The 115,343-nt window shown below is 42.3% G+C and carries 104 protein-coding genes, 3 pseudogenes and 1 riboswitch (2 of these 108 running past the window's edge); of the genes and pseudogenes, 45 read left to right on the forward strand and 62 right to left on the reverse strand.

Annotation, left to right across the window (positions count from 1 at the left end; translation table 11 throughout):
• Both uraA and upp read right to left on the reverse strand, forming a co-directional pair.
• Nucleotides 1–1,190: the 5' portion of a uracil permease gene (gene uraA / locus AAC855_RS05680; RefSeq protein WP_340608659.1), read on the reverse strand. It extends 124 nt beyond the left edge of the window; the window shows 1,190 of its 1,314 coding nt (coding positions 1–1,190); the start codon lies at nt 1,188–1,190; the stop codon falls past the left edge of the window.
• 66 nt (nt 1,191–1,256) lie between these two features.
• Nucleotides 1,257–1,883, reverse strand: a complete 627-nt coding sequence (gene upp / locus AAC855_RS05685; RefSeq protein WP_340608660.1) for a uracil phosphoribosyltransferase — start codon at nt 1,881–1,883, stop codon at nt 1,257–1,259.
• Nucleotides 1,884–2,112: 229 nt separating this feature from the next.
• Between upp and purM the strand changes: the two genes are divergently transcribed.
• The 7 genes from purM (at nt 2,113) to mgtE (ending at nt 9,911) form a co-directional block, all read left to right on the forward strand.
• On the forward strand, nt 2,113–3,156 hold the full coding sequence (gene purM, locus AAC855_RS05690; protein WP_340608661.1) for a phosphoribosylformylglycinamidine cyclo-ligase: 1,044 nt from the start codon (nt 2,113–2,115) through the stop codon (nt 3,154–3,156).
• Nucleotides 3,157–3,190: 34 nt separating this feature from the next.
• Nucleotides 3,191–3,829, forward strand: a complete 639-nt coding sequence (gene purN, locus AAC855_RS05695; protein WP_340608748.1) for a phosphoribosylglycinamide formyltransferase — start codon at nt 3,191–3,193, stop codon at nt 3,827–3,829.
• Nucleotides 3,830–4,028: 199 nt separating this feature from the next.
• Nucleotides 4,029–4,592, forward strand: coding sequence for a spermidine N1-acetyltransferase (gene speG / locus AAC855_RS05700; RefSeq protein WP_099110879.1), 564 nt, complete (start codon nt 4,029–4,031; stop codon nt 4,590–4,592).
• Between the two features lie 23 nt (nt 4,593–4,615).
• The gene (gene ppk1 / locus AAC855_RS05705) at nt 4,616–6,688 is read left to right on the forward strand and encodes a polyphosphate kinase 1 (protein ID WP_340608662.1); all 2,073 of its coding nucleotides are present in this window, start codon (nt 4,616–4,618) and stop codon (nt 6,686–6,688) included.
• A 3-nt stretch (nt 6,689–6,691) separates the two neighbouring features.
• Nucleotides 6,692–8,224, forward strand: coding sequence for an exopolyphosphatase (ppx, locus tag AAC855_RS05710; protein ID WP_340608663.1), 1,533 nt, complete (start codon nt 6,692–6,694; stop codon nt 8,222–8,224).
• A gap of 12 nt (nt 8,225–8,236) precedes the next feature.
• Entirely contained in the window at nt 8,237–8,401 is a 165-nt protein-coding gene (locus tag AAC855_RS05715) for a YfgG family protein (RefSeq protein ID WP_340608664.1), read from the forward strand.
• A gap of 46 nt (nt 8,402–8,447) precedes the next feature.
• A complete protein-coding gene (gene mgtE / locus AAC855_RS05720) occupies nt 8,448–9,911 on the forward strand; it encodes a magnesium transporter (protein ID WP_340608665.1) in 1,464 nt (487 codons plus the stop codon).
• Nucleotides 9,912–10,563: 652 nt separating this feature from the next.
• On the opposite strand, the gene AAC855_RS05725 is transcribed toward mgtE, so the two are convergent.
• On the reverse strand, nt 10,564–11,043 hold the full coding sequence (locus AAC855_RS05725; RefSeq protein WP_099110873.1) for an Hcp family type VI secretion system effector: 480 nt from the start codon (nt 11,041–11,043) through the stop codon (nt 10,564–10,566).
• A gap of 301 nt (nt 11,044–11,344) precedes the next feature.
• The gene (locus AAC855_RS05730; RefSeq protein ID WP_340608666.1) at nt 11,345–11,650 is read right to left on the reverse strand and encodes a hypothetical protein; all 306 of its coding nucleotides are present in this window, start codon (nt 11,648–11,650) and stop codon (nt 11,345–11,347) included.
• Between the two features lie 296 nt (nt 11,651–11,946).
• Here AAC855_RS05730 and AAC855_RS05735 point away from each other — a divergent pair, with 296 nt between their 5' ends.
• From AAC855_RS05735 to fbaB, 8 genes are all read left to right on the forward strand, one after another.
• Nucleotides 11,947–13,155 carry an MdtA/MuxA family multidrug efflux RND transporter periplasmic adaptor subunit gene (locus AAC855_RS05735; protein WP_340608667.1) on the forward strand — a complete coding sequence of 403 codons (1,209 nt, stop codon included), beginning with the start codon at nt 11,947–11,949 and terminating at the stop codon, nt 13,153–13,155.
• Nucleotides 13,155–16,337, forward strand: a complete 3,183-nt coding sequence (locus AAC855_RS05740) for an MdtB/MuxB family multidrug efflux RND transporter permease subunit (RefSeq protein WP_340608668.1) — start codon at nt 13,155–13,157, stop codon at nt 16,335–16,337. The genes AAC855_RS05735 and AAC855_RS05740 overlap by 1 nt, the downstream gene beginning before the upstream one ends.
• Entirely contained in the window at nt 16,334–19,429 is a 3,096-nt protein-coding gene (gene mdtC / locus AAC855_RS05745) for a multidrug efflux RND transporter permease subunit MdtC (protein WP_340608669.1), read from the forward strand. Before AAC855_RS05740 ends, mdtC begins: the two co-directional genes overlap by 4 nt.
• 8 nt (nt 19,430–19,437) lie before the next feature.
• Entirely contained in the window at nt 19,438–20,841 is a 1,404-nt protein-coding gene (baeS, locus tag AAC855_RS05750; protein WP_340608749.1) for an envelope stress sensor histidine kinase BaeS, read from the forward strand.
• Nucleotides 20,841–21,539, forward strand: coding sequence for an envelope stress response regulator BaeR (gene baeR, locus AAC855_RS05755; protein ID WP_340608670.1), 699 nt, complete (start codon nt 20,841–20,843; stop codon nt 21,537–21,539). The genes baeS and baeR overlap by 1 nt, the downstream gene beginning before the upstream one ends.
• An 85-nt stretch (nt 21,540–21,624) precedes the next feature.
• On the forward strand, nt 21,625–21,969 hold the full coding sequence (locus tag AAC855_RS05760; protein ID WP_340608671.1) for a YegP family protein: 345 nt from the start codon (nt 21,625–21,627) through the stop codon (nt 21,967–21,969).
• 211 nt (nt 21,970–22,180) lie between these two features.
• Nucleotides 22,181–23,566: a prephenate-dependent tRNA uridine(34) hydroxylase TrhP gene (gene trhP, locus AAC855_RS05765; RefSeq protein WP_340608672.1), complete on the forward strand. Its 1,386-nt coding sequence runs from the start codon at nt 22,181–22,183 to the stop codon at nt 23,564–23,566.
• A gap of 578 nt (nt 23,567–24,144) precedes the next feature.
• Complete coding sequence (gene fbaB / locus AAC855_RS05770) at nt 24,145–25,194, forward strand: class I fructose-bisphosphate aldolase (RefSeq protein WP_340608673.1); 1,050 nt, start codon at nt 24,145–24,147, stop codon at nt 25,192–25,194.
• 72 nt (nt 25,195–25,266) lie between these two features.
• On the opposite strand, the gene thiD is transcribed toward fbaB, so the two are convergent.
• From thiD to AAC855_RS05785, 3 genes are all read right to left on the reverse strand, one after another.
• Nucleotides 25,267–26,064, reverse strand: coding sequence for a bifunctional hydroxymethylpyrimidine kinase/phosphomethylpyrimidine kinase (thiD, locus tag AAC855_RS05775; RefSeq protein ID WP_422824355.1), 798 nt, complete (start codon nt 26,062–26,064; stop codon nt 25,267–25,269).
• An 87-nt stretch (nt 26,065–26,151) separates the two neighbouring features.
• A riboswitch (TPP riboswitch) is annotated at nt 26,152–26,244 on the reverse strand.
• A 142-nt stretch (nt 26,245–26,386) separates the two neighbouring features.
• Nucleotides 26,387–26,596 (reverse strand): transcription antiterminator/RNA stability regulator CspE, encoded by a 210-nt coding sequence (gene cspE, locus AAC855_RS05780; protein WP_038269841.1) that lies wholly within the window; start codon nt 26,594–26,596, stop codon nt 26,387–26,389.
• Nucleotides 26,597–27,386: 790 nt separating this feature from the next.
• Nucleotides 27,387–28,748 carry an amino acid permease gene (locus AAC855_RS05785; RefSeq protein ID WP_340608674.1) on the reverse strand — a complete coding sequence of 454 codons (1,362 nt, stop codon included), beginning with the start codon at nt 28,746–28,748 and terminating at the stop codon, nt 27,387–27,389.
• A gap of 471 nt (nt 28,749–29,219) precedes the next feature.
• Between AAC855_RS05785 and AAC855_RS05790 the strand changes: the two genes are divergently transcribed.
• Nucleotides 29,220–29,600: a helix-turn-helix domain-containing protein gene (locus AAC855_RS05790; protein WP_340608675.1), complete on the forward strand. Its 381-nt coding sequence runs from the start codon at nt 29,220–29,222 to the stop codon at nt 29,598–29,600.
• A gap of 87 nt (nt 29,601–29,687) precedes the next feature.
• Here AAC855_RS05790 and AAC855_RS05795 read toward each other — a convergent pair whose 3' ends face one another.
• The gene (locus AAC855_RS05795) at nt 29,688–30,530 is read right to left on the reverse strand and encodes an N-acetylmuramoyl-L-alanine amidase (RefSeq protein WP_340608751.1); all 843 of its coding nucleotides are present in this window, start codon (nt 30,528–30,530) and stop codon (nt 29,688–29,690) included.
• A gap of 208 nt (nt 30,531–30,738) precedes the next feature.
• Nucleotides 30,739–32,193 (reverse strand): annotated as a pseudogene (locus tag AAC855_RS05800) (alanine/glycine:cation symporter family protein).
• Nucleotides 32,194–32,963: 770 nt separating this feature from the next.
• On the opposite strand from AAC855_RS05800, the gene AAC855_RS05805 reads away from it, so the two are divergent.
• The 3 genes from AAC855_RS05805 to AAC855_RS05815 all read left to right on the forward strand — a co-directional run bounded on the left by AAC855_RS05805 (nt 32,964) and on the right by AAC855_RS05815 (nt 34,652).
• Nucleotides 32,964–33,155, forward strand: a complete 192-nt coding sequence (locus AAC855_RS05805) for a hypothetical protein (protein ID WP_156115326.1) — start codon at nt 32,964–32,966, stop codon at nt 33,153–33,155.
• A 409-nt stretch (nt 33,156–33,564) separates the two neighbouring features.
• Nucleotides 33,565–34,044, forward strand: a complete 480-nt coding sequence (locus tag AAC855_RS05810; protein ID WP_340608676.1) for a PliI family lysozyme inhibitor of I-type lysozyme — start codon at nt 33,565–33,567, stop codon at nt 34,042–34,044.
• A 230-nt stretch (nt 34,045–34,274) separates the two neighbouring features.
• Nucleotides 34,275–34,652 (forward strand): hypothetical protein, encoded by a 378-nt coding sequence (locus tag AAC855_RS05815; protein ID WP_340608677.1) that lies wholly within the window; start codon nt 34,275–34,277, stop codon nt 34,650–34,652.
• Nucleotides 34,653–34,858: 206 nt separating this feature from the next.
• On the opposite strand, the gene AAC855_RS05820 is transcribed toward AAC855_RS05815, so the two are convergent.
• From AAC855_RS05820 to AAC855_RS05835, 4 genes are all read right to left on the reverse strand, one after another.
• Complete coding sequence (locus AAC855_RS05820; protein WP_340608678.1) at nt 34,859–35,986, reverse strand: RNA ligase RtcB family protein; 1,128 nt, start codon at nt 35,984–35,986, stop codon at nt 34,859–34,861.
• A gap of 336 nt (nt 35,987–36,322) precedes the next feature.
• Entirely contained in the window at nt 36,323–36,721 is a 399-nt protein-coding gene (locus AAC855_RS05825; RefSeq protein WP_340608679.1) for a VOC family protein, read from the reverse strand.
• A 147-nt stretch (nt 36,722–36,868) separates the two neighbouring features.
• The gene (locus AAC855_RS05830) at nt 36,869–37,327 is read right to left on the reverse strand and encodes a GNAT family N-acetyltransferase (protein ID WP_340608680.1); all 459 of its coding nucleotides are present in this window, start codon (nt 37,325–37,327) and stop codon (nt 36,869–36,871) included.
• A 50-nt stretch (nt 37,328–37,377) separates the two neighbouring features.
• Complete coding sequence (locus AAC855_RS05835) at nt 37,378–37,860, reverse strand: hypothetical protein (protein WP_340608681.1); 483 nt, start codon at nt 37,858–37,860, stop codon at nt 37,378–37,380.
• Nucleotides 37,861–37,983: 123 nt separating this feature from the next.
• Between AAC855_RS05835 and AAC855_RS05840 the strand changes: the two are divergent.
• Nucleotides 37,984–38,211 (forward strand): annotated as a pseudogene (locus AAC855_RS05840) (IS1 family transposase); the annotation flags it as partial.
• Between the two features lie 130 nt (nt 38,212–38,341).
• Here the strand turns inward: AAC855_RS05840 and AAC855_RS05845 are convergent.
• From AAC855_RS05845 to AAC855_RS05855, 3 genes are all read right to left on the reverse strand, one after another.
• On the reverse strand, nt 38,342–38,524 hold the full coding sequence (locus AAC855_RS05845) for a DUF4282 domain-containing protein (RefSeq protein ID WP_340608682.1): 183 nt from the start codon (nt 38,522–38,524) through the stop codon (nt 38,342–38,344).
• A 410-nt stretch (nt 38,525–38,934) separates the two neighbouring features.
• Nucleotides 38,935–39,525 carry a hypothetical protein gene (locus AAC855_RS05850; protein WP_340608683.1) on the reverse strand — a complete coding sequence of 197 codons (591 nt, stop codon included), beginning with the start codon at nt 39,523–39,525 and terminating at the stop codon, nt 38,935–38,937.
• A gap of 47 nt (nt 39,526–39,572) precedes the next feature.
• The gene (locus tag AAC855_RS05855) at nt 39,573–40,082 is read right to left on the reverse strand and encodes a hypothetical protein (protein ID WP_340608684.1); all 510 of its coding nucleotides are present in this window, start codon (nt 40,080–40,082) and stop codon (nt 39,573–39,575) included.
• Nucleotides 40,083–40,285: 203 nt separating this feature from the next.
• Here AAC855_RS05855 and AAC855_RS05860 point away from each other — a divergent pair, with 203 nt between their 5' ends.
• The gene (locus AAC855_RS05860; RefSeq protein WP_340608685.1) at nt 40,286–41,251 is read left to right on the forward strand and encodes a hypothetical protein; all 966 of its coding nucleotides are present in this window, start codon (nt 40,286–40,288) and stop codon (nt 41,249–41,251) included.
• Between the two features lie 11 nt (nt 41,252–41,262).
• On the opposite strand, the gene AAC855_RS05865 is transcribed toward AAC855_RS05860, so the two are convergent.
• The 5 genes from AAC855_RS05865 to icd all read right to left on the reverse strand — a co-directional run bounded on the left by AAC855_RS05865 (nt 41,263) and on the right by icd (nt 44,150).
• Nucleotides 41,263–41,613, reverse strand: a complete 351-nt coding sequence (locus AAC855_RS05865) for a lysis protein (protein ID WP_340608686.1) — start codon at nt 41,611–41,613, stop codon at nt 41,263–41,265.
• Nucleotides 41,610–42,044, reverse strand: a complete 435-nt coding sequence (locus tag AAC855_RS05870; RefSeq protein ID WP_340608687.1) for a lysozyme — start codon at nt 42,042–42,044, stop codon at nt 41,610–41,612. Before AAC855_RS05870 ends, AAC855_RS05865 begins: the two co-directional genes overlap by 4 nt.
• Nucleotides 42,044–42,271: a hypothetical protein gene (locus AAC855_RS05875; RefSeq protein ID WP_340608688.1), complete on the reverse strand. Its 228-nt coding sequence runs from the start codon at nt 42,269–42,271 to the stop codon at nt 42,044–42,046. The genes AAC855_RS05870 and AAC855_RS05875 overlap by 1 nt, the downstream gene beginning before the upstream one ends.
• Entirely contained in the window at nt 42,268–42,576 is a 309-nt protein-coding gene (locus tag AAC855_RS05880) for a phage holin family protein (protein WP_099111981.1), read from the reverse strand. Before AAC855_RS05880 ends, AAC855_RS05875 begins: the two co-directional genes overlap by 4 nt.
• Nucleotides 42,577–42,896: 320 nt before the next feature.
• Complete coding sequence (icd, locus tag AAC855_RS05885; RefSeq protein ID WP_340608689.1) at nt 42,897–44,150, reverse strand: NADP-dependent isocitrate dehydrogenase; 1,254 nt, start codon at nt 44,148–44,150, stop codon at nt 42,897–42,899.
• A 139-nt stretch (nt 44,151–44,289) separates the two neighbouring features.
• Between icd and rluE the strand changes: the two genes are divergently transcribed.
• From rluE to AAC855_RS05925, 8 genes are all read left to right on the forward strand, one after another.
• Entirely contained in the window at nt 44,290–44,919 is a 630-nt protein-coding gene (rluE, locus tag AAC855_RS05890; protein WP_340608690.1) for a 23S rRNA pseudouridine(2457) synthase RluE, read from the forward strand.
• Nucleotides 44,912–45,364: an NUDIX hydrolase gene (locus AAC855_RS05895; protein WP_340608691.1), complete on the forward strand. Its 453-nt coding sequence runs from the start codon at nt 44,912–44,914 to the stop codon at nt 45,362–45,364. The genes rluE and AAC855_RS05895 overlap by 8 nt, the downstream gene beginning before the upstream one ends.
• Nucleotides 45,365–45,474: 110 nt before the next feature.
• Nucleotides 45,475–46,578, forward strand: a complete 1,104-nt coding sequence (gene mnmA, locus AAC855_RS05900; RefSeq protein WP_340608692.1) for a tRNA 2-thiouridine(34) synthase MnmA — start codon at nt 45,475–45,477, stop codon at nt 46,576–46,578.
• A gap of 2 nt (nt 46,579–46,580) precedes the next feature.
• Nucleotides 46,581–47,207: a high frequency lysogenization protein HflD gene (gene hflD / locus AAC855_RS05905; protein ID WP_340608693.1), complete on the forward strand. Its 627-nt coding sequence runs from the start codon at nt 46,581–46,583 to the stop codon at nt 47,205–47,207.
• Between the two features lie 51 nt (nt 47,208–47,258).
• Nucleotides 47,259–48,629: an adenylosuccinate lyase gene (purB, locus tag AAC855_RS05910; RefSeq protein ID WP_340608694.1), complete on the forward strand. Its 1,371-nt coding sequence runs from the start codon at nt 47,259–47,261 to the stop codon at nt 48,627–48,629.
• 289 nt (nt 48,630–48,918) lie between these two features.
• Nucleotides 48,919–49,590: a two-component system response regulator PhoP gene (gene phoP, locus AAC855_RS05915; RefSeq protein ID WP_340608695.1), complete on the forward strand. Its 672-nt coding sequence runs from the start codon at nt 48,919–48,921 to the stop codon at nt 49,588–49,590.
• Nucleotides 49,591–49,594: 4 nt separating this feature from the next.
• Complete coding sequence (phoQ, locus tag AAC855_RS05920) at nt 49,595–51,055, forward strand: two-component system sensor histidine kinase PhoQ (RefSeq protein ID WP_340608696.1); 1,461 nt, start codon at nt 49,595–49,597, stop codon at nt 51,053–51,055.
• A gap of 310 nt (nt 51,056–51,365) precedes the next feature.
• Complete coding sequence (locus AAC855_RS05925; RefSeq protein WP_340608697.1) at nt 51,366–52,487, forward strand: ribosomal protein uL16 3-hydroxylase; 1,122 nt, start codon at nt 51,366–51,368, stop codon at nt 52,485–52,487.
• A 100-nt stretch (nt 52,488–52,587) separates the two neighbouring features.
• Here AAC855_RS05925 and cobB read toward each other — a convergent pair.
• The 4 genes and pseudogenes from cobB to lolC form a co-directional block, all read right to left on the reverse strand.
• Nucleotides 52,588–53,408, reverse strand: a pseudogene (cobB, locus tag AAC855_RS05930) (Sir2 family NAD+-dependent deacetylase).
• A gap of 279 nt (nt 53,409–53,687) precedes the next feature.
• Nucleotides 53,688–54,935: a lipoprotein-releasing ABC transporter permease subunit LolE gene (lolE, locus tag AAC855_RS05935; protein ID WP_340608698.1), complete on the reverse strand. Its 1,248-nt coding sequence runs from the start codon at nt 54,933–54,935 to the stop codon at nt 53,688–53,690.
• Entirely contained in the window at nt 54,935–55,651 is a 717-nt protein-coding gene (gene lolD, locus AAC855_RS05940) for a lipoprotein-releasing ABC transporter ATP-binding protein LolD (protein ID WP_340608699.1), read from the reverse strand. The genes lolE and lolD overlap by 1 nt, the downstream gene beginning before the upstream one ends.
• Nucleotides 55,644–56,846, reverse strand: a complete 1,203-nt coding sequence (lolC, locus tag AAC855_RS05945; RefSeq protein WP_340608700.1) for a lipoprotein-releasing ABC transporter permease subunit LolC — start codon at nt 56,844–56,846, stop codon at nt 55,644–55,646. The genes lolD and lolC overlap by 8 nt, the downstream gene beginning before the upstream one ends.
• A 417-nt stretch (nt 56,847–57,263) precedes the next feature.
• Between lolC and mfd the strand changes: the two genes are divergently transcribed.
• Complete coding sequence (gene mfd / locus AAC855_RS05950; RefSeq protein WP_340608701.1) at nt 57,264–60,704, forward strand: transcription-repair coupling factor; 3,441 nt, start codon at nt 57,264–57,266, stop codon at nt 60,702–60,704.
• 254 nt (nt 60,705–60,958) lie between these two features.
• Here mfd and umoD read toward each other — a convergent pair whose 3' ends face one another.
• From umoD to yceD, 19 genes are all read right to left on the reverse strand, one after another.
• Entirely contained in the window at nt 60,959–61,420 is a 462-nt protein-coding gene (gene umoD, locus AAC855_RS05955) for a UmoD family flagellar biogenesis regulator (RefSeq protein WP_340608702.1), read from the reverse strand.
• A gap of 572 nt (nt 61,421–61,992) precedes the next feature.
• Entirely contained in the window at nt 61,993–63,297 is a 1,305-nt protein-coding gene (locus AAC855_RS05960) for an NAD(P)/FAD-dependent oxidoreductase (RefSeq protein WP_340608703.1), read from the reverse strand.
• A 415-nt stretch (nt 63,298–63,712) separates the two neighbouring features.
• Nucleotides 63,713–64,732: a beta-N-acetylhexosaminidase gene (nagZ, locus tag AAC855_RS05965; RefSeq protein WP_340608704.1), complete on the reverse strand. Its 1,020-nt coding sequence runs from the start codon at nt 64,730–64,732 to the stop codon at nt 63,713–63,715.
• A 134-nt stretch (nt 64,733–64,866) separates the two neighbouring features.
• Nucleotides 64,867–65,697 carry a phosphotransferase gene (locus AAC855_RS05970; protein ID WP_340608705.1) on the reverse strand — a complete coding sequence of 277 codons (831 nt, stop codon included), beginning with the start codon at nt 65,695–65,697 and terminating at the stop codon, nt 64,867–64,869.
• Between the two features lie 32 nt (nt 65,698–65,729).
• Nucleotides 65,730–66,299 carry a penicillin-binding protein activator LpoB gene (lpoB, locus tag AAC855_RS05975; protein WP_340608706.1) on the reverse strand — a complete coding sequence of 190 codons (570 nt, stop codon included), beginning with the start codon at nt 66,297–66,299 and terminating at the stop codon, nt 65,730–65,732.
• Between the two features lie 78 nt (nt 66,300–66,377).
• A complete protein-coding gene (hinT, locus tag AAC855_RS05980; protein WP_099110949.1) occupies nt 66,378–66,728 on the reverse strand; it encodes a purine nucleoside phosphoramidase in 351 nt (116 codons plus the stop codon).
• 31 nt (nt 66,729–66,759) lie between these two features.
• A complete protein-coding gene (locus tag AAC855_RS05985) occupies nt 66,760–67,536 on the reverse strand; it encodes a metal-dependent hydrolase (protein WP_340608707.1) in 777 nt (258 codons plus the stop codon).
• A 22-nt stretch (nt 67,537–67,558) separates the two neighbouring features.
• On the reverse strand, nt 67,559–68,548 hold the full coding sequence (gene holB, locus AAC855_RS05990; protein ID WP_340608708.1) for a DNA polymerase III subunit delta': 990 nt from the start codon (nt 68,546–68,548) through the stop codon (nt 67,559–67,561).
• Entirely contained in the window at nt 68,545–69,186 is a 642-nt protein-coding gene (gene tmk, locus AAC855_RS05995) for a dTMP kinase (RefSeq protein ID WP_340608709.1), read from the reverse strand. The genes holB and tmk overlap by 4 nt, the downstream gene beginning before the upstream one ends.
• Nucleotides 69,183–70,208 (reverse strand): endolytic transglycosylase MltG, encoded by a 1,026-nt coding sequence (gene mltG / locus AAC855_RS06000; protein WP_340608710.1) that lies wholly within the window; start codon nt 70,206–70,208, stop codon nt 69,183–69,185. The genes tmk and mltG overlap by 4 nt, the downstream gene beginning before the upstream one ends.
• A 96-nt stretch (nt 70,209–70,304) precedes the next feature.
• On the reverse strand, nt 70,305–71,129 hold the full coding sequence (gene pabC, locus AAC855_RS06005; protein ID WP_340608752.1) for an aminodeoxychorismate lyase: 825 nt from the start codon (nt 71,127–71,129) through the stop codon (nt 70,305–70,307).
• A gap of 119 nt (nt 71,130–71,248) precedes the next feature.
• A complete protein-coding gene (gene fabF / locus AAC855_RS06010) occupies nt 71,249–72,490 on the reverse strand; it encodes a beta-ketoacyl-ACP synthase II (protein ID WP_340608711.1) in 1,242 nt (413 codons plus the stop codon).
• Between the two features lie 74 nt (nt 72,491–72,564).
• Nucleotides 72,565–72,801, reverse strand: coding sequence for an acyl carrier protein (gene acpP, locus AAC855_RS06015; RefSeq protein ID WP_012989255.1), 237 nt, complete (start codon nt 72,799–72,801; stop codon nt 72,565–72,567).
• Nucleotides 72,802–72,953: 152 nt separating this feature from the next.
• Nucleotides 72,954–73,688, reverse strand: coding sequence for a 3-oxoacyl-ACP reductase FabG (gene fabG / locus AAC855_RS06020; protein WP_340608712.1), 735 nt, complete (start codon nt 73,686–73,688; stop codon nt 72,954–72,956).
• 11 nt (nt 73,689–73,699) lie between these two features.
• A complete protein-coding gene (gene fabD / locus AAC855_RS06025; protein ID WP_340608713.1) occupies nt 73,700–74,629 on the reverse strand; it encodes an ACP S-malonyltransferase in 930 nt (309 codons plus the stop codon).
• Between the two features lie 18 nt (nt 74,630–74,647).
• Complete coding sequence (locus AAC855_RS06030; protein WP_340608714.1) at nt 74,648–75,601, reverse strand: beta-ketoacyl-ACP synthase III; 954 nt, start codon at nt 75,599–75,601, stop codon at nt 74,648–74,650.
• A 6-nt stretch (nt 75,602–75,607) separates the two neighbouring features.
• Nucleotides 75,608–76,645, reverse strand: coding sequence for a phosphate acyltransferase PlsX (gene plsX, locus AAC855_RS06035; RefSeq protein ID WP_340608715.1), 1,038 nt, complete (start codon nt 76,643–76,645; stop codon nt 75,608–75,610).
• Between the two features lie 28 nt (nt 76,646–76,673).
• Nucleotides 76,674–76,844, reverse strand: coding sequence for a 50S ribosomal protein L32 (rpmF, locus tag AAC855_RS06040; RefSeq protein ID WP_099110961.1), 171 nt, complete (start codon nt 76,842–76,844; stop codon nt 76,674–76,676).
• A 12-nt stretch (nt 76,845–76,856) separates the two neighbouring features.
• Nucleotides 76,857–77,381, reverse strand: a complete 525-nt coding sequence (gene yceD, locus AAC855_RS06045; RefSeq protein WP_340608716.1) for a 23S rRNA accumulation protein YceD — start codon at nt 77,379–77,381, stop codon at nt 76,857–76,859.
• A 144-nt stretch (nt 77,382–77,525) separates the two neighbouring features.
• On the opposite strand from yceD, the gene AAC855_RS06050 reads away from it, so the two are divergent.
• Nucleotides 77,526–78,116 (forward strand): Maf family protein, encoded by a 591-nt coding sequence (locus tag AAC855_RS06050; RefSeq protein ID WP_340608753.1) that lies wholly within the window; start codon nt 77,526–77,528, stop codon nt 78,114–78,116.
• 16 nt (nt 78,117–78,132) lie between these two features.
• On the opposite strand, the gene rluC is transcribed toward AAC855_RS06050, so the two are convergent.
• Nucleotides 78,133–79,083: a 23S rRNA pseudouridine(955/2504/2580) synthase RluC gene (gene rluC, locus AAC855_RS06055; protein ID WP_340608717.1), complete on the reverse strand. Its 951-nt coding sequence runs from the start codon at nt 79,081–79,083 to the stop codon at nt 78,133–78,135.
• Between the two features lie 570 nt (nt 79,084–79,653).
• Between rluC and rne the strand changes: the two genes are divergently transcribed.
• Together rne and AAC855_RS06065 are read left to right on the forward strand one after the other, a co-directional pair.
• A complete protein-coding gene (rne, locus tag AAC855_RS06060; RefSeq protein ID WP_340608718.1) occupies nt 79,654–82,893 on the forward strand; it encodes a ribonuclease E in 3,240 nt (1,079 codons plus the stop codon).
• A 178-nt stretch (nt 82,894–83,071) separates the two neighbouring features.
• Nucleotides 83,072–83,698 carry an SDR family oxidoreductase gene (locus tag AAC855_RS06065; protein WP_340608754.1) on the forward strand — a complete coding sequence of 209 codons (627 nt, stop codon included), beginning with the start codon at nt 83,072–83,074 and terminating at the stop codon, nt 83,696–83,698.
• Nucleotides 83,699–83,737: 39 nt separating this feature from the next.
• Here the strand turns inward: AAC855_RS06065 and tmaR are convergent, their stop codons facing one another.
• Complete coding sequence (gene tmaR, locus AAC855_RS06070; protein ID WP_340608719.1) at nt 83,738–84,058, reverse strand: PTS system regulator TmaR; 321 nt, start codon at nt 84,056–84,058, stop codon at nt 83,738–83,740.
• A gap of 112 nt (nt 84,059–84,170) precedes the next feature.
• The gene (locus tag AAC855_RS06075) at nt 84,171–84,578 is read right to left on the reverse strand and encodes a GNAT family N-acetyltransferase (protein WP_340608720.1); all 408 of its coding nucleotides are present in this window, start codon (nt 84,576–84,578) and stop codon (nt 84,171–84,173) included.
• 93 nt (nt 84,579–84,671) lie between these two features.
• Here AAC855_RS06075 and sbcB point away from each other — a divergent pair, with 93 nt between their 5' ends.
• On the forward strand, nt 84,672–86,099 hold the full coding sequence (gene sbcB / locus AAC855_RS06080; protein ID WP_340608721.1) for an exodeoxyribonuclease I: 1,428 nt from the start codon (nt 84,672–84,674) through the stop codon (nt 86,097–86,099).
• 56 nt (nt 86,100–86,155) lie between these two features.
• On the opposite strand, the gene dld is transcribed toward sbcB, so the two are convergent.
• From dld to yieE, 8 genes are all read right to left on the reverse strand, one after another.
• Nucleotides 86,156–87,925: a D-lactate dehydrogenase gene (gene dld / locus AAC855_RS06085; RefSeq protein ID WP_340608722.1), complete on the reverse strand. Its 1,770-nt coding sequence runs from the start codon at nt 87,923–87,925 to the stop codon at nt 86,156–86,158.
• Between the two features lie 156 nt (nt 87,926–88,081).
• Nucleotides 88,082–89,464, reverse strand: a complete 1,383-nt coding sequence (locus tag AAC855_RS06090) for an APC family permease (RefSeq protein WP_340608723.1) — start codon at nt 89,462–89,464, stop codon at nt 88,082–88,084.
• A 658-nt stretch (nt 89,465–90,122) separates the two neighbouring features.
• Nucleotides 90,123–92,096 carry a ligand-gated channel protein gene (locus AAC855_RS06100; protein WP_340608724.1) on the reverse strand — a complete coding sequence of 658 codons (1,974 nt, stop codon included), beginning with the start codon at nt 92,094–92,096 and terminating at the stop codon, nt 90,123–90,125.
• 151 nt (nt 92,097–92,247) lie between these two features.
• Entirely contained in the window at nt 92,248–93,036 is a 789-nt protein-coding gene (locus tag AAC855_RS06105; protein WP_340608725.1) for an ABC transporter ATP-binding protein, read from the reverse strand.
• Nucleotides 93,033–94,115, reverse strand: a complete 1,083-nt coding sequence (locus tag AAC855_RS06110; protein WP_340608726.1) for a FecCD family ABC transporter permease — start codon at nt 94,113–94,115, stop codon at nt 93,033–93,035. Before AAC855_RS06110 ends, AAC855_RS06105 begins: the two co-directional genes overlap by 4 nt.
• Nucleotides 94,116–94,134: 19 nt before the next feature.
• Nucleotides 94,135–95,265, reverse strand: coding sequence for an ABC transporter substrate-binding protein (locus AAC855_RS06115; RefSeq protein WP_340608727.1), 1,131 nt, complete (start codon nt 95,263–95,265; stop codon nt 94,135–94,137).
• Between the two features lie 229 nt (nt 95,266–95,494).
• A complete protein-coding gene (locus AAC855_RS06120; RefSeq protein ID WP_340608728.1) occupies nt 95,495–96,982 on the reverse strand; it encodes an amino acid permease in 1,488 nt (495 codons plus the stop codon).
• Nucleotides 96,983–97,151: 169 nt separating this feature from the next.
• Nucleotides 97,152–98,015: a DNA-binding transcriptional regulator YeiE gene (gene yieE, locus AAC855_RS06125; protein ID WP_340608729.1), complete on the reverse strand. Its 864-nt coding sequence runs from the start codon at nt 98,013–98,015 to the stop codon at nt 97,152–97,154.
• Nucleotides 98,016–98,212: 197 nt separating this feature from the next.
• On the opposite strand from yieE, the gene AAC855_RS06130 reads away from it, so the two are divergent.
• On the forward strand, nt 98,213–99,313 hold the full coding sequence (locus AAC855_RS06130) for a YeiH family protein (RefSeq protein WP_422824356.1): 1,101 nt from the start codon (nt 98,213–98,215) through the stop codon (nt 99,311–99,313).
• A 115-nt stretch (nt 99,314–99,428) separates the two neighbouring features.
• Complete coding sequence (nfo, locus tag AAC855_RS06135) at nt 99,429–100,271, forward strand: deoxyribonuclease IV (protein ID WP_340608730.1); 843 nt, start codon at nt 99,429–99,431, stop codon at nt 100,269–100,271.
• Here nfo and fruK read toward each other — a convergent pair whose 3' ends face one another.
• Entirely contained in the window at nt 100,272–101,210 is a 939-nt protein-coding gene (gene fruK / locus AAC855_RS06140) for a 1-phosphofructokinase (RefSeq protein WP_340608731.1), read from the reverse strand.
• A gap of 239 nt (nt 101,211–101,449) precedes the next feature.
• Between fruK and AAC855_RS06145 the strand changes: the two genes are divergently transcribed.
• The 3 genes from AAC855_RS06145 to yeiP all read left to right on the forward strand — a co-directional run bounded on the left by AAC855_RS06145 (nt 101,450) and on the right by yeiP (nt 103,964).
• Complete coding sequence (locus AAC855_RS06145) at nt 101,450–101,869, forward strand: nucleotide triphosphate diphosphatase NUDT15 (RefSeq protein ID WP_340608732.1); 420 nt, start codon at nt 101,450–101,452, stop codon at nt 101,867–101,869.
• Nucleotides 101,870–102,023: 154 nt separating this feature from the next.
• The gene (mtr, locus tag AAC855_RS06150) at nt 102,024–103,268 is read left to right on the forward strand and encodes a tryptophan permease (RefSeq protein ID WP_340608733.1); all 1,245 of its coding nucleotides are present in this window, start codon (nt 102,024–102,026) and stop codon (nt 103,266–103,268) included.
• Between the two features lie 123 nt (nt 103,269–103,391).
• On the forward strand, nt 103,392–103,964 hold the full coding sequence (gene yeiP, locus AAC855_RS06155; RefSeq protein WP_099122967.1) for an elongation factor P-like protein YeiP: 573 nt from the start codon (nt 103,392–103,394) through the stop codon (nt 103,962–103,964).
• Nucleotides 103,965–104,030: 66 nt separating this feature from the next.
• Here the strand turns inward: yeiP and AAC855_RS06160 are convergent, their stop codons facing one another.
• Both AAC855_RS06160 and AAC855_RS06165 read right to left on the reverse strand, forming a co-directional pair.
• On the reverse strand, nt 104,031–104,348 hold the full coding sequence (locus AAC855_RS06160; RefSeq protein WP_340608734.1) for a type 1 fimbrial protein: 318 nt from the start codon (nt 104,346–104,348) through the stop codon (nt 104,031–104,033).
• Nucleotides 104,349–104,682: 334 nt separating this feature from the next.
• The gene (locus tag AAC855_RS06165) at nt 104,683–104,964 is read right to left on the reverse strand and encodes a hypothetical protein (RefSeq protein WP_340608735.1); all 282 of its coding nucleotides are present in this window, start codon (nt 104,962–104,964) and stop codon (nt 104,683–104,685) included.
• Nucleotides 104,965–105,432: 468 nt separating this feature from the next.
• On the opposite strand from AAC855_RS06165, the gene AAC855_RS06170 reads away from it, so the two are divergent.
• Both AAC855_RS06170 and mepS read left to right on the forward strand, forming a co-directional pair.
• Nucleotides 105,433–106,137, forward strand: coding sequence for a phosphatase PAP2 family protein (locus tag AAC855_RS06170; RefSeq protein WP_340608736.1), 705 nt, complete (start codon nt 105,433–105,435; stop codon nt 106,135–106,137).
• A gap of 350 nt (nt 106,138–106,487) precedes the next feature.
• Nucleotides 106,488–107,084, forward strand: a complete 597-nt coding sequence (mepS, locus tag AAC855_RS06175; protein WP_340608737.1) for a bifunctional murein DD-endopeptidase/murein LD-carboxypeptidase — start codon at nt 106,488–106,490, stop codon at nt 107,082–107,084.
• A gap of 82 nt (nt 107,085–107,166) precedes the next feature.
• On the opposite strand, the gene AAC855_RS06180 is transcribed toward mepS, so the two are convergent.
• From AAC855_RS06180 to rsuA, 3 genes are all read right to left on the reverse strand, one after another.
• Nucleotides 107,167–107,511: a YejG family protein gene (locus AAC855_RS06180; protein WP_340608738.1), complete on the reverse strand. Its 345-nt coding sequence runs from the start codon at nt 107,509–107,511 to the stop codon at nt 107,167–107,169.
• Between the two features lie 699 nt (nt 107,512–108,210).
• Nucleotides 108,211–109,398: a Bcr/CflA family multidrug efflux MFS transporter gene (locus AAC855_RS06185; protein ID WP_340608739.1), complete on the reverse strand. Its 1,188-nt coding sequence runs from the start codon at nt 109,396–109,398 to the stop codon at nt 108,211–108,213.
• A 39-nt stretch (nt 109,399–109,437) separates the two neighbouring features.
• On the reverse strand, nt 109,438–110,145 hold the full coding sequence (rsuA, locus tag AAC855_RS06190; protein WP_340608740.1) for a 16S rRNA pseudouridine(516) synthase RsuA: 708 nt from the start codon (nt 110,143–110,145) through the stop codon (nt 109,438–109,440).
• A 183-nt stretch (nt 110,146–110,328) separates the two neighbouring features.
• On the opposite strand from rsuA, the gene radD reads away from it, so the two are divergent.
• Together radD and rplY are read left to right on the forward strand one after the other, a co-directional pair.
• A complete protein-coding gene (gene radD / locus AAC855_RS06195; protein WP_340608741.1) occupies nt 110,329–112,086 on the forward strand; it encodes a DNA repair helicase RadD in 1,758 nt (585 codons plus the stop codon).
• Between the two features lie 164 nt (nt 112,087–112,250).
• Nucleotides 112,251–112,532 (forward strand): 50S ribosomal protein L25, encoded by a 282-nt coding sequence (gene rplY / locus AAC855_RS06200; RefSeq protein ID WP_047679702.1) that lies wholly within the window; start codon nt 112,251–112,253, stop codon nt 112,530–112,532.
• 106 nt (nt 112,533–112,638) lie between these two features.
• Here the strand turns inward: rplY and yejK are convergent, their stop codons facing one another.
• Nucleotides 112,639–113,646 carry a nucleoid-associated protein YejK gene (yejK, locus tag AAC855_RS06205; protein ID WP_340608756.1) on the reverse strand — a complete coding sequence of 336 codons (1,008 nt, stop codon included), beginning with the start codon at nt 113,644–113,646 and terminating at the stop codon, nt 112,639–112,641.
• A gap of 277 nt (nt 113,647–113,923) precedes the next feature.
• On the opposite strand from yejK, the gene AAC855_RS06210 reads away from it, so the two are divergent.
• Both AAC855_RS06210 and yejM read left to right on the forward strand, forming a co-directional pair.
• The gene (locus AAC855_RS06210) at nt 113,924–114,151 is read left to right on the forward strand and encodes a YejL family protein (RefSeq protein ID WP_099110991.1); all 228 of its coding nucleotides are present in this window, start codon (nt 113,924–113,926) and stop codon (nt 114,149–114,151) included.
• A 31-nt stretch (nt 114,152–114,182) separates the two neighbouring features.
• Nucleotides 114,183–115,343: the 5' portion of an LPS biosynthesis-modulating metalloenzyme YejM gene (yejM, locus tag AAC855_RS06215; RefSeq protein WP_340608742.1), read on the forward strand. Its footprint extends 582 nt past the window's final position; 1,161 of the gene's 1,743 nt are visible here — the first part of the coding sequence; the start codon lies at nt 114,183–114,185; its stop codon lies off the right edge, out of view.

Genomic DNA, 115,343 nt, shown 5'->3' on the forward strand with positions numbered 1-115,343 from the left:
ACCGTTGCCAGCGCCATCCCTTTCAGCTCTGCTGCACCAATTTGGATCTTTGCACCACTCACGCCAATAATCAGAATAACAGAAGTCAGGATCAGGTTCTGAGCTTTACTGTAATCTACTTTAGAATCAATCAACACCCGTATACCAGATGCACCGATCACACCATACAACAGCAAGGATACGCCTCCCATTACCGGAACCGGAATGATCTGGATCGCAGCCGCCAGTTTACCGACACAAGAGAGTAAAATCGCCAGAATCGCGGCCCCACCAATCACCCATGTGCTGTATACGCGTGTCAGAGCCATTACACCAATATTTTCACCATAAGTGGTATTCGGTGTTGAACCAAAAAATCCTGAGATAATCGTTGAAAAACCATTAGCAAACATTGAACGATGCAATCCCGGATTTTTCAGCAAATCTTTTTGCACTATATTCGCTGTCACAACTAAATGACCAACATGCTCCGCAATGACAACCAGTGCCGCAGGCAAAATCGTCATAATTGCAAACCACTCAAAACGCGGAGTATAAAAAGTCGGCAATGCAAACCACGGCGCTTCACGCACTGGTGTAAAATCCACGACTCCCATAAAAAAGGATAACGTATAACCCACCAGCACCCCGATCAGGATTGGAATGATCGCCATAAAACCGCGGAACATGACTGAACCCAATATTGTCACAGCCAGTGTCACCATTGAGATGATCAGATTCGTCGTATTAACATCCGTTCCCGCAGCCGGACGTAGCCCGGCCATATCAGCGGCAACCCCTGCCAGCTCCAGACCAATCACGGCAACAATGGCTCCCATTGCCGCAGGAGGAAACATCACATTAAGCCAGCCTCTTCCCGCGATTTTAACAATCAGGGAAACCAGACAGAACAGCAATCCACAGACAATAAACCCGCCCAATGCCAGTTCATACCCTAAAGGCAACAGCAATAATACAGGAGATATAAAGGCAAAACTGGAGCCTAAATAAGCCGGGATCCTTCCTTTACAAATGAACAGATAAAACAGAGTTCCGATACCATTAAACAATAAAATTGTGGCGGGATTAATTTTAAACAGAATGGGAACCAGAACGGTTGCGCCAAACATAGCAAATAAATGTTGCAAACTTAATGGAATGGTCTGCCTTAACGGTGGCCTTTCATCTACCCCAATAGTCCGACGGGTCACTATTTATGTCCTCTTATGTTTTACTAGGAACCAAAAAAAAGCCGACTTTTCAGCCGGCTAAAAATATTATTTTGTACCAAATATCTTATCGCCTGCATCCCCCAGGCCAGGAACAATATACCCATGTTCATTAAGGCGCTCATCAATTGATGCAGTATATAATTCAACATCAGGATGTGCTTTTTCCAAAGCGGCAACCCCTTCTGGCGCTGCAACCAGAACCAAAACCTTAATAACAGGGCATCCTGCTTTTTTCAGCAAGTCAATGGTGGCAATCATAGAGCCACCTGTTGCCAGCATCGGATCAACAATCAACGCCATACGCTCATTGATATCAGAAACCAGTTTCTGAAAATAAGGTACAGGTTCAAAGGTTTTTTCATCACGATAAACACCAACAACACTGATGCGGGCACTCGGAATATTTTCCAGAACACCATCCATCATTCCCAGACCTGCACGCAGGATAGGCACTACAGTAATTTTCTTCCCTTTAATCTGGTCTATTTCTACCGGACCACACCATCCCTCGATGGTCACTTTCTCAGTTTCTAAATCAGCAGTTGCTTCATATGTCAGAAGACTTCCCACCTCTGAAGCCAGTTCACGAAAGCGCTTAGTGCTTATATCATGATCACGCATCAGGCCCAGTTTATGTTTAACGAGTGGGTGTTTAACCTCAACGATCTTCATGGGTTTCTCCTACTGTATATAGCCGGCAGATAAAAAAATCGCGGGATTATACCTCCTTTTTGCTATCAGACAACTATCAATATATTGATTTTTAGCAACTACAAGTCATTTTTTTCTCTTTTTTATCCACAATAAACCTGCATAAAGCTATCGCAAACGTTTGCCTTGGCTGTTAGAATTATTCCGTTCTGTTTTATTCATTCAAATGCAACCGCCTGGGAGCTACGCAGTGACCAACAAAACCTCTCTTAGCTATAAAGACGCTGGTGTCGATATTGATGCTGGTAATGCCTTAGTCAATCGTATCAAAAGTGTAGTGAAACAGACCCGACGCCCTGAAGTGATGGGGGGATTGGGTGGCTTCGGCGCATTATGTTCTCTGCCACAAAAATATCGTGAGCCTGTTTTAGTTTCCGGCACAGATGGTGTGGGGACTAAATTGCGTCTGGCCATGGATCTGAAACGCCACGATACAATCGGCATTGATTTGGTCGCCATGTGCGTCAACGATCTAGTGGTTCAGGGGGCTGAACCTCTGTTCTTCCTTGATTACTATGCAACGGGTAAATTAGATGTTGATACCGCATCGAGCGTTATAACTGGCATCGCGGAAGGCTGCAAACAAGCAGGCTGTGCGCTGGTCGGCGGAGAAACAGCTGAAATGCCGGGTATGTATCAAGGTGAAGATTACGATGTTGCTGGCTTCTGTGTCGGTGTGGTTGAAAAATCAGAAATCATTGACGGCAGTAAAGTTCAGGTTGGAGATTCACTCATAGCACTGGCATCCAGCGGGCCACACTCCAATGGTTATTCACTGATCCGTAAAATCCTTGAAGTGAGCCAGACTAATACCGAGACAACTGAGCTGGAAGGTAAAACATTGGCTGATCATCTTCTCGCTCCAACCCGTATTTACGTTAAACCACTGCTTGAACTGATTGAAAAATTTGAAATTCATGCAATTTCCCATCTTACAGGTGGTGGTTTCTGGGAGAATATTCCCCGCGTTCTGCCTGAAAATATGCAGGCAAAAATCGATGCCACCAGCTGGCAATGGCCTGCTATTTTTACATGGCTGCAACAAGCCGGCAATGTCAGCGACCATGAAATGTACCGTACATTTAACTGCGGCGTCGGCATGATAATTGCCCTGCCTCAGTCTCAGGCAGCACAGGCAATTGAATGGCTGAATCAAGCGGGCGAAAACGCGTGGCAAATCGGTAGCATCACTGAATCTGATCATAGCGGGCAACAAGTTACGATCAGTGAATAAAAGCCATTTAATAGAAAGTGATCCAATGAAGACGATGAAAAAAATTGCGGTCTTAATTTCTGGTAATGGCAGTAATCTGCAATCCATCATTGATGCCTGCCAGCAAAACCGGATTAATGGTCAGATCTGCGCTGTATTCAGCAATAAAGCTGACGCTTATGGTCTGCAACGCGCTGAAGAATCAGCTATTCCAGCCCATTTTCTTAATCCAAAAGAATATTCTGGTCGCACAGATTATGACTCAGCACTGCTTACGGCTATTGATCAATATCAGCCCGATTTAGTCGTTTTAGCGGGTTATATGAGGATTCTGTCATCCGGCTTTGTACAGCATTATCGAGGGCGACTGCTCAATATTCACCCTTCCCTGCTACCGAAATATCCCGGTTTGCATACTCATCGTAAGGCGATAGAAAACGGCGATCAGGAACACGGTACTTCTGTCCATTTTGTTACCGAGGAGCTTGATGGTGGCCCTGTTATCTTACAGGCCAAAGTACCCATTTTTGCAGAAGACCAAGAAGAGGAAGTTATTCGACGCGTACAAACTCAGGAGCATAATATTTACCCGCTGGTTATTGGCTGGTTTCTGGAAGGGCGTTTAAGCATGGGCAACAATACCGCCATTCTGGATGGAAAAGTACTTTCTCCACAAGGATACGCTTCAGACTAATCGATATAATTAATTCCACACTTTATTATTAGTTCCAAAACTACAGCATTGTGTTAAGGTTAGTTAATTAAGCTAAACTTAATCATATTAAGGTAAAAATAATTAGCCGGACACCTTGCTGTACTTTATTACTTCATAATATTCTCTTTTATAAAAATCAGAACTAAATCATCCTACATTAAAAACACTGAGGTATCTCATGTCCAGTGGTTCCGAAAACCCACCTGTAAACCTACGTCCACTTGAGCGGGAAGATCTCCCTTTCGTCCACCAGCTTGATAATAATGCCAGTGTCATGCGCTACTGGTTTGAAGAACCTTATGAGGCTTTCGTTGAATTATGCGATCTCTATGACAAACATATCCATGACCAAAGTGAACGCCGTTTTATTATTGAGAGTATGAATTCCAAAGTCGGTCTGGTGGAACTAGTGGAAATTGATTATGTCCACCGTCGGGCTGAGTTTCAGCTCATTATTGCGCCGGCTTATCAGGGGCAAGGCTATGCAACGGAAGCAGTTAAACTTGCGATGGAGTACGCATTTTCAGTACTAAACCTCTATAAACTCTATTTAATCGTTGATAAAGAAAACGAAAAAGCAATTCATATATACAATAAACTGGGGTTTTATACAGAAGGAGAACTTATTGATGAGTTCTTTGTAAATGGCTCTTATCATACGGCTATCCGAATGTGTACTTTCCAGCATCACTATTTTGCTAACAAAATTCGGCATTCCCAGAGTAAAAAGCAGCACTGTTAACCAATGGACCCAATGGAGTAGTAATGTCCCACGACCGCCTCTATACAGAAAAAGAACTCAGCTGGCTCTCTTTCAATGAACGTGTGCTTCAGGAAGCGGCTGACAAAAGTAATCCACTTATTGAAAGAATGAGGTTTTTAGGGATCTACTCCAATAATCTGGATGAGTTTTATAAAGTCCGTTTTGCTGATGTAAAACGTCGCATTCTGATCAGTGAAGAAGCCCGTGGCTCTGCAACGGGTGCCCGGCAATTATTAAAAAAAATTCAGGCGAAAGTTGCCAAAATCGATCAGGAGTTTGATGAACTCTATAACGATTTGCTGTTGGAAATGGCGCGCAATCAGATTTTCCTCATTAATGAACGGCAGATATCCCCTAATCAGCAAATCTGGCTACGGCAGTATTTCCGCCAGCATTTACGTCCACACATTACGCCTATCGTTATCAATCCGGAAACTAATCTGGTTGAATTTTTAAAAGATGATTACACCTATTTAGCGGTGGAAATTATCCGTGGGCAGGAAACCAAATACGCGTTGCTGGAAATTCCTTCCGATAAAGTTCCCCGTTTCGTTAATTTGCCGCCTGAAATGCCCAAAAGGCGCAAATCAATGATCCTGATTGATAACATTCTGCGCTACACACTGGATGAGATTTTTAAGGGCTTTTTTGATTACGACACGCTAAGTGTTTACTCCATGAAAATGACCCGTGATGCGGAATACGATTTAGCAACGGAAATGGAATCCAGCCTGCTGGAATTAATGTCTTCAACACTGAAACAAAGGCTGACAGCCGAGCCTGTCCGTTTTGTTTATCAACGCGATATGCCTGATGAAATGGTCGAATTATTGCGCAACAAGCTGGGGCTTTCCAACGATGACTCCGTCATTGCCGGCAGCCGTTATCACAATTTCAGAGATTTCATTAAATTCCCCAATGAAGGAAACCGAACCCTGCTGAATAAACCTATGCCCCGGTTACGCCATACCTGGTTTGATCATTTCCGCAATGGTTTTGATGCTATCCGTGAACAAGATGTATTACTTTATTATCCTTATCACACTTTCGAACATGTACTGGAATTACTGAGGCAGGCATCATTCGATCCAAGCGTATTATCGATAAAAATCAATATATACCGGGTTGCGAAAGACTCACGTATAGTTGAATCCATGATCCATGCAGCCCACAATGGCAAAAAAGTGACAGTGGTCGTGGAATTACAAGCCCGCTTTGATGAAGAAGCCAATATTCACTGGGCAAAACGCCTGACTGAAGCAGGTGTACATGTCATTTTCTCGGCTCCCGGCCTGAAAATTCATGCCAAGTTGTTCATCATTTCACGTCTTGAAGGGAGTGAAATTATCCGTTATGCCCATATCGGCACAGGGAATTTCAATGAAAAAACAGCCCGCTTATATACCGACTATTCCCTACTGACAGCCAAACCCGAAGTTACCAATGAAGTACGCCGGGTATTTAACTTTATTGAAAACCCTTATCGGCCGGTGACATTTGAGAATTTGATGGTTTCTCCCCAAAACTCACGGGCTATGCTCAATAAATTAATTGATCAGGAAATTGAAAATGCCAGAGCAGGAGAAATTGCGGGTATCACTCTGAAAATAAATAATCTGGTAGATAGAGAATTAGTAGATCGCCTATACGATGCCTCTGAAGCTGGCGTCAAAGTACGGCTTCTGATCCGGGGCATGTGTTCTCTGGTTCCCGGTCAGCCCGGTTTTAGTGAAAATATTCAGGTTACGAGTATTGTCGATCGTTTTCTTGAACATGATCGGGTTTATGTTTTCACTAATAAAGGGGATGAGAAAATCTTCCTTTCTTCCGCAGACTGGATGACACGGAACATTGATTATCGTATAGAAGTTGCCGTTTGCCTGCTTGACCCACTGTTAAAACAGCGTGTTCTCGATATTCTGGAATTACAGTTTAGTGATACGGTCAAGGCACGTTATATTGATAAAGAATTAAGCAATAGGTATGTCCCACGAGGGAATAAACGTAAAATTCGTGCACAAACCGCCATTTACGATTACCTGAAGAATCTGGAACAGCCTGAATCAAGAGTTTAATTTATGCCGTTGAAACACGATACACCAACGCCTAAACCGCTGGAAATTGCAACCATCGATTTGGGTTCCAATAGTTTTCATATGGTTATCGCCCGTATTGTAAATGGGGCACTACAAGTTATCGGTCGCCTGAAAAAACGAGTTTACCTTGCTGATGGATTCAACGATAAAAATGAACTGAGTGAAGAAGCTATCAAGCGTGGCCTTGAAAGCCTTTCGTTATTCGCTGAACGATTACAAGGTTTCTCCGCAGAAAATGTCTGCCTTGTAGGAACTCACAGTTTACGGGAAGCAAGTAATGCTGAAGAGTTTCTGCAACGAGCCAAAGAAGTCATCCCCTATCCCATTGAGATTATTTCCGGTCATGAAGAAGCCCGTTTAATTTTTATGGGCGTAGAACATACTCAGCCCGAAAAGGGTCGTAAGCTGGTGATTGATATTGGTGGCGGCTCCACCGAACTGGTTATTGGTGAAGGCTTCGAACCTCTTCTCATCGAAAGCCGCCGCATGGGGTGTGTAAGTTTTGCCCGGCAGTTTTTTCCTGATGGGGTAATAAATGAACACAACTTCCGTAAAGCACGGCTTCAAGCGGAACAAAAACTGGAAAATCTCATCTGGCAATTCCGTACAAAAGGCTGGGATTTTGCTCTGGGGGCGTCGGGCACGATTAAGGCCGTGCATGAATTATTGGTTGAATTGGGTGAAAAAGATGGCCTGATTACACCTGAACGGCTTCAGATGCTGGTCAAAAGAGTACTGAAATACAAAAATTTTAACTCGCTGGATCTGCCCGGCTTATCGGACGATCGCAAACAAACTCTGGTTCCCGGTCTGGCTATCCTGTGTGGTATATTCGACGCCCTGAATATTCAGGAATTATGCTTATCTGACGGAGCTCTACGTGAAGGCGTTCTTTACGAAATGGAAGACCGTTTCCGCCATCTGGATATCCGCCAGAGAACCGCCAAAAGTCTTGCTGATCATTATAATATCGATCGCGAACAGGCAAGTCGTGTCTGGGATACAGCTAAGTCACTGTATGATCAGTGGGCTACACAAAACCCGAAACGGGTGCATCCACAACTGGAGTCTATTCTGCTCTGGGCTGCCATGCTACATGAGGTTGGCTTAAGTATTAATCTGAGTGGCCTGCAACGGCACTCTGCCTATATTCTGCAACATACTGATTTGCCGGGTTTCAACCAAGAACAGCAGTCATTACTGGCAACACTGGTTCGTTATCACCGCAAAGCGGTTAAAGTTCATGAGCACCCTCGTTTCTATTTGTTTAAGAAAAAGCAATATCTTCCTATGCTCCAGATATTAAGATTAGCAACACTGCTGAATAATCAGCGTCAGTCCACCACAACACCTGAGTCACTGAGGCTGGAAACGGATCATGGGCACTGGATACTTTCTTTCCCGAGAAACTATTTAACTCAAAATACACTGATGCAACTGGATTTAGAAAAAGAGCAAGCTTACTGGGGTGATGTGGCAGGCTGGCATCTACATATCCAAGAGGAATCAACTTAACGATATCGTATTATGAAAAAGAAAAAGAAAACCGCTCAGATTACAAAATTAATTCTGCTTATCAGCTTTCTGATTTTATTCGGGCGTTTTATCTATTCATCAATTGCAGCGTTAGAACATCATCAGCAAAAAAAGCAAAATATGATGGAACAAAGCAGCGCTCTTAAGACAAAATAACATCATCCCTGATAGTGTAATTTTGGCAAAACCTAAAGGTCATATAATGTTACAGCCAGCCTTTAAACCCGATAATACGAACGTTGCCAACCAACATTCGCAAAAGCTGGCTCTTGCTCGCCAGCACCTTTTTTCTCTGTTAATTAACGATAAGCTATTCGTTGATACATTATTAGGTCAGGCTGATGCACATGCAAAGATTAGCAATGATCTGCTACTCGAAAAAATTGAAGAAGTCCGTTCTTTACTGACCAGCCTGCATGCAGCAGATATTGCAGACATTCTGGAGGCACTGCCTTATGATGAGCGCCTTGCTTTATGGCGGCTCATTGACAACAACCAACGTGGTGAAGTTTTAGTAGAAGCTTCAATCCCTGTCTGGGATAACTTAATTAAGGATATGTCCGATCTCGCGCTACTTAGAGCAATCGGTACACTGCACGTCGATGAACAGGCTTATATTGTCGAACACCTTCCCCGTGATACCACACACCGTTTGCTGACCTATCTGGAACCCAGCCAACGCAATCGAATCCGGGAAGTATTGCAATATCACAAAGACAGCATCGGCCAGATGATGGACTTTGAATTTGTAACTGTACGCGGCAATGTTACGCTCAGTACCGTTCAGCGTTTTCTGCGCTCCCGTGGTTCTATTCCTGCAACAACGGATAAAATCTTTGTTATTGACCGTAAAAACCGGCTTCAGGGAGAACTTGCGCTCACTACCCTGTTAACCAACGCCCCCGATAAATTAGTCGCTGAAGTGATGAACATAGATACCGTAACTTTTCTGCCGGAGCAAAAAGGTGAAGACGCAGCCAGTGCGTTCGAACGTTATGACCTGATTTCCGCGGCGGTTGTGGATAATAACGGCCGTCTGATGGGACGTCTGACTGTTGAGGATATCGTCGATACCTTAAGCGAAGAAACAGATACCAATATCCGGCGTATGGGTGGCCTGAGCCGTGAAGAAGATGTTTTCGCTCCGGTTGGACAGGCAGTAAAAACCCGCTGGGCATGGCTAGCTATTAATCTGTGCACTGCATTCGTTGCTTCACGGGTTATCGGTCTGTTTGAGCATACAATTTCTCAGCTTGTTGCGCTTGCCACACTGATGCCTATCGTGGCAGGTATCGGAGGGAATACCGGTAATCAGACCATCACTATGATCGTGCGGGCACTGGCACTCCATCAAATCCGGACAGGGAGTTTTCCTTATATTTTATTAAGGGAACTGGGTGTTGCCCTGATAAACGGTATTATTTGGGGAGGAATTATGGGGCTTGTCACTTATCTGCTCTACGGTGACCCAGCAATGGGCGGAGTGATGACCATGGCAATGATACTCAACCTGCTGATGGCTGCCCTGATGGGTGTGCTGATCCCTTTTATTATGATGAGACTAGGCAGAGATCCTGCTATTGGCTCCAGTGTGATGATAACTGCGATTACTGATACCGGTGGTTTTTTTATCTTTTTAGGACTGGCAACCCTATTTTTGGTTTAATGCGTAACAGGTTACTTTAAAAAAACACCGATTGGCTTAACCCGCATTTAACGCGGGTTAATATTTACCATTTAAAAATACTTTGATGGTTATGAAAAATCATTTGATTGGCTTCTCATAATTTTATAATTGATGAAAACCAATAAACTATTCAATAGGCTTTTCAGTATAGTATCTTATTAACTCACTGTGCTTATTAATTATTTCCATTTTTCTGGGATCATCTTTGTATTTCTCCTTCAATTCATAAAATAATTTATTGGCTTTTTTACAATATATATTAATCTCATCTTCTAGTAATCGCTTTCTTTCATCAGACAGATCGCTATCCCATTCACCTGCAATATATTCACAATATTCAGTTTTTTTATGTATTCATGCAAATCTTTTGGCATATTATTTTTTGATGCCCATGAGACCCTATGTAGGCAGAAAAAAATCACACACGATATTATTATCTTTTCCATTTTATTGTTAATTTTCCATGCCCAATGCATTAGGAAAGCTCTCTCTGGGTATCTCACAGTGAGGATATTATTATCTCTGGTACCTGATTTTTTTCATTGCCACGCTTAAATCTCCTATACAGGTGGGGCAATGAAACGCCGATTGAATTTATCGGCGTTTTGGCAGTTATTACATTAACTCAGTATCAATAGACTCTTTCGTCCCAGACACTATACCCCGATGTTCCTGCCATATGATGGCGGCTGATAATATCTTTATATTTAACAGAAACAATCTCTTCCGGTTGTGCTTCCGCATGGTTGATACTGTGCGGATAATTCGGTGATAACTCAATAATTGTCGCATCACGACACTCAATTGAGTAATAGAGTTCCTGAGAACCTAATTGTGAGGTGCGATAAAAATCAAATTTCAGATTCAAACTTTCATTATCCGAAATTGCCATCATTAATAACGGTGATGACTTATCCTGCGGCTTTACAAATACAATTGGACTATGGTTAACATTTTGTTCTCTGTGAATAGAATGATGAAGATTTAATACAAAAATTTCATCTTCATGACCTGCCTGATACTTATTGCCAATGGATTCAACTGAAGAGCAACCTTGTGAAATCAACCCTTGTTTGTTTCCTTGCAAGGTTAAATAGATCATATTCGCCATGATAACTTCCTGTTTTGTTAAGGTTTTAATAACTATCAATCGCTTCTGATATAGTCTGGAACACCACATTTTTCCAGGAAAAACGTGACTAAAATCACAATTCCTTAAACCAAACTATATTTTCATTGTTGCTAATTATAGCGACTCACTTTATCAGCGATCATGCAATATTATACCAACGAAAAACAAGATAGGATATGTGCATTATTTGATAATTTACTCAGTATGACTTCGGTTTTTATAAGTATCAACTGTACTATGAACACTAATAACAAAATAAAATCTAACAGATTGTTATTTTTTATAAGTCTATCTGAATAGACATATCGTACTCATCAAGTATTTTTATTTTATCAATATCATCTTTGTATTTATTTTTTAGTTTATTATGTAAAATTTTTGATTTTTTGCAATATTCTGCTGAACCTTCTTCTATTTCTTTTTTACGATCTTCAGGAAGAGAATTATCCCATTCATTAGAAAAATATTGACAAGTTTCTATACTATCTATGTATTCCTGAATATCTATCGGGATTTCGCTTTCTGATGTAAATGAATAACCAGAATAAAGTGAAATGATAATACCTAATATTATTGATTTTTTCATATTTTCCATCTCATTATGCTATATTTATTGTTGTTAAATTTAATAATCACCCCTGATGAAAGACACTTTATCATATATCACCTATGTTAATGGATGTTTTACATGCTCTCTCGCCCTCCATGGCTTCGAATTTCTCATAAAAAGTTCTACTTTATCTCATTGACACAATTTCCATATTTTCTCCATGATTGGCAATTTCTCTCCAAGTACACTAATTAAATATATATTTACACTAATTTAGCATAAGATGCTTGTGTGGCTGATTATCGGTGCAATATTAAGAGAATGTCGAATATATGAGCAATAAACGTCGTACCTACTTTTTTTGTTTTGCTGCGTTAGTCGTTGTCATCGCAGCAGTTTTTTTTACATGGAACCATTTCAAAACATCACAAAAGTCCGGCCCACAACAGAATTTAGCCGCAGTTCCCCCCCGCCCTGTTCAGGCGGCTACCGCTAAAATGGAATCCGTGCCCCACTATCTGGTCGGGTTAGGAACGGTTCAGGCGGCGGATACAGTCAATGTCACCAGTCTGGTGAGCGGGCAATTGATCGCCCTGCATTTTGTAGAAGGCCAACAGGTGAAAAAAGGGGATTTACTGGCAGAAATTGATCCCCGTCCTTATCAGGTCAGGCTGGCAAAAGCACAAGGCCAATATGTTAAAGATCAGGCGATGCTGGCCAATGCCGAGCAGGATTTAGCCCGCTATCAACAACTGGCAAAAAGTAAATTAATTTCTCAACAGGATCTGGATAAACAGCACGCTTTAGTTCGTCAATATAAGGCCGCCCTCAAAAGTGATCAGGCCGATATTGATGAACAAAAACTCCAATTAACCTACAGCCGTATCACAGCCCCCATTTCAGGTCGTATTGGTCTGAAACGGATAGATGTCGGTAACTACATCTCTTCGGGAGGAGAAAAACCGCTTGTCGTCATTACGCGCGTTAATCCAATCGACGTGCTGTTTTCTCTGCCTGAAAACGATATTAGTGCCATACTAAAGGCACAGAAAAATAATACGATACCCGCTGTCATTGCCCGGGATCGCAATAACAAGCTGCAATTAGCACAAGGCAAACTGCTCAGCATCGATAACCAAATTGACGTTGCAACCGGCACCATAAAAATGAAAGCCAGATTTGATAATCAGGATAACACGCTGTTTCCAAATCAATTTGTTAATATCCAAATCAAAGTCAATACGCTGGATAACGCCATAGTCATCCCTGATGCTGCATTACAGATGAGTGGCAGTGGTCACTTTGTCTGGCTGGTAGGTAAAGATAATAAGGTCACAAAGCATAAAATAACCACCGGACTACAAAATGATAATCTGGTTATTGTCAACAGCGGTCTGTCCGTTGGTGATCGGGTAATAACAGACGGCATTGATCAGTTGACAGAAGGAGCAACTGTTGAAATTGTTAAGCCTCTGCAACCAAAATCGGATAACAGCAACGATAAATCTGCTCAGTCAAACGGTAAGGTGGAGAATAGTTAATGCTTTCTGATTCTCCGGTGACAGGGGGCGGACCATCCCGCTTATTTATACTGCGTCCGGTAGCAACGACGCTGTTTATGATTGCAATTTTGCTTGCTGGTATTCTTGGCTACCGGATGCTGCCGGTTTCGGCCTTACCTCAGGTGGATTATCCGACTATTCAGGTTGTTACGCTCTATCCCGGCGCCAATCCTGATGTAATGACCTCCGCCATAACAGCCCCGCTGGAACGCAGATTCGGGCAAATATCCGGCCTGAAACAGATGTCATCACAAAGTTCTGGCGGAGCTTCTGTTATTACGCTGGTCTTCCAGCTTTCCCTGCCATTGGATGTTGCAGAGCAAGATGTACAGGCCGCAATTAATTCAAGTATCAATTTGTTACCTAATGACCTGCCCTACCCTCCTATTTACAGTAAGGTGAATCCGGCTGATCCACCGATTTTAACTCTGGCTGTCACTTCTGATGCCTTACCAATGACAGAAGTGCAGGATATGGTGGAAACCCGTGTTGCTCAGCGCATTTCTCAGGTCGGTGGTGTTGGCCTAGTGACACTGGCTGGCGGGCAACGTCCTGCTGTTCGTGTGAAGTTAAATGCGCAGGCTATAGCCGCACAAGGGCTGAACAGCCATGCTATCAGCAATGCGATTGTCAGTGCGAATGTGAATTCACCAAAAGGTAGTTTTGATGGGCCAACGCGGTCAATTACCTTATCTGCTAACGATCAAATGAAATCCATTGACGATTACCGCAACTTAATCGTGACCTATAAAAATGGTGCTCCGGTTCGTCTTCGTGACGTTGCGACAATTGAGCGCGAAGCAGAAAATACGAAACTCGGGGCATGGGCAAATGAAAAACCCGCCATTGTTATCAACGTTCAGCGCCAGCCGGGTGCTAATGTTATTGAAACCACGGATAACATTCGTAGTGTATTACCCGAACTGATAAGCAGCCTGCCTAAATCGGTTAAAGTTGACGTTCTGACAGATCGTACTGCCACGATCCGCGCTTCCGTTAAAGACGTTCAATTTGAATTATTGCTGGCAGTTGCTCTGGTTGTTATGGTGATTTACCTGTTTTTGCGTAATGCCGCCGCGACCTTAATCCCAAGTATCGCCGTTCCGCTTTCACTTATCGGCACATTCGCAGTAATGTATTTCTGTGGTTTCTCCATTAATAACCTGACATTGATGGCATTGACAATTGCTACTGGCTTTGTTGTCGATGATGCCATTGTTGTTATCGAAAATATTTCCCGCCATATCGAACGGGGAGAAAAGCCACTTGCCGCTGCACTGAAAGGGGCTGGTGAAATCGGCTTCACAATTATCTCACTGACTTTTTCTCTGATTGCCGTTTTGATCCCGCTGTTATTTATGGGGGATATTGTAGGCCGTTTATTCCGGGAATTTGCGATTACACTCGCAGTGGCAATTTTAATTTCAGCCGTTGTCTCACTCACCCTGACGCCAATGATGTGCGCACGAATGCTGAAAGCAGAATCAGACATTAAACATAATCGCTTTGAGCAAGCCTGTGAGCACTTTTTTGAGTGGATAATTGCGATATATAGCGTGTGGCTGAAACGCGTCCTGAACCATCCCTGGCTGACACTCGGTGTCACACTTGGCACTCTGGCTCTGACCGTTCTGCTCTATATTTTTATTCCTAAAGGGTTTTTTCCATCACAGGATAATGGATTAATTCAGGGTACACTGGAAGCACCACAATCCATTTCTTTCAGTGCCATGGCGGATAAACAACGTCAGGTAAGCGCATTACTGTTACAAGATCCGGCTGTGGAAAATGTGACTACCTTTATCGGCGTTGATGGCAGTAACCCTACGCTGAACAACGGGCGCCTGCAAATTACGTTAAAACCTTTCGACCAACGTCATGACAGAATTGAGGATATTATCCCACGCTTACAAGCCCGGATCGCCAAAGTCCCTGATATCACGTTATATATGCAACCGATTCAGGATCTGACTATCGATACCCAGCTTTCCCGTACACAATATCAATTTACGCTACAGGCGACTTCTCTTGATGAACTGAACATCTGGGTACCTAAGTTACAGGAAGCACTGAAAAAGCGTCCTGAACTGGTTGATATCAGCAGTGACTTGCAAAACAAGGGATTAGTCGCTTATATCAATATAAATCGTGATATGGCCAGTAGGTTAGGTATTACGATTGCTGCGATTGATAACACGCTATATAACGCCTTTGGTCAGAGGATGATCTCAACCATTTATACGCAATCAAATCAATATCGGGTTGTACTCGCGCAGGATACAACACACTCTCCCGGTATTGATGCGCTCAATGATGTCCGGCTTTTGAGTGCGGATGGTAATATCGTACCTCTGACGGCTATCGCCACGATTGAACAACGGCTGGGATATTTATCCATTAATCACCTGCAACAATTCCCTGCCACTACCTTTTCATTCAATGTGGCACAGGATGCCTCTCTCGAAGCCGCTGTCAATGCCGTGAAGGAAACAGAACATGCCATCAACATGCCTAAAGATATCAATACACAATTTCAGGGAGCAACTCTGGCATTCCAGCATGCACTGAGTAATACCCTATTGCTGATACTGGCCGCTGTTGTTGCCATGTACATTGTGCTCGGAATACTGTACGAAAGTTTTATTCATCCAGTCACCATCCTGTCAACACTGCCCACTGCGGGAGTCGGCGCATTACTGGCATTAATGCTGGGAGGCTATGAGCTGGATATCATCGCCATCATCGGGATTATTCTGCTGATAGGTATTGTGAAGAAGAACGCCATTATGATGATTGACTTTGCGCTGGCAGCAGAACGTGAAAAAGGTATGTCACCCTACGATGCTATTTTTCAGGCTTGTCTCCTGCGTTTCAGGCCGATTCTGATGACAACAATGGCGGCACTGTTAGGGGCATTACCATTGATGCTTAGTACCGGTATCGGTGCTGAACTGCGCCGCCCATTGGGTGTCAGCATGGTAGGCGGTTTGATTATGAGCCAAATCCTGACGCTGTTTACGACTCCGGTCATTTATCTGCTATTTGACAGGCTGGCGCACTATTACAGAAATAGGCAAGGTAGAAATAAACAAAACGGACATCAGGATGATAATCAAACAACATTAGCGCGTTCTTCTATTGATCATCAGGAGCCGTTGTGAAATTTTTCGCCTTATTTATCAAGCGGCCTGTTGCAACCACACTATTAAGTGTGGCTATCACACTGTGTGGGGCATTCAGTTTTATCCTGTTGCCAGTATCACCTCTGCCACAAGTCGATATTCCGGTGATCGGTGTTTCTGCCTATATGCCCGGCGCATCACCAGAGACAATGGCCTCCTCTGTCGCAACCCCACTAGAGCGATCACTTGGCAGAATTGCGGGTGTTAAAGAAATGGGCTCCTCCAGCTCATTAGGCTATACCTTCATTTATCTGCAATTTGAACTGAACCGGGATATCAACGGAGCGGCACGGGATGTACAGGCAGCGATTAATGCTGCGGAAAGTCTTTTGCCTTCAGGGATGCCAAGCCGCCCGACCTACCGCAAGGCAAACCCTTCCTCTGCTCCCATTATGATCCTGACACTCACATCAGACAGTTATAGTGGTGGGCAGTTATATGATATCGCCTCAACACGCCTTGCCCAGAAAATTTCACAAATAGAAGGTGTCGGTCAGGTCAGCGTTTCTGGCAGTTCATTGCCCGCAATAAGGGTTGAACTCAATCCCAACGCCCTGTTCAGTAAGAGGATCTCACTGGATGACGTCCGCACTGCGGTCAATAATGCTAATGTCAGAAATCCGACGGGACATGTTGAGACAAGTGAGTACAACTGGCAAATACAAACTAACGATGAAATTAAAAAAGCGGATGACTACGCTTCTATTATTGTCGATTATCGTGACGGCTCACCTGTTCGTTTAAAAGATCTCGCAACAGTCAAAGAGTCTGTAGAAGATATCCGCGCCTCAGGTATGTCCGGTAATAAACCGGCTATTGCCCTGATTATCCGGGGGGAACAAAATGCGAATATCATTGAAACCATCAATAAAATTCGTGCAGAACTCCCTACTTTACGAACCTCAATACCCGCTAATATTAAACTTACGGTTGTACAGGATCGCTCTCCCACTATCAGGGCTTCCCTGTATGAAGTGGAGCGGGCGCTTGCCCTTGCCGTTGCACTCGTTATTCTGGTTGTTTTTCTGTTCCTGCGCTCAGGGCGTGCCACTCTTATTCCGGCAATTGCCGTTCCGGTTTCACTGATTGGCACATTTACTGCGATGTATTTATGTGGTTTCAGCCTGAATAACCTCTCACTCATGGCTCTGACCATCGCAACGGGTTTTGTTGTGGATGATGCCATTGTTGTGCTGGAAAATATCTCCCGTCATCTGGAAGCCGGGATGAAACCTGCACAAGCCGCGCTTAAGGGTGTAAGAGAAGTGGGTTTTACCGTTCTTGCCATGAGCCTGTCTCTCGTGGCGGTTTTTATTCCCCTTCAGTTGATAGATGAAATGCTCGGCAGGCTGTTCCTTGATTTTTCGGTGACACTTGCAACGGCGATAGGCATTTCTTTACTGGTATCACTCACCTTAACCCCGATGATGTGTGCACATCTGCTAAAATCTTCGCCTGAAAAATCGCTGAAGAAAACCCGCGGTTTCGGTAAAATTTTTCTCAGGCTCCAGCAGAATTATGGCCGTTCATTAAAATGGGTTCTTAACCACACACGCTGGGTTTTATTAATGCTGATCGGCATTATCGTCCTGAATGGCTGGCTCTATATTAATATCCCGAAAACTTTTTTCCCCAGACAGGATACGGGTCAATTACTAGGTTTTGTCGTTGCTGATCAAAGTATTTCTTTTCAGGCCATGCAAAAGAAGATGGAGCATTTTATGCAAGTCATTAATGCTGACCCGACTGTTGAAAATGTGACCGGTTTTACCGGTGGCGATAGCATGAATGTCGGTTTTATGTTTATGTCATTAAAGCCTGTGAGTGAACGCACAGAAAGTATCGATAAAATCATACTTCGTTTACGGGAGAAATTATCCCACGAACCGGGTGCTGAGCTGTACCTTATCCCTGTACAGGATCTCAGATCCGGGGGGGGCGGAGGTAATGCCAAATCTATTTATCAATTTAATTTACTGTCTGACGATTCTGATGCGCTCCGCAAATGGGCACCTATTATCCGCAAGGCATTGAAAACGTTACCCCAGCTGACAGGCGTTAATGCTGATGACGACGATAAAGGTTCTGAACTGGCGATTACCTATGATCGTGATCTTATGGCCCGTCTCGGTATCAGCGTTGCTCAGGCGAATAGCCTGCTTGGAAACGCTTTCGGGCAACAACCGATTTCAACGATTTATCAGCCTCTGAATCAATATAAAGTGGTGATGGAAGTTGCTCCTGAATATAACCAGGATATCAGTGCACTGGAAAAAATCTTTGTCATTAATAAGGAAGGAAAACGTATTCCGCTCTCTTATTTTGCCAGCTGGCGACCAGCCAATGCGCCATTAGACATTTATCATCAGGGGCTTTCGGCAGCTTCTACGATCTCTTTCGATATTGCGGAAGGCTATACGATGTCTGATGCAGTGAGTGCGATAGAAAGAACGATGACTGAACTCAGCGTTCCGTCAGCTGTTCGCAGCTCTTTTGGCGGTACTGTGCAAGATTTTCAGGAAAGTCAGCGTTCACAGTTATTGGTGATCCTTGCGGCTATCATTACTGTTTATCTGGTTCTCGGGGTATTGTATGAAAGCTATATTCACCCACTGACCATCCTTTCTACCCTTCCCTCTGCCGGAATCGGCGCTTTACTGGCATTGGAGCTCTTCAATACGCCATTTAGCCTGATTGCTATGATTGGCATTATGCTGCTGATTGGTATCGTGAAGAAAAATGCGATTATTATGGTGGATTTTGCTCTTGAAGCTCAGCGTAGTGGGCAACTCAGTGCGCGGGAAGCTATATTTCAGGCGAGCTTATTAAGGTTCAGGCCTATCATGATGACGACTCTTTCTGCTTTATTCGGTGCCTTACCTTTGGTACTGAGCAACGGTGCTGGTGCTGAATTACGTCACCCTCTGGGTATCACCATTGTTGGTGGGCTGGTGATGAGCCAAATTCTTACGTTATATACCACCCCTGTCGTTTATCTGTCTTTTGACAGACTGCGTGAGAAGTGGCAACAACGCCGTTTAGCAAAATTTCAGAGAATAAAATCGTTGTGAAATTGCGGATAAAAGCCGGGATCAGCGGGAAACTGTTTCTGGCTATTTTTGCTACCTGTATGCTGGTATTAGTGACAATGCACTGGGGCATTCGCCTCAGTTTCCAGTATGGATTCATCGGTTATATTCAGCAAAACAGCCAACTACGCGCCAGAATGCTGGCAGAAGCATTGACAGAACAATATCAGCAATATGGTAACTGGGATTTCCTGACTGAAAATGATCGGGCCATCTTTAAAATTATCCGAAATATCGAACAGAACAGTGATAATCGGCAGGAGTTGTCTCCCCGCGCTTGGCGTTCTCAGTTCTGGGTGGTTGACAGCCATATGCACCTGTTAGTTGGGCATTCTGACAATATGTCGGAAGAAACTTACCGCGTTCCGGTAAATGACCAGAATAACGTGGTCGGTTGGGTGATTGTCAGTACTTCGGACAAAATTACCCGTCAGGCTGATATCCGCTTTGCCCAACAACAACAGCTGACCAGTTGGATTATCGCAGGTTTCTCTACCATGCTGGCGCTGATTGCCACTTTCTTTTTATCCCGCATTTTCTTGAAACCCGTTAAGCGGCTGGTAGAAGGCACTCATAAACTGGCTTCCGGTAATTTCAGTGTGCGTGTTACATCATCCGCTCGGGATGAAATCGGGCAATTAGCATCAGATTTTAATCACCTTGCCTGCACGCTGGAAAAAAATGAGCAAATGCGCCGGGATTATATGGCCGATATCTCCCACGAATTGCGCACCCCACTCTCTATTCTGCGTGGTGAGTTGGAAGCCTTACAGGATGGTGTCCGTCAGCCGACACCGGAAACCATCCAGTCGTTACTGACAGAAGTGACTATTCTGACAAAATTAGTGGATGATTTACATTTGCTATCTCTGACGGATCGTGGCTCCCTGACTTATCGAAAAGAACAGGTTAATGTCAATGAGCTTCTGCAAATCGCTGTCGCGGTTTATCGTGGACGTTTTGCCGATAAACAAATTTCACTGGAAATATATTTACCGCAAAACACAATAGTATTTGCTGACCCTAAGCGATTAACGCAGCTATTCCATAATTTGCTGGAAAATAGCCTGCGCTATACTGCTGATCACGGAGCAGTGCTTATCCACGGGTATGTGAACCAGCAAAAATGGTTATTAAACTGGCAGGATAGTGCTCCCGGTCTTACTGCTGAACAATGCCAGCGTATTTTTGAACGTTTCTATCGTTGCGAATCTTCCCGCAATCGAGCCAGTGGTGGCTCAGGCTTAGGTCTGGCAATCTGCTACAACATTATTGAAGCGCACAATGGTCTTATTTATGCTGAAATATCACCTTTAGGTGGTATTCAAATTCACGTAGAATTACCGTTGTTCAAATTTTCTGAACAGAAAACGCCAAATAAGATATTGAAATAATGAGTGCACAATATACCGTTCTGATCGTTGAAGACGAACCCAAACTGGGGCAGTTACTGATTGACTATCTACAAACTGCAAATTATCAAACACAATGGTTAGTGCGCGGTGATGAGGTGGTTGCTCATGTCCAGCAACACCAGCCTGATATTATTCTGCTCGATCTCATGTTACCCGGCCTTGATGGGTTATCTGTCTGTAAGGAAATCCGCAAATTTTCAGATATCCCCATTGTTATGATGACAGCCAAAACTGAAGAAATAGATCGCCTGCTGGGGCTGGAAATTGGGGCGGATGATTATGTCTGTAAACCTTATAGCCCACGCGAAATCGTCGCCAGAGTGAAAACGATTTTACGCCGCTGCTATCGTCCGCAGGATATCGTCAGCGAACAGGGAGCACTGACCATTGATGAAAACCATTTTCAGGCTCGCTACCTTGAACGGGTACTGGAACTGACTCCGGTTGAATTCCGGTTACTTAAAATTATCTCCAGCCAGCCCGGACGTGTTTTTTCCCGTGATCAATTGTTGAATAATCTCTATAACGATCATCGTATTGTGAATGATCGAACAATTGACAGCCATATAAAGAATCTACGCAGAAAGTTAGAACAGTTGGATGAAGAGAAATCTTTCATTCGCTCAATTTACGGGTTGGGATATCGCTGGGAAGCCGAAATTTGTCGTCTGATGTAACTTGCCTACTGTTATTAAAAAAATTCACCTGCATAAATTTCAGGCTAAACTTAATCTGATAATTACCCAATCAGGAGAATTTCTTATGGCTATTGGTCACTATGATCTTAAGAAAGCGAAGAACGGGCAATTTTACTTCAATCTGGTCGCAGCGAACGGTGACATTATTCTCAGCAGTGAGATGTACACCACTAAGGCTGCCGCCAATAAAGGTATTCACTCAGTGCAAGTCAACTCTCCCGACAAAGCTCGTCATGAAGTAAGGAAAAATAAATCTGGCAAAACATATTTTGTCCTGAAAGCCAGAAATCACCAGATTATTGGTATTAGTGAATCTTATGGTGATGAAACCGCAATGAAAAAAGGAATGCAGTCTGTGATGAAAACCGGGGTAACAGATAAAATACGGGACTTGACTAAAAGTATGTAATCGTAGTTCGTTAACAGCGCCGCATCCGCGGCGCGTTTTTACCCGCATACCCATTCCTCCGTATCTATATCCGCTATATCTACGGTTGTACCTTGCAAGACAATCTTGAAAGTCAAAAGGTATAAGCGCTAAAATCCCCTCTTTAACCTTACCCTTAGTAATGATAAAGGGGTGAGGTCTGATTTGAACTCAGACTGAGAACGCGAATAATATGTTTACTCCAGAATTACTTTCTCCCGCCGGCTCCCTGAAAAACATGCGCTATGCCTTTGCTTATGGCGCAGATGCTATCTATGCCGGGCAGCCCCGTTACAGCCTGCGTGTTCGTAACAACGAGTTTAACCATGAAACACTGGCTCAGGGGATTAAAGAAGCCCATGAATTAGGCAAACGTTTTTATGTCGTTGTCAATATCGCCCCACACAATGCAAAACTGAAAACCTTTATCCGCGATTTGAAGCCTGTGGTTGAAATGGGGCCTGATGCGCTAATTATGTCCGATCCCGGTTTAATCATGATGGTGAGAGAAGCCTTCCCTGAAATGGATATCCATCTTTCCGTGCAAGCAAATGCGGTTAACTGGGCCACAGTAAAATTCTGGAAACAAATGGGCTTAACTCGGGTCATTCTATCGCGCGAACTTTCACTGGAAGAAATTGCAGAAATCCGCCAGCAGGTGCCTGAAATGGAGCTGGAAGTTTTCGTACATGGCGCACTTTGTATGGCTTACTCAGGCCGCTGTTTACTATCAGGCTATATCAATAAACGCGATCCTAATCAGGGAACCTGCACAAATGCCTGCCGTTGGGAATACAACGTTCAGGAAGGAAAAGAAGACGACACCGGCAACATTGTTCATACCCATGACCCTATTCCGGTTAAAAATATTGAGCCAACACTGGGACAGGGCACTCCGACGGATAAGGTCTTCATGATAGAAGAAGCCAAACGTCCGGGTGAATATATGAGCGCATTTGAAGATGAACATGGCACTTATATCATGAACTCTAAAGATTTACGTGCAGTAGAGCATGTAGAGCGGCTGACTGGCATGGGCGTACATTCACTGAAAATAGAAGGCCGTACTAAATCTTTCTACTATTGTGCCCGTACAGCTCAGGTATACCGCCGTGCCATCAATGATGCCGTTGCAGGTAAACCATTTGATCCAACATTAATGAGCACGCTGGAAGGATTAGCACATCGTGGTTATACGGAAGGTTTTTTGCGCCGTCATACTCACGATGCCTATCAAACCTATGAATATGGTTATTCAGTATCAGAAACGCAACAATTTGTGGGAGAATTTACCGGCAATCGGGTCAATGGGCTGGCTGAAGTAGCAGTAAAAAATAAGTTCCTCGTTGGTGACAGCCTTGAGATTATGACGCCAGCAGGTAATATCAACTTTGTACTGGCATCAATGATAAACAAAAAGAATCAGGCTGTCGAAGTTGCTCCGGGTGATGGTCATATTGTTTACTTACCTGTTCCTGAAGAAATTGAACTGAATTACGCGCTGCTTATCCGTAATCTGAAAGCAGGTAATACCCGAGCCCCACATACAAATACAGTTCCTAAAAATAATTCAGTATGAAATTTACAGAAATAGTTCCATTTTTTTAGAAACAGATCACATCAATACTATTTTATTTCTCGTATTATCCATTCTGAAAAATGAAGAACTAAAAAAGTTTCACTGTAAGACTAGGAACCACCTCCTTGGCTAGCTCAATCTCCCTTGGGCTAGCCTTTTCTTTTCCTGTAATTTTAAAATTTGAAAAATCATCAGTAATATCAGCAAGAAAAAATCATTAACTGAATTGCTGGTTATTGAGTTTATTCAGTCAATAATAATTATCTCGCTACCCATCACAAAATTAATTGTAAATAAAAAAATCAGTTTGAATAAATATCACTCATATTTATTCAACATACTGAAGGAATTTTTAGAAAACACCTTGAGATAGTTATTCTCAACAGAGCAGATTGATATTATCTCACTATACACATGCATGACAGGAGTGAAATAATTAAATTTTAATAAACATAACATTAACTATGAAAAATAGTCTCAACTGAAGCGATCCACTACATCTTCCCTTCCTGCTCACCTTGTACTCTGTGCAAATATAAACAACAATCAGTAGCGCCTTTTGCAAACTGGAGTTAAATATGACTGATATCGTGAATTTGTTAGGAAAAGACGCAGAAAGTTTATTACAGCATCAATGTTCTACTATTCCACGTGAAAATCTCTACATTCCGGGTGCAGACTTTGTTGATCGTGTAATGATCGAAAATAATCGGCCAAACGCGGTATTGCGCTCAATGCAAACTTTATTTAATCATGGGCGTCTGGCGGGAACGGGTTATCTTTCGATTCTGCCAGTTGATCAGGGCGTTGAACATTCAGCCAGTGCCTCTTTTGCAGCAAACCCGCTCTATTTTGACCCCAAAAATATTGTTGAATTAGCGATTGAAGCCGGATGTAACTGCGTTGCTTCGACTTATGGTGTTCTGGCATCGGTTTCCCGCCGCTATGCCCATAAAATCCCGTTTCTGGTCAAACTGAATCACAATGAAACTCTGACTTATCCTGCCGAATATGATCAGACTTTGTACGCCAGTGTTGAGCAGGCATTTAACATGGGCGCAGTTGCAGTTGGTGCGACGATTTATTATGGCTCGCATGAGTCACGCCGCCAGATAGAAGAAATTTCTGCCGCTTTCGAACGTGCCCATGAATTAGGAATGGTCACTGTACTGTGGGCATATTTACGTAATTCCGCCTTCAAAAAAGATGGCGTTGATTACCATACAAGTGCCGATTTAACCGGTCAGGCCAACCATCTGGCCGCAACTATCGGTGCTGATATCGTTAAACAAAAAATGGCGGAAACTAATGGCGGTTACACAGCAATTGGTTTCGGGCACACAGATAAACGCGTCTATACTGAATTGACAACAGAACACCCTATCGATTTAGTTCGTTATCAGTTAGCTAACTGTTACATGGGGCGTGCCGGCTTAATCAATTCTGGCGGCGCTTCAGGTGCCAATGATTTGAGTGATTCAGTCCGTACAGCGGTCATCAATAAACGCGCCGGAGGCATGGGATTAATTCTTGGGCGCAAGGCATTTAAGAAGTCAATGAAAGAAGGCGTTGCTCTGATCCACTCAGTACAGGATGTCTATCTCGACAAGAGCGTCACTATAGCCTGATAAAATCAGGCTAATTAGTTGAATTATAATTAGATATGGGGATATAACTATCCCCATTTTCACAATCAGCCACTACCACCATTGATGGAAATGATGTACCGGCCCAATCCCTTTTCCCACCTCTAATTTATCTGCCTGCACTAAGGCATTTCGTAAATACGCTTTTGCGACGGGCACTGTGCTCTGCCAATCATCATAACGTGGCCGTAATGCAGCAAGAGCCGCTGATAAAGTACAACCCGTGCCATGAGTATTGTGGGTATTAACTCTGGAAGCAGTAAAACGCCATTCCCCTTCAGGTGTAAACAGCCAGTCAGGGCTTTCTCCGTCAGCCAGATGACCCCCTTTCAACAGAACTGCCTGACAACCCATTGATAATAATTTTCGCCCTTGTTGCAACATTTCATCTTCTGTTTCCGCGGAAGAACATTTCAATAGTGCTGCCGCTTCAGGTAAATTGGGGGTAATTAAGGAAACAACAGGGAGTAGTAACTCTGTCATGGCTGTGACCGCTTCTTCAGACAATAACGGATCTCCGCTCTTTGCCAGCATCACTGTATCCAACACAGTATAAGGAACTGGGTAACGATGCAGTATTTCCGTGACAATTTTCACATTAGCAACATTCGATAACATGCCAATTTTAATACTATCTATCCTGACATCTGAAAGCACAGACTCAAGTTGGGCAGAAAGGAAACTGGGTTCAATATCGTAAACTGCTTGCACTCCGGTGGTATTCTGCGCAACGAGAGCGGTAATCACCGTTGTGCCATAAACACCAAGTGCAGAAAAGGTTTTCAAATCGGCTTGAATGCCGGCACCACCGCTAGGATCAGTTCCTGCAATGGTCAATGAATGGATTGACATGATGATGATTCCTGCGACCAGCTCAGGAAAAGCGGTAATCAGAATACCCGTTATCTTTCAAGTTGCCTTTTCAAGATCTGCCGGATATGGGATATACCGAGACTTCCCTACGCTGGCATTATCCAGATCAGGTAATACGGGTACTTCTCAGTTCACTTAAGAACGCCCCGAGCCAAAATAAAAATCACTCTATTAGTATCCCAATAGAGTGATATTTGCAATATGTTATCGTTAAATAATGAAACAGACTAACGATATATATTCAGCTGGTAATGAAAACACCAGCAAAAATAAATTTATTACTTTTAATTACTTTTTATTACTATAAAGTTGTCACGTTTGCAGCAGCTGGACCTTTAGGACCATCCTGAATTTCAAACTCAACTTGTTGGCCTTCAGACAATGTTTTAAATCCATCTTTCATAATTGCAGAAAAATGTACAAATACATCTTTGCTGCCATCAGCTGGAGTAATAAAACCAAAACCTTTAGACTCATTGAACCACTTCACAGTACCAGTGATTTTTGCCATTTCAAAAATTTCCTTTGAATCACTTTATTAGCCGATTGGCATTAAAAAGAAACGAACCCGTATTCATTGTTGCTATTCATTAACAGAAACAGTACTTCGTTTACCCATGTGTTTTATCACATACTCTTTATATAATCGCAAGCCATTTTTTTCAGCGGCACGAGCTAAAGCACATATTTCAAATTATTAATATCTGCTTTTTATTTAACATCAGCCAGAAGTATTTATATTACATAACATCATGAATTAACAAAGAAATAGAATTTTAACTCTAGGAAAGTATTTTGACTTTTTTGATATATAATTCTGTTTATCACGCTTATTAAGCGATACAGCAGAGAGTTATAATTTTCAAACTTAATTGAGGAAGCAATAAAATAACGGAGTATATTTGTTAACATCTTAGAGTGTAATATGATTGCTCCAGATTCAGCTGGTTTATATTTTGTATATCCTTTATTAAATATTGTTCAGTTACATTCCACCTTATTCAATTTATAGGCGTCCTTTATTATCTAAATATGTCAGAAGCTGACATCATGTTTATAGCATTGGCAGAGCTAAGCTTTAAACAACCTATTACGCAGGTATCAGATCAGCGAAAACATCATTATGGAGAGAAATGGATAACATTCATTTTATATGCAATTTTTGTAGTTTACATTTTCACATAGTTTTCTCATGTAATAAAATTTTGTTATCAGGGATTAATAAAATTAGATTCATGATAAAAAAATCAGCCGGGCATAATGCCCGGCTGAAAAAGTATACTCGTTTTAAAACTATCAAATTATGTCTTTGCTTTATTCGATCTGGAAAATAAATAACCAACCCACAATGCGCCAATCCAGAATGGCATGAGGATCACAGATATACGTATATCAGGTATCGTCAGGATGATAACAAGAATACAAGCCAGAAATATCAGGCACAAGAAATTACCAAATGGATACCAGAATGCCCGGAAGCTTGTCTTAACACCTTCTGAATCCTTCGCAGCGCGAAACTTCAGATGTGACACACAGATCATAATCCAATTAATAACTAAGGTTGTCACTACCAACGCCATCAAAAGCTCAAATGCTTTACCCGGCATAGCATAGTTAATCAATACACCTATCGATGTTGCCAAAGCCGACAGTGCAATTGATAAAACCGGAACACCGCGCTTATTCACTTTAGTCAGAATACGTGGTGCATTACCCTGCTTAGCCAAGCCATACAGCATTCGGCTGTTACAATAAACGCCGCTGTTATAAACCGACAATGCTGCGGTCAGCACAACAATATTTAAGGCATTAGCAACCCAGAAGCTATCTAGGTTATGGAAAATCAGAACAAATGGACTTCCGCCCTCAACAACTTTTATCCACGGATAAAGAGACAACAGAATGAACAACGAACCGATATAAAACAACAAAATACGGTACACAACCTGATTAGTTGCCTTTGGGATATTTTTTTCTGGATTTTCAGCTTCTGCCGCCGTAATCCCAACGGTTTCCAATCCGCCGAATGAGAACATAATTACGGCCATTGCTGTGATCAGACCCGCAGCACCATTGGGCATGAAACCGCCATACTGCCATAAATTGCTTACGCTGGCTTGTGGCCCCCCTGTTCCGCTGATGAGCAAGTAAGAACCGAAGAGGATCATGCCGATAATGGCCCCGACTTTAATCATAGAGAACCAGAATTCCGCCTCCCCATAGAGCCGGACATTAATTAAATTGACAGAATTAATCACCACAAAGAATATTGCGGCTGAAACCCACGTTGGGATCTCTGGCCACCAGTATTGAATATACATACCGACAGCGGTGAGCTCCGCCATTCCAACCAGTATAAACATGACCCAGTAATTCCAACCGGATAGAAAACCAGCAAAATTACCCCAATATTTATAAGCGAAGTGGCTAAAAGAACCTGCTACCGGTTCTGCAACAACCATTTCCCCCAACTGGCGCATTATCAGGAATGCAATAAAACCACTGATCGCATACCCCAGAAGCACCGAAGGCCCGGCCATTTTTATCGTTTGGGCAATTCCCAAAAATAACCCTGTTCCTACTGAGCCACCGAGTGCAATAAGCTGAATATGCCTGTTCTTTAAACCACGCTTAAGCGTCGACTGTTGTATGTGCCCCGTCATCTAGTCCTCTTATTTCGATAATTATATCCGTTGTATTTCAAGCCACTTCTGTGCTGGTTTCATTCACTCACCGCAGTGATGCAGCCCGAAATCCATTGGGTATAGAACCTGTTTAAACTATTTTATTTGTCGTTTTGGACCTGAACTGGCCGAAGAAACCTGAGATTCCTTCAATTTTTGCGCGATCTATCATACCCAAACTACACTGACACTATTGCTATCGTGTCAAACTCTAATTTTGACTCAATATTTAGTTTACTCATTCAAATCAGATGAATATTAAAACATCATTCACAAAGAATAAATACCGGAAATGCATACTAATTCACTCTTCGTTCCCTTGTGATTGTAATGCATATTCAAGCCTGATAAGAGTAAAATTAGCTCTGGAATGTCGATTATGTATAAAACTAAAATCTTGAAAAGAAGTTGTGTATACTTCTCATCACCTTTAACCAATTTATAATTGTAATGCCACAGGATAATCACTTAGCACTTGTATGCGCACTGAGTAAATGGATAGAAAACCACCTTGGTCGTGTCATCCATCTTGAAGAACTTGCTGCTTACTCTGGCTATTCGCTTTGGCACATGCAGAAAATATTCAAGGAAGTCACCGGGATCTCACTGGGTAAATACATACGCCAACGTCGTCTGGCTGGTGCTGTACATCTTCTGAAGAACAGTTCCCAACCCATTTTTGATATTGCGCTGGATTTTGGCTTCGGCTCTCAATCCCATTTTACTTATATGTTCCGTAAAGAATATGGCATTACACCTTACGATTTTCGTCAAAGTACAGATATAGAACTTGAAGTTAAACTTCCCTTACACCTGTCTTACGATTGCTAATCATCAGATAGACTATGCGGCCGGGTTTCGATATCAGGCCGCTACCTTACCAACTTCTCCAACCCCTTCCCTAGTACCGCAACGAGATTAGTTTTCATTTAATTTATACTTTTCAACTAAGGCCAATGCTATCGCTTCCGTTTCTGCATCAGGATATCCCTGAATATCTGAAGGGCGAAAATGCATCTGAAATGCCCGGATCGTTTTATGCGTATGTACATCCAGATAACCTGTCTGAGGAATAGCATACCCGTAAACAGACAATGCTTTTTGTATTTTGATAACAGGAACGGGCATATCCGGGGCTCTGCCTGCCAGATATTTATTTACCGTGGCAGCATCAGGCCAAGCACCGATTCCTGCTTCATAAAGAGTATGCCACGGGAAAATAGGCCCAGGATCTTCTTTCCGAAGCGGGGCGATATCACTATGACCAACCACATTCACAACTTCAATTTTATGCCTACGGATAATGTCTTTTGCCAGTCGGATCACAGCATCTATTTGTGTTGGATAATATGCACACCACTCTTTTTTGAAAAAGTATTTTTTAAATCCACAATTAACTATTTCTATACCGATAGAATAGTTATTTAGATTTTTATATCCCCTCCACTCACTTCTGCCTGCATGCCAGGCTTTTTCCCCCTCAGAAGATAATTGAAAAATAATCGGTTCATTATTTTTATATTTGGGATGAGCAGGAATCAAATACTGAACGCTGACATTACCACCAGTCAGAGCCCGCAAAGAACGTTTCTCATTCAAGGCCGTGTAATGTATGACCAGAAACTTGACTGATTCAATATTCTGTTTTGTCGAATATGAATAAGAATGATCAATAAGATAATCGTTTCTTTCTTCCAATGGAGGCTGTCGGCTACAGCCAATCAGTAACGTAATAAACACGCCTACTAAGATTTTTCTCATCATATTTATACAGTAACAGAAGAAAAATTGAATAATATCACTATATAGTAGATGAAATTAGAGTGGATGCTGTCTTTTTATCGGCTGGAATGTTACACGTTATATCGTTTTTACAATAACATAAAAGCCGGACTTCCATTAAATCTGGAATATCCGGCTAATATGTCTATCCATTTTATTTTACTAATAATGGATATCGGTATTAATTTCAGCTATTACGTTTTTGATTCTTCTGTACCGGTTCATTATTCCAAATGCCTTCTTCAATCTGCTTTTGGAGCTCCGGATACATATTAATATCAAATGTTGGCAACTGCCCTGCTTTTCTCTGCTGGTTATAATCTTTAGCCAATTTCAACGCAATGCCTGATAACAAGAAAATAGCTATCAGGTTCACAATAGCCATACAGGCCATGGATACATTTGCCATATTCCAGACTAAAGGCACTTCCGCCATTGTACCGAACATCACCATGCCTAATGCTGCAATACGTAAAATGAATAAACCTGCAGTATGGTTACGCTCGAGGAATATCATATTACTTTCAGCATAAGCGTAGTTAGCAATAATTGATGTAAAGGCAAAGAAGAAAATTGCAATGGCAACAAAAGTTGTTCCCCAATGACCAACTGCGGAGGACAATGCACGTTGCGTCAATTCAATTCCGCTGATAGCAGTAACATTCTCATTAAGGATGCCCGAAGAAAGAATAATAACTGCTGTTGCACTACAGATAACGATCGTATCCATAAATACACCCAACATCTGCACATATCCCTGAGAGGCCGGATGTGGCGGATATGGAGAAGCAGAAGCCGCTGCGTTTGGCGCAGAACCCATTCCCGCTTCATTCGAGAATAAACCACGCTGAACGCCCTGAAGCATTGCCTGGGAAATACCATAACCCAATGCACCTGCCGCAGCTTCCTGAAGACCAAAGGCGCTCTTAAAGATTAATGCAAATACTTCTGGAATACGTTCAATATTGTGGCCTACAACCCAAAATGCCAGAATTAAATATGCACCCGCCATAAATGGCACAACTAATTCAGCAACCCGCGCAATTGAACGCAAACCGCCAAAGATAATCACACCACTAATAATGACTAATACAATACCGACATATAAAGGATTGATATCGAAGGCAAAAGAAGCTGCTTGTGCAATTCAGTTTGCCTGAACGGCATTAAATACAAGACCAAACGCGATAATAAGGAAGAATGAAAACAATACACCCATCCACCGCTTCTTCAACCCTTTCTCCATATAGTAGGCCGGGCCACCACGATAATTTCCCTGATCGTCTTTCGTCTTGTACAACTGAGCAAGCGTGCTTTCCACAAAGGAAGTTGCCATACCAATAAATGCAACAACCCACATCCAGAAAATAGCCCCAGGGCCACCAGCAGTCAGTGCAATCGCAACTCCGGCAAGATTCCCGGTCCCTACGCGCGCCGCAAGGCTGGTACATAAAGCCTGAAAAGATGAGATGCCGGATTTATCTGATTTCTTGCTGTGTTTCAGGACTGAAAACATGTGGCCAAAATGGCGAAGTTGTATAAAACCAAATCGTATAGTGAAGTAAAGGCCAACACCAAGAAGCAAGTATATTAATACGTAGTCCCAAAGAATGTTGTTAATGAAGTTAATCAGATCCGTCAAGATATTTTCCCCTTACTATTAGCAAACATTAGCTGACCATAATCAGTATCCGTATAAAATTTATTGTGCTTAATATCCTTTATTATTAACAAGTAACACAATTCTGTGATTGAGACACAGAGATACTAGTCAGTAAAACGAAAAGAATGTAACACAATATCTATTTCAATGGGTAACTTTTAATGAAATTTTTACATTTACTTTAGCGTTTATGAACATTTGCACTAAGTTACATTTATGCCAACGGCCCTATTCTAGCCCTGTGAATCATACTTAATGACGAATAAATGGTCTGTTTTATTTATATCAGCTGTATTTAAGATGTACATCTTACGAAACAATTCATACACAAAAAAGAAACAATAGACAAACAAAAGTCAACTTTATCAAAAGTAATTAAATATAAAATGCTTATAAACGCTTCTTTTAATCACTGCTCGCATGTCTATCTGATAGAAAATTAATTGTTTATTTTACAACCTACCTATGTAGTTAATCTCTCAACTCAACAATAATTGCATTCATTAAAAACACTAAAATAAAGACAAAATTTAATGTTGAAATTTCTTGAATTTAAGAAAACATATAGCAATATCTTTCTTCAAATGAGATTATTAAATTTTAATGCTGTGATAATTGGAAAAAGCCACCATTTCATATTAAGATTTTCACTTGTTATTTTTTACATAAGAAATAAAAACAATAAGTTAGCAAGATATTAATATTCCACTATCTGGCCATCAGATAATCTGCTAGTGAGGTTATGATTGATGTTAGAAAGAAAAAGAAAAAATCCAGCGGACAATATACTTCCAAAAAGGGTATATAGGGGAAAATCTAAATACGAGTATCATCCAGCAACAGGCGGTTCTATCTCAATTTGCTGTTTAAACTCGCCGCTGTCTGTTATCTGGAAAGAGTACAACAAGATTGTAGAAAAAATTGAAAAAAATAGTACTTAGCCCTCAGTTTATATCAAAATTAATAAAACGGGAGTCTTCACTCCCGTTATTTTCAAACCATAAATAATCAACATGTGATATAGATATATTCATTTATATAATCACAGACTATTTTTACCGGAAAAATTTTTATTCTCTCTAACAAAATCCCTCTTACATCATGAAAGGTTTTCGGTTAATTTATCCCTATAATCCTACTTTTCAAAACACCAATTAAACATAAAAAATAATAATGATTATAGTTAAGTCTGCATGCACTTGGTGCCTATTTATCCGACATAATCTGCTTGATTTTTACTTTTCTGCCCAACACTATCGTCTTTAAAAATCCATGCTACGATATAAATTCGCTTATCAGCTTCTGTTATTTTCTCTTTGAAGCAACACATTAACCAATGGAGTATTGTCGATGCTTATAGTTAAAAAAATAAAATTTCCCGTACTCGCAACACTGTTTACCTTATTATTATCGTCTCCATCCTTTGCCAAAGATGGTGTATTGATTAATTTACCTGATAAAAAATTTGCAGTTATTTCGGTCGGTGATCTGGAAAGTGCATCCATAGGTAGCTATTCCATTGCTGTTTTTCAGGATCAAGCGCTGACGGAATTCAACGCAGGTGCCGTTTTTTCCCGCGATGGCTCAATATTTGACGATAATGGAAAGCCAAGAACAACATTTGCTGATATTGATGGTGACGGGAACAAAGAACTGATTATCTCTAAACTCACGGCAGGCTCAGGGAATTACCTCGAAGTAGATGCACTCAAGATTACTGATAAAAATGTCAAATTACTGACTCGCATCAATGCTAATAGTACGAATAATATTATTAGGTTACTTCGTGAACATTGTAAGAAAGAGCAGTGCTTAAAGCAGAAACAGTGACAGTACCTGAATCAGTTATTATGCCCATAAAATGTAAGGCAAACGATAGATAATGTACTATTGTTAATGTTATCACCACCATACCCAATGGATTTCGAGTTGCATCGCGGCGGAAAGAGGGTTATTCCCCCGGGAGCATAGCTCACTATATAATCAGGGTGAGTCAGTCAATAAAAAGCAACCTGAAAGGCGATGGGTATACCACGGTATAGCTGATCAAAGGGGAACCTATGAAACGTCTTTTATTACCATTTTTTTTGCTATCACTCTCATTTTTCTCTTATGCCGCACATACAAGTCAGGACAAGATTGCTGAAACCTATTGTGATGTATTTGGTAAAGCTTCCGTAGAGGCATTTAAAACGCATGACTCACCAGATGTAATAGCGCAGAATGCGTTAAATGCTTTACATAAGAAAGGGTTAACCCTGAAAGAAATCCAGTCTAATAAAAACGAATTTATTGCAACAATTAAACAAACTGTTGCTGAAGTCAGAAAACATAAACCAACATTCCCGAGCAGCCGTCATTTCGATGAGTCGCTGGCTAAATCAGTTAAAGACTGTAAGGTTCAGATAAAGCATGTTTTATCCCAACATGCTCAGTGATTAAATGCGGAGCAACGAAAATTCGCCGCTCCGCATCTATTTGTACACTTACAAATTATCGCTTTACTCGCAACATTCATCCCGACCACATAGATAGTCAATTATGCTTCCGGGGGACACTTTTAGTGCGGCAACCTACTGTGAAGTTCATTAAGTTTATTGGGTTCAAAGCGCCAGAGTAAAAAGGTACAAAAAGCTTTATGGAATTACTCCTGATTTTTTCTGGTTTTGTAAGTCAATACAGGCTTAAGCCGCGCAACCAATCTTACCAATCCTGTTTGTACCATTGCATCCATTACACCACTAATCGGTTTATAGGCTTCTGGCGCTTCCTGAAAAATCAGCTGATTATCCAGACAAACCACACGGCTCCCCAATGCAGTACGCGAAAGCTGTTGTGCATTATAACGCCCGGCTAGACGTGATTTACACTCATTACGACCCCATTTACGACCTGCACCATGAGCAAGAGAAAACAGACTTTGTTCAGTTGCTACCGGCTTCACTAAATAGCTATAGTCTCCTCGAGAACCCGGAATAACGACCAATCCCTGATCAGAAGGTGTTGCACCTTTACGATGTAGCCAACCATCAATTCCATCAATAACACTAGAGGTGAGTAAATTGTGTGAGACATCCAGTAAACAGCTTCCTTCAGCTCGCCAGCGTCCCAGCATCCGTTCAGCAATTAACTGACGGTTAAGGTGAGCATAATTGAGAGCTTGTTGATGTTGCTGAAGATAATGCTGCGCTTGTACACTGGACGCTTCCAATCCCTTATGCCCATACTGGCGAACATGTTGTTCAAGGATCATTTGCCCCATTCCACGTGAACCGCTATGTACCAACAATAAAAGCTCTTGCTTGTTCAGTTGTAATGTTTCAAGAATTTCCGGCTGATAAATTTCATCTATTTGCTGCAATTCAGCAAAGTGATTGCCACCACCAATCGTCCCCGGTGAATAGCAAAAATATTCGGTCATATCCTCTGGTAGTTCATCTTCTTCCAAAGGACTATCGATAGAACCGAGTTTTTTCTCCAATTTATCTAATGACCATTTATTCAGCACTAAATCTGTTTTCCACAATGCCATACCACACCCAATATCATTACCGATGAGTGCGGGATAAAAACGTGACTGTGAGAAAAATGCGGCACCAACTGGATAACCTCTACCCGGATGCAGGTCAGGTAAACCGACCACACGTACCATATCGGGAAGTTGTGCTGTTATTTCGAGTTGCTGGATAGCTTTGCCTTCCAGCCAGGTATTTTCTGCTGCAATAACCTGAACATGTGGTTGTGATACAGCCGAATATAATGTATTGCCCATAGATCAATCCTATGATCGATAAAAATAATAAGAATTATGGTTCAGGCTGTCCTAGCCAAAGCAATACCAGATATAAAAATCTTAGTAATTAGCTACAGACTGGCCCGAAAAGAGTCATTGTTACTGTTGTCATTATATTTTCTCCTTTCAGTCGTTAATGTGGATTAGTTAATATGTGAAAATGAAGTGAGGCATCATACTCTAAATATGATTCATATTACCAGTATTTTATTTAATCCATACTGAATTATTTCAAATTAATACTAAGTAATAATGACAATATGTGGCAAAAAAATAACTTTCCCTTCTAACCACATATTGAGATTAATAAAATTATCAAATAGTCCATTCTTTATTTTGCAGAACCACTCTATAACCATCTATATCTTCAAAGGTTTTCCCCACTACGTCCCAATAATCATTATATGACTGAACTACCTTAAAACCCGCTTTTACCATACGCTCACAGCATAGTTCCCAAATACTACTTTCACTAAAATAAAAAACTAACAAATTATCTTTGGTTGGCGCTCTTCCAACAACCGTTCCCTGATGATGTGTAAATTCCAGATGATAGCTGTGTTTTTCATGCCCAATGATTGAACCATCAAAGTTATTATGCCCCTGAAATTCACCTAATAGCTTAAACCCTAATCCATTAATGTACATCTCTGTAATTTCTTTAAGGTTATCAGTTGGTCTGGCTATTCTTAATATTGATGAACGTGGGATCATTATATTCTCCAATTATTTATTTTACGTTTTTATCATTTCTCACTATTAAACATGGACACTCTAAAACCTTAACCTAACTTGAGGTCAAGCTACATTTATCAGAACATTTTTGGGAATATACAGAAAAAAAAGCGGGATGTTTATTATTTAATCATCAGTTAATTTTACAAAAAACACTAACTCGGGATCATCTTCATCAAGATTTTCTATATAACCAACTTGCCTGAAGCCCGCCTTATTTAATAATGATTGCATCGGTTTATTAGATTGATTCGTAGACGTAAATAATTTTGGACAAGAGCAAATTGATTTTAGATAGTTGATAAGTTGTAAACCAATACCCTTCCCTCGGCTTCTTTCTCCAACCATCAGCATCTCAATAAAGCCATGATCAAAAAAATTATAATGCAGTACACCATAAGCAATCACTTCACCATCTAACTCAATCAAATAGCAAAGTTGATTCCTGACCCAGTTTTTAATTTGATCTACTCGGCGAGTATCATACAAGACAACTGAATCGATTCTGGTAAGAATATCGATATCAGGGGTATCAGCAAGCCGGATGTAGAGTATTTTTCCTTTTCTGCCATCGTCTCGACTCATTACAATGCTCCAGCTTTAGAGTTTTCACCTTCCAAACAGCATAAAAGCAATTATTTAGAACTGACTCTTTTACATTTTCCTAATACAGCATTCACCGGGCTAAAAGGATCGTTACTGCTCAAAGTAGCTATCACCCCCGATTTTTTAGTACCAACCAAATAGGAAAAATTTATGTTGTCCTTGACGGAGTCATAAATAACCTCTTTATTGTCTCTTGAGCCAAGCCCCAGCTTAGCACCAAAATACCCCCACGAACCCTCAGGTTTTACTCTCGATGGCATATTAGGATAAAGACTCACACCTATGTATTTTCCGTTTCCTTCAGCCCTCACCTTCATCATGACTTTAGGAAAATACCCGAAAGGAAATTCTTTGTGGTTTTTGGGCTCCCTGAATATGTATGCAGGGTACAAGTAACAGGAATAATTGCCATCACGGATATCGAGCTTGCCATCAGCAATGGTATAAACTCCGGTATCTGCCAGCAAGTAACCCGGAAACAACAGTAATACAACAGCAACTTTCTTTAACATCTGTCACTACCTGTTATGGTTGGAGTGATTCAAGTATAGCTTTGATGTTCTAGTAACACATAATATGATACCGGTCTATCAATTTATAACTAATTTCCGGTATAAACTGACCCCACATAGTATTACATTGCCGGAAAGAGACTTACCCAACGTATCGAGAGAACTCATCTTACATCTCGTATCCGGATAAAGAGACTGAATCGAAAAACGCTAGACTATTCCAAATCAGAAGAGCTACATAACAAAGTGATAGGGAGGTTCATTGAGCATGAATATATATTTCATAAGAAATATAACTATTGGCTCATGACCATCATAGGGAGCATGACCAGCGAGAACATTTGTTGCTGACCAGCTCCGCAGGAGGTAGTATTTGGTTATCAATAAAATTAGTTATTTTTAGAGGTATTTTCAGCTATTTCTTTTAATTTCGCGTAGATATTAAAAGATAATATAATTAACTCACAACTAATACGGACACCTATGACACCAAAAAAATAGTAGCTAATCCACTTAGTAAGCCAGAAAAAAAACTACCGTAATAGCCAGTAGCAAAAATAACGCTAACCCCTGATATAACAACCGCAATTATTCCAAGCCAATAAATAATAATAATAATCTTTGGCGTTATCATTTCATCGAAATTCAATAGAGATTTAAACATGGTTACTTCTTTTTTCCTTTTGTAATTGTGATTCTTGTTTTGATTTCTTGTCTTCGCCTAATAAATGCAATTTCTAAGAAAGGCGATCAGTTACAGCTCATGCAGCAGAAAGCGGAGTGATTTATAAAGGGCTTTCAAATCCCATTTAATCACATTGATTAATCTCTCCATTTGAAACGGAAGGATTGAGGCATAGACGGGGTTGGGACAAAAGAAATAAATAAAATCAATGGGGTTACTCCATTTGTCCAGCAAGTAGGATTTACGTAATGGTTGGGCCAAAGTGACGGCCTCGGACAAATCAATAAGTTGCCGCAGGTGTCCGAAAATCTTCGTATACCCATCAACCAAAGTGAGGACTACCAAAGAATCAATGAGTTAAAAGGTGGGAATTGTCCTATTAAGATAACTTATTGACTTTGATTATCTCTATCACAGCGATAAAGACATTTAAAATCATTCCCATTTATGGTTTGCTTTACAAACTCACCATTTAAGAAAACCAAACAATGATAATGGTGGCTACTATCTTTAAATATTTTAAATTTCTCAATCAGAATATCTTTAACACGCTCCCCGCCTGCTAGATCATAAAGAGCAGAGATACTTTTGCTTCCGCATGTTGAAGTAATAATTCCGAAATAAGCTCTCACAAAAACACCGGGTAAGAGGATAGATAGTTTCGACGCAAAAGAAGTTGACCAAAGATGCTGGCGGGGGTCGTTTGTCTTTGTTCTTTCCCACTGCCTATATCCTTCAGGAGTAGGATTAGCTAACTTGCAAGAAATTAAACGAACATTGTACAAATCTGGAATACTCGTCCATTCATTAATCAGTGCGGCGAGCTGCTCCGGATTGCGGTATTGATTGTTTATACGGACAGTTCCGGGCATTTTCTTATGCCAACCATGACTAGCTATGGTTAGTCGGTTTTTCCCTTGCACTTTCCGGTGTGGCTCTTCGAATACATAAGAGTCTTGAAACACGGATATGAGTCTCATACTGCTTCCCCTACGTCCCGTAAATTATTTAAGCAACACCGAAAACCTTACTCCATCAGTCCAGCCTGATCAATATCAGTCTTAACCTCTGCCGCCTTCTGCTTCACATTCCACACTGTCGCCCCCCATGCCAATGAATCGGGTGGGGTTCCCGGAACACCCGAACCTCTAACAACACTGGTTTGTGTTATCCCGTTATAACCAGTATCTTGTGGAACAGATACCGCCTCGCCACCAAACCCAAAGCTTCCTTTTCTCAATGTATCACTCAAGCCAATATTTTTCACAAACTCAGTTTTACTGGGTATATCCGCCCCGTTCTGGGATTTATCCAACTTCCCGACAATCGCTTCATTCATCGCCTTTATCGATTGCAGTGATACCGTCTGTCCATTCGGCAGTGTCACCTCCACCGACCCGTTCTGCGTCATCCATTTATCCATATTCTGGAGAAACTGAACGATATAAGTATTGATAGCCACGATATGTCGGACACCATCAGACATGGAATCCGGTACGGTCACCTGAATCTGATAGGTGACGTTATTCAGCGTCACGTTGATGCTATGCGTAGGGTACGCGGTGAGAACGAAGTGGCAGCATGAGTTATCCGTATTCCTTTAACCACTCAGGGAATGGGTAAAGAAATATTGGGTTGAGCCTCAAGTGTTAATCAATTGTTAAGTATTATTCGCTTGTTTTTGGGCTAAGATAATTTTAAACACTGTTGTAAATATCTTGTTTTTTATTGGAGTTCGTTATGCCTAGGGCTATATCAGACTTTGAATTCTATGACAAATTAACCCAGCGTTTTAACATACTGAAGCCATACATGAGGGACATTACTTATACTCCGCCAAAGTCAGGGATACAAAAACCTATACCCGGACTGGTTATCAGATTACCTGTAGGTGACATAGAACAAATAAAAACTGAATTAGAAAAGACAGGACTAAATAAAAAAACAGGATTAATAGAGGCTATTAATTCCTTGGGTTTTAAGGCACTGCAAGGAAACCACTCCCAGCACGCCAAGGAACGAGAATACCTGCTAAATAGCAACGCAATCCCTGTATCAAAAGAGTCATATACTCTATACATACTTCCACATCTTGATAAGCTATATATAACTAGACGTAGCAAAAACCCTATCTTAGTGCTTCTAGAAAAGTCCCCTAAGATTTGTCAGGACTTGTGGGAATATCACAGAAATCATCCAACCCCACCAAATATTCCCTGCCTATCAACTAAATTCCCACTTCCTGACTCCTTTCAGGTTGCTCAATTTGCATCTGCAAGCTCTCAACCCGGCCCATCTAATTTGAGTTCACAACGCCATTCTCCTATCTTGAACACTCACTCACCAAGACAAAATCTTTACGATGAACTTAGTGAGTTTATACAATGGGGAGTCCCATATTCAGAACCATCATCACCACAAAGAAGTTTATCACCGCAGGCTGGTAACCCTATTCGTCACAACCCAGAGCAGCATCTTAGTAACCAGGCGGCTACCTCAAAATCCGGTTGGAATAATCCATTAATTGCTAGCCTTATTACCCATGCACCACCATCACAGCAATCTAATCAAACCTCATCACCTATACAGAGACGATTATCACCACAAGCAGGAGGCTCAACGAGGCACCAAAGCCAACCACAACATGATTCTGTCGCACAGTACCGTTCTTATAATTGGACTTTACCTGAAGACTGGGATCAATAATAAGAACCTGCTCAATCATCCAGTGTTTTGCGTCCACTTAGTAGGAATAAGTAACAAAATACAGACGACACAGGACAGGTGGCTTGGATACGCAGCTTGCGACGACCAGCGGCAACATCAGCCCGAAGAGTGTCAATTTCAGTCTTGGCATTGGCGAGTTCCTGAATGTGTTTGCTGTCTAGTTCATGCAGCATGTCAATGTGCGTGTTCTGATAGTTAATCCGGTCGGTCAGTTGCTGGATTTCAGTGAGCTGATCGTTATTGATACTGAGCTGTTTCTTATATCCAGAGCGATAGAGGTAAGCCGCACCGGAGGCAATAATCATCGCAATAACCACACCATAGGTAAAATTGAGCTTCATGATAAAAACATCTGGCGTTCAGATGCCCTACGCTTAGTCAGTCCGTTCATCACCTTACCCGCTGCCTTATTCCATCTCAGGAATTCATCGGCTGCACCTTGGTAATCACCCACATTGAGTTTCTTCAGTAAGGTAGAACGAGCGAAGTTACCTGCACCACAATTGAAGATGAACGAGCACAAGGCATCAAACTGACCCTGAGTCAGTGATACCTTTACGGCGGATTCAATCGTGATGTAAATAGGTTTAAGGTCATCATGCAGGAATGCTTCGGCCTGCTGTTCGGTGATAACTTGCCCCGGCTTGACGTCTTTTGTGTGACCGTAGCCAATCGTCCACGGGATACCACCTGTCGCCGGATCGGGATAGGCTTTCAGTTTCAATCCTTCATATTGTTTAATGAAGCTCAATCCGTTCTCACTGATTTTCATCAGATGTTCCCTCGCTGTTGTTCGTCTTCTGCCAGTAGCCTGATAAGCCGATAACGTTTGTAGAAATTAAGGTAATCACAAGTCAGTTTATGTTGACGCAGAACTTTCAGAAGACGCATATCAGCTCGCCACCCGTTCCGCAATTTACGCAGCGCGCACCAACGGCGAACCTGATAAAACATTACAACCAGCGGAAATATCTTCACACCGTATATTTCCTTAATCATCTGTGAGCACCTGTCAGTCGGTTCCAGAAATACGTGAGGGCGATACTGCCCATTGCCCCGCACATGCCTGCGCTGGCGAATGTCATGTATAAGCTCAGCCCTGCCTCCAAACTGATAAATCCGCCTATCAGTCCGGTAAATCCTGAAACAATGACCTGGGCAAATGCCCCAAGCCAACTCCAGCGGGCGTTGCTGGTTTTTATATCAATGATGTAGCGGACTATCCCGCCCCATGCAGAAAGCAGCAAAAGTATCAGCCACTGAGACAGCTCAAAGCTGCTTGGGTCTTTATTTGGCATACGCATATTTCCACCCCATCAGAACAATGGGCGTCCGTGGGGTGAGTCTGTAGGTCGCCCCTGTGAGTAGGTTAAAAGTAATAAGGGAATAGTTAAAGTATGTTGTTAGATCAGCCAAAGGTTAACCAATTAACAGAGGGATGGCTGATACTCAGTCATAAAAGCCAGTCAATGACTGATAAATACCATGATGATAGAGGTAAAGATTGGATTATTTTGGCTGTGAAATGGCGGTCAATTTATAACCAGTTTTGCAGAAGAATTTTCATACCGTTAAAAACAACGGGAACTATTAAGTCCCCGTTATCTATTTTAATCAGTGATTATTACATATGAGAAATAATAGCATCACCAAATTCGCTACATTTCAGCAGCTTAGCATCTTCCATCAGACGCTCAAAATCGTATGTGACAGTCTTAGCAGCAATCGAACCTTCCATACCTTTAACGATTAGATCAGCAGCTTCGAACCATCCCATGTGGCGTAACATCATTTCAGCGGAGAGAATGACTGAACCTGGGTTTACTTTATCCTGACCGGCGTATTTAGGTGCGGTACCGTGTGTTGCTTCAAACAGAGCACATTCATCACCAATATTTGCACCCGGAGCAATACCAATACCCCCCACTTGTGCTGCCAGCGCATCAGAAATGTAATCACCATTCAGGTTCATACAAGCAATAACATCATATTCAGCCGGACGCAGCAGAATTTGTTGCAAGAACGCATCTGCAATTACATCTTTGATAATGATATCTTTGCCCGTTTTAGGGTTCTTTATTTTCACCCATGGGCCGCCATCCAGTAGTTCACCACCAAATTCTGTACGCGCTAACTCATAACCCCAGTCTTTAAAGGCACCTTCAGTAAACTTCATGATGTTGCCTTTATGAACCAGAGTCACTGATTCACGATCGTTATCAATTGCATATTCAATCGCAGAACGTACCAGACGTTTAGTTCCTTCTTCCGAGCATGGTTTCACACCGATACCACACTGTTGAGGGAAACGGATTTTAGAAACACCCATTTCATCCTGCAGGAATTTAATCACTTTATCCGCTTCCACAGACCCGGCTTTCCACTCAATTCCCGCATAAATATCTTCCGCGTTTTCACGGAAAATCACCATATCAGTTAATTCTGGGTGTTTTACTGGGCTTGGAGTCCCTTGATAATAGCGAACCGGACGCAGGCAGACATATAAATCCAGCTGTTGGCGCAGTGCCACATTCAGAGAACGGATGCCACCGCCAACAGGCGTTGTCAGAGGGCCTTTAATAGCGACCCGATATTCACGGATCAAATCAAGTGTTTCTTCCGGCAGCCAGACATCTTTACCGTAAACCTGTGTAGATTTTTCACCCGTATAAATCTCCATCCAGGAAATTTTGCGCTCACCGCTATATGCTTTCTGAACCGCAGCATCAACAACTTTCAGCATGACCGGCGTTACATCAACACCAATGCCATCCCCTTCGATATAAGGGATTACCGGGTTATTCGGAACATTTAATTTACCTTTGGTATCAATAGTAATTTTTTTACCTTCCGCCGGAACAACTACTTTGCTTTCCATTAACCTCTCCTTTCAAGTAAGCGCAATGCCTTGTTAATTTTTTGTAAGGGACGTGTCAATATTACTTGAATATTCTGCAAACGCCAATGCTGTAGATTTCAGGTATAATATTGCCCTTCACTTTGTGCAATAACTTATCATGACAAATTTCTCTTTTAAAAAACGTAAACTTAATCGATTCAGTCAAAGAAAAAATAACAACACCACAAAAAGAGTAGCAGGCCCGCGTCGGGTGTTAATATTTAATAAGCCTTACGATGTTCTGCCTCAGTTCACTGACGAAATGGGAAGAACAACTTTAAAGAATTTTATTCCTTTCAGTGATGTTTATGCCGCAGGACGACTGGATAGGGATAGCGAAGGATTACTGGTTCTGACTAATGATGGAAAGTTGCAAGCCAAACTAACGCAACCCAATAAGAAAACGGCCAAAATTTATTATGTTCAGGTAGAAGGAATACCGGATGAAGTTGCACTAAGCAAGCTCCGCAACGGTATTACCCTGAAAGACGGCCCAACACTTCCTGCCGGAGCAGAATTGGTCGAGGAACCTGTATGGCTTTGGGAGCGAACGCCACCGATCAGGGAACGGAAAAATATTCCGGTCAGTTGGCTTAAAATCACACTATTTGAAGGCCGTAATCGTCAGGTACGCAGAATGACAGCTCATGTTGGTTTTCCAACATTACGTCTTATCCGGTTTAGTATGGGAGCATTACAGCTAGGGGATTTGTCCCCAGGAGAATGGAGAGAGATCGATTTTGTTTAGTCCACATATCACCGTTGCTTGCATAGTACATGCCAAAAATCAATTTTTGATTGTTGAAGAATTTATTGATGGTAAACCTCGCTGGAACCAACCTGCGGGTCACCTTGAAGCCGATGAAACATTGCTGCAAGCGGCTGAGCGCGAATTATGGGAAGAAACAGGAATTCGCGCTACACCACAAGCCTTACTAAAATTACACCAGTGGGTTGCGCCGGATGGAACCCCCTTCATCCGTTTTCTGTTTCTGGTTGAACTAGAGAAAATGGTGGATACCAACCCTCAGGATAGTGATATCCACTGTTGTCATTGGCTGAGCGCTGAAGAAATTATCAACAGCCCACAACTGCGTTCCCCATTAGTTGCTGAAAGTATCCGTAATTATTTGGAAAATCAGGCTCACCCCTTATCAATACTGGATAGCTATGGCTTGCCTTTCACAAAATAATTTCTCATTAAATGAAACACAAATCACAACAGCGCGAAGACGTTTGGTGCACCTTGCCTGTCAACATGCTAAAGTACTGCGTTTATTTTTTTCCGCAGTGAGATATGCCCATGTCAAATAACAGCCAGAAAAAAGTCATCGTCGGAATGTCCGGTGGTGTTGATTCATCCGTCTCCGCTTACCTGCTACAACAACAAGGTTATCAGGTAGCTGGTCTGTTTATGAAAAACTGGGAAGAAGATGACGATGAGGAATACTGCTCTGCCGCCGATGATCTTAAGGATGCGCAGGCGGTGTGTGACAAGCTGGGTATTGAACTGTATACCATCAATTTCGCAGCTGAGTATTGGGATAACGTATTTGAACTCTTCCTTGCTGAATATAAAGCAGGCCGTACACCGAATCCGGATATTCTCTGTAACAAAGAAATTAAATTCAAAGCATTTTTAGAATTTGCTGCCGAAGACTTAGGTGCTGATTACATTGCAACCGGCCATTATGTCCGCCGTCGGGATGTTGATGGCATCAGTCAGTTACTTCGGGGCCTTGATGGCAATAAAGATCAAAGCTACTTCTTATATACCCTGAGTCATGAGCAGGTTGCAAAAAGTTTATTCCCGGTCGGAGAGCTTGAAAAACCTGAAGTTCGCCGCATTGCCGAAGAGATCGGGCTGGTGACGGCGAAGAAAAAAGATTCCACGGGGATCTGCTTTATTGGTGAACGTAAGTTCCGCGATTTTCTGGGTCGCTATCTGCCAGCTCAGCCCGGCCCAATTGTTACCGTTGACGGGCAGACTATCGGACAACATACCGGCCTGATGTACCACACACTGGGTCAGCGAAAAGGGTTGGGTATCGGAGGAACTAAATCCGGTAATGAAGATCCCTGGTATGTTGTTGATAAAGATGTTGCAAATAACATACTGGTTGTTGCACAGGGCCATGAACATCCCCGCCTGATGTCTGTCGGCTTAATTGCCCAGCAACTGCATTGGGTTGATCGCCAGTCACTGGAAACAGAAATCCGTTGCGTGGTAAAAACGCGCTACCGTCAGCAGGATATTCCCTGCACAGTTATTCCTTTGAGTGAAGATAAAATTGAGGTTCGTTTTGACAGCCCCGTTGCCGCAGTCACTCCCGGTCAATCAGCTGTATTTTATCAGGGCGAAGTTTGTCTCGGCGGTGGTGTGATCGAACAACGTATACAGGAGTAATCGTGGCTAAAAATTATTACGACATTACATTGGCGCTGGCAGGCATCTGCCAGTCAGCCCGTCTGGTACAACAACTAGCCCATGAGGGGCAATGTGATGCCGGTGCTTTTGAAGTAACTCTCAATAGTGTTCTGAATATGAATCCGACATCTACTCTGGATGTCTTTGGTAATGAAGCGGTTAATCTGCGTACCGGCCTTGATGCTGTTATGGGGATGCTTAATGGTACAAATAGTGGCCTCTCAGCAGAACTAACCCGCTATACTTTTAGTCTAATGGCACTGGAACGACGTCTCAGTAAAAACCCATCAGCAGCCGATGAATTAGCGAAACGCATAAGCCAGCTGGAACGCCAGCAGGCGTATTTTGAACCTATGTCCGAGGGAATGCTCAATTCTCTTGCCGGTATTTATGTCGATGTGATTAGCCCGTTAGGGCCTCGTATTCAAGTAACAGGTTCGCCGGATATTCTGCGCAATACTTTGGTGCAGGCAAAAGTCCGGGCGGCATTACTCGCGGGTATTCGCAGTACCGTATTATGGCAGCAGGTTGGCGGTAGCCGTCTGCAATTTATGTTTTCCAGACAACGTCTCGTCCGACAGGCAAAAGATATTCTTGCGCGTTGTTAATTGAATTAATTGTTAAATAAATCGTTAAATAAAATCCGGGAGTTTCTACCAATGGAATTATCCTCACTGACCGCTGTTTCTCCGATTGATGGCCGTTACGGCGATAAAGTTAGCGCACTGCGCGCTATTTTTAGTGAGTTCGGCTTACTGAAATTCCGCGTGCAGGTTGAAGTACGTTGGCTGCAAAAACTGGCTACTACAGCAGAAATCACAGAAGTTCCTGCTTTTGATGAAAAGGCAAACGCTTACCTGAATGAAATTATTACAAATTTCAATGAACAGGATGCATTACGCATTAAAGAAATTGAGCGTACAACTAACCATGACGTTAAAGCCGTTGAGTATTTTCTGAAAGAAAAAGTTGCTCATATTCCTGCTTTACATCAGGTTGCTGAGTTTATACATTTTGCCTGCACCTCCGAAGACATCAATAACCTGTCACATGCATTGATGCTTAAAACTGCCCGTGAGGAAGTGCTACAGCCGCAATGGCGTCAGTTAATCGATACCATTAAGCGTATGGCTCATGAATATCGTGATCTGCCTTTGTTATCACGTACCCACGGACAGCCAGCAACACCTTCGACTGTAGGTAAAGAGTTTGCAAATGTTGCCTACCGCATGGAGCGCCAGTTCCGCCAACTTGGTCAAATTGAAGTTTTAGGTAAGATCAATGGTGCCGTTGGTAACTATAACGCCCATTTGTCAGCCTACCCTCATATTAACTGGCATCAATTCAGCGAATCATTTGTGACTTCTCTGGGTGTTCAGTGGAACCCATATACCACCCAAATTGAACCACATGATTACATTGCCGAACTGTTTGATTGTATTGCGCGTTTCAATACTATCCTGATTGATTTTGACCGTGATATCTGGGGTTATATCGCCCTTAATCATTTCAAACAAAAGACAGTTGCCGGTGAGATTGGCTCATCAACCATGCCACATAAAGTTAACCCGATTGATTTTGAAAATTCAGAAGGTAATTTAGGTCTGGCAAATGCAGTATTTGGCCATCTTGCCAGTAAACTGCCTGTTTCCCGCTGGCAACGTGACCTGACTGATTCAACAGTATTACGTAATCTGGGTGTTGGTCTGGGATATGCGTTAATTGCCTATCAATCCACAATGAAGGGCCTGAATAAACTGGAAGTCAACGAGAAACATTTATTAGGCGAACTGGATCAGAACTGGGAAGTATTGGCGGAGCCAATTCAGACGGTTATGCGCCGTTATGGTATTGAGAAGCCCTATGAAAAATTAAAAGAGCTGACACGTGGTAAACGTGTTGATGCAGAAGGAATGAAAAACTTCATTGATAGTCTCGAACTTCCGGAAGAAGAAAAAAATCGCCTTAAGTTGATGACCCCTGCAAATTATATTGGCTATGCTGAATTACTGGTTGATGAATTAAAATAAAACGATTTTATTTATAATAATGTGAACAGGAATTCCTGTTCACATTTTGAAAAACAACGTAACCTTATATGAAGTATAAATAAGTCGCAAAGTTATATACTATTTTCTGTTTACCTTATTGTTTTTAACAATTCATTCATTAACATACCAATAATAGACTAAATAGTTACTATACTTGGTTTAATCATAACAACATATCTATAATTTATTTAAATCCATCCATAAAGTTGACTATCTAGCTATTTAAGATTTATTTGATAAATTTTACTGGTTAGCATAAGGAACCATTATGCGAATATTAATAGTTGAAGATAATGCGTTGCTTCGTCATCATTTAAAAGTACAGCTTCGGGATATTGGTCATCAGGTTGATGCTGCTGAAGACTCAAAAGAGGCTGATTATTATCTGAAAGAAAACCACCCTGATGTTGCCATCATTGATTTGGGATTACCGGGGGAGGATGGTTTAAGCTTAATTAAACGCTGGCGCAGCGATCATATTAATATCCCCATTCTCATTCTTACTGCCCGTGAAAGCTGGCAGGAAAAAGTTACCGTATTAAATGCTGGTGCAGATGACTACGTGACTAAACCTTTCCAATTGGAGGAAATTAATGCACGTATACAAGCATTAATGCGTCGTAATAGTGGGCTGGCATCGCAAGTTGCGGAATTACCACCTTTTCTGATTGATCTTTCACGTAAGGAGTTTTCTGTTAATGGTAAAAAAATAAAATTAACTGCTTTCGAATATACGATCATTGAAACTTTGATGCGTAATAATGGCAAAGTTGTCAGTAAGGAATTATTGATGAGGCAGTTATACCCTGACGCTGAATTACGTGAAAGTCATACAATTGATGTATTAATGGGACGTTTGAGAAAAAAAATATTGAACGAATGGACTGACGAGGTGATTGTTACAGTCCGTGGTCAAGGTTACCGCTTTGATGTGAAATAGCACCATGTTTAACTTCCTGAGAACTCATCTCTTCTCCCTGAGAGCAAGGTTTCTCATGGCGGCAACTGTCATTATTCTTGCTTTGACTCTGCCTTATGGGGTAGTTGCAATTTTTGGCTATTTAATGCGTCTTGATAATGACACTTATGCCATACTCAGCAATCAGAGTAATTTATTTTATTCACTGGCCAGTTGGAAAGAAAATAAGTTATCGGTTCATCTTCCCGATAATTTTCACATGGGAAATCGCTCATTAACTCTGATTTATAACAATAAAAGTGATATCATCTGGCGTCAGAATCATGTACCCGAACTCGAAGAAAAAATTCATCCTAATTGGCTGAAAAAAAACGGCTTATATGAATTAGAAACTTATTATCACGATATACATCCTCAGCTATATTCTGAATCACAGAATCAGTCTCCGACCAATAATAAAACTGACACTGGTTCTACTGCTGATAAGATACTGCTGATTTATTCTGTAGCCGTCAATATTTATCCGGCAACGGATAAACTTCCGGCATTAACCATTGTAGTTATCAATACCATACCCCAAAATATTCAACCGTCAGAAAAAATTTGGGAATGGTTCGGGTATGTATTGATTGCCAATCTGATTTTAATTATTCCATTAATCTGGCTTGCTGCGGACTGGAGTTTGCGCCCGATTAAATCACTCATCACCCAGATACGCTCTCTGGAAAAAGGTGAACGGCAAGAGTTAGATGAAAACCCACCAGCTGAATTAAAAGGCCTGATTAAGAACCTGAATGCCTTATTGGATAATGAGCGCCAACGCTATAAAAAATATCGAACAACATTATCAGACCTGACGCATAGCCTGAAAACCCCTCTGGCCGTGCTTCAATCTACACTACGCTCTCTACGCTCAAATAAACAAATGACCATTAAGCAGGCTGAACCCGTCATGCTTGAACAAATTGACAGGATTTCTCAACAAATCGGTTATTATTTACATCGGGCTAATATATACAACGATCATAACTTCATTCTGAAAAAAATTTTTTCCGTCCCAACCCTGCTCGATAGCCTTATTAATGCACTGACAAAAGTTTATCAACACAAAGGTGTCAATGTTACTTTAGATATTTCGCCTGAATTAACCTGGCTGGGTGAAAAGAATGATTTTCTGGAAGTCATGGGGAATATTCTGGAGAATGCCTGTAAATACTGTCTGGAATTTGTTCAGGTTACTGCCATGATAGGCGAGAATTTCCTCACCATCATTGTTGATGATGACGGCCCCGGTGTTCCCCCTAATAAACGTCATATCGTTTTCGAACGCGGTTTGAGAGCCGATACGCTGCGTCCGGGACAAGGGCTGGGGTTGTCGATCGCCGCCGAAATTGTGGAACAATATGACGGCAATATCAGCATCGACAAGAGCCATCTGGGAGGCGCAAAAGTCAGTGTGACTTTCCGCAACCAGCAAATCACCTAAAATCTGTCTCAACCACACTTATCCCCCCTTCTCGTTATACACAATGGATTTCAAGATTCATCACGGCGGCAAGGGAGTTCATCCCCGGGAGCATAGGTAACTATGTGACCGGAGTGACCGAGCGCAGCCAACAAAAAGGCAACTTGAAAGACGAAATGTATATCAAAATGACTATAACTTAACCGGCAACAGGGGTACTCACAATGAATACAGAATGCGAGCAGCCTCGAAATATTTCATCCGAATCTGATAACTCTATTGACTATCCGTTATAATAGCCTGAAATTCTCTTGTCACTCAGGATATCACCATGAATTATCAGCTGAATCTGGATTGGCAGGCGTTCTTGCTGAATCACTGGCAAAAACGTCCATTGCTAATCAAGCAGGGTTTCCAGCAATTTATCGACCCACTTTCTCCCGATGAGCTGGCGGGACTGGCGATGGAAAATGAAATTGACAGCCGTTTAGTCAGCCATAAAAAAGATCGCTGGGAAGTTTCTCATGGGCCATTTGAAAGTTACGATCATTTAGGCGACCAAAACTGGTCATTACTCGTGCAAGCCGTCAACCACTGGCATCATCCCTCTTCTGCCCTTATGAAACCATTCCGTGTGCTTTCAGACTGGAGAATGGATGATTTGATGGTTTCTTTCTCTGTTCCGGGTGGTGGTGTCGGTCCACATCTTGATCAATATGATGTATTTATCATTCAAGGAGAAGGACGCAGACGCTGGCGTGTCGGGGAAAAGATCCCAATGAAACAGCATTGCCCTCATCCTGACTTGTTACAGGTTGAGCCTTTCGAAGCCATTATCGATGAAGAGATGCTCCCCGGAGATATTCTCTATATTCCGCCCGGTTTTCCACATGAAGGGTATGCCATTGAACAATCACTGAATTATTCAGTCGGTTTCCGTGCTCCGAATGCCCGTGAACTGTTCAGTGGTTTTGCCGATTATGTTCTGGCAAATGAATTGGGTAGCCATCGTTACAGTGACCCTGATTTGGCATTCCGTGATAATCCTGCACTGATTCAGGCAAACGAACTGGCGACTCTGCGTACCATGATGCAGGATTTACTGGAACAACCGGAAACGTTCCAAAGCTGGTTTGGGGAGTTTATCTCTCAGTCACGCCATGAGCTGGATGTCGCACCCCCAGAACCGCCTTATGAGAGTGATGAGATTTATGATCTGCTCAAACAGGGTGAAAGCCTGAATCGTTTGAATGGACTACGTGTGTTACGTGTAGGTGATAAGTGCTTCGTTAATGGCGAATTAATGGATACATCTCATTTGCAGGCAGCGGATGCACTTTGTCAGTATGATACGGTCAATGCTGATATTTTGGGTGATGCTATTGATGATGTCCGGTTTATCAGCCTGCTTACTGCTCTGGTGAACAGTGGTTATTGGTATTTTAATGATTAACCACCGCGTAGCTAAATGCGGCAGGTTTTAAACCCTATTCCGGATAACCTGAATGTTTGCCCCAGTCACATAACTGACTAAAGTCGCTGGGGCAAATTTCTCATTCAGACATCTGATGAAGTAATGACTGAATATATTGAGTCACTATTTGGCTAGCGTTGCCATAATGTTTTTCATCAAACATGCTTTCAACCTGACTGGGTTCCAGATTAAGCTCAACAGTATGGGCACCTGATAATTTCGCTTCATGTACAAACCCCGCAGCAGGATACACATGGCCGGAAGTGCCAATGGCAATAAAAATATCCGCCTCAGACAAAGCAGAATAAATTTGTTCCATCCCCAAGGGCATTTCGCCAAACCATACAACGTGAGGACGCAGTAATGAAGGAAACTGACAACAGTGACAACGATCATCCACCGTCAGGTGAGATGTCCATTCAATAACCTGCCCGGATTGACAGCAGCGCACCTTCAGTAGCTCGCCGTGCATATGGAGAACACGCTGGCTTCCCGCACGCTCATGCAGATTATCAATATTCTGTGTGACCAGCAGAAAATTATCGCCAATTTGTTGTTCAAGTTCTGCTAAAGCATAATGTGCGGCGTTAGGCTTAATCTCCGCCTGCTGTAGATGCTCTCTTCGCGCATTATAGAAGGCCTGAACTAATTCAGGGTCACGTTTGAATCCTTCCGGTGTCGCAATATCTTCAACACGATGTTCTTCCCATAGCCCATCAGAAGAACGAAACGTTCTAATGCCTGATTCAGCGGAAATACCCGCTCCGGTCAGTACTACCACATGGGGTTTCTTTATTTTATTTGCCACACGGATATCCTGTAAAAAATTTGCCGATGAAACCTCTGATTCCGTAGTCACCTACTCTTACAGAATTTACTGAGCCGATGAATAACACGCATAAACGTCTCCGCAGAATAATCCTTTTATACACTTCGTCTTTCAAGTCGCCTCTTTGTTGACTGCGTTCTCTCCCCCCGATCACACTGTTATCTATGTTCTCAGGGGTTACTCACTACTCACCGCGAGACAACTTGAAATCCACAGGGTATAGGATCATTTCCTCAGTTTCTGTTCACTTACCACTCTTTCTTTATTCATGGTGTGTTCAGCTCATCGTTTCTACTCAGTTCACTCCGTAAGATAGCGCGCTTAAGTGATATAGTGAATACTCTGGAATATCATTGACCACTCAAAATCCGCGCTGGATCAAGTTTACTGGCCCGACGAGCCGGATACCAACTGGCTAGCAAGCTCAGGATCAGCGCCGTTAACAAAACATAGAAAATATCCATGGTATGTAATTCTGACGGCAGAAAATCAATGAAATAGATATCACCGGAAAGAAATTGATGCCCGGACAGCTTCTCTATCCATTTAATAATAGCTGTCAAATTAAGTGCCATGAAAATTCCGACAATAGCGCCAATAATACTGCCAACCATTCCGGTCAATAATCCATACCACAAGAAAATTGACCTGATATGACCATCCTTAGCGCCTAATGTACGCAGAATAGCAATATCACTGCTCTTATCTTTGACCGCCATTATCAGCGTTGAAACGATATTAAAACAGGCGACCCCAATAACTAAAATCATGGCTAAGTACATGATACCCCTTATCATCTGGATATCGTTGTACATATAACCGTAGTCTTTCAGCCATGTGCTGATATAGACGTACCTGCCTGTTGCATTACCGGCGGCTATAACTCGCTTCTCCGCCGCAAAAACATTGTCTGCTTTAATGGCAACACCCGTAATAGCATCGCCATAGTCCAGATATTGTTGTGCATCAGATAACGGAACCAAAGCCAAACGGTGATCCAACATGCCACTTAACTGAAAAATACCGGTAACTTGTAAACGGATTCGTTTAGGCTGTAATAATTTCAGACTCGGATCGCTGTTTGGGATCATCACTGTCAGCCAATCACCCTGTTTCACATTCAGTGAATTTGCGACTCCCTGCCCCAGAATGACCTGATGTTTGCCCGCCTGAAATGTCTGCCATGCGCTGTCACGGACAAACTTATACAAGGTACTGACTTCAGCTTCAGTGGCAGGATCAACACCACGAACCTGAACAGCATGGAGTTTATCTCCTCGTTCCATCAGCCCGGTAAATTCAACATAAGGAGATGCTCCCGCAATGCCCGGGGTTTGTCTGATTTGTTTAAGCGCTGATTTCCAATGCTGGAAAGGCTGTTCTACCGTGTAAATCTGCCCATGAGGAACAACAGAAAGTATCCGGTTTTTCAGTTCACGCTCAAAACCATTCATTGCGCTCAAACCGATGATCAGCACAGCAACACCCAGCATGATCCCCAGTGTTGAAATGACTGAAACCAAAGAAACCATTCCCGCACGACGTCGCCCCTGACTGAAGCGTATTGCAGTAAGTAATGCAAGAGGCAGATTTGCCATTACACCCCTCCCGTCAGGGTTAATTCATCCTGTAAATATCCATCACGCATTTCTACCTGACGCGCCAGTCTATCAGCCAATTTCAGATCATGAGTCACAACCAAAAATGCCGTGCCCTGCTGTTGATTCAGGTTTTTCAACAGCTCAAAAATGCTGTCAGCGTTACGTTGGTCAAGATTACCTGTCGGCTCATCTGCCAACACCAATGAAGGTTCGTTCACTAATGCACGAGCAATAGCAACCCGTTGGCGTTCACCTCCTGATAATTCAGAAGGCCGATGATGTGCCCGCTTTTCCAGCCCGACTGCCGCCAACATATCCCGTGCCTTTTGTTCAGCCAGCTTCTTACCTCCAAGCAGCCTTTTCCTACCGATCAAGAGTGGCATAGCAACATTTTCTAATGCATTAAAATCAGGCAGCAGATGGTGAAACTGATAAATAAAACCAATTTCTCTGTTCCGTAATTCTGCCCGACCGGAAGCCGACATATTGTTAAGTGATTCCCCTTTGAAAATCACTTCACCTGAGGTCGGTGAATCCAATCCACCCAATAAGTGCAAAAGAGTGCTCTTACCCGAACCGGAACTGCCGACAATCGCCATCATTTCTCCTTGCTGCATGGAAAATGTGACGTTTTTTAAGACCTCGGTGGAAACCTGCCCTTCCTGATATTTTTTATATAAATGATGGCACAGTAATAAAGGTTGATTACTCATAACGTAAAGCCTCAGCAGGTTGGGTGGCAGCAGCGCGCCAGGAAGGATATAAAGTCGATAATAAAGAGATTAACATGGCACTGACGGCAATAATCACCACCTGAATGGGTTCAATGGCAACAGGTAATTGAATACCTTCTGTCAGCAGGCCGATAACAGGCATTAAGTTATTCAGTTGACTAGAAAGCAGAATTCCTAACCCCGTTCCCAATAAAGCACCAATGATGCCTGCTCCGGCTCCCTGAATCATAAAAATTGTCATCACTTGCCGACGGGTTAACCCTTGTGTCTGCAAAATAGCAATCTCACCCTGTTTTTCCATCACTAACAAAGAAAGAGAAGTGATAATATTGAAAGCAGCAACTGCGATGATTAGGCTAAGCAGCAACCCCATCATATTTTTTTCCATACGTACTGCCTGAAAAAACTCCCCCTTACGTTCACGCCAGTCTTTCCAGACCAAGCCTTTCGGAAGCGGCTGCTGACTTAACTCATCCACCTTTAATGGTTCAGTGAGAAATAAACGCCAGCCGGTAATATTGTTAACGGGATAGCGTAAAAGCCGGGCGGCATCCTGCTGATTGACCAGCATTTCAGTGTCATCAACTTCGCTGTTGGCAAAGAATGTTCCGGCTACTGTAAATAAACGCTGGCTGGGGATCCTACCCATTGGGGTCAGCTGGCTGGCACTCGGAACGATAATGCGGATCTGATCACCTCGCCTGACGCCCAGTCTCGCTGCCAGTTTTTCACCTAAAATCACAAAATAGCGACCGGGCTGCAATTGGCGCTGATCAACATTGACGGTATATTCCGCCAACGGCGTATATTCATCCGGCTTAATACCCAGCATAACGCCGACACCCACATTATGGGCACTTTGCAGCACAACATCGCCCTGAACAACCGGCTCAATACGGGTGACATCTTTTAAACCAGAAAGCTGGCTTTTCGGATGCTCGGCAGGATTAATTGAGCCATTTTCTGAAGTAATAATGACATGAGGCATAAAGCCCAGAATACTGGCCTCCAGTGAACGTTCAAAGCCGTTCATGACTGACAACACGGTAATTAATGCAGCCACCCCTAATGTAATACCAATGGCTGAAAGCCAGGAAACAAAGCGGCCAAATTTATCAACCGCCCGCCCGCGCATATAGCGCAATCCGATAAATAATGAAACAGACTGAAACATAGGATCCGCCGTATCAAAGGGGGTTATTTGAATGCATTAAATTAATGAAAAAGATCATATTTTATCTCTGTTCTTGCATATGTATTTTGTAAAAATTCAATCTATATCGTTTACTTATTACATATTATCACTGTTTAATTAAGTTTTGATGAGCACCTTCGAAATTGAAGATAAAAAAGCCCTGTTGTTAACGCGCGCTAATATATTCCCTCAGACCAGACTGTAAATCTGTTACTCAGCTGTTGCCAAAGCAAAGTGTTCAGGGATAATAAAGAGCAGTTGTACTATATGGAACCATTCACATTCCGGTTCTGTTTTTTTACTTTCTCTCAACCTGCCAGCGTATTTATTGTAAAGGCCACTGGGTTAAATATGTGTTGGGAATGGACTGAATTTTAGAGAACACATCAAACGCTTATGTCCGCAAAATATCGTTATCAACTTCCTGAACGCCGCGGTGATATCCGCCAGTTAGGCCACCTGATCGGTGCAGCTTGTGCCATCGAATGTGCTGAAATCATTGAACGACACTCCGGCCCGGTGCTGCTAGTCACAAAAGATATGCAGAATGCCTTACGGCTGCGTGATGAAATTCCACAATTTACCCGTACTTCAATAAATATGTTGTCAGATTGGGAAACTCTACCTTACGATAGTTTTTCTCCTCATCAGGAAATCATTTCAAACCGCTTATCTACCCTGTACCAGCTACCTTTTATGACAGAAGGGGCGCTTATTCTGCCTGTTAATACATTAATGCAACGTGTTTGCCCTCACGAGTACCTTCAGGGGCATGCTTTGATCATGCATAAAGGGCAGCGTATTTCGCGTGATAAATTACGGGCAAATCTGGAACAGGCCGGCTATCGCAGTGTTGAGCAGGTGCTTGAACATGGTGAATTTGCCACACGTGGTGCCTTGTTTGATCTGTTTCCTATGGGAAGTGAGCACCCTTACCGTATCGATTTTTTTGATGATGAAATCGACAGCCTGCGTACTTTTGATGTGGATAGTCAACGAACACTGGAAGAAGTGGAGAAAATTAGTTTACTGCCGGCCCATGAGTTTCCGACAGATAAAGAGGCTATCGAATTGTTCCGCAGCCAGTGGCGTGAAAAGTTTGATGTCCGGCGGGATGCTGAACACATTTATCAGCAAGTCAGTAAAAAAATGTTACCCGCCGGCATTGAGTACTGGCAGCCATTATTCTTTGAACAGCCTTTATCAACCCTATTTGATTATCTACCTGAAAATACACTGATTATTGTACAAGATTTGATGAACACGGCAGAACGTTTCTGGCAAGATACCGAGCAACGCTTTGAAAACCGTAAAGTTGACCCGATGCGGCCATTACTTCCTCCCGACCAAATCTGGCTTCCCGTCGACAGGTTGTTCGCCGAACTGAAAAAATGGCCTCGCATCCAAATCAAAAATGAAGAGCTGCCCAAAAAAACCGGAAATATCAACCTCGCTTATCAGCCTTTGCCTGATATCTCCGTTGCCGCTCATCATAAAGCGCCTTTAGATAAAGTACGCCGCTTTATCGAGCAGTTCAGCGGCAGGATTATTTTTTCGGTGGAAAGTGAAGGACGTCGGGAATCAGTCAGTGAGTTACTGTCCCGGATTAAAATTCATCCGGTCACAATACAGCAACTGGAAGATGCTAAAGAGGCCGGATGCTTTTTAATGGTAGGCAGTGCAGAACAAGGGTTTATAGATGAGGAGAAAAAACTCGCCCTCATTTGTGAAAGCGACATGCTTGGTGAACGTGTCAGCCGCCGCCGTCAGGATAACCGACGCACAATTAATACCGATACCCTGATCCGTAACCTCGCCGAACTCCGTCCCGGGCAGCCCGTCGTACATCTTGAGCATGGTGTCGGACGCTATCAGGGTCTAACAACTCTCGAGGCCGGAGGAATTAAGGCTGAATACCTCATTCTGACTTATGCCGGAGAAGACAAGCTGTATGTGCCGGTTTCATCTCTGCATTTAATCAGCCGCTACGCCGGAGGAGCAGAGGAAAGCGCACCGCTGCACAAACTGGGGGGTGAGGCATGGAGTAAAGCGCGTCAGAAAGCGGCAGAAAAAGTCCGTGATGTTGCCGCTGAATTACTGGATATCTACGCACAGCGAGCCATTAAAACGGGTTTTGCGTTTAAGCACGACCGGGAACAATATCAATTGTTCTGCCAGAATTTTCCATTCGATACAACACCCGATCAGGAACAAGCCATTAATGCAGTACTGAGCGATATGTGCCAGCCCATTGCGATGGACAGGCTGGTATGTGGTGATGTCGGCTTTGGTAAGACGGAAGTCGCCATGCGAGCCGCTTTTACCGCTATCAACAATAATAAACAGGTCGCTGTTTTAGTCCCGACGACGCTGTTAGCCCAACAGCACTACGATAATTTCCGCGATCGTTTTGCGAACTGGCCTGTACACATTGAGGTAATGTCACGGTTCCGCAGTGCTAAAGAGCAGCAGCAAGTTATAGATATGGCAGCAGAGGGAAAAGTCGATATCATCATCGGTACGCATAAGCTGTTACAAAGTGATCTGCGCTGGAAAGATTTGGGTTTATTAGTTGTGGATGAAGAGCACCGTTTCGGTGTCCGCCATAAAGAACGTATCAAAGCCATCCGTGCCGATGTTGATGTCTTAACCATGACAGCAACCCCGATTCCCCGGACGCTTAATATGGCAATGAGCGGAATGCGCGATCTGTCGATTATTGCAACGCCTCCCGCCCGTCGTCTGGCGGTAAAAACCTTTGTGCGTGAATATGACAGCTTAGTCGTTCGGGAATCGATTCTGCGTGAAATTTTACGCGGTGGTCAGGTTTATTATCTCTATAACGATGTCGAAAATATCGAAAAAGCAAAAAGCCGGCTGGAAGAATTAGTACCTGAAGCCAGAATAGTCATCGGTCATGGGCAAATGCGTGAACGTGACTTAGAACGTGTCATGACGGACTTCCATCATCAGCGTTTTAATGTATTGATATGCACTACCATTATTGAAACCGGGATCGATATTCCGACAGCAAATACCATTATCATTGAACGGGCTGATCACTTCGGTCTGGCTCAGTTACATCAATTGCGCGGGCGTGTCGGTCGCTCTCACCATCAGGCATATGCATATTTGTTAACTCCTCATCCGAAAGCTATGACCACGGATGCGCAAAAGCGGCTGGAAGCGATTGCCTCGCTTGAAGATCTGGGTGCAGGGTTTGCTCTGGCAACTCATGATTTGGAAATCCGGGGAGCCGGTGAGCTTCTGGGTGAAGATCAAAGTGGTCAAATGGCAAGTATCGGTTTCACACTCTATATGGAGCTGTTGGAAAGTGCAGTTGATGCACTCAAAAACGGGCGGGAACCTTCACTTGAGGATTTAACCACCAATCAAACTGAGATAGAACTGCGTATTCCGGTGCTGCTACCCGATGATTATATCCCGGATGTCAATATGCGTCTGTCTTTCTATAAGCGTATTGCCAGCGCTCAGAATGACAATGAACTGACAGAATTAAAAGTTGAACTCATTGACCGGTTCGGTATGTTACCTGATCCGGGCAGAAATTTACTACAGTCTGCGTCTATTCGCCTTACGGCTCAGAAGCTAGGGATAAAACGTATTGAAGCCCATGAAAAAGGTGGCTTTATTGAATTTAGTCAAAACCATAAAGTGGATCCCCACTATCTGATCAACTTATTGCAGACTCAGCCTAATATCTATCGGCTGGATGGGCCCACTAAACTGAAATTTATTAATGAGTTAACGGAAAGAGCTGAACGCTTATCGTTCATTCAGTCATTATTGGAAAAATTTGAGCAACATCAGGTATAACATCAACGCTGCTGCTTTCAAATTTTGTCGAATATATCAATAAATTTTAGTTTATATACCCAATGGATTTCGAGTTGCATCGTGGCGGTAAGAGAATTCATCCCCGGGAGCATAGATAACCGTATGTTTATAAAAACAGTGACTGGGGTAACAGAGTACAGCCAACAAAGAGGCAACTTGAAAGACGCAGGGTATACTTATCTCCGCGAATATAATAACTATGTGACCGGAGATATTTCATTTCGGGGGACTCCCTACAAATATGGTGCAAGGATCAGCTTCCCTTTTTCATTCAGAGGAATCGATTGATCTGGTTTATGCATCACTCTTACCTTACCCGGCATATTATCAATAGTATAAATGACATCATACCCAATAATACGTGGCTCCCTGATCTGAAATGCAATACAGTTTTTAAACTCATAATAGCTCATTGCATAGTATTCACTTGTTGTATTTAATTTTTCTATGAAAGAAAGTATATTATTTTTACATGCAGATAAGCGGTTACTTTCAGTATTACCAAATATCTTAATAAATGGCACCAATGCCCCATTACAATAATATTTTTGAGCAGAATCTATTGTTATGATAGGTTCAGAAGAGAGCACCTGAGCATATTTAGGTTGTGCTTTTTTAGAAAAAAATATTATAGCGATACCAATAGCAATAATAACAATCAGAGAGTAGATACTGCACTGCCTTGCCCTTAGCATACTGACATAACACGTCATTATATTAATAATTTGGCACACTCCTTACTTAAACATGTCCCTTAGATATTTTGGGAACTAAAAACACACTCAACTCGTGATTAAAAATTCTATATTTAATTCACTGTATTTATAGAAACTTAAGGTTCATCGAATTTAGATTTTAAATTAATTTCATATTTTTATTACATTTAATATTTTTATCATTACTAAATGTTTTCAATAATAACAAATAAGCATACATTTTATGTCATGGTTACCTAGCTAAAATTAGTTTTATTACAAGGATTAATCCGACTAAAAAATGAGAAGAAAACGAGCCAGGATAAACAGAATAAAAAATAGAGTGATATTGAATAAAAATTTATACACAATGGATTTCAAGACGCGTCGCGGCGGCAAGGGAACTCATCCCCGGGAGCATAGATAACCGTATATTTCTAAAAACGGTGTCCGGGGTGAAAGAGTGCAGCCAACAAAGAGGCAGCTTGAAAGACGAAGTGTATAGTGGCTCATCTGAAATTTATTGAAATATCATTAATCAAATTCAGATGAACCACTCTACTCTGGTTAAATTAGTGCAATTTCAATCGTGGACGGATCACACGATTTATCCCACCAACCAACATCATTAGACCTGTTTTAATATACCCATGCAATGCAACCTGATGCATACGGTACAAAGAGATGTAAACGATACGTGCGATACGGCCTTCTACCATCATTGAGCCACGCATCAGGTTACCCATCAGGCTACCTACGGTACTGAATTTAGATAAAGAAACCAAAGAACCGTGATCTTTATATTCATATTCTTTAAGCGGCTTTTCATTCAGTAAAGCCAGAATGTTATCATAGCAGCGGCTCGCCATTTGGTGAGCAGACTGGGCGCGTGGAGGAACAAAACCGCCCTCTTTTTTCGGACAGGATGCGCAGTCACCGATAGCAAAAATAGTCTCATCCAGTGTTGTCTGCAAAGTAGGCTTCACCACCAGCTGATTGATGCGGTTTGTTTCCAGCCCACCAATCTCTTTCATAAAATCTGGCGCTTTAATTCCGGCAGCCCAGACCATCAAAGACGCTTTGATCTGTTCGCCATCTTTGGTATTCAGACCATTTTCATCTGCGCTGGTTACCATTGTCTTAGTTAAGACTTTAACACCCAGTTTAGTCAGCTCTTGATGTGCAGCACCAGAAATACGTGGTGGCAGCGCTGGCAAAATACGTTCGCCGGCCTCGACTAAGGTCACATTCAGTGCATCTGAATTCAGGCTCTCAAAGCCGTAGCTGTTTAACTGTTTAACTGCATTGTATAGCTCAGCGGAAAGCTCAACACCTGTCGCTCCACCACCAACAATCGCTATATTAACTTTCTCTTCCGGGCACTGATTCGCAGAATATTTCAGGAACAGATTCAGCATTTCATTATGGAAACGATGTGCCTGCTGCGGATTATCAAGGAAAATGCAGTTGTCTCTTACACCAGCTGTACCAAAATCATTTGATTGGCTGCCTAATGCCATAACAAGAATATCGTAAGCCAACTCACGCTCTGGTACTAACAAATCACGACTTTCATCACGAATTGCAGCCAGTGTGATTTTCTTTTCTTCACGATTGATATTTGTGAGTGTACCTAGTTGGAAGTTGAAGTAATGGTTACTTGCATGAGCAAGATAACTCAATGCATCAACACCATCATCAAGAGAACCTGTTGCTACTTCATGTAATAACGGTTTCCATAAATGGCTGTTGTTGCGATCCACCAACGTTATTTCGGCTTTTTGCTTACGCCCTAATTTATGTCCCAAACGTGTTGCCAGTTCTAAACCGCCAGCACCCCCACCAATGATGACAATTCTTGTCTTTGGCGTTGTCATGACTACCCCACTGAAAATACAACTAATGTTATGTAAAGCGCTAAATGATTTTCTGAATAACGTTCTTAAATAACATCACTCATGATAAATTTCATACTGAAAATATCGCCAGAATATCACGGCTGGTCAGTAGGTCATACCAAAAATGACCCCTGCTAAATTCTTTTGATTAATTAGACACCAATCACAAAATTTATGTACTCAACTTTAATTAATCAGACTTAAATCTAGTTTATTAATACTTATAATTTACATTGTTAATATTATGTGATTAGCCATGCTATTTGATGAAATACAGGAAGAATATTGTCCTGAAATGGACATCAAAAAGTAATAAATAAAAAGGGAATACAAAAAGACAGGATCATAATGTAACAATCCTGCCTTTTGTTTAAGCGCAATAAATCAGAAGGAATTAACCACAGCTTAACCAGTGTTCACATAAATTATTTAATTGTAAATTTGCCCGCTGCCAGCGTTCTGATTTTTTCAGTTCTTCCAGACTGAACGACCTTCCCTGATGGTATAACCGTGCCACTTTATCTGAATTCACTATCGGTAAATTATCCAGTACGTTAGTCGCACCCTGACGGTTATTACATACCAGAATCATATCGCAGCCCGCTTCCAATGAGGCTTTTGCCCGGTCAGCGTATCCTCCCATAACTGCAGCACCTTCCATGGATAAGTCATCTGAAAAAATAACGCCATTAAATCCCAACTGTTGACGTAAAACGGTTTTTAGCCAGTAAGGGGAAGCACTGGCCGGACGATCATCAACCTGAGGATAGATAACATGTGCAGGCATAATTGCATCAAGTAAGTTGCGCTGGATAAAATCGCGGAAAATCAGCATATCGTGACAGCTAATGGCATCCATTGAGCGATTATCCACTGGCGTTTCTTTGTGGGAATCCGCTATGACTGCCCCATGCCCGGGAAAGTGTTTACCTGTTGATTTCATACCAGCCGAATGCATTCCCCTGATAAATCGCTCTGCCATCACCATCGCAGGTTCAGGCTCTTCATGAAATGAACGTTCACCAATCGCAGTACATTTATGGCCTAAATCCAGTACAGGGGCAAAACTGATATCAATGTCCATTGAAATCATCTCTGATGCCATCAGCCAACCCGACTCTTCTGCCAAATGCCCTCCCATCAGTTCGTCATGCAAACAGGCAAAAGACTGGGCCGCAGGTAATCGTGTAAACCCTTCATGAAAACGCTGTACCCGCCCTCCTTCCTGATCAACGGCAATGACTAAACGATGACGGGAAGCTTCGCGGATTTGGCGAACCAAATCACGCAACTGCTGAGTATCATGGAAATTGCGGGTGAACAGGATCAAACCGCCCACTAATGGATGTTGCAGAATTTCACGCTCTTCACTATCCAGCTCATGACCAACAACATCTAACATTACCGGACCCATAATATTCCTCACTTCTTATTAGTTATCTATTTATACACTTCGTCTTCCAAGTTGCGTCGTTGTTGGCTGCGCTCGCTGCATCTTGGAATCTATTGTGTATATTGGTTGCCATCTATTAATTGCCGATCTTCGTATTAAAACGTCAGCTTAAACCCCAGACGCAAAGGATAAGCCAGAGCTAAAAATTGCGGATCTTTTGTCTGCTTCCAACGTACTTCATACCACATCAGCATCATGTACCTGACCCACGGTTTCCATTGGCTAATTTTTTGTTGTAATAAAACAATATCACTGTATCCGGATGGGTCAGTACAATAATAATTCAAAAAAAACTTCTGCTGCATCTCATTCCATTGATTACCTTCAAACAGCCCCGCTAATGAAAAACCAATATCAACATCTGCGGCGTATTCCCAGTCAATCAGTTTCAAACCTTCCGATGTCATAATCAGATTATCAGGATGAATATCCATATGTGCAGGTGCTATTTTCAAAGGCTCAGGCATTTTCGCTGATATAAAGAATTTATGCAGCCGTAACCATTCAGGAGAAAGCCTAGAATTATCAATATGTAGCCATTGATAGGCTAATTGTTGTTTGAGTTGGAAGGTATACCCCAATGGGGCGTGGTGATGGAGAATGGCGATGATATTCGCCAATGACTGTTGAAATGCGGGTAAACCGAATTCTTCTGCTGTGATCTTTGTTCCTTTCAGCCATTTCAGTAACAACCAATCACCGTGCATTGCGATCACATCAGGCGCTATGCCGGTCGAAGATAATTTCCGTAATATCCGCTGTTCCCGTTGACGGTTGACACCCAGAGCACCACTATGCCATGTGTGCTTACGGCCAACCATCTGGCGTACACCATCCGTAATATAGTGGCTTCCCTGAGTCAGCCCTGTTAATGGCCTGATCTCCCAATTTTCTGCTGGAATGTCAGGCCACTTCTGACACAACATTCCAGATAGAGCTTCACTATTAGTTAATATCACTAGTTAATATCACTGCTACCGGACCAGAGTATTTCACCTGTTTTCACCAGCATAAGCTGCATGTTTATCTTACGCTGTTGACTATCACCAGAAGCCACTGAATAGATGACATAATCGGCATTTAAGTAACGAGCCAAACCGATAGATTTGCTGCGTGATGCCAAACTATCTTCTGATGACAGGCCCAGAGCCTGTCTGGCGTAATAAATCTGGCTTTTCGGCACAACCTGAAAAACATGCGTTTTGCTGACCACATCAGTAATTGCGTCAGTTGCCTTAAGTGTTCTCAGTGAACCACTCGTACTATTTTTGACATTATCAACGAGCAGTATTTTCCCTGCTTCTACGCCATGTGCTTTAGCCATTTGGTCAACTAATGGCTGTACGATGTTATTCCAGTTAATTGACTGAATCTTTGGTGGCTGAGGTACTTTCTGTAACGGCGGTTCAGTGGGTTCCGTTTTTTGCTCTGGTTCAGCAGGTGTAACAGGAGCAGGCGGTTGTGTGGATGTTAATGTACAACTCGCCAGCAACATTGCTGATATTACAACCAAGAAAATTCTTTTCATTCATCTACTCCGGTTACAGCTGTCATGTCTATCTTTCGTCTTACAAGTGACCGCATTAAAAAACAGCAGTGAGTAATATTACTCTGCCAGTAACGGACCTAATGGGTGCCCACCAACCAGATGCATATGGATATGAAAGACAACTTGCCCTGAATGACGGTTACAATTCATGATGAGGCGGTAGCCGTCTTCAGCAATTCCTTCCTGCTTGGCTATCTTTGCAGCAACCGTGAATAAGCGACCCAATGCAGCCTCATGCTCCGGCATAACATCATTAACCGTTGGGATCAGCACATTAGGAATAATCAGAATGTGAGTGGGTGCCTGAGGTGTAATATCTCTGAATGCAGTGACTAACTCATCTTGATATACGATATCAGATGGAATTTCACGACGGATGATTTTGCTAAAAATAGTTTCTTCTGCCATCTCATTTCTCCTTTATTATCATTTAATGTTCTTAAATGTCGATATGGAACAAATCACAAAAATTCCTTGTTGTCACTTCGGCTAGTTCCTCAAGACTGACCCCTTTCAATACTGCCATATACTCAGCAACATCGCGTACATAAGCGGGCTGATTTTGCTTACCACGATGAGGAACCGGCGCCAGATAAGGTGAATCAGTCTCTACCAGAATACGATCGAGGGGAACAAATCTGGCTGCCTCACGAATTTGTTCAGCATTGCGAAATGTCACAATACCGGAAAACGAAATATAAAAGCCAAGATCCAGTAAATCCTTAGCTGTTTCTTTATCTTCAGTAAAGCAATGCAAAACCCCGCCACAATCCTGCACTTTTTCTTCCCGCAATACCATCAGAGTGTCATCTTTTGCGTCACGGGTATGAACAATCACTGGCTTATTTAATTCGCGGCCAATACGGATATGCTGGCGAAATGAAGTTCTCTGCAATTCGGCATTTTCTTTCTGATAATAGTAATCCAGCCCTGTTTCACCCATTGCGATAACATCACTATCTGCGGCTAAACGGGCAAGCTCATCAAAGTCATAACCTTCATCCAGATTTAACGGATGAATACCGCAGGAATACGCAACATTGTCACGTTTGCCAATCAGGTTTTTCATTTGCAGGAAGCCGGGTAATGTGGTCGCAACTGCCAGCATATACTTCACATCCCTTTCTGCGGCCTTCGCCACTACATCATCCACACTTTTATGCAGTGTTTCATAATCTAAACAATCGAGATGACAATGTGAATCAACTAAAAACATAATATGCCCATATTTAAATGTATTACCGAGTGGAGCAAAGCTGCCCTTCCCAATTGAGTAATTGTTCAGTTAATAACAATTCCCGATTGATGCCCGCTACGGATATTAATTGATGACGACAGCGTATCCAATCATCAACTGTATTTAACAATTTTTCCACACTTTGGCTGGAGGCCAGATGGTGAATCAACATCTGCTGATCCTGATTGATACAGTAATTTTGCGCCTTCTGACGCCATTTTACCGCATCAGACAGCAGACTGATTAGCCAGTACAAAGACTGTTGTACATCATCACGATTCAACAATGGCAAAAGTGACAAGGTATCATATTTATGTAGCGCCTGCGTGATAGCCTGACAAAATACATTTCTCTGTTGCCATTTTTCAGTCTGGAGTAACTGTTTTGCTGCCAGAGGTGCTCCCTGAGACAGTTTCAGTGCTGTCTGAATATCCTGTGATGGTATCGTCGGGAGTTTTTTTTGCAGCCAATGCAAACCGGTCTGGGTATCAGGAGCCGGCAGGTGATAATAAAAACAGCGGCTTCGTAATGTTGCCAGTAAGCTGGCCGGATGCTGACATCTCAATAGAAAATAGGTATTACCGGGTGGCTCTTCCAGTGTTTTTAACAACGCATTTGAGGCTGCATCGGTCAGTGACTCTGTTGATGGCACCCACGCAATTTTAGCACCACCCTGTTGAGAATACTCATAAAGCTTTTCACTGAGCTGACGCACTGCATCTACACCTATTGTGCTTCTCCCCTTTTCCGGGGCGAGTACATGCCAGTCAGAATGTGTTTCTGCCAACATCAAATGACAGCCGTGGCATTTACCGCAACTTTTTATTCCCTGTTTATTCTGACACATTAGCCAACGGCTTAATCCGTAAAGCAGTGCATCTGCACCCGTGCCTTCATGCGCATGGAGTAAAAGAGCGTGGTGACCACGCCCCTGTTGGTGGGATTCAATCAGCTGACGATATGCATGGTTAAGCCACGGATACCAATTCATGCCTGAATTTCCTGTTGTTTCAGCCAATGTTGCAGAGCCTGACGGATGTCATCCTGTACTTTTTCCAATGGCTGAGTTGCATCTATTTTTATGATGGATTTATCTTGTGCGACCAACTCAAGATATCTCGTACGGGTACGATGGAAAAAATCTAATGATTCTTTTTCAATACGATCCAGTTCGCCACGTTCACGGGCACGCTGTAAGCCAATCTCTGGCGGTAAATCAAGATAAATGGTCAGATCAGGAGAAAAATTGCCAAGCGATGCTTCACGTAGTGAAGCCAATAAATGTTGGTCAATGTTACGTCCACCTCCCTGATATGCCTGAGATGACATATCATGGCGATCTCCAACAACCCAGCAACCTTTTGCCAGCGCAGGCTTGATGACATTCTCCACCAACTGAACCCGGGCAGCATAAAGCATCAGCACTTCTGCTTTATCCGTCAATATTTCACCTTCGACCCCTTGTTTGATCATCTGGCGTAATTTTTCCGCTAATGGTGTTCCACCCGGCTCACGGGTAAAAACAAGATCAGAAATCCCGGATTGTTTCAGTGTATCGGACACTGTCTGGATAGCCGTGGTTTTTCCTGCTCCTTCAAGCCCTTCAATAACAATAAATTTGCTGTTCATTTATCCTGCTTCAATCTCTGGCGATAAAGGCTTACCGCTCTATTATGCTCTACTAAATTCGTGGTAAAAGTATGGCCGCCATTACCATCAGCGACAAAATATAAATAGTTAGTTACCGCCGGATGAGCCGCTGCCTTAATTGATGCAAGGCCCGGCATGGCAATCGGTGTCGGCGGCAGCCCTTCAATCATATAAGTGTTGTATGGCGTAAAGGTGCTCAGGCTGCTACGGAAAATAGTTCCGATGTATTTATCCCCTAGCCCATATATCACTGTCGGATCGGTCTGCAAGCGCATCTTTAAACGCAGGCGATTGACAAATACAGAAGCCACTTTAGCGCGTTCAGAATCTACAGCTGTCTCTTTTTCGATGATAGAGGCCATAATTAACATCTCATAAGGACTCTTATACGGTAGATTTTCAGCCCGGCTTTTCCATTCCTGATCGACAGCCATAACCATTTTTTGGTGGGCGCGCTTGAGTAAATCTATATCGCTTGTACCTGCGGTATAGAGGTAAGTATCAGGATAGAACCACCCTTCCAGTGAATTCTCTGTTTTCATACCCAGCCATTCCGCCAGTTCTTGTGGCGTCTTATCTTCAGCCACGTGCTTTAAGTATGGCGCATTCTGTAATATTTTTGACCAATCAGAAAGACGGCTGCCTTCAACAAAACGAATGGTAAACTGAACCTCTTTACCACTGACAAACAATTGCAGAATTTCTCTTACTGACATACCTTTCTGTAACCGGTAAGTTCCCGCCTTAAATTTAATCAGTTCCGGTTCAAACCGGAAGAGCCAGGGTAATAAGCCGTTATCTTTGATTAAATTATGCTGAATCAACAGCGTTTCTAAGCCGATACGACCCGTTCCGGCTGGTAAGGTGAATATGAGATCCTGAGCCAGATTAACCTTCTGGGCAGAAAAATTTTCCACTTTTTTAATAAAGAAGAAAGATGCTATTGCTGCAACAAGAATAATCAATCCAGATAGAATAAGAATGCGCTTTTTAAGTTTCATTCGGTTACCACTTTTATCTGCCTTTTAACTATCTGCCTTTCAATTATCTGCCTTTCAACGGCTGGCTGAATCGCTACCGTTTAATAATCCTCAGAATTACAGGCTTAAACATTCAGGTAATAGATATTCATATAACTCTCTGGATTGGTATTTCCATGCAGGCTGATTTTTATGTGCCTGAATCTGATTAACCGCCATAACAGGCATCAGTGAATTACAAATAATGACCTCATCAGCGTGAGCTAGTGCTTCAGGGTAACGCATGACACACGACAAGTGATAATCACTGCTTTCCAATAGCTGGATAATTTTCTGGCGCATAACCCCCTCCACACCACACTGGCTTAAATCCGGCGTATAGATATCTTTACCTCTCCGCCAGAAGATATTAGCGCTACAACATTCAACTAATAAGCCATCACTATCAAGCACCAGCGCTTCATCGATCTTTTCCTGATCAATAAACCGCTTTATCAGAACTTGTTCCAAACGGTTCAGATGCTTAATGCCCGCCAAATGAGGATTAATCCCCATAGCAACAGGGCTAAGCCCCAATGAAACCCCTGTTTTCCGTTGCCTGTAATATTGCTCCGGGTAGGGGCTTAATAAAAGGATCTGGTTTAGCTCGTTAATACCATCACTGCTGTAACCGCGTCCGCCCGAACCTCGGGTTAAGAGCACTTTCAAAACGCCAGACTCACATCCTGTTACAACTTGTTGAATGTGCTTTTCCAGTGTTAACCAATCCGGTACTGGCATAAACAGTTTTTCAACACCTTTTTGTAATCGTTTCATATGTAAAGGCAAAAAAGCTGCCTGACCCTGCTCTACCCTGATTGTGGTAAAGCAACCATCACCATATTGTACCGAGCGATCATTAACCGAGATTTGATCTTGCAGTTTGCCGTTAATCCAATACATCATCTTACTTTCTGATTCTTAAATAAAAAGGCGTGAAAACCTCAGGTTATAAGGGGCATTATAATAGTATAAAAAAAGCCTCAACACGAGTTGAGGCTTTTTATGAGAAATAGGGTGTTTTACATCTTACGGAAAATCAGTGAACCGTTAGTTCCACCGAAGCCGAAAGAGTTACACAACGCATATTCCATTCCCTCAACTTTACGTGCTTCGCCAGGAACAAAATCCAAGCGGCAATTTTCGTCCTGATTAACCAGGTTAATAGTTGGAGGAACAATCTGATCCTGCAAAGAAAGCACTGTGAAAATAGATTCCACAGCACCAGCAGCACCCAGTAGGTGGCCTGTCATTGATTTGGTTGAACTCACTAATACTTTAGTGCCTTCACCAAAGACAGATTCCACAGCCAGCGCCTCAGCAAGATCTCCCGCCGGTGTTGACGTCCCATGAGCATTAATGTAGCCCACTTGTTCTGAAGAAATGCCTGCATCTTTCAGAGCATTTTCCATAGCAAGTGCAGCCCCTGCTCCATCTTCAGGCGGAGATGTCATGTGATACGCATCACTACTCATACCAAAGCCAACGACTTCAGCATAAATTTTTGCGCCGCGTTTTTTGGCGTGTTCATATTCTTCAAGAACAACAACACCAGCACCATCACCCAGAACAAACCCATCACGATCTTTGTCCCAAGGACGGCTCGCGGTTTTAGGATCATCATTACGGGTCGACAATGCTCGGGCAGCACCAAACCCGGCAACACCAAATTCTGTACTTGCTTTTTCAGCACCACCTGCCAACATGATATCAGCATCATTATAAGCAATTATACGCGCTGCATGACCAATGTTGTGCACACCAGAAGTACAGGCTGTTGCAATAGAGATACTAGGACCACGAAGGCCATATAGTATGCTCAGATGGCCTGCCACCATATTAATAATGGTTGAAGGTACAAAGAACGGGCTGACCTTACGAGGACCGGCAGAAAGCAATGTTCTGTGATTCTCTTCAATCAGGCCCAAACCACCAATACCAGAACCAATAGCAGCACCAAAGCGGCCAGCATTGGCTTCTGTTACTTCGATTCCTGCATCTTCAAAAGCTTGAACACCTGCAGCAATACCATACTGAATGAACAAATCCATTTTTCGTGCATCTTTGCGCGAAATATTGAAATCTTCATGATTAAAATTCTTCACCAAACCAGCAAACTTAGTTGCATGGTTAGCGGTGTCGAAATGTTCGATAAGGCCGATACCACTCTGTCCGGTACAAACAGCGTTCCAAGAAGACTCTACTGTATTGCCGACAGGAGATACCATGCCTAGTCCGGTCACGACTACTCGACGCTTAGACACGGTTATCCTCCAGGGAGGGAAAAAATGTAAGACAAAAAACATAGGCGGTCGAACGACCGCCTAGGTATATGTGCTTATTTACCTGCGTTTTCAACGTAGTCAATAGCAGCCTGAACTGTAGTGATTTTTTCAGCTTCTTCGTCTGGGATCTCAATATCGAACTCTTCTTCCAGAGCCATTACCAGTTCAACTGTGTCAAGAGAATCAGCGCCCAAGTCATCAACAAATGAAGCTGTGTTTACAACTTCTTCCTCTTTAACACCCAGTTGTTCAACGATGATTTTCTTAACGCGTTCGTCGATAGTGCTCATACTATTAAATTTCCTATCAAAACTCGCTTTCGCGATGGTTTTCGTAGTTTATAAAATACAGGAAAAGATGCAACCAAATCCCGGCTGGTCGAACCACTAACTGCTTCTTTTGTATAAGAAATACATAAAAAAACAGCAGGTTCGCTCATTTTTTAGATCATGTACATGCCACCATTGACATGTAATGTTTCACCCGTAATGTAAGCGGCCTCATCAGAAGCAAGAAACGCTACAGCACTGGCAATTTCCTTTGCATTACCGAGACGATTAGCAGGAACATCAGATAAAATGCCTGCTCGTTGTTCGTCTGTCAACGCTCTAGTCATATCGGTTTCGATAAAACCAGGAGCAATAACATTGACGGTAATGCCACGAGAAGCGACTTCACGAGCCAGTGATTTACTAAAACCAATAACTCCTGCTTTCGCTGCCGCGTAATTCGCCTGCCCTGCATTTCCCATTGTTCCAACAACAGACCCAATGGAGATAATACGCCCATAACGTTTTTTCATCATAGAACGCATTACTGCTTTTGACAGACGAAAAATCGAAGAAAGATTAGTGTCAACAATACCTTGCCACTCATCATCTTTCATACGCATCAACAAGTTGTCACGTGTGATGCCTGCATTATTAACCAGAATGTCTATTTCACCAAATTCAGCACGAATATTCGATAGTGCCTGTTCAATGGATGCTGAATCTGTGACATTCAGTACAAAACCTTTGCCTTTATCGCCCAAATAGGCGCTGATTGCCTCGGCTCCATTTTCGCTGGTCGCGGTGCCAATGACACGCGCGCCACGTTCAGCCAATAATTCTGCAATCGCTCGACCTATGCCACGGCTGGCACCAGTAACTAGTGCAATTTTTCCATCAAAGCCCATGTTTTCCTCAGTCATTTATTCAGAGCAATTGTAAGTGATGATACATCATTCACTGCTACAGCACTCAGAGTACCAACAATTCGTTTTGTTAAGCCAGTCAGTACCTTACCCGGCCCTATTTCCAGCAGGTTATCAATACCCTGAGCAGCAATATACTCAACAGATTCTGTCCAGCGTACCGGATTATACAACTGACGAACCAGCGCCGCCCGGATTGTATCAGCAGATGCTTCTGTTTTTACATCAACATTATTAATAACAGGAAATTGCGGCTGCTTAAACTCAACAGACTGTAATGCATCAGCTAGCTGGTCTGCGGCGGATTTCATTAATGCGCAGTGTGAAGGAACACTGACTGCTAAAGGCAGAGCACGTTTAGCTCCCGCTGCTTTACATGCAGCACCCGCGCGTTCCACTGCTTCTTTTTCGCCGGCAATAACAACCTGCCCCGGAGAATTGAAGTTTACTGGTGAAACAATCTGGCCCTGTGCTGATTCTTCACATGCTTTTGCAATGGATTCATTATCCAGGCCAATAATAGCATACATAGCACCCTGCCCTTCAGGCACGGCTTCCTGCATCAGCTTTCCACGTAATTCAACCAGCTTAATTGCCTGTTGGAATTCAATGACGCCAGCACAAACCAGTGCTGAATATTCACCCAGACTATGACCTGCCATCACGGAAGGGTTTTTCCCTCCCTGTTGCTGCCAGACCCGCCAAATAGCAACAGAAGCGGCCAACAATGCAGGTTGTGTTTTCCACGTTTTATTCAGTTCTTCTGCTGGGCCTTGCTGGACTAACGCCCATAAATCGTATCCCAAAACCGCAGAAGCCTCTGCAAAAGTTTGCTCTACAAGCGGGAATTCCGCGGCTAAGCCAGCTAGCATGCCAAGAGATTGAGAACCCTGGCCGGGGAATACCATTGCAAAATCAGACATGTTTATCTTCCTGTTAAGTTAAAAACGTACTAGCGCTGAGCCCCAGGTAAAGCCACCGCCAAATGCTTCAAATAAAACAAGTTGGCCACGCTGAATTCTTCCGTCACGGATCGCCTCGTCAAATGCAGTCGGGACAGATGCAGCTGAGGTATTACCATGACGATCCAGTGTCACAACAACTTTATCCATCGTCATATTCAGTTTTTTAGCTGTCGCTGAAATAATACGTAAGTTCGCCTGATGGGGCACCAGCCAATCAAGCTGGGAATGAGCCAAACCATTAGCTTCCAATGTCTCATCAACAATATTCGCTAATTCTCGCACAGCAACCTTAAATACTTCATTGCCAACCATCGTAAGGTATGCTGGTGTATCCATTTTTTGGCGATCATGGTGAGGCACTGATAACAATTCGCCATAATCACCGTCAGCATGCAGATGGGTCGACAGAATACCCGGCTCTTCCGAAGCGCCTACTACCATCGCGCCTGCTGCGTCCCCAAAAAGGATAACGGTGCCACGATCTTCTGGATTAACAGTTTTGGAGAGCGTATCAGAACCAATAACCAGTGCATATTTGGCTGCACCCGTTTTGATAAACTGATCAACGACACTCAATGCATATGTAAACCCGGCACAAGCCGCCGCAACATCAAAAGCCGGGATACCGTTAATGCCTAGCAGTTTTTGGATCTGGCAGGCACTGCTGGGAAAAGCATGAGTTCCCGTTGTTGTTGCAACAACTATTAAATCAATTTGCGTTTTATCGATGCCTGCCATTTCTATGGCTTGCTCAGCAGCCTTGAATCCCATGGTTGCCACCGTTTCACCTTCATCGGCGATACGGCGCTCACGGATACCCGTGCGAGTGACAATCCACTCATCAGTTGTATCCACCATTTTTTCTAAATCTGCGTTAGTACGCACCTGAGACGGCAAGTAACTGCCCGTGCCTAAGATCTTTGTATACATTTATGCTTATTCACTCTTGGGTAATACTGCATTCAGTCGGACCGCAATCTTTTCAGGAATCTGCTTTTCTACTGCCTGAACCGCTTGCTCAATAGCAGCTTTGAATGCATTTTCATTCGCAGCACCATGACTTTTTATGACAATACCACGCAATCCTAATAGTGTTGCGCCGTTATGCTGATCAGGGTTTAGATGACCGAAGCGTTTTGCTATACGTTTAAGCAAAAACTTCCTAAATACTTTCATCAACCATGACGATTTTTTCTTTTGCCCTTCCGGTGACTTAAGCAGAGACAGAACCACTCTGATCGTGCCTTCCATTGTCTTCAGCGTAACATTACCTGCGAAGCCGTCACACACGAGGACATCTGTTTTCCCCGTTAACAGCTCATTTCCTTCCACATAGCCTATATAGTTGATTAACTCACTATTCCGCAAGGTTATGGCGGCTTCGCGGATATTATCCAGCCCTTTGGATTCCTCTTCCCCGATATTAAGTAATGCCACACGTGGATTTTTTACACCCGCAACATCTTCTGCCATTACAGCGCCCATAATGGCAAATTGCACTAACATACGACTATTACAATTAATATTAGCGCCCAAATCTAATACTACTGTTTTTTGTTGTTTCAGATTTGGTATGACCGTCACCAAGGCTGGCCGTTCAATTCCTTCTATCGATTTCAACATCAGTTTAGCCAGCCCCATCAATACCCCTGTATTTCCTGCACTGACACACGCCTTCGCTTCACCGGATTTCACCAGATTTAGTGCAATACGCATCGAAGTACCGTGACTGGAACGAATGGCCTGAGACGGTTTGACATCATTGGCAACAACATGTTCCGCAGGAATAATTTGCAAACGACTGAGCAACTCAGCATTTTTGTTTGCAAGCAAAGGAGAAATGGCCTCGGGGTTACCGACCAACAGTAGTTTTAATCGCGGATTAGATGCCAGTGCCTGCAATGCAGCAGGCACCGTGACGCGAGGACCAAAATCCCCGCCCATAGCATCTAACGCTAAGGTTAGATTAGCCAAGATATCAACTTGCTAATAACTAGCTGAATTACTTGTTGATTACCTTGCGGCCACGGTAGTAGCCATCAGCAGTCACATGGTGACGCAGGTGAGTTTCACCAGAAGTTTTGTCTACAGAGACTTTTGTTGCAGTCAGTGCGTCATGAGAACGACGCATACCACGTTTAGAACGAGTTGGTTTATTCTGTTGTACGGCCATCGACCTTACTCCTTAAGTACTTTTCTTTAAACTGGCTAATACGGCAAATGGGTTTGGTTTTTCTGCTTCAAGAGGCAGTACACCAAACACCATATCCGCGTCGGACACTTCACAGTGTTCAGAATCATGTACCGGAACTACCGGCAGAGAAAGAATTATTTCATCTTCTATCATTGCCAGTAAATCTATTTCGCCAAATTCATTAACCTCAATTGGCTCATACTCTTCCGGTAATGCCTCGGCCCGCTCATCATTGACGACCGGGCTAAAACAATACGTTGTGTGAACATGATGACTGAATTTACCACCACAACGCTGACAGGCAAGTGTAACATCCACATCTGAATGCCCTTTTATAACTGCCAGACGCTGATTATCAATCTGAAATGATAATGAGTTATCTACATCACTATCCACACTGACCACTGATTCTATAAGACGAGACACCTGTTCAGCAGAATAACTGCCAGTGTAGTCTAATCTTTTTTGGGCTGCACGAAGTGCATCAATGGTCAGGGGTAATTTTACCTTCTGCATAAGGCGCGCATATTATCTTTGTAACGGGATATAGTCAAAGAAAAAGGCCACACATCTGCACCTTTCCACCAAATATTCGCTTAATAAGCGGTGCATAGTTTAAAATGCCTGCAAATATTTCTCTACGTATTTTATGGAAAAATGATGCTTCCGATTGTTTTATCATCAACTTCGATATATCGCCGCTTATTACTGGAAAAAATTGGACTGCCTTTTACCTGTGCAGCACCAAATATTGATGAAAGCCCACAGGAGAATGAAAATCCTGAACAATTAGTGATGCGGCTTTCACAAGGAAAGGCTACAGCATTACAACAAGATTATTCCAGTCATCTCATTATAGGTTCAGATCAGGTTTGTATTTTAAATGGAGAGCTAACAGGAAAGCCGCATAATTTTGAGAAGGCTTTCGCACAGTTAAAAAAAGCCAGTGGTCAGTGTGTCACTTTTTACACCGGCATTACATTATTCAATAGTAAAACCGGAAGTACTGATACTCGCTGTGAACTATTTCATGTCTATTTTAGGGAACTTACTGATACTGAAATCATCGGCTACTTGGGAAAAGAACGACCGTTTAATTGTGCCGGCAGTTTTAAAAGTGAAGGTTTAGGGATCACGTTATTTGAAAAATTAGATGGAAAAGACCCCAACACATTAGTTGGCCTGCCATTAATCACACTGACTGAAATGCTTACCCGTCAGGGGGTAAACCCACTGACGGCACATTATTAAGTGAAGAATTATTGCATTACATTTGTCGCAATTTTTTTAAACATTGCCGTAATGCCGCATCCATTGGTGCCTCGAAACGCATGGTTTCACCGGTTGATGGATGCGTAAATTTCAATGAGCTGGCATGCAGAAACAGCCGGTTGATCCCTGTTTCTGTAAGCTGCCCGTCAAACACTTTGTCACCATAGCGATCATCAAATGCAATCGGATGCCCCGCATACAGAGTATGTACACGGATTTGATGAGTACGCCCGGTGACAGGGCTAGCCCGCACTAATGTGGCAAACGCATAACGTTCTTCCACTTTAAAACGCGTTTCAGAAGGTTTACCTTCGCTGCTGACCTTTACGACCCTTTCACCACTTTGCAGAAGATTCTTTAATAAAGGGGCCTGTACAACTTTGCAGTGAGACTGCCACTGCCCACGCACCAGAGCCAGATAATCTTTCTGCATTTGCTTCATGCGTAATTGTTCATGCAGCGAACGTAGAGCCGAACGTTTTTTTGCAACCAGCAAAACCCCGGAAGTATCACGATCAAGACGGTGTACCAGCTCAAGAAAGCGGGCTTCGGGACGTAATGCCCGTAATCCTTCAATAACACCGAAACTTAACCCGCTCCCACCATGCACGGCAGTTCCTGAAGGCTTATTAATGACTAATATATAATCATCTTCATAAAGAATACATTCTGCCAAAGCGGCAACTTTACCCAACTTGGCAGAAACAGGAGCCTCCTGTTTTTCCGCCACTCTGACAGGCGGAATTCTGACAACATCATTTGCTGTCAATTTATATTCAGGCTTGATTCTTCCTTTATTGACTCTAACTTCACCTTTACGCAAAATCCGATAGATCATGCTTTTAGGTACACCTTTTAATCGGGCCAGTAAAAAATTATCAATTCTCTGGCCGGCCTCATCGTCATCAATAGTGACAAACTGTACAACTTGGTTATTTGTTTTCATGGGCGCAATTTTAATTATCCCGCAAACAGAGTGCCACTCATTTTTAAATCATGTATAAATAATATCCACATTTTTATTCTTTATTATTAAATTGTCTTAGAATAAAGGCTAAAGATGAACAACTTATCACTATTTCATGATAAAAAACTCTTAAAGAGATAAAGTCACCTTGCTATCACCCCAATAGCAATGGAATAATGCTTTCCGGCCACGATTTACTAAACTATGAATGGCAGATTGAAATTGTTTGTTATCTGTTTGTTTGAACAAAAACGCAGCAATGGCGTAAGACGTAATGTTTAATCAAACAATTTATGGGCTGTGAGTTGCTACTTACTGGATTGGGTAAAACCTGTACTAATTTATTACAGTATCTCCCAACAAAGAGCGCTGCGTTTCTTACAATGAAAGAAATGAAATTCAGGCTCGCCGACATTTAGGCGCCTCTATACAACCGATAGCCGTGAGGCTGACGGTTTTGTAAAAGACACGAGGCCATCGGTGACCAGTAAGTGCTCCTATTTTTACTCATAGCTCTATACTAATGTAAAAAATAATGAGTAAGTTAGAATGAAAAGAATGTTAATCAACGCAACCCAACAGGAAGAGTTGCGTGTTGCCCTTGTTGACGGGCAACGTCTTTATGATCTGGATATTGAGAGTCCTGGACACGAGCAAAAAAAGGCCAATATCTATAAAGGTAAAATTACACGGATTGAACCCAGCCTTGAAGCCGCATTTGTTGATTATGGTGCAGAGCGACATGGCTTCCTGCCTATAAAAGAAATTGCCCGTGAATATTTCCCCAATAATTACCATGCTCATGGCCGCCCTAACATTAAGGATATCCTTAAAGAAGGTCAGGAAGTCATCGTTCAGGTAGATAAAGAAGAACGAGGCAATAAAGGTGCAGCTTTGACGACCTTTATCAGTCTGGCAGGTAGTTATCTGGTTCTAATGCCGAATAATCCACGAGCTGGCGGTATTTCACGCCGTATCGAAGGTGATGATCGTATCGAATTAAAAGAAGCTCTATCCTCTCTTGATGTACCCGAAGGCATGGGGCTTATCGTTCGTACCGCTGGTGTCGGTAAATCCGCAGAAGCCCTTCAGGGGGATCTGAATTTTCGTCTGAAACACTGGGAAGCTATCAAAAAAGCGGCCAACAGCCATCCGGCTCCTTTTTTGATTCATCAGGAAAGCAACGTAATTGTACGCGCTTTCCGTGATTATCTGCGTCCCGATATTGGTGAAATCCTCATCGATAACCCGAAAATTCTTGATTTGGCACGCCAGCATATCACTGCCCTCGGTCGTCCTGATTTTGCCAGCAAAATTAAACTGTATAGCGGTGAAGTTCCGCTGTTCAGCCACTACCAGATCGAATCCCAGATTGAATCCGCTTTCCAGCGCGAAGTGAGATTGCCTTCCGGTGGCTCTGTTGTCATTGATACTACCGAAGCCCTGACTGCAATTGATATCAACTCATCCCGTGCAACCCGTGGCGGCGATATTGAAGAAACCGCCTTTAATACGAATCTGGAAGCCGCAGATGAGATTGCCCGCCAGTTACGCCTGCGTGACCTTGGTGGTCTGATTGTCATCGACTTTATTGATATGACCCCAGTACGTCATCAGCGCGAGGTTGAAAACCGCCTGCGTGATGCAGTACGTCAGGATCGCGCCCGTATTCAGATCGGCCGCATTTCCCGCTTTGGTTTACTGGAAATGTCACGCCAGCGTTTAAGCCCATCGCTGGGTGAATCGAGCCATCATGTTTGCCCTCGCTGTAGTGGCACAGGAACCATTCGTGATAATGAGTCACTTTCTCTGTCCATTCTTCGTCTGATAGAAGAAGAAGCGCTGAAAGAAAATACTCATCAGGTTCATGCTATTGTTCCTGTACAGATTGCTTCCTATCTGTTGAATGAAAAACGTAAAGCTGTCAGTGCAATTGAACACCGTCAGGGTGGTGTTGGCATTGTTATCGTACCAAATGATCAAATGCAGACACCGCATTTCTCCGTTTTACGAGTTCGTAAAGGCGAAGAAATCTCGGCCCTGAGCTATCAGTTGCCACAAATTCATGAAACAGAAATGGCAACTATTCAGGAAGATGTTCAGCATGAACGCAAACGTCCTGAACAGCCCGCTATTTCCACTTTTGATTTGCCTACTGAAGCTCCAGCGCCTACCGCAGCAAAAGCAAAAGAGAAAAAAGTTGCAGCTAAAGCAAACAATCAACAAAATGCGGAAAAACTTGGTTTATTCAGCCGCTTCTTAAACGCTCTGAAAAAAGTATTCAGCGGCGAAGAAGAGAAACAGCCTCAGGAAAAAACCAAGAGACCTTCAGGTAATGATGGCCGTCGTCCATCAGATCGCCGTAATCCACGCCGCCAAAACCAACGTCGTGAACGTAACGAGAATGAAAATCGTAACAATCGTGAGCGTGATGAGCAGCGTAAAGGTCGTAATGCTCAGGCGAAAAATAACGTTCAGGACAATACTGCAGTAGATAACGAGGCACGTGAAGCTCAGCAGCAACAGCGTCGCGAGCAGCGCGCAGAGCGCCAACGTCGCCGTCAGGAAGAAAAACGCCAGCAACAGTTAGAAAGTAAGGCTCAACAGGCCATTAAACCTGAAGTTCCAGAAGAAGAAATCGAGGAACGTCAACCTGTAATGCCTCGACGCCAGCGTCGCCAGCTTGAGCAAAAGATTCGTATTACAGATAGCGTGAAAGAAGAAACAACTATTACGGCACTGCCGGTAGTTACATCTGATTCTTCACCTGTAATTGCGGAAAAAGAGAAAAAAGTTTCTGTTCCAGCTGTTATCAATCCAGAAACTGAAGCAACAACTCAACCTATCGCGGCAAATGAATCTATTGCTCAGGATACTGCTGAACAAAACGCTGCTGTGTCTGGTGCACAACAAAACGGTTCTCAGCAAAATAGCGAACAGCAAGATAATATCATGCCACGTCGTTCCCGCCGTTCACCGCGTCATTTGCGTGTCAGTGGGCAACGCCGTCGTCGTTATCGCGATGAGCGCAATCTGACTCAGTCACCAGTACCTCTGGCAATCGCAGTAGCTTCACCTGAATTAGCATCCGGTAAAGTTTGGGTTCGTTACCCGATCACCCCAGTGGCGACGACTCCTGAGTCAGAGTTTTCTGTGATTGAAGAAGCAACATCGGAACAATCTGTTGAAATTATGCCAGTACCTGTTGCTGCAAAAACGGCTGAACCAGCACCTATTTTTGCAGAAACTGAAGAGACAGAGCAAACCGCAGTGGCTTATGAAGATGCGAAGCCTGAATCAGTGACCCTATCTCCAGTTGATTCAGCTGTTGAGCCGGTTTCTGGACAGACTGATGAGCCTGCTCAAGAAGCCACCAAGTCTGCTGTCAGACATGAAGTTTCACATCAGGCTGAAACTGCACCTGACACAGTGCAATATGGCTCTGAGGAAAAAGTTCCTCACGTAGCAGAACCTATCATTGTGGACTCTATCGCTGAACAGGAACATCATGAAGAACAGCAGACTGTCGCAACGGAAGTATGCTCTCAGACAGCAGAAGTTAAAGCGAAAGAGACAAAAACTGCTGAGTCTCAGGTCATCGTGGCAAAAAATCATCACGCTTATTCCCCAATGACTAAAGCTCCGGCACCGGATATGGCTGCACAGCCAGTCATTATTAGTGAATGGGAACGCCCTTCTCATTCATATAAAGGAAAAGGTGGTGCGGGTGGACACTCTGCAACAAATGTCGCAACATCTGGAATGTCAAAACCACAAACATTTGAGTAATTACATATTGTAATTCCTGATAAATCAAATGGCTCCTGAGTACAGGAGCCATTTTTATCTCTTACTCCACAAACATTTCACAAAAGCCAGTCTGTTTCATTTCCTTTGCTCATTGATTCCAATAAACTCAGATAATTATCATTTAAAGCGGTGAATTATTATGAGTGAAATCACATCTATGAGGCCCTGGTTAATTTTTGGTGCCGGCAAAGGTATCGGACGCCATCTGGTTAATATCGCACTAGAAAAAAACCGTCCTGTTAGCGCATTGATCCGTAACAAAGAGCAGGCTGCAATACTGAGTTCAATGGGCGTAAACGTAATACAGGGTGATGCCTGTGACAGCAGAAGCATAGAAAAAGTGATTGAGCATGCCGGAGAAAATCCGATTGTTTTTTCAACTATTGGTGGCGGTAATTCAGACCACCTTGGCAATATGGCTATTATAGATGCACTGGAAAAGGCTCAGATCTCACGAATGCTTCTGGTTACATCCATCGGATGTGGAGATAGCTGGCATACTTTATCACCACGCGCCAAATCATTATTCGGCCAGTCAGCCAGACTTAAATCACTGGCAGAAAGTTATCTGCAAACCAGTAGATTAGATTTCACTATTATTCGTCCGGGAGGGTTGACTGATCAGGCTGGTACAGGCCATTGTCAGCGTTATCAGGGAGAAGTTCATGGTATGGTAAGTCGCAAAGATGTCGCTCAGCAATTAAATCAAATGTCTGAGGATAAAGGGACTTACTCTCAGATTTATGCTTTGGTTGACCCTGAATTAAAGCCTAACTGGAATTGATAAAGTAACCACGCCTCATGGCGTGGTTAAAATAATGCCTTATTTTACTCCGCTATCCATTGCCTTGAGCTTTTTAGATAATTCCCGGCGCTCTTTAGACAGCTCAGCATTTTTGATGATATATTCATCAACCCGCTCTTCATAGTCACTGCGCATATGGGCAATTATTCCCTGAATATCTTCAACTGACATTCCAGGTTTAATGTAATCACTGAGATTATCCAGCAACAATACGCGTTTTTGGTTATCACGAATTTTTTTCTCATTGTCTACGATCTCACGCTGTAATTTATTTTTTCGACGGAAGATACGTACAAACTCTAAGACATTATGGAATGTTGGTTTATTCGCGTTGTCCATTTTTCACACCTTTACTTAATCAGAATGATAATTTTTTATGCTAATTACACAATACAATCTCAGGTAATATATAAACAAGCTAGTTTCGATGATATTTAAATATTTTTTTAATTTATTTCACCAGCTTTAACCAACGATACATCCCTTGTGATCTCGGTGATGTCAGCTTATACCCCATTTTTTCATAAAATTCCGGTTTATCAGCAATCAAGGAAACATAAGAGCCCGGCAAAGCCTGAGTTTCCAACCAAGCATCAATCCGATTCATGACTCTCTTCCCTAACCCTTTTTTCTGGTAGTCAGGGTCAATCATGATATCGACTATTTCAAAGAAGCAGGCTCCATCACCAATAACTCGCCCCATGCCGATTAATTTTCCTTCATCACGTAAGCAAATAGCAAACAATGAATTCGGTAATCCTTTTTCTGCTGCCTCAATGGATTTAACCGACAACCCTGCCCGTTCACGTAATGTGACATATTCCTGCGCAGTCGGAAGCACTTCTGTAACTTCTATCATTACTTTCATTCTCCATATGATTCGAGTATTCAGATTGTTTCAGATATGGTTTACCATATCTTCCAACCAATAGACAACAGATGCAGAATTGCCTTGAGTAACGATAAAAAACCCACTTTTTACTTTCATGATTATGAAACCTTTGGCATACATCCAGCCTTAGATCGCCCTGCACAGTTTGCGGGAGTTCGGACTGATAGTGATTTTAATATCATCGAAGAACCTCTCGTGGTGTACTGCGCTCCGGCTGATGATTACCTGCCTGAGCCTGAAGCTGTCATGATCACGGGAATTACTCCCCAGCTGGCACTGAAAAAAGGGGTGAATGAGGCAGAGTTTACACGCCTGATCCATTCTGAATTCAGCAAACCCAATACCTGTATCCTCGGATATAACAATATCCGCTTTGATGATGAAGTCAGCCGGAATATTTTTTATCGCAATTTTTATGATCCCTATGCCTACAGCTGGCAAAAAGGTAATTCTCGCTGGGATCTTCTCGATGTGTTGCGCGCTTGCTATGCCCTGCGTCCGGAAGGCATTATCTGGCCGGAAAATGATGACGGGCTACCCAGTTTTAAACTGGAGCAACTGACAAAAGCGAATGGAATCGAGCATGCTCATGCGCACGATGCTATGTCAGACGTTTACGCGACTATTGCTATGGCGAAACTGGTTAAAACGGCTCAGCCTAAATTATTTGATTATTTTTTCCAGTTAAGAAATAAGCAGAAAGTCAGCAATCAGATTGATATTCCACAAATGAAGCCTCTTGTGCATGTATCAGGCATGTTTGGTTCTTTACGCAGTAATATCAGCCTGATAGCACCTTTAGCATGGCACCCGACAAACCGAAATGCCGTTATCATGTGCGATTTAGCTGGGGACATTACGCCTTTGCTGGATCTGGATGCTAATGAATTACGTGAACGTCTGTATACCCGTCGGGATAAATTACAGCCGGATCAGTCTCCTGTTCCCATCAAACTTGTGCACATCAATAAATGCCCGATCATTGCGCCTGAAAATACTCTGCGACCACAGGATGCGGAGCGGGTTGGGCTGGATCGTCATCAGTGCGCACAAAATCTGGCTATCTTACGGAGCAATCCACAAATCCGGGAAAAAATAGTCGAATTATTTTCCCAACCAGAAGAATTTCCGGAATCCGATAATGTTGATGCCAAACTATATAGTGGCTTTTTCAGCGATGCGGATAAAACCGCAATGGAAATTATTCGTGAAACCACACCACAAAATCTGCCTGCATTAGATTTAACATTTCAGGACTCTCGTATTAAAGATCTCCTGTTCCGTTATCGTGCCAGAAATTATCCGGCAACATTGGATTATGGTGAACAACAGCGTTGGTTACAGCATCGTCGGGAAATATTCACTCAGGAAAATATCACTCAATATTTTGCGACTATTGAGCGGCTTTTTATTGAATATCAATCCGATGAAGAGAAGTGCCGTCAGTTAAAAGCATTAATAGATTATGCCGTCCAACTGGCTGAGTAAATTTAAACAGAAAAAGACAAAGCCTGAGCCTTGTCTTTTTCTATCTTTATCCACCATTACCCATTATTCTGACCATGTTGGTGAACCGAACATTTATCAGTACACTGCAATCCCTGCTTTTCTCCCCAATTCTTTAATTTAGATGTTTTACCAATACCCGGATTCAGACTGTTAGTCGGATCATTTATTTGATAAAACTGTTTAAGCTGAGGTTTAGCCTTATACAGATGCCCAACATTATGCTCAGCAGGATATTCCGCCCCTCTCTGGTTTAAGATTTCCAGCATTTGCTCTTTCAGGGCTCCAATATCCGTACCTTTTTTGACAATATAATCCTGATGAAATACATGACACATAAAGTGTCCATAATATAAACGATGAACTAAGGCTTCATTAATTTGCGGAGGAAGATGCTCAAACCACTCAAGGTCATTACGCCGTAGAGCAATATCTAACGCCAGAATATCCTCCACTTCATCACTGTGTACTGCCTGATATCGGATTGCTGCTCCTGCTGCCGCAAAGCGATGTAAAAACGCTTTAGCACCTTCTTCCGGCGTACAAGAAAAATAATCACCGTCTGCCTGTTTGAAATAATTTTCCAGCCACTCATTAGCTTCTTTTATTCCTTCACCAGACATTTTCAGCATCAAATGATGTTCGAAACGATCACTATAAGTTTTAAGCCGCGTTGGTAAATGTGAAGGCAATAAGCCACTTAGCCACTGCATTACGCGATCTATTGAATGGGTAGGCAAAAAAGGAATTTTTTCGAAGATGGCATCCAGTCGCCCCTTTACACTGAAAAACATCGGCATTTTATCTGTACCGAGTTTATCAATCATAACAAAAGTATCTTTGCCATAAACTTCAGCAATATCAAAAATATCCCGGTGCATATATTCACCGGCAACCGGCAAGTGTTTAAAGTTTGATAAAATATGTCTGCGTAACTCAGTCAAAACTTCTGGCTGATTAGTGCCGATATAGAATACCTGATTAAGAGGCTCTGCCGGAAAGGTATCTAGACGCACAGCAAAAACAACGAGTTTCCCTGCACAACCGGAAGCCTCAAATAATCTGCGCTCATCAGCATTAAAGCGCGATGGAGTATCTGCCTCAATATCACGAACACGATGGGCATATTCATGATCAGAAGCTACTCTGCCATTTTTTTGAATATCTTCCGCACGATAGCGCCGCTCTTCCAGACAGGTCAGAATGTCTTCCGGTGAGTCACCCAAAGCTATGCCTAAATGATTAATCAGTTCAGCTTCGCCTTTCTCATTCACTCGCCCATATAAAGCCATTTCTGTATAAGCAGGGCCACGCTGCACCAGAGAACCACCAGAATTATTACAAATTCCCCCTATAACCGATGCGCCAATACAGGAAGAACCAATGACTGAATGTGGTTCACGCGCCAGAGGTTTTAGTACTTTTTCTAAATGCCATAATGTGCTGCCGGGAAACGCAACAACTTGATTGGCAGATTCAAGAAACTGTATTTTATCCATTCTCAGTGTACTGATAATGATAATATCGCGATCATAATCATCACCATTAGGGGTAGAACCTTCGGTTAACCCTGTATTCGCCGCCTGCATTAAAATAATTTTGTCTGCCTCTACACATGCCTTGAAAATTTTCCATTGCTCCAGTAATGAGCAGGGAGAGACAACAGCAAGAGCACTTCCCTGTCCAGAGCGGAAACCTGTGCGATAACGCTCTGTTTTTTGTGGTTCGGTGAGAATATGAGCGCTACCCACAATGTGGGTAAGCGTTGCTATGAGTTGCTGATTTTGTGGGGTATTAGCATCATTCATAATGGTTTGCTTACCTTATGCAGAGCCGAATATATATTAGTGACGAAATGAGTAAAGGATGAAACTTAATCTATTATTGTAACTTTTTAATTTATTATCCATAAAAAAACAGCACCTAATGGGTGCTGTTTCGGAAAAGCGATATCGCAGTGTATCTTATGTAGACTCGCTGAATTGTGGCATAGGTTGACGGAAACTACGGGTCAGGAAGAACATATAAAGCAGACCGACGCCCCCCCAAATCAGACCTAACTCCATAGAGCTGGCTTCCAGATTCGTCCACAGTACGCCCACTGTTCCAGCACCAAACAGAGGCAGAAGCAGGAAATTGATAGTATCTTTCAACGTCGAGTTGCGGCGCTCACGAACATAGAATTGAGCAATGACTGACAAATTCACGAATGTAAATGCAACCAGTGCACCGAAATTGATCAGTGCGGTTGCCGTGACTAAGTCTAAAAACCCGCTTGAAAGTGCAACAATTCCGACCAGAATAACGTTGATTGAAGGTGTGCGCCATTTTGGATGGACATAAGCAAAAACTTTCTCTGGCAGTACACCATCACGCCCCATCACATAGAGCAACCGGGCCACACCTGCATGCGCAGCCATACCGGAAGCCATTACCGTGACGCAGGAGAAGACCAGAATAATAGCCTGGAAGAACGCTCCAGCGACAAACAGCATAATTTCTGGCTGAGATTCATCCGGGTTTTGGAACCGGGATACATCAGGGAAATAAAGCTGTAGGAAATAAGATACGGCAATAAAGATAACACCACCGATTAATGCAGTAAGGAAAATCGCTTTGGGAATCACCTTGCCCGCATTAGGCGTTTCTTCAGACAAAGACGTAATGCCATCAAAGCCAAGGAATGAGAAGCAGAGTATCGTTGCCCCTGTAATCATTGGAATTAATTGTGCTTCTTCTGATGTAAATGGTCGGGCACTCCATAATGTGCCAGCCCCTTCACCGTTATGTATGCCGTGCATTAATAAACCGACGAACACCACCATAACAGCAATCTGTACCACAACAATAAGACCGTTAAGATTGGCAACAACATTAATGCCACTCAAATTGAAAACGGTCATTAACACCGCCAGACCAACTACGAAGACCCACGGATCAATACCGGGGAAAATAGCCTGAAGGTAAATTTTTGCCAGCAGGATGTTGATCATCGGCATAAGCAGATAATCCAACAAAGATGACCAACCTACCATAAACCCAAGATGGGGATTCATTGATTTTTGTACGTAAGTGTAGGCAGAACCTGCTGATGGGAATCTTTTTACCAGTTTCCCGTAACTCAAAGCAGTAAATAAAATTGCAATCAACGCAATAGCATAAGATGTCGCAACATGCCCATCCGTCAATTTGGAAACAATACCGAAGGTGTCAAAAATAGTCATCGGCTGCATATAAGCAAGGCCCATCATGACTACCTGAAATAAGGTCAGTGTTCTTCTTAGCTGAACACGATTGCTGGCACTTGCCTGAACAGTCCCGAGAGTAGCAGTAGGATTATGCGACATGAGCGAAACCTCCCATAACTTCGATCTGGGCATTACTACAACTACTTAATCGATAGTTACTGGGTAGACTTCGCATCTGTCTATAAACAGAAAAGAAAGAAAAGGTGGGAGATAACGAATTCACTGAGGACCATGCCCCATAGTCATCGTTGCAGCAGCTAGCGCCGATTGGCACAAGTGCAAAAGCGAATAATTGCTCCATAATTGCGTTCCTCAGTACAGCAGCCTTTTTATAGTCGCTGCTAATGGTCAGTATCGATCCGGAAAATATCCGGCCTCTCGGTGTTGTAAAAAATAACTCAATGCAAAAAAAATAACTGATGCATAATTACACATCAGTTATTTTTAGTGGGCGGCATTTTGCACTTCAAGTCCAGAAATAGCAAGACCCATCACACTAAAAATTCATTATTTTTTACAATACTAAAGAGCCTACATAAACTGCTTCTTACCGAAAGAATTCATGAAGGTAATGCTAGCCTATCCACTGATAGAGATTTGATAAACTTGTAGCACAAAAGTAAATTATTGGCTATTTAATTATGAATAGTATGAAATGAAAAACCTGCTCTTAATCATAGTTCTGATAAAGAGCAGGTTTAATATTGGTTTAAACGTTAATTATAATGACTTAAATTAATAATAAATTAAATGTTAATTAGAAGTCATAATTAATGCCGACTTGGTAACGGCGGCCATCGAGGGTTGCACCGTGTACTTTATCAGTCACTTGTTTATCAAATACGTTGTAAACGCCACCCAATACACGTACGTTCTTCATTATGCTATAAGTCACACCCATATCAACAAAGGCATAAGAAGGTGTTCCGCTATTCATTGATGAGCGATATAGATAATTCTTCGTTTTTCCGCGGAAATTGAGGCGTGTCCACGTTTCCATTTCTGGTAGGGTCTGCCAGCTTAAGGTTGCATTAGCCATATGTGTAGGTATCTTGTTCAGTGGCTGGCCCTTAAAATCGCCTGTCTTCTGCTTAGAGTGAGAGTAGGTGTAGTTTGCTGCCAATGATAAGTTTTCTACGATATCCCAGTTCAAAGTGGTTTCTACACCACGAATGTTGGCTTTATCGACGTTTATGTTCTGGCTGACAAAATCATAGTCCTTACCAATTGCATTACATGCAGCTGTATCGTTACAAAGGCGGAACTCTGTGATTTTATCTTTGAAGTCTGTATTAAAGACGGTAACGCCGATATTGAGGCCATCTTGGTTATTCCAGATAACACCAATTTCTTCATTAGTGCTTTTCTCTGGCTTCAGGGATGGGTTGCTTTCAATCACTCCTCTCGAATACCCACCACCCGTTCCATGCAGCCAATTAGGTGCAACCTGACGTAATTCAGGTGAACGATAACCCGTTGTGACACCACCTTTAATCGTCCATTGTTCATCAGCATGCCAAACACCGTACAAACGAGGGGTGACATGGGCACCAAAAAGCTGATCTTTATCCAGACGCGCTCCGGCTGTCAGGGAAAAATCGTTGGTGATTTGCCATTCATCTTCAGCAAATAATGCCCAACTCCAGCGGGTAATATTATTTATCCCTTTTTCCGCCATTTTTTTATTTTCGCGATCATTCAGGTCTTCGTAACGATATTGCCCACCGACACTTAAGGTATTATCACCTAAATTAAATGTAGTCTGATTGCTAAACATTGTATCCGCGAATTTCATCATACGTTCAGGGTTTTTCGACTCATCCCGCTGAATATAAGACGTCATTGTACCGAAATCATAAACACCATTATGTGTTATCGAATAGTTATTACGTTTATAACGGCTGATATCATCTTTGCAAACATCTCCCCTACAAGTACGGGTCTTACCAATCGTAGAATCACGATCCTGCTCATAACGACCGGCTTCAAACTCAAAGCTATTTTGTTCATCCGGTGTTAAAGACAGTGCTACCGTGCCATTACGCATCTCTTGCTTTTTATAACCGCTGATAAACTTATCTTCATTACGATGAGAGAATAAGCCCGTCGCCTTAACGCCCAGTAAGCCATCAATCAACGGCCCTGCTACATACGCACTGGTTTGATAGCTATTACCTGATTTTTTGCGCTCGGTCAGGGTAGTATCTGCACGTAAGCTACCGTTCCATTCTTTATGCACTTTACGGGTAATAATATTGATAACACCACCCATAGCATCAGAACCATAAAGGGAAGACATTGGCCCACGGACAACTTCAACGCGCTCAATGGATGCTAATGGCGGCAACCAGCCCTGCTCAATACCTGCACCATCACTGTTTGGTCGGGTACGGCGAGTGTCAACACGCTTACCATCCACCAGAATCATCGTATATTTTGATGACATACCACGAATGCTGATATCACTGCCACTTCCACCACCAGTAACCATAACGCCCGGCACATCTTTCAGTGCATCCGTTACATCACGGTAGGCTTTAGTTTCCAATTGTTCACGGCTGACCACTGAAATAGAGGCTGGCGCATCTTCAATTTTTTGTTGGAAGCCTGAAGCAGTAGTAACAATAATTTTATCTTCACCATTATTCGCTGCATTAGCAGCTAAAACAGCACTAGATGAAATAGCAGCAATAATACCTAAGACGACTTTTTTCTTTGCAAAAACGACCATTCCCGATTCTCCAAAAGGTAGAATAGAACAATTTAATTAATCTGGATAATCGACATAAACTCAAAGTGCAGGGATAAGTACGCTTATCCCCACCAGTGTTATTTTTATTTACTCTACAGTTTTAATAAAACAGTTTATGCTTTTTATTATTTTAGCTGGCCAAATCCGTTACAAGGCCATCAATTAATACTTGAGGCACTCCCTGAGAACAACGCTCTATCCGCCCCTTGACACCATATACCTGAGCTAAACTATCAGGTGTAATCACCTGTTCTGGTAAACCCTCAGAAATTAATTCACCCTTTTTTAACATCAATATATGGTCACCATGACGCAGTGCAATATTAATATCGTGTACAACAACCACGGTAATAATATTCCGGCGACGTGTTTCACGTGCAACCAAATCCATAACGTGATACTGGTAATTTAAATCCAGCGCACTTAATGGTTCATCTAATAATAATAATGTCGGCTTTCTGATTAATGATTGTGCCAAACCAACCAATTGTTTTTGTCCACCTGATAATTGATCTAAATAGCTTAAAGCTAAATGTTCAATACCAAGCTGACGTAACAGTTCCATCACTTCCTGTTCGCATTGGTCACCAGTTACTCCACCAGATGCACGCTGGGCAACAATAACAGATTCAAGCACATGTAGATGGACACCCGCAGGTAACGACTGAGGCAAATAAACGACATTCTGCGCACGTTGAGCAAAATTCATCTGCATCAAATCCTGCCCATCCAGCAACAAAGCACCATTAGCTTTGTTTAAACCAGCCAGTGAACGCAGTAATGTTGACTTTCCGCTACCATTCGGCCCGAGTAATACGGTAATTTTACCCCGAGGCAATGGATTAGCATCCAGACTTTCAATAACGGGGTGTTTGGGATAACCAGCCGTAAACCGGCTTATTTTTAACCCTTGGCTCATACACTCCCCCTATGGCGCAAAACAATGCTCAGGAAGAAAGGTACACCCACCAAAGATGTCACAATACCAACAGGTATAATGACTCCGGGAATTAAATTTTTAGATGCAATCGATGCTATCGATAATACCAGCGCACCAATTAACGCACTTGCAGGTAGGTAGAAACGGTGATCTTCACCAAACATTAATCTGGCAATATGAGGAGCAATCAGACCAATAAAAGCAATCGGCCCGACAAATGCCACTGCTAATGCAGTTAAGATACTGATACGCAAAAGCGTTCCCAGACGAAGACGACGGATATTGATACCAAAGCTGGTCGCCCTATCTTCTCCTAAACGTAATGCAGTCAGTTTCCAGGAGTTCATCATAGAAACAGGCATAAGGATCAAGAGCACCAGCAACATAACACCCAGTTTTAACCACGTTGCTTTTGAAAGGCTGCCCATCGTCCAGAACACCAGCCCCTGCAACGTATCTTCCGTTGCAATAAATTGCATCATGGAAACCAGCGCATTGAAGGTAAAGACCATCGCAATACCAAAGAGCACCACACCCGATGTTGCAACTTTTGTCCAACGCGTAATGCCATCAAGCATCAGCGCAGCTAACAACGCAAAAATAAAAGCATTTGCAGAAATAAGCCACTGATCAGGTATGCCCGGAATACCAATGCCCAGTACGATTGCCAATGCCGCACCAAAAGAGGCGGCATTGGAAACACCCAGAGTAAAAGGACTGGCCAGCGGGTTATTCAAAATAGTTTGCATTTCTGCACCCGCCAGGCCCAATGATAAACCAACCACTACCGCCATCAAGGCATAAGGTAATCGGATATCCCAGACAATTACCCGGGTTCCTGCATCCACACTCTCCGGTGAAACCAGAGTCTGCCAGAGAGCCGATAAAGATAACCCTGATGGCCCCATTGTAAAATCTAATACTAAAGAGACGCCGATAACCAAAATTAGCAACAACATCCATGCAATACGCCGATGCAGGATATGACGATAGTGTGCTTTGATATCGCACTCATTCTGTTGTTTCACCATTGGCATAGGCTCGGTAGTGACACTCATTTCTATTACCTGTTACTGCTTATTTTTCACTGACCCAATAGGTGCCTGCTGGTTCTACTGCCAGGAACTTAGTGTGAAGGTCTTTTAATGTCTGCTGTGGATCTAAATCAGCAAATTGTTCAGGATAAAACCATTTAGCAAAAACTTGTGTCACTACAACGTTATAAGGCGAGTTGTAGTAATGGTGCCAGATAGCATGGGTACGGCCTTCTTTCACCGCTGTCAGAGTATTGATACCTCTGCGCTCTGTCATCGCTTTCAAACCTGCGAGGGCAGTTTCCGGGGAAGTCTGTGCCCCCATCTGGATACCTTCACCTTTCTCGCCGGGGTCCTGAGCGCCGCTGGCAATATAGATATAAGGATCAGCCGTAATTACTTTTTCCAGATTCATCGTGCCCAATGGTACTGGCAGAACTTCTTTAGCAATATTTTTACCGCCTGCAAGGTCAATGAAATTACCCATGTTGCCATTGCCCGCAGTACCACAACAATCTTCGATAGAACCTGCTCTCAGCTCAATAAAGACCGAAGGTTTCTGCTCTGCCGGAATACGGTTGGTAATATCAGTGACCAGTTTCTGATTCTTTTCATAAAAATCAGCATAAGCGTTTGCCTGCTCCTCACGGTGCAGTACTTTACCCAGCATACGAATGCTCGGCAGTGTGTTTTTCAGTGGGTCGTTACGGAAATCGACAAAAACAACAGGAACGCCTGCTTTTTCTAATTGTTTAACCAGTTCACTGTGTTTGCCCGGGCCATGACCGGATAAACCAAAAATAGCCACATCAGGGTTCAATGTCAGTACTTTTTCAGAACTGACAGTATCGGCAGTGGTGTTGCCTATCAGGGGAATATCATCAATTTCAGGGAATTTTGCTTTATAGATAGAGTAGGTTTGTGGGTCAAGCTTGCGGAAATCACCCTGCCAGCCCGCAATACGCGCCAGAGGTTTATCTCCTTCTAACACTGCGATTGAATGGAATAAACGACCTTCACCCAACAGGATACGATTCACCTTTGCAGGCACTTCTACAGTACGCCCAGCAACATCAGTGACTGTTTCGGCCCATGCAAAACTTGTCATCATCGCAGAGCTTGCCAATAGGCTGATACTCGCGCCTTTCACGACTGTCTGAAATCCAAACTTCACTTTAGTTAGCCTCTTCAAGCAATAATTTTGCTGTTAACAATAAAGCAAATAAGAATACTTATCAATGCGATTGATTCGGTATATCCGAAATTTAATGACGATAATTTTGCTTTAACTCCATGAAAAATAAAAACTGCCGATTCCATCACAGAACAGGCAGTTGTTTGCAAAATAAAAGTAATAATGCATTAATTAATAAATATCATTTCATCAAATTATTATTAACATTTCATTCATGGTACGTATGCTTTATCGCCGGAAAATCCATCTCATTGTATTTGACGAAACGTGTTTTATTTTTCAGCTTATAACCAAACCAAATGAGCAAGAATAGCGGAATACCAATATAAGTCGCCGTCACACCGTACCAGTCTATCGTATCCTGCAAAAACGCCTGATAGTTCTGGCCCAGAGTGATCAGCAGACACAAAGCAAAGGCAAAAATCGGCCCGACAGGGAAAAAGCCGGAGACATAGGGCAGTTCATTGATATTACGTCCCTGAGCGACATAACCTTTACGGAAACGGTAATGGCTTATTGCAATACCAAGCCATGCAATAAACCCGGTCATACCCGAGGTATTCAGCAGCCACAAGTACACAGTCTGGTTACCGAACATGGAGCTGAGAAAGCATAATCCTGCAACCACCGTTGTGGCATAAAGCGCATTACGAGGAACACCGCCTTTTGATAAATGCCCAAAAATCTTAGGTGCTTTACCTTCCCGTGCCAATGTAAATAACATGCGGGTAGAAGCATACATTCCTGAGTTTCCGGCAGAAAGCACAGCAGTTAAGATCACTGCGTTCATTACCGCTGCGGCTGACAACAGACCAGCATTTTCAAATACCAGTGTGAAAGGGCTGACACTGATGTCTTTTACGCCATTTCTTAACAGACTTGGGTCAGTATAAGGAATGATCAGGCTGATGATTAGAATGGCGAATACATAGAATAATAAGATACGCCAGAATACCTTACGCACAGCACGAGGAATATTTTTTGCAGGATCTTTTGATTCTCCGGCGGTAATCCCAATCAGTTCAGTCCCCTGAAATGAGAAACCCACAATCATTGCAACCCCGATCATGGCTGCAAATCCACCAGCAAATGGAGCCTCACCTATAGTCCAGTTATGCCACCCTGCCCCTTCTGCACCTTTCATAATACCGACGATCATTAAAATCCCGACGATGATGAAAACAATCACCGTAGAGACTTTAATCAAAGAGAACCAATATTCTGCCTCGCCGAAGCTTTTTACTGAGATGAAATTCAGCAGGAAAATCAGGCTGAGGAACAAAGCACTCCATATCCATCCCGGTACATCCGGAAGCCAGTACCCCATAACCAACTGGGCAGCCACAAGGTCAACCGCGATCGTAACAGCCCAGTTATACCAGTAGTTCCAGCCTAGTGCGAAGCCAAAGCCTTCATCAACATACTTTGAGCCATAAGTGGAAAATGACCCTGAAACCGGCATGTAAGCAGCCAATTCACCCAGACTGGTCATCAGAAAATAGACCATCAGGCCGATCAGCGCATATGAAAGCAAGGCTCCACCGGGGCCAGCCTGTGAAATTGTTGCTCCGGAAGCAACAAATAACCCAGTACCAATTGAACCGCCAATGGCTATCATCGCCATATGTCGTGCTTTTAGCTCACGACGCAGATTTTTGGGCGCCTGCTCCTGTGGCACGCTTTGTTCTTGAGACATTCTATTCCTATATCATCGAGAATAATTTCTAATGCGGAATTGTAACAAATCCTCGTCCCCAGAATAGCGGCGATTGGTGGTTATAAGATACCTTCATGATCAGCCCCTCATTATAAGCTACACGATTATAGGTATCTTAATTCTTTAATTTCATAGTATTGGCTCAACATTACTGACAGTAGCTTAATAACTTTTGTAACGCATTAGATATATGTTTCTGCCGGTGATAAATAAGATAAAGCGTACGAGAAAGATTTAGACCCGGTATCACCAGTTCAACCAGTGTGCTGTTTTTCAGTTGCTCCCGGACAACCCGGCGTGACAGGCAGCTGATCCCCATACCATACTGGACTGCATGCTTAATTGCTTCCGAGTTCCCCAGCTCCATGGCAATATTGAATCTGGGCATTTGTGAAAAAAGCAACTGATCAAGTACTTCCCGTGTTCCTGAGCCTTTTTCCCTCAATATCCAGGGGGCTTTAATTAAATCTTCCAAAGTCAGATTAGAACGCACAAGCGGGCTATCTGGTGAGGAAAAAACGATCAGTTCATCTTTCATCCATGGCTGGGTAATTAAATCCGGGTTATGACATAACCCTTCAATAAATGCCAAGTCAACCCGGAATTCAGCAACCGATTTAATGACATCTTCAGTATTACTGATATGTAATTCCAGCGGCGTATCCGGAAAGTCCTTACGATATTTCGCCAGCATTTCAGGCAACATATAATTACCAATCGTGCTACTGGCTGCCAGTCGCAGTGCTCCCATTTCCAATTTAAAAAGCTGTTCCACCTCTCCAGTCTGCTCAAGCAACGCCAGAGCTTTCGGGTAAAGCAAGCGACCATGTTCATTGGTAACGAGTCGTTTTCCAACCCTGTCAAAAAGCTGTACTCCCAATTGACCTTCAAGATCTGTCAGTGAAGCACTCACCGCAGATTGTGATAAAGCTAATTGTTGAGAAGCCTGTGTCGTTGAACCACTTTTCAGAACTTCTGCAAAAATCTCCAGCTGTCTCAGAGTGATACGCATATGGCCTCGCGGGAAACATAAAAGTAAATTGAAATGATAAGATAACTTTGATTCTAGACACTATTACGCAACTTAACAAAAGTCATGCTCTATCTACCTGTTTTAATAATCAATCATATAAATATAATCAATTTTTACGATTAAATGATTTGCTATATGCTTATTCATAAAACATATAAGCGATATGAGCGACAACTATGTCTAAAAGTAAAACAGTGCCTGAAAATCAACTGAATAAAATGGGTACTATTCATTGTCATCCCTTACTGCGACTCCTTCCCGGGCTGATACTAACAGCAATACTGACTGCCGCCGCCACTTATTTGAGCCAGCTCTCTCTACTCATTAATATGGGACTCAGTATCCTGACTATCGCGATTCTAATAGGAATTATTATTGGGAATACACTATATCCTTCATTAAAACCAATCTGCGGCAATGGAATTAATTTCACTAAACACTATCTGTTAAGAGCCGGTATCATTCTTTATGGTTTTAGACTGACATTCCAGCAGATCACTGATGTTGGTATAGCCGGCATATTGATTGATGTCATTATGCTTTCTTCTACGTTCTTTATCGCGTTATGGCTAGGACGTGTTTTTTTCAAAATAGATGACCAGACAGTCATGTTAATCGGAGCGGGTAGCAGTATCTGTGGCGCTGCCGCAATCATGGCTACTGAGCCTGTCGTGAAAGCTTCTGCCGACAAAGTCGCTGTTGCCATTTCTACCGTTGTGATATTCGGCACTCTTGCCATCTTTATTTATCCCTGGTTTTATCAACTCAACATTCATTACCAGTGGTTTCCTTTCTCTCAGATAGAGTTTGGTCTATTTTCTGGCTCAACTATTCATGAAGTTGCTCAAGTCGTTGCCGTTGGTCATACACAAGGAAACGCAGCCGAAGACACTGCTGTTATCAGCAAAATGATCCGCGTCATGATGCTAGCGCCCTTTTTATTACTACTTTCGGGTTATCTTAGTCGGGTGAAATCTAAAAACTGTGTCAATGATCATGGAAAATCGCCAATTACCATTCCGTGGTTTGCCATCTTTTTTATTGTCATGGCGGCTTTCAACTCTTTCCATTTATTACCAGAGTCTATTGTCAGCTACATCATAACCATTGATACTATTTTGCTGGCAATGGCTATGGCTGCTTTAGGATTAACAACACATATCAGTGCCATTCGTCAGGCCGGCACCAAACCGATTTTGTTAGCCTTCTTTTTGTTTATCTGGCTTATGGTTGGCGGATTGATTATCAACAAAGGCATTCATCATTTACTTAGCTGAGATTTTCACCTGAAAAAACAATGTCACTTATCAGCCAACTGACAGTATCCACCTTACCGAATTTCATTAACCACAAGAACAATGCATAATTAATGAAACAGAACAGGAGAAAGATATGAAATTTGTTGGAGCCCATGTGAGCGCTGCGGGTGGAGTGGATCAGGCAGTGATTCGAGCCCATGAATTAAAAGCAACTGCTTTTGCCCTATTCACGAAAAATCAGCGTCAATGGAATGCCCCTCCTCTGTCAACAGAAGTCATTGATAAGTTTAAGGCGGATTGTGAACGTTACGGTTACGGCAAAGGTCAGATCCTTCCTCACGATAGTTACCTGATTAATCTGGGTCATCCGGAATCTGAAGGGCTGGAAAAATCCCGTGCCGCATTCCTTGATGAAATGCAGCGTTGTGAGCAACTAGGCATTGATTTACTCAATTTCCATCCCGGAAGTCACCTGAAAAAAATTGATATCGATAAATGTCTTGCCCGTATCGCTGAATCTATCAATATTGTATTAGACCAAACTCAGGGGGTCACCGCAGTGATTGAAAATACTGCCGGGCAGGGCACTAACCTTGGCTTCAAATTTGAACAACTGGCAGCCATTATTGAGGGTGTTGAAGATAAAAGCCGGGTTGGTGTCTGCATCGATACCTGCCACGCTTTTGCAGCCGGTTATGACTTACGTACTGAGCAGAACTGCAATGCCACATTCAAAGCATTCGACGATATTGTCGGTTTCAAATACCTGCGAGCCATGCATCTTAATGATGCCAAAAGCGAGTTTTCCAGCCGTGTTGACCGGCATCACAGCCTTGGTGAAGGCAACATAGGAAAGACCCCCTTCAGCTATATCATGAAAGATGATCGTTTCAATGGCATTCCTCTGATACTTGAAACGATCGATCCGGATATCTGGGATCAGGAAATTGCGTGGCTGAAATCCCAGCAAAGTTAATTATCTGACGGGTGTCAATTGGATCTTCGACATCATTGATGCCAGTTCAGTACGACTTCTGATCCCTACATCAGGCTGGCTAACCGTCAGAGCAGAAACTGCGGTTGCCAGACGCAATGTATGTTCACTGGATTCACGCATCAGTAAACCATAAACCAACCCACCAACCATAGAATCTCCGGCACCAACAGTACTGATAACGTCACAATAAGGTGGTTTCGCCAACCATGCGCCGGAAGCATTCACCCATAATGCTCCTTGCTCACCCAGTGAAATAACAACATGAGCGATCCCTTTGTGGCGCAACTGATGAGCCGCTTCAATAATGCTATCTAAATCCGGCAATGGTTTACCCGCCCAGATTTCTAATTCATAACGATTCGGTTTCACCAGCCATGGCGTTGCTTTGAGGCCAGCTGAAAATGCTTCCCGACTACTGTCAAAAATAATACAGGGACAACATTGCTGTAACTGTTTCATCCAGTCAGTAAATGATTCAGGCGAAACTCCCTCAGGCAAGCTACCACTAACCACAACCATATCAAACTGCCCAAGCCATGAGAGAGAATCAGTAATAAACTGCTCCCATTCCTTTTCTGTCACATGGAAACCAGAGAAATTAAAATCAGTCACATCACCATATTTTTCAGTTAGTTTCACATTGATGCGTGTTCTGCCAGAAACTAAATGAAAACGGTTAATCATCTTGTTTTCATCGAAAAAATGCTGAAAACCGTCCTGATTTTCTTTTCCCAGAAAACCGCTGACGGTGACATCAATACCCAAATCACGTAGTACCTTCGCAACATTATTACCTTTTCCGGCAGCATGTAACCCTGCGGTGCGTACACGATTAACGGTTCCTTTAATAATATCTGGACACAGGCCAACTAAATCATAAGCTGGATTTAAGGTTATTGTGGCAACTCGACGGCTCATCTTGCCCAGTATCTCCTGAATAAATAGTCATAAATCACATTAAAATTCCTCGACTATTTATAACATCAAAATTGAATCGTTTCAGTTAAATTTAATATCAGATTGGTCATTGTGTTATCTCAATCCAAAAGTAAAAATATCGACAACCGATAATTTTTTATCCGATGAAGAAAAAAGGCCTTCAGTTAATTTAAAGTTTCCCCCACAGAGAAAAACTTTACGAGCAAAGGAATAAATCAATGTCAGTCGTTGTTGGAGTTGGTGTCATTATCATTAATGATAAAGGTGAAATTTTGCTGGGAAAGCGGACGGGTAAACATGCCCCGTACTGGTCAATATTTGGCGGACATGTTGATCCCGGTGAAACATTTGAAGAATGTGCTATCCGTGAAATTCAGGAAGAAATTGGCTTAAACATTCAAAATCCGCAAGTTTATGGGATCTGCAATAACATCCAAACCTATCGTGAAGAAGGAAAGCATACTATTTCTGTCTGCTTGATGGCCCACCATCCCGGCGGAGAACCGCGCCTGATGGAACCAGAAAAATGTGACCAACTTATCTGGTGTGATCCTAACAACCTTCCAGAGCCTCATTTTGAAGCCAGTCGTAGTGCAATTAAACTCTGGCAAGAGAAAAAGTTCTATTTGCCTGCCTGATATACAAATACACTGCCAATATCGACAAAAGGCAGTGTATCTGAAATCAGACAAAAGCCATTTACCTATCTCTTTGATTAATTGTTTACACTTGTTCTTTATTAATGTATCGTCGCGCTAGTACAAAGGTAACACTTATTCATCAGGAGTCTATATGGCCATTGAGGTAACGCAAAATTTTAAACGCCCCTCTATATTAGGCGGAGCAATGATCATTGCCGGTACTGCTGTCGGTGCTGGTATGTTTTCCATTCCCATCGTCACTTCTGGTGTATGGTTTACAGGATCAATAATTTTGCTGGTTTACACTTGGGTCTGTATCTATTTCTCAAGCCTGATGATCTTAGAAGCCAATATGAATTACCCCTGTGGGGCTAGCTTCCACACCATTACCAAAGATTTACTGGGCAAAGGCTGGAATATACTCACTGGGTTATCCATTACCTTTGTTTTATATATTCTGACTTATGCTTATATCTCAGCTGGCGGCTCGATTATCTTTCGTAATCTCAGTAACATTATTCCGCTGCCACAAGCCGGAACTGGTCTGATTTTTTCCTTTATTGTTGCGTTCATTGTCTGGTTATCAACTAAAGCCGTTGATCGCCTGAGCACAATTTTAATCGGTGGTATGGTCATCACATTTATCATGTCAGTGGGAGGGATGTTTACTGAAGTCAAACCCGCTATATTGTTTGACCAGACAAATACCGAAACCAGTTATCTGCCTTACGCTTTAATGGCATTACCATATTTGCTGACTTCGTTTGGCTATCATGGCAACGTGCCGGGGTTGGTGAAATACTATAATAAAGATGTCAAAGCCATTACCCGCAGTATGCTCTATGGCTCTCTGATAGCGCTGACTATTTACATTTTGTGGCAGTTTGCCATTCAGGGAAATATTCCCCGTGAAGCATTTAAACAGATCATTGCTGATGGTGGTAATGTCAGCGATCTGCTGAACCAAATGGATAATGTGTCCGGCAATGAGACGATAAATCAATTGTTAAATGCCTTCTCATATATGGCCTTATCCAGCTCATTTTTAGGTGTTTCGCTTGGGTTATTTGATTATCTGGCTGACTTTTTCGGGTTTGATGATAGCCATACAGGGCGTTTAAAAACGGCTTTAATGACGTTTATTCCACCTACCGTTCTGGCCTTACTCTTCCCGAATGGTTTCTTGTATGCAATCGGGTTTGCAGGACTTGCCGCTACTATCTGGGCAGTGATCGTACCGGCACTGATGGCGCGCGCCAGCCGTCGGCGTCATTTACAAGCCAGTTATCGTGCCCCCGGTGGTAATATCCTGATAATTTTTATTATCCTGTTTGGTCTAATCAATGCAGTCGTACACATTTTGTCTTTATTCAAACTCTTACCTTCTTACCGTTGATTCTGACTCAATTCCCCTGCCCCGGTAAAAATACCGGGGCATTCATTTCTTGCCTAATCTCCTGACTGCGAGTAATTTTGTCGCCACTTAAATCCTTATTCCACTGTATTACAGAAGGTATCTATGGCTAAAGCCAATGAAATTAAACGCGGAACCGCAATCAATCACAACGGAAAACTATTATTAGTCAAAGACATTGATATTCAGTCACCCAGTGCACGTGGTGCCAGTACACTGTATAAAATGCGCTTTACCGATATTCGTACCGGCCAAAAAGTGGAAGAACGCTTCAAAGGTGATGATATTCTCGAAACGATTACATTAACTCGTCGTAGTGTCAGTTTTTCGTACATCGATGGCGATGAATATATCTTCATGGATAATGAGGATTTCACACCGTATCACTTTAAAAAAGAACAAATTGAAGAAGAACTGCTGTTTATCCCAGAGGAAGGCTTGCCCGGAATGCAAGTGATGACAATGGAAGGTCAACTGTTGGCACTGGAATTACCACAAACTGTTGATATGGTCATTGAAGAAACTGCACCGGGAATTAAAGGCGCATCAGCAAGTGCCCGTACAAAACCAGCAAAAATGAGTACAGGCCTGTCAATTCAGGTTCCTGAATACTTGAGTTCCGGAGAAAAAATTCGCATTCACATCGCAGAACGTCGTTATATGGGACGTTGCGATTAGTTCAGTGATTTTGGATATAAGTTGCTCTTTTCTGATAATAAAAGAGCAACTTATTATCTGTTTAAATTAAAAATAATCCACATTAATAATTGCCAAACGCTTTTTATTATCAGTCCATTTCACTTTAGTAACGCCTATATTACCGGGGAGGATAACGCTTCCAGATTTTTTTGTTTTGTAGACTGAAACTATTTGTTTTACCGTAATATTTTTACCCTTTCTATAGCAGGAGATATTGGCCTGAGCATTTGATACAACAACCTGACACCCAGGATCAACAATAGAGCCTGAAAAGTGTATTTTTCCACTTGTAGATTGTGCATATCCATAAGAAATCCATGAAAACAACAAAACGCTGATTAATAGTTTAAGATAATTTTGCATGGTGACCTCACTTCGTTTGTCCATTAACTAAAACTCAGTTACCTTTTATTCCTTCATCTCCATAATAAATATTTAATGTGAAAATAATACGACATTAATACCTTTTATTGATTTATATCAAAGGTGAATTCATAGCCAAGAAAAAATACTACTTTTATTAATTAATTTAAAATACTGTTATTAACAACGAATATTTGAGTTAAATTTCAAATAAAATTTAAAATAAATTACAATTTTTAAAAATTAGAGAAGCAAGAAAATTAGATAATTGCTATATAACATTTAGTGATAAGTTATAGCGACAAATCCTAATTCTTATTTGCTCCAATCTATCTTACTCCCTTCGCCCTAATACATATTGGTCATTAAGATGGATTGCCACTATTCTTTTGGGGTTTGCATTATTTTTTCTTATGTATTGACTATTGTAGAACTTATGCCAACCGACTGTTTGTTCAATTTCTCTATTTCGGTGATCTGATATATTCGGAGGATCATCAGCAGTAAAATCATAAGATCGAGGGGCATCCGGTTTTACTTTTAAATCCGGAGGATAATGAGCCAATACAGGATAAGATAAAAATATAAACAAAAATACGACTATGTTCTTTAACATAAGCATTTAACCTCTGCAACCGGTATCACTACCTTTTTCGGTTTTAACCCCATGCCAATCCCTAAACCAGACAATGGTCTAACGCTCTGCTATCTATATAACGATACAACGGAAAATGAAACAATTTCTTTATATGTTTTATTTATTGTGACCACAATTCGACATAATATACTAACAAATTGAGATATGAAAAAATCAATAATTAATTATTTAATAATAGTCAGTGCTCAATAATTACACCAAATATATATTATCGTTACAGAGGTAGTCATTTAACTATTTTTCCGATATCTTGATATTATTCATATGATAATGATATGCAATCAATAGAAAATATGAATATATAAATACTACACAGATTACATATTACACAGCCGAATGATTACTCTTTTCTCTAATTTTTGTTATAGTGCTCTGACCCTCAATCTAACTACCAAAACCCATTGTCGGCATTAAAATAGGTAACACATGACCCGTAGTCGTCCACTAGCTATACTTATACTCAATATGCTCGGTTTCGCCCTGTTTTTCTCATGGTATTTACCTGAGAACCACGGCTTTTGGTTTCATATTGATTCAACCATTTTTCATTACTTTAATGAAAAACTACTGCCAAATTCAAAATTTGCATTATTTGTCGCTATCGTGAATATAAGAGCATTTGACGTCATATCACTCTTATGTATGGGTTTACTTTATTATAGCGCATTTCGTAAACAAAATTACGAAGGGAAACGCCGTCTTTTTATGATTGGTCTGGTCATGTTGATAACCGCCGTGATCATAAATCAGATTGGTCATCAGATCCCTGTCAGCCGTCCAAGCCCAACGTTAACATTTGAAAACGTCAATCGTGTAAGCGAAATGACAAGCTGGCATACCAAAGATGCTTCCGGTGATAGCTTCCCGGGAGATCACGGGTTGATGCTGCTGATTTTTAGCTGCTTTATCCTTCGATATATTTCTCGTGGGGCATTCTTTATCGCTTTATTGATTATGATCGCGTTTGCCCTCCCCCGTATTATGGCTGGGGCGCATTGGTTTACAGATATTGCTGTTGGTTCACTATCACTCACTTTAGTTGGCGTGAGCTGGGCATTATTAACCCCTCTGAGCGACACTTTGGCCGATTGGTTAGATAAAAAATTACCGCATATCGGTCGTACTCGCTAAAAAAATGGTCATTCATTATCGGGGAAATATTCACTATCTCTCCGATAATATAGACTTTTTCTCCAATGAGGAAAAAGCAAGTAAAATAATTCTAACCTATTAGTTTATAATCTAATTTTTTGTAAATAATTATTTTTATCTCTCGCTTTTTTTTCAGGATTTCTGTACTCTTCCGCTAGTCCTTTTTATTAAAATACTCCTTTTGTAAAGATATTAATAAAATGTGTGGCTTCACACACTTTAGGGACGAAAAGTTTGTCAATTCGCTACTTTATACTAGGCTTTAGAGCGTTTAGTGTTTTTTGTGGTGGCGATAAGTCACATTAAGGACTGCAAGGGAAATTAATATAATGGTCAAGTCTCAACCAATACTGAGATATGTATTGCGGTTTATTCCCGCAATTGTTGTGGCAGTGGCACTGTCCGCATGTAGTTCTCCAGATTCCCAGATACGTAGTAAAAAACCTGAAACTCAGACTGTAAACAGTCAGAACGGTCAAAAGCATTTTCTCCTGCAAACATCTCAGGATGAATTTGAAACATTAGTTAAAAATCTGGATATCAAATCTAAGATCCTTAACCAATACGCAGACTGGAAAGGAGTTGCCTATCGACTCGGTGGTAATACGAAACGTGGTATTGATTGTTCAGCCTTCGTACAACGCACCTTTCACGATCAGTTTGGTATGGCATTACCCCGCTCTACATCAGGGCAACAAAGTGTAGGCCAGACAGTCAACCGTACCAAATTAAAAGCGGGTGATTTAGTCCTCTTTAAGACAGGTGTTCACCGGCGCCATATCGGTATCTATATAGGTAATAACCAGTTTGTGCATGCTTCCACCAGTAATGGTGTCATGGTTTCCAGATTAACGGATACTTATTGGAGCAAACGCTATTATGGTGCACGCCGTGTTTTAGCCGATGATCTTAAGGCCTCAATATAGCCTCTTTTTTCTGCCCTATTTTTTCTCTTGCAGTATAAAAAACGCTTCCGAATGGAAGCGTTTTTTATTCAATTATTATTCATTAAAGTGGGTAAAATGCTGTTATATTCTCAGCAATTGCAGCACCTAATGTCTTCAGCCGACATATCACTGCACTTTCATCCTCTCGAGCAAAAAATAAACACGGCTCACCTTCCCACTCAATTACTGCACTTATTATTTGCATATCAGAAATAGACTGATGTATATCATGCAAGATACTGCATGCATGTTCGCCTTCATGGCTTAACAATTTCAGCCCCATCAGGGTATTTCCTATATCTGCCTCTTCTTCTGGCAAGATTTCAACTCTTGTCCCGACAAAACCAGATGACCACCGATAACTTTGCGGCAGTCTGTGTACTACCGAAAGTTGAATATTATTCACGTATTATTCCTATCAGAAACAACATTAATACATCTAACCACCAGCTGTTGGCTACCAACTTCTAAAAACCGAATAACCACCCAACAGAAAAGTAAATAAAAAGTTAAAACAAAAATTACAACATCACACTTTTTTCGTCTTTTTTTTGGAAAAAAATGGGTTCAAACTCGCACTTTGTATATATTTATACTTTTTTGGTAAAAAATTCAACTTATTTTTATGTAAAGTAGCAACTTTTTATTCAAGTTTTATTTACAAATAGATGTTTTCTCTAACGAGAAAGCACGATAACACTCTTACAATATCCTTTCATTACATATGGTTAGTAAAAACAAACTGTTTACCATATAAGTCAATATAGTTAACAATTCTGAATTAACAAAAAAGAAACAAAATAGAGCGATGTAGCATCATAAAATTAACACTCAGCTATATTTGGTTATCTTTTCATTCGGTAGCTCTACTTATCTAATAAATAATATTTAATAAAATCTCAGATTCTTGAGTTTTTTTCACTTCTGAGTGAGGGTCTGTCTTCTTTAGAAGGAAAAACTCAGATACTGGTATAGCAACTCGATTTAATGCGCAGATCATGAAAATGTGATTAAAAAACCGTGAGAAGCGATTTGGAAGATGAAGTGTATGAAAATAAGAAACCACCCTGTACAACTGGTGGTTTCTATGGATTATGTGATTATTTTATTGTTTTGCTTTGCTCGCATAGACAATCAATGCCATTGCTAATATCACACATAGAGCCATTGAACCGACCATTGGCCAGGCACTTTTTTCAGGCGCAGAAGATAAAACAGCGCCAACTAAAGCAGCAATACTGAAACGTAAAGTTCCTGATAATGATGCAACCGTTCCGGCCATATGGGGATAACCGTCCAAAACAACCGCCATTGAGTTAGATGTAATCAAAGAAATACAACTAATATAAACTGCAACACCCAGTACCAAAGAAATAAAACCCAAATCCAACATTGTGCTGAATAACAACCATAACCCCATAATAAATTGCACGAACACACCAAATTTCAGCATTTTCAATGCACCATATTTGCGGACAAATTGGCTATTGATCGTTGTCATGGCAAACATAAAAATGATGTTCAACCCGAAATAATAACCAAAATGCTGTACAGGGACACCATTCAGTTGAATATAAACAAATGCGCCAGAACTGAGAAAAGAAAACATACCTGCAAAAGAAAAACCACTTGCCAAAATATAACACAAGACCTGACGCTGCCTAAACAGCATCACAAACTGCCCTAGAGTAACTGTTAAGTTAAAACGCAGCCTTCTCTCTTTAGGTAATGTTTCCCTGATAAAAACCGCGACTAATAATGCCGCGATGACAGCCGCAACTGCAATAGACCAGAAAATAGCATGCCAGTTAAACCACACCATCATTATTCCACCCAGCATAGGAGCCAGTAACGGAGCAATAATCATAACCAGCGTCACAAATGACATACTGCGTGAAAATTCATCTTTGGTGAAAATATCACGCATTAAGGCATTGATCACAACACTGGCAGCGGCGGCGGCAAAACCATGCAAAAACCGCATGGAAATAAAAGTGTCAATATTTTGAGCCAGAGCACATGCAGCAGAAGATATTGCAAAAACAGTCACTCCACCCAAAATAACCGGCTTACGCCCCAAGCTGTCAGACATTGGCCCATAAACTATCTGACCAATAGCAAACCCTAAAATATAACTGTTCAGGGTCATTTGTACTTTGCCATCACTGACGCCGAAATCAGAGGCTATTGTTGGCATACTCGGCAAATACATATCAATAGCCAGCGGCATCAGCATAGAAATCAGCCCAAGGATAAGGACTAATCCCAAATAAGATAATCGTTGTTGTTGCACTCGTTTTTTCCCAAAATCACTTTATAAAATAGATAAAAATTAATCTGTTGGCATTTGTATGCTCTTGATCTCGTTATCTGTCAGCATCCTGTATTCACCAGGCTCCAAATCAGGGTCCAGATAAATATCACCAATGCGCTCACGATGAAGTTCAACGACATGGTTTCCAACAGCAGCGAACATCCTTTTTACCTGATGATACCGCCCTTCACTGATAGTCAGACGTACAAGCTGAGGCTCGATAATCTCTAATTTGGCGGGCTTCGTCAGTGTTTTTTCCCCATTCAGCTGGACACCTGTGAGAAATTTTTCTTCAGTATCCACTGATATCGGGTGCTCCAGTGTCACAAGATAAGTTTTTTCACAATGATGCTTAGGTGACGTGATGCGATGTGACCACTGCCCATCATCAGTCAATAAAACTAAGCCTGTTGTATCAATATCCAACCGTCCTGCTGAGTGTAATTTATGGGCAACAGGCTCATCAATGAAATATAAAATAGTCGGATTGGAGGGATCATCAGTCGAGCACACATATCCTTGTGGCTTATTCAGCATAAAATAACGTGGGCCATCTAATTGCTCCAGAACCGTTCCTTCATAAGCAACTGTCTGCTCAAGTTTCAGTTTATATGCCCCTGTTTTAATAATTTCATTATCGACAGTAACCCGTCCAGCTCGTAATTCACGCCCAACATCGTTACGGCTGATACCTAATTGTTGTGATAAAAATTTATCCAATCGCATGTATAGCTATACCTAACAAAAAATAATCTAAAAAAGTCGCAAAATGACTTTAAGCCTACTACTGAATGATAAGATTAAACAGATAATTTATAGAGTAACTGTAAAATTAATAAATAGAACAGGCAAAAGTGCTATTCTCTCTGTCAACGATTTTTACCCGATATCCGTGACAATAATATAACAATGGCTTTTACCTTACGCCCTTATCAGCAAGAAGCGGTAGATGCGACTATCCGCCATTTCCGCCAACATAAAGAACCCGCAGTTATTGTCTTACCTACTGGAGCAGGTAAGAGTCTTGTCATTGCTGAGCTGGCAAAACTGGCACATGGGCGGGTTTTAGTTCTGGCACATGTTAAAGAACTTGTTGCGCAAAACCATAGTAAATATTGTTCATATAACTTAAAGGCTGATATTTTTTCGGCCGGACTGAACCAAAAACAGAGCGAAGGAAAAGTTGTTTTTGGCAGTATTCAGTCAATTGCCCGCAACTTAGATCTTTTTAATCAACAGTTTTCACTGCTAATCGTCGATGAATGTCATCGGATCAGCGATGACGAAAATAGCCAATATCAACAAATTATCCAACAACTCCAAAAAAATAATCCAAGACTGCGCATTTTGGGATTAACCGCAACCCCCTATCGTTTAGGCACTGGCTGGATATATCAGTACCACTACCACGGTATGATCCGTGGCGATGAAAATTGTTTCTTTCGCGACTGTATTTATGAACTCCCATTGCGCTATATGATAAAACATAAATTCCTCGTTCCTCCGGAAAGACTGGATATGCCCATTATGCAGTATGATTTCAGTCAGGTGCGTACCAGTCAGCACGGTATTTTTAATACGGCTGAGTTGAATCGGGAAATTAAGCGACAAAAACGCATCACACCGCATATTGTCAGGCAAGTTATTGAGTATGCGGAAGATCGGAAAGGCGTCATGATTTTCGCAGCCACAGTTGAACATGCAAAAGAAATATTCCTGTTACTCCCGACAGGGCAAGCTGCATTAGTCAGTGCCGATACACCAAGCCATGAGCGTGATCTCTTGATCAACGCATTCAAAGAACAGAAATTACGTTATATGGTCAATGTTGCTGTCCTGACAACGGGATTTGATGCCCCCCATGTTGATCTTATTGCGATATTACGTCCGACGGAGTCCGTCAGTCTTTATCAACAAATCGTCGGGAGGGGGCTGCGTTTATTCCCTGATAAAGAAGAGTGTTTAATCTTAGATTATGCAGGTAATCCTCATGATCTCTATACGCCAGAAGTCGGAAGCCGCAAGCCCGATTCGCAAAATCAGCCTGTACAGGTATTCTGCCCGCTTTGCCGCTTTGCCAATACCTTCTGGGGAAAATGTACCGCAGAAGATGACATAATTGAGCATTTTGGACGCCGCTGTCAGGGATGGGAAGAAGATGAAAATGGAAAAAGGCATCAGTGTGATTTTCGCTTTCGGTTTAAATCATGTCCGCATTGTGGCACAGAAAATGACATAGCAGCCCGACGTTGTCATCACTGTCAGGAAGTGTTGGTTGATCCTGACGATATGCTAAAAGCAGCACTTAAACTCAAGGATGCTTTGGTGCTGCGTTGCGGGGGGATGCAATTAACGCCGGGTAATGATAATAAAGGTGAATGGCTCAAAATGACTTATTACGATGAAGACGGCGCAAATGTCTCTGAGTTATTTCGTTTAACAACACCAGCTCAGAAAAAAGTGTTTGAACTTCAATTTATATGCCATCATCAGCGTGCTCCGGGTGTTCCTTTTATCTGGAAAACAGCCGACGATATCGCACACCAGCTTCCTTTACTACGACATCCAGACTTTGTTGTAGCACGGAAAAAAGGACAATTCTGGCAAATTCGGGAAAAAATATTTGATTATCAAGGCCGCTTCCGTCGGGCTGAGGATCTGTATTAAATAGCACAATCACTAACAGCTGAGTACTTTATATTTGCTGTCATACCGGTTTTTCGTTAAAATGCCGCCCGCTTAACGTAATACATAATGTTAAGCCAAATATCGAACCTGCTGCTGGGTCGCCTGTAGCAGGATTTATTTTCTTCTTTTATAGAGAAAAAATGATGTTAACTATTAATGCAGAAGTACGTAAAGAGCAGGGTAAGGGTGCGAGCCGCCGCCTGCGCAGAGCTAACAAGTTTCCAGCAATCATTTATGGTGGTAACCAAGAGCCAGTTTCTATCGAACTGGATCACGATGCAGTTATCAACCACGAAAGCAAGCCAGAATTCTACGAAGTTCTGACTCTGGTCGTTGATGGTAAAGAAACTAAAGTTAAAGTGCAGGCAGTACAGCGTCATCCGTTTAAACCTAAACTGACGCACATTGATTTCCTGCGTGCTTAATTAGCCAGAATCGAGCTTTTATCGGGACGCCGAGTAAATAACGCCGCATTTGCGGCGTTATTTATTTCTGGCTTTTACGAGAATTTTAACCTTAGAATCGACAATATTAGCGATTATTACTGCCACGGCGTTGCAACTGATCCCGCAGATTTGGTGGCGTACCCTTAATCGTTAATGTATCCGTCGCCGGATCCCAGAAAATTCTTTCTCCAAGCAACATGGCATCAAAGTTAATCGTTAACCCGCCACCACTACCGGCAAATTTGGTCAATTGGCGTAACGTACTGCGATCTGCCGGAAAGCTCTCTTCCAACTCGTAATCTTGGCCTTGAGAAAATTGCTGAAAGCTCTGTTCACCTAATGGTGGTAATTCCTGCGATAATTCTTGCAGTTTAATCTCTTCGCCTGCCTGTAACTGCTCATTGCAGTAACTGTAAACTTGTTGGCGATAAGCCTGTCGCTCATTTTTATCAAGCTGAGCAGATTCACAATAATCATCCACTGCCTGCAATAATCCTTTATTCTGTACCTTAGCATTCATTCCTTCGCTGGCAGCAAGAAAATCCATAAAAAAGTCAGAGACCTTTCGCCCTACCCTCCCTTTCAGGAAAGTCAGATAGCGGCAGGATTCAGGATTAGTTTCCCATTCCGTCAAATCAATTCTGGCAACGATATCAGCATGTGGGATATCAAGATATTGTGTCGTATTGACATCCAGAGACTCATCGACTGAGGTACTACTACAGCTATTCAGGACTGCGATGAGCAAATACTCCACAGCTAAATATCGATATTGGCAAAATAATACCGTGCCACCTTCTGCAAAGGGATATTTTATCAGTTCATCTTTCAGACGAACGGTTGCCGCCCGACTAAAACCTAAAAAATCTTCATTTCCCTTGCGCTGATGGCGAAGTGATTCAGCCAGTTCACTTTCATCACTGAACACACCATAAGCCTTGCTTTTAGCGCTATACACCCGATGCAATTCAGCCATCATCTCTTCGACTACCTGATTGGCATCCAGCAGAGAATCCCGCAAAATCACTTCCAGTGTTTGTTCGTCACGTTTAATCAACTGATGTAACGCGATCTGGGTAATTTCCAGACTCATTATTTCTACTCCTTTTACAGCACTGACCTTCTGGGTATCGCAGTTAGCGGCGTATTCAAACACTGTTCCCTCTCTGCTGCAACCAAAAAACCCAATGATGGAAAAGTGTTCACAATTTAATTATTAGCGTTCCCCATATCACAGGCTAAAATGAGGCAGCAGGTACAAGAATGGCAACGATTTGTACAATAAGGAAATTAAATTGTCATAAAAAAGCAGAAAATAGCCCCTCTATACGGTAATATATTGGGCTTTGTACATTCAGGATATTTGAGTCATGCCACAGTCATCTCGCTACAGCGATGAAAAAGTTGAACATTTATTAGCTGAACTAGTAAGTGTTTTCGAAAAAAACCACGTGCCTACCGATCTTTCATTGATGGTTTTAGGCAACATGGTGACGAATTTGATCAACACGAGTATTGCACCAGCCCAACGCAAACATATCGCAAACTCGTTTGCACACGCGTTACAATCTTCAATTAACGAAGATAAAGCGCATTAATTTTTCCATTAAAAAATTAACGTAAGAAAATATGGTGACTAACCGCCAGCACTATCGCGAAAAAGTTTCTCAAATGATCAGTTGGGGGCACTGGTTCGCTCTGTTCAATATCGTGTTCAGTCTTGTGCTGGGCAGTCGCTATTTATTCGCATCTGACTGGCCGGGTTCACTGTTTGGTCGCATCTATGCACTGGTCAGTTGGCTCGGTCATTTTAGCTTCATTGTTTTTGCCACATATTTACTGGTGTTATTTCCCCTGACATTTATTGTAATGTCACAGCGTTTACTGCGATTTCTTTCCGCAACTCTGGCAACAGCAGGGTTAACACTACTGATATTTGACTCTTCCATCTATGTGCGTTTTCATCTGCACCTGACACCATTGGTATGGGATTTGGTGACTAATCCCGAACAAGGTGAACGGGCAAGAGAATGGCAGTTGATGTTCATCTGCATTCCGCTTATTTTTCTGGTACAGATGCTATACGGCACTTGGAGCTGGCAAAAATTACGTAGCCTGAATCGGCAAAAACTCGCTAAACCACTGGCTGCGGTCTTTCTCACTGCTTTTGTGGCCTCCCATATGATGTATATCTGGGCAGATGCTAATTTCTATCGCCCTATCACTATGCAACGCTCAAATCTACCGCTTTCATACCCGATGACAGCGCGTAAATTTCTTGAGAAGCATGGTTTGCTGGATAAGAACGAATATCAACGCCGCATCAGTCAGCAGGGAAACCCTGCCGCTCTGACCATTGAATACCCATTGAATAATCTGTCTTATCGCGATAGCGGCCGCGGTTATAATTTACTATTGCTGGTTGTGGATAGTTTGGATAATGGTGATATTACAGCAAATACAATGCCATTCCTTGAGCGCTTCACAAAAAACAACATTCAGTTCACTCAGCATTTTAGTACCGGAATGAAAAACGATACTGCATTGTTCGGTTTATTCTACGGTATATCATCAGGCTATCTGGATAGTATTCTGAATAGTCGAAAACCCTCAGCACTGATTGATGCTTTAACTCACCAAAAGTATCAGTTTGGTCTGTATTCATCAGATGGATTCCAAACACCTCTTTATAGGCAGGCTATTTTAACCGATTACTCGCTTCCCTACGAAGCTAACCCGAATGATAAGTTGAATGTAGAACAATGGCAGCAATGGCTAGATTCGCGTAGT

Source organism: Xenorhabdus bharatensis, assembly GCF_037996705.1.
GTDB classification, from domain to species: domain Bacteria; phylum Pseudomonadota; class Gammaproteobacteria; order Enterobacterales; family Enterobacteriaceae; genus Xenorhabdus; species Xenorhabdus bharatensis.

Excerpts from the sequence above, each read along its gene's own strand:
- upp (WP_340608660.1), bottom strand. The coding sequence starts at position 1,883 with ATGAAGATCGTTGAGGTTAAACACCCACTCGTTAAACATAAACTGGGC.
- purN (WP_340608748.1), top strand. The coding sequence starts at position 3,191 with ATGAAAAAAATTGCGGTCTTAATTTCTGGTAATGGCAGTAATCTGCAA.
- speG (WP_099110879.1), top strand. The coding sequence starts at position 4,029 with ATGTCCAGTGGTTCCGAAAACCCACCTGTAAACCTACGTCCACTTGAG.
- ppk1 (WP_340608662.1), top strand. The coding sequence starts at position 4,616 with ATGTCCCACGACCGCCTCTATACAGAAAAAGAACTCAGCTGGCTCTCT.
- ppx (WP_340608663.1), top strand. The coding sequence starts at position 6,692 with ATGCCGTTGAAACACGATACACCAACGCCTAAACCGCTGGAAATTGCA.
- AAC855_RS05715 (WP_340608664.1), top strand. The coding sequence starts at position 8,237 with ATGAAAAAGAAAAAGAAAACCGCTCAGATTACAAAATTAATTCTGCTT.
- mgtE (WP_340608665.1), top strand. The coding sequence starts at position 8,448 with ATGTTACAGCCAGCCTTTAAACCCGATAATACGAACGTTGCCAACCAA.
- AAC855_RS05725 (WP_099110873.1), bottom strand. The coding sequence starts at position 11,043 with ATGGCGAATATGATCTATTTAACCTTGCAAGGAAACAAACAAGGGTTG.
- AAC855_RS05730 (WP_340608666.1), bottom strand. The coding sequence starts at position 11,650 with ATGAAAAAATCAATAATATTAGGTATTATCATTTCACTTTATTCTGGT.
- AAC855_RS05735 (WP_340608667.1), top strand. The coding sequence starts at position 11,947 with ATGAGCAATAAACGTCGTACCTACTTTTTTTGTTTTGCTGCGTTAGTC.
- AAC855_RS05740 (WP_340608668.1), top strand. The coding sequence starts at position 13,155 with ATGCTTTCTGATTCTCCGGTGACAGGGGGCGGACCATCCCGCTTATTT.
- baeR (WP_340608670.1), top strand. The coding sequence starts at position 20,841 with ATGAGTGCACAATATACCGTTCTGATCGTTGAAGACGAACCCAAACTG.
- AAC855_RS05760 (WP_340608671.1), top strand. The coding sequence starts at position 21,625 with ATGGCTATTGGTCACTATGATCTTAAGAAAGCGAAGAACGGGCAATTT.
- trhP (WP_340608672.1), top strand. The coding sequence starts at position 22,181 with ATGTTTACTCCAGAATTACTTTCTCCCGCCGGCTCCCTGAAAAACATG.
- fbaB (WP_340608673.1), top strand. The coding sequence starts at position 24,145 with ATGACTGATATCGTGAATTTGTTAGGAAAAGACGCAGAAAGTTTATTA.
- thiD (WP_422824355.1), bottom strand. The coding sequence starts at position 26,064 with ATGTCAATCCATTCATTGACCATTGCAGGAACTGATCCTAGCGGTGGT.
- cspE (WP_038269841.1), bottom strand. The coding sequence starts at position 26,596 with ATGGCAAAAATCACTGGTACTGTGAAGTGGTTCAATGAGTCTAAAGGT.
- AAC855_RS05785 (WP_340608674.1), bottom strand. The coding sequence starts at position 28,748 with ATGACGGGGCACATACAACAGTCGACGCTTAAGCGTGGTTTAAAGAAC.
- AAC855_RS05790 (WP_340608675.1), top strand. The coding sequence starts at position 29,220 with ATGCCACAGGATAATCACTTAGCACTTGTATGCGCACTGAGTAAATGG.
- AAC855_RS05795 (WP_340608751.1), bottom strand. The coding sequence starts at position 30,530 with ATGAGAAAAATCTTAGTAGGCGTGTTTATTACGTTACTGATTGGCTGT.
- AAC855_RS05805 (WP_156115326.1), top strand. The coding sequence starts at position 32,964 with ATGTTAGAAAGAAAAAGAAAAAATCCAGCGGACAATATACTTCCAAAA.
- AAC855_RS05810 (WP_340608676.1), top strand. The coding sequence starts at position 33,565 with ATGCTTATAGTTAAAAAAATAAAATTTCCCGTACTCGCAACACTGTTT.
- AAC855_RS05815 (WP_340608677.1), top strand. The coding sequence starts at position 34,275 with ATGAAACGTCTTTTATTACCATTTTTTTTGCTATCACTCTCATTTTTC.
- AAC855_RS05820 (WP_340608678.1), bottom strand. The coding sequence starts at position 35,986 with ATGGGCAATACATTATATTCGGCTGTATCACAACCACATGTTCAGGTT.
- AAC855_RS05825 (WP_340608679.1), bottom strand. The coding sequence starts at position 36,721 with ATGATCCCACGTTCATCAATATTAAGAATAGCCAGACCAACTGATAAC.
- AAC855_RS05830 (WP_340608680.1), bottom strand. The coding sequence starts at position 37,327 with ATGAGTCGAGACGATGGCAGAAAAGGAAAAATACTCTACATCCGGCTT.
- AAC855_RS05835 (WP_340608681.1), bottom strand. The coding sequence starts at position 37,860 with ATGTTAAAGAAAGTTGCTGTTGTATTACTGTTGTTTCCGGGTTACTTG.
- AAC855_RS05845 (WP_340608682.1), bottom strand. The coding sequence starts at position 38,524 with ATGTTTAAATCTCTATTGAATTTCGATGAAATGATAACGCCAAAGATT.
- AAC855_RS05850 (WP_340608683.1), bottom strand. The coding sequence starts at position 39,525 with ATGAGACTCATATCCGTGTTTCAAGACTCTTATGTATTCGAAGAGCCA.
- AAC855_RS05860 (WP_340608685.1), top strand. The coding sequence starts at position 40,286 with ATGCCTAGGGCTATATCAGACTTTGAATTCTATGACAAATTAACCCAG.
- AAC855_RS05865 (WP_340608686.1), bottom strand. The coding sequence starts at position 41,613 with ATGAAGCTCAATTTTACCTATGGTGTGGTTATTGCGATGATTATTGCC.
- AAC855_RS05870 (WP_340608687.1), bottom strand. The coding sequence starts at position 42,044 with ATGAAAATCAGTGAGAACGGATTGAGCTTCATTAAACAATATGAAGGA.
- AAC855_RS05875 (WP_340608688.1), bottom strand. The coding sequence starts at position 42,271 with ATGATTAAGGAAATATACGGTGTGAAGATATTTCCGCTGGTTGTAATG.
- AAC855_RS05880 (WP_099111981.1), bottom strand. The coding sequence starts at position 42,576 with ATGCGTATGCCAAATAAAGACCCAAGCAGCTTTGAGCTGTCTCAGTGG.
- icd (WP_340608689.1), bottom strand. The coding sequence starts at position 44,150 with ATGGAAAGCAAAGTAGTTGTTCCGGCGGAAGGTAAAAAAATTACTATT.
- rluE (WP_340608690.1), top strand. The coding sequence starts at position 44,290 with ATGACAAATTTCTCTTTTAAAAAACGTAAACTTAATCGATTCAGTCAA.
- mnmA (WP_340608692.1), top strand. The coding sequence starts at position 45,475 with ATGTCAAATAACAGCCAGAAAAAAGTCATCGTCGGAATGTCCGGTGGT.
- purB (WP_340608694.1), top strand. The coding sequence starts at position 47,259 with ATGGAATTATCCTCACTGACCGCTGTTTCTCCGATTGATGGCCGTTAC.
- phoP (WP_340608695.1), top strand. The coding sequence starts at position 48,919 with ATGCGAATATTAATAGTTGAAGATAATGCGTTGCTTCGTCATCATTTA.
- phoQ (WP_340608696.1), top strand. The coding sequence starts at position 49,595 with ATGTTTAACTTCCTGAGAACTCATCTCTTCTCCCTGAGAGCAAGGTTT.
- AAC855_RS05925 (WP_340608697.1), top strand. The coding sequence starts at position 51,366 with ATGAATTATCAGCTGAATCTGGATTGGCAGGCGTTCTTGCTGAATCAC.
- lolE (WP_340608698.1), bottom strand. The coding sequence starts at position 54,935 with ATGGCAAATCTGCCTCTTGCATTACTTACTGCAATACGCTTCAGTCAG.
- lolD (WP_340608699.1), bottom strand. The coding sequence starts at position 55,651 with ATGAGTAATCAACCTTTATTACTGTGCCATCATTTATATAAAAAATAT.
- lolC (WP_340608700.1), bottom strand. The coding sequence starts at position 56,846 with ATGTTTCAGTCTGTTTCATTATTTATCGGATTGCGCTATATGCGCGGG.
- mfd (WP_340608701.1), top strand. The coding sequence starts at position 57,264 with ATGTCCGCAAAATATCGTTATCAACTTCCTGAACGCCGCGGTGATATC.
- umoD (WP_340608702.1), bottom strand. The coding sequence starts at position 61,420 with ATGCTAAGGGCAAGGCAGTGCAGTATCTACTCTCTGATTGTTATTATT.
- AAC855_RS05960 (WP_340608703.1), bottom strand. The coding sequence starts at position 63,297 with ATGACAACGCCAAAGACAAGAATTGTCATCATTGGTGGGGGTGCTGGC.
- nagZ (WP_340608704.1), bottom strand. The coding sequence starts at position 64,732 with ATGGGTCCGGTAATGTTAGATGTTGTTGGTCATGAGCTGGATAGTGAA.
- AAC855_RS05970 (WP_340608705.1), bottom strand. The coding sequence starts at position 65,697 with ATGTTGTGTCAGAAGTGGCCTGACATTCCAGCAGAAAATTGGGAGATC.
- lpoB (WP_340608706.1), bottom strand. The coding sequence starts at position 66,299 with ATGAAAAGAATTTTCTTGGTTGTAATATCAGCAATGTTGCTGGCGAGT.
- hinT (WP_099110949.1), bottom strand. The coding sequence starts at position 66,728 with ATGGCAGAAGAAACTATTTTTAGCAAAATCATCCGTCGTGAAATTCCA.
- AAC855_RS05985 (WP_340608707.1), bottom strand. The coding sequence starts at position 67,536 with ATGTTTTTAGTTGATTCACATTGTCATCTCGATTGTTTAGATTATGAA.
- holB (WP_340608708.1), bottom strand. The coding sequence starts at position 68,548 with ATGAATTGGTATCCGTGGCTTAACCATGCATATCGTCAGCTGATTGAA.
- tmk (WP_340608709.1), bottom strand. The coding sequence starts at position 69,186 with ATGAACAGCAAATTTATTGTTATTGAAGGGCTTGAAGGAGCAGGAAAA.
- mltG (WP_340608710.1), bottom strand. The coding sequence starts at position 70,208 with ATGAAACTTAAAAAGCGCATTCTTATTCTATCTGGATTGATTATTCTT.
- pabC (WP_340608752.1), bottom strand. The coding sequence starts at position 71,129 with ATGTATTGGATTAACGGCAAACTGCAAGATCAAATCTCGGTTAATGAT.
- acpP (WP_012989255.1), bottom strand. The coding sequence starts at position 72,801 with ATGAGCACTATCGACGAACGCGTTAAGAAAATCATCGTTGAACAACTG.
- fabG (WP_340608712.1), bottom strand. The coding sequence starts at position 73,688 with ATGGGCTTTGATGGAAAAATTGCACTAGTTACTGGTGCCAGCCGTGGC.
- fabD (WP_340608713.1), bottom strand. The coding sequence starts at position 74,629 with ATGTCTGATTTTGCAATGGTATTCCCCGGCCAGGGTTCTCAATCTCTT.
- AAC855_RS06030 (WP_340608714.1), bottom strand. The coding sequence starts at position 75,601 with ATGTATACAAAGATCTTAGGCACGGGCAGTTACTTGCCGTCTCAGGTG.
- rpmF (WP_099110961.1), bottom strand. The coding sequence starts at position 76,844 with ATGGCCGTACAACAGAATAAACCAACTCGTTCTAAACGTGGTATGCGT.
- yceD (WP_340608716.1), bottom strand. The coding sequence starts at position 77,381 with ATGCAGAAGGTAAAATTACCCCTGACCATTGATGCACTTCGTGCAGCC.
- AAC855_RS06050 (WP_340608753.1), top strand. The coding sequence starts at position 77,526 with ATGCTTCCGATTGTTTTATCATCAACTTCGATATATCGCCGCTTATTA.
- rluC (WP_340608717.1), bottom strand. The coding sequence starts at position 79,083 with ATGAAAACAAATAACCAAGTTGTACAGTTTGTCACTATTGATGACGAT.
- rne (WP_340608718.1), top strand. The coding sequence starts at position 79,654 with ATGAAAAGAATGTTAATCAACGCAACCCAACAGGAAGAGTTGCGTGTT.
- AAC855_RS06065 (WP_340608754.1), top strand. The coding sequence starts at position 83,072 with ATGAGGCCCTGGTTAATTTTTGGTGCCGGCAAAGGTATCGGACGCCAT.
- tmaR (WP_340608719.1), bottom strand. The coding sequence starts at position 84,058 with ATGGACAACGCGAATAAACCAACATTCCATAATGTCTTAGAGTTTGTA.
- AAC855_RS06075 (WP_340608720.1), bottom strand. The coding sequence starts at position 84,578 with ATGATAGAAGTTACAGAAGTGCTTCCGACTGCGCAGGAATATGTCACA.
- dld (WP_340608722.1), bottom strand. The coding sequence starts at position 87,925 with ATGAATGATGCTAATACCCCACAAAATCAGCAACTCATAGCAACGCTT.
- AAC855_RS06090 (WP_340608723.1), bottom strand. The coding sequence starts at position 89,464 with ATGTCGCATAATCCTACTGCTACTCTCGGGACTGTTCAGGCAAGTGCC.
- AAC855_RS06100 (WP_340608724.1), bottom strand. The coding sequence starts at position 92,096 with ATGGTCGTTTTTGCAAAGAAAAAAGTCGTCTTAGGTATTATTGCTGCT.
- AAC855_RS06105 (WP_340608725.1), bottom strand. The coding sequence starts at position 93,036 with ATGAGCCAAGGGTTAAAAATAAGCCGGTTTACGGCTGGTTATCCCAAA.
- AAC855_RS06110 (WP_340608726.1), bottom strand. The coding sequence starts at position 94,115 with ATGAGTGTCACTACCGAGCCTATGCCAATGGTGAAACAACAGAATGAG.
- AAC855_RS06120 (WP_340608728.1), bottom strand. The coding sequence starts at position 96,982 with ATGTCTCAAGAACAAAGCGTGCCACAGGAGCAGGCGCCCAAAAATCTG.
- yieE (WP_340608729.1), bottom strand. The coding sequence starts at position 98,015 with ATGCGTATCACTCTGAGACAGCTGGAGATTTTTGCAGAAGTTCTGAAA.
- AAC855_RS06130 (WP_422824356.1), top strand. The coding sequence starts at position 98,213 with ATGTCTAAAAGTAAAACAGTGCCTGAAAATCAACTGAATAAAATGGGT.
- nfo (WP_340608730.1), top strand. The coding sequence starts at position 99,429 with ATGAAATTTGTTGGAGCCCATGTGAGCGCTGCGGGTGGAGTGGATCAG.
- fruK (WP_340608731.1), bottom strand. The coding sequence starts at position 101,210 with ATGAGCCGTCGAGTTGCCACAATAACCTTAAATCCAGCTTATGATTTA.
- AAC855_RS06145 (WP_340608732.1), top strand. The coding sequence starts at position 101,450 with ATGTCAGTCGTTGTTGGAGTTGGTGTCATTATCATTAATGATAAAGGT.
- mtr (WP_340608733.1), top strand. The coding sequence starts at position 102,024 with ATGGCCATTGAGGTAACGCAAAATTTTAAACGCCCCTCTATATTAGGC.
- yeiP (WP_099122967.1), top strand. The coding sequence starts at position 103,392 with ATGGCTAAAGCCAATGAAATTAAACGCGGAACCGCAATCAATCACAAC.
- AAC855_RS06160 (WP_340608734.1), bottom strand. The coding sequence starts at position 104,348 with ATGCAAAATTATCTTAAACTATTAATCAGCGTTTTGTTGTTTTCATGG.
- AAC855_RS06165 (WP_340608735.1), bottom strand. The coding sequence starts at position 104,964 with ATGTTAAAGAACATAGTCGTATTTTTGTTTATATTTTTATCTTATCCT.
- AAC855_RS06170 (WP_340608736.1), top strand. The coding sequence starts at position 105,433 with ATGACCCGTAGTCGTCCACTAGCTATACTTATACTCAATATGCTCGGT.
- mepS (WP_340608737.1), top strand. The coding sequence starts at position 106,488 with ATGGTCAAGTCTCAACCAATACTGAGATATGTATTGCGGTTTATTCCC.
- rsuA (WP_340608740.1), bottom strand. The coding sequence starts at position 110,145 with ATGCGATTGGATAAATTTTTATCACAACAATTAGGTATCAGCCGTAAC.
- radD (WP_340608741.1), top strand. The coding sequence starts at position 110,329 with ATGGCTTTTACCTTACGCCCTTATCAGCAAGAAGCGGTAGATGCGACT.
- rplY (WP_047679702.1), top strand. The coding sequence starts at position 112,251 with ATGTTAACTATTAATGCAGAAGTACGTAAAGAGCAGGGTAAGGGTGCG.
- yejK (WP_340608756.1), bottom strand. The coding sequence starts at position 113,646 with ATGAGTCTGGAAATTACCCAGATCGCGTTACATCAGTTGATTAAACGT.
- AAC855_RS06210 (WP_099110991.1), top strand. The coding sequence starts at position 113,924 with ATGCCACAGTCATCTCGCTACAGCGATGAAAAAGTTGAACATTTATTA.